Origin of the sequence: Microbacterium oxydans (genome assembly GCF_000956405.1) — a bacterium.
Lineage (GTDB): Bacteria > Actinomycetota > Actinomycetes > Actinomycetales > Microbacteriaceae > Microbacterium > Microbacterium oxydans_C.
On sequence record NZ_JYIV01000014.1, the window covers coordinates 1 to 85,658 of the forward strand.

At 68.4% G+C, this 85,658-nt stretch carries 85 protein-coding genes, 4 tRNA genes, 1 other RNA gene and 1 pseudogene; 72 read left to right on the forward strand and 19 right to left on the reverse strand.

Features of this window, described 5'->3' with window-relative positions:
- Nucleotides 1–413: 413 nt before the first annotated feature.
- Complete coding sequence (gene rplJ, locus RN51_RS01855) at nucleotides 414–902, forward strand: 50S ribosomal protein L10 (RefSeq protein WP_017829129.1); 489 nt, start codon at nucleotides 414–416, stop codon at nucleotides 900–902.
- A 48-nt stretch (nucleotides 903–950) separates the two neighbouring features.
- Nucleotides 951–1,334 carry a 50S ribosomal protein L7/L12 gene (gene rplL / locus RN51_RS01860; protein ID WP_045262351.1) on the forward strand — a complete coding sequence of 128 codons (384 nt, stop codon included), beginning with the start codon at nucleotides 951–953 and terminating at the stop codon, nucleotides 1,332–1,334.
- Nucleotides 1,335–1,500: 166 nt separating this feature from the next.
- Here the strand turns inward: rplL and RN51_RS01865 are convergent, their stop codons facing one another.
- The gene (locus RN51_RS01865; protein ID WP_045262352.1) at nucleotides 1,501–2,505 is read right to left on the reverse strand and encodes a LacI family DNA-binding transcriptional regulator; all 1,005 of its coding nucleotides are present in this window, start codon (nucleotides 2,503–2,505) and stop codon (nucleotides 1,501–1,503) included.
- A 286-nt stretch (nucleotides 2,506–2,791) separates the two neighbouring features.
- Between RN51_RS01865 and RN51_RS01870 the strand changes: the two genes are divergently transcribed.
- From RN51_RS01870 to RN51_RS01905, 8 genes are all read left to right on the forward strand, one after another.
- The gene (locus RN51_RS01870) at nucleotides 2,792–4,108 is read left to right on the forward strand and encodes an ABC transporter substrate-binding protein (RefSeq protein WP_045262353.1); all 1,317 of its coding nucleotides are present in this window, start codon (nucleotides 2,792–2,794) and stop codon (nucleotides 4,106–4,108) included.
- 102 nt (nucleotides 4,109–4,210) lie between these two features.
- Entirely contained in the window at nucleotides 4,211–5,350 is a 1,140-nt protein-coding gene (locus tag RN51_RS01875) for a carbohydrate ABC transporter permease (RefSeq protein ID WP_197073161.1), read from the forward strand.
- Complete coding sequence (locus RN51_RS01880) at nucleotides 5,347–6,309, forward strand: carbohydrate ABC transporter permease (RefSeq protein ID WP_045262355.1); 963 nt, start codon at nucleotides 5,347–5,349, stop codon at nucleotides 6,307–6,309. Before RN51_RS01875 ends, RN51_RS01880 begins: the two co-directional genes overlap by 4 nt.
- Nucleotides 6,310–6,401: 92 nt before the next feature.
- Nucleotides 6,402–7,778, forward strand: a complete 1,377-nt coding sequence (locus RN51_RS01885; protein WP_045262356.1) for a cystathionine beta-synthase — start codon at nucleotides 6,402–6,404, stop codon at nucleotides 7,776–7,778.
- 76 nt (nucleotides 7,779–7,854) lie between these two features.
- Nucleotides 7,855–9,009, forward strand: coding sequence for a cystathionine gamma-synthase (locus RN51_RS01890; protein ID WP_045262357.1), 1,155 nt, complete (start codon nucleotides 7,855–7,857; stop codon nucleotides 9,007–9,009).
- Nucleotides 9,010–9,131: 122 nt separating this feature from the next.
- Nucleotides 9,132–10,559, forward strand: a complete 1,428-nt coding sequence (locus RN51_RS01895) for a multidrug effflux MFS transporter (RefSeq protein WP_419865789.1) — start codon at nucleotides 9,132–9,134, stop codon at nucleotides 10,557–10,559.
- A 31-nt stretch (nucleotides 10,560–10,590) separates the two neighbouring features.
- Nucleotides 10,591–11,220, forward strand: coding sequence for a phosphatase PAP2 family protein (locus RN51_RS01900; protein ID WP_045262358.1), 630 nt, complete (start codon nucleotides 10,591–10,593; stop codon nucleotides 11,218–11,220).
- Between the two features lie 29 nt (nucleotides 11,221–11,249).
- A complete protein-coding gene (locus RN51_RS01905) occupies nucleotides 11,250–11,852 on the forward strand; it encodes a GNAT family N-acetyltransferase (RefSeq protein ID WP_045262359.1) in 603 nt (200 codons plus the stop codon).
- Nucleotides 11,853–12,025: 173 nt separating this feature from the next.
- Here the strand turns inward: RN51_RS01905 and RN51_RS01910 are convergent.
- Nucleotides 12,026–12,110 (reverse strand) — tRNA-Ser (locus tag RN51_RS01910).
- A gap of 170 nt (nucleotides 12,111–12,280) precedes the next feature.
- On the opposite strand from RN51_RS01910, the gene mpaB (RN51_RS01915) reads away from it, so the two are divergent.
- From mpaB (RN51_RS01915) to RN51_RS01960, 13 genes are all read left to right on the forward strand, one after another.
- Nucleotides 12,281–13,348, forward strand: coding sequence for a daptide biosynthesis RiPP recognition protein (gene mpaB, locus RN51_RS01915; protein WP_045262360.1), 1,068 nt, complete (start codon nucleotides 12,281–12,283; stop codon nucleotides 13,346–13,348).
- Nucleotides 13,348–14,391, forward strand: a complete 1,044-nt coding sequence (gene mpaB / locus RN51_RS01920; protein ID WP_045262361.1) for a daptide biosynthesis RiPP recognition protein — start codon at nucleotides 13,348–13,350, stop codon at nucleotides 14,389–14,391. Before mpaB (RN51_RS01915) ends, mpaB (RN51_RS01920) begins: the two co-directional genes overlap by 1 nt.
- Nucleotides 14,388–15,647 (forward strand): daptide-type RiPP biosynthesis aminotransferase, encoded by a 1,260-nt coding sequence (mpaD, locus tag RN51_RS01925; RefSeq protein WP_052674539.1) that lies wholly within the window; start codon nucleotides 14,388–14,390, stop codon nucleotides 15,645–15,647. The genes mpaB (RN51_RS01920) and mpaD overlap by 4 nt, the downstream gene beginning before the upstream one ends.
- Nucleotides 15,644–16,834 carry a daptide-type RiPP biosynthesis dehydogenase gene (mpaC, locus tag RN51_RS01930; protein WP_045262362.1) on the forward strand — a complete coding sequence of 397 codons (1,191 nt, stop codon included), beginning with the start codon at nucleotides 15,644–15,646 and terminating at the stop codon, nucleotides 16,832–16,834. Before mpaD ends, mpaC begins: the two co-directional genes overlap by 4 nt.
- Nucleotides 16,835–16,966 carry an MpaA1 family daptide-type RiPP gene (mpaA1, locus tag RN51_RS18775; RefSeq protein ID WP_269430481.1) on the forward strand — a complete coding sequence of 44 codons (132 nt, stop codon included), beginning with the start codon at nucleotides 16,835–16,837 and terminating at the stop codon, nucleotides 16,964–16,966. It begins immediately after the preceding gene.
- Between the two features lie 40 nt (nucleotides 16,967–17,006).
- The gene (gene mpaA2 / locus RN51_RS18780; RefSeq protein WP_269430482.1) at nucleotides 17,007–17,132 is read left to right on the forward strand and encodes an MpaA2 family daptide-type RiPP; all 126 of its coding nucleotides are present in this window, start codon (nucleotides 17,007–17,009) and stop codon (nucleotides 17,130–17,132) included.
- 36 nt (nucleotides 17,133–17,168) lie between these two features.
- Nucleotides 17,169–17,288, forward strand: a complete 120-nt coding sequence (mpaA3, locus tag RN51_RS18820) for an MpaA3 family daptide-type RiPP (RefSeq protein ID WP_307723493.1) — start codon at nucleotides 17,169–17,171, stop codon at nucleotides 17,286–17,288.
- A gap of 63 nt (nucleotides 17,289–17,351) precedes the next feature.
- The gene (mpaM, locus tag RN51_RS01935; RefSeq protein WP_045262363.1) at nucleotides 17,352–18,164 is read left to right on the forward strand and encodes a daptide-type RiPP biosynthesis methyltransferase; all 813 of its coding nucleotides are present in this window, start codon (nucleotides 17,352–17,354) and stop codon (nucleotides 18,162–18,164) included.
- Nucleotides 18,161–19,852 carry a daptide biosynthesis intramembrane metalloprotease gene (mpaP, locus tag RN51_RS17895; RefSeq protein WP_052674540.1) on the forward strand — a complete coding sequence of 564 codons (1,692 nt, stop codon included), beginning with the start codon at nucleotides 18,161–18,163 and terminating at the stop codon, nucleotides 19,850–19,852. Before mpaM ends, mpaP begins: the two co-directional genes overlap by 4 nt.
- Nucleotides 19,849–20,571 (forward strand): ATP-binding cassette domain-containing protein, encoded by a 723-nt coding sequence (locus tag RN51_RS01945; RefSeq protein WP_045262364.1) that lies wholly within the window; start codon nucleotides 19,849–19,851, stop codon nucleotides 20,569–20,571. The genes mpaP and RN51_RS01945 overlap by 4 nt, the downstream gene beginning before the upstream one ends.
- On the forward strand, nucleotides 20,568–21,296 hold the full coding sequence (locus tag RN51_RS01950; protein WP_045262365.1) for a hypothetical protein: 729 nt from the start codon (nucleotides 20,568–20,570) through the stop codon (nucleotides 21,294–21,296). Before RN51_RS01945 ends, RN51_RS01950 begins: the two co-directional genes overlap by 4 nt.
- The gene (locus tag RN51_RS01955) at nucleotides 21,293–22,027 is read left to right on the forward strand and encodes a hypothetical protein (RefSeq protein WP_045262366.1); all 735 of its coding nucleotides are present in this window, start codon (nucleotides 21,293–21,295) and stop codon (nucleotides 22,025–22,027) included. Before RN51_RS01950 ends, RN51_RS01955 begins: the two co-directional genes overlap by 4 nt.
- A gap of 51 nt (nucleotides 22,028–22,078) precedes the next feature.
- On the forward strand, nucleotides 22,079–22,969 hold the full coding sequence (locus RN51_RS01960) for a rhodanese-related sulfurtransferase (protein ID WP_045262367.1): 891 nt from the start codon (nucleotides 22,079–22,081) through the stop codon (nucleotides 22,967–22,969).
- A gap of 22 nt (nucleotides 22,970–22,991) precedes the next feature.
- Here the strand turns inward: RN51_RS01960 and RN51_RS01965 are convergent, their stop codons facing one another.
- The 4 genes from RN51_RS01965 to RN51_RS01980 form a co-directional block, all read right to left on the reverse strand.
- Nucleotides 22,992–25,259: a transglutaminaseTgpA domain-containing protein gene (locus tag RN51_RS01965; protein ID WP_045262368.1), complete on the reverse strand. Its 2,268-nt coding sequence runs from the start codon at nucleotides 25,257–25,259 to the stop codon at nucleotides 22,992–22,994.
- Nucleotides 25,246–26,436: a DUF58 domain-containing protein gene (locus RN51_RS01970; RefSeq protein WP_045262369.1), complete on the reverse strand. Its 1,191-nt coding sequence runs from the start codon at nucleotides 26,434–26,436 to the stop codon at nucleotides 25,246–25,248. The genes RN51_RS01965 and RN51_RS01970 overlap by 14 nt, the downstream gene beginning before the upstream one ends.
- Nucleotides 26,437–26,446: 10 nt before the next feature.
- Complete coding sequence (locus RN51_RS01975) at nucleotides 26,447–27,436, reverse strand: AAA family ATPase (protein WP_045262370.1); 990 nt, start codon at nucleotides 27,434–27,436, stop codon at nucleotides 26,447–26,449.
- A gap of 106 nt (nucleotides 27,437–27,542) precedes the next feature.
- Nucleotides 27,543–30,479, reverse strand: coding sequence for a DEAD/DEAH box helicase family protein (locus RN51_RS01980; protein ID WP_052674541.1), 2,937 nt, complete (start codon nucleotides 30,477–30,479; stop codon nucleotides 27,543–27,545).
- Between the two features lie 67 nt (nucleotides 30,480–30,546).
- Here RN51_RS01980 and ffs point away from each other — a divergent pair.
- The 16 genes from ffs to RN51_RS02055 all read left to right on the forward strand — a co-directional run bounded on the left by ffs (nucleotide 30,547) and on the right by RN51_RS02055 (nucleotide 49,630).
- Nucleotides 30,547–30,643, forward strand: an RNA gene (gene ffs / locus RN51_RS18125) — signal recognition particle sRNA small type.
- 64 nt (nucleotides 30,644–30,707) lie between these two features.
- Entirely contained in the window at nucleotides 30,708–31,319 is a 612-nt protein-coding gene (locus RN51_RS01985; protein ID WP_045262371.1) for a rhomboid family intramembrane serine protease, read from the forward strand.
- Nucleotides 31,316–32,005 carry a hypothetical protein gene (locus RN51_RS01990; RefSeq protein ID WP_052674542.1) on the forward strand — a complete coding sequence of 230 codons (690 nt, stop codon included), beginning with the start codon at nucleotides 31,316–31,318 and terminating at the stop codon, nucleotides 32,003–32,005. Before RN51_RS01985 ends, RN51_RS01990 begins: the two co-directional genes overlap by 4 nt.
- 64 nt (nucleotides 32,006–32,069) lie before the next feature.
- On the forward strand, nucleotides 32,070–34,214 hold the full coding sequence (gene pta / locus RN51_RS01995; RefSeq protein ID WP_045262372.1) for a phosphate acetyltransferase: 2,145 nt from the start codon (nucleotides 32,070–32,072) through the stop codon (nucleotides 34,212–34,214).
- Nucleotides 34,211–35,431 carry an acetate/propionate family kinase gene (locus RN51_RS02000; protein ID WP_045262373.1) on the forward strand — a complete coding sequence of 407 codons (1,221 nt, stop codon included), beginning with the start codon at nucleotides 34,211–34,213 and terminating at the stop codon, nucleotides 35,429–35,431. The genes pta and RN51_RS02000 overlap by 4 nt, the downstream gene beginning before the upstream one ends.
- Nucleotides 35,432–35,543: 112 nt before the next feature.
- Nucleotides 35,544–36,302: an HAD family hydrolase gene (locus RN51_RS02005; RefSeq protein WP_045262374.1), complete on the forward strand. Its 759-nt coding sequence runs from the start codon at nucleotides 35,544–35,546 to the stop codon at nucleotides 36,300–36,302.
- Nucleotides 36,299–38,806: a glycoside hydrolase family 65 protein gene (locus RN51_RS02010; RefSeq protein WP_045262375.1), complete on the forward strand. Its 2,508-nt coding sequence runs from the start codon at nucleotides 36,299–36,301 to the stop codon at nucleotides 38,804–38,806. Before RN51_RS02005 ends, RN51_RS02010 begins: the two co-directional genes overlap by 4 nt.
- A gap of 45 nt (nucleotides 38,807–38,851) precedes the next feature.
- Nucleotides 38,852–41,089: a DNA polymerase III subunit gamma and tau gene (locus RN51_RS02015; RefSeq protein WP_197073162.1), complete on the forward strand. Its 2,238-nt coding sequence runs from the start codon at nucleotides 38,852–38,854 to the stop codon at nucleotides 41,087–41,089.
- Nucleotides 41,089–41,682, forward strand: coding sequence for a recombination mediator RecR (gene recR / locus RN51_RS02020; RefSeq protein ID WP_045262377.1), 594 nt, complete (start codon nucleotides 41,089–41,091; stop codon nucleotides 41,680–41,682). The genes RN51_RS02015 and recR overlap by 1 nt, the downstream gene beginning before the upstream one ends.
- Nucleotides 41,679–42,596 carry a DMT family transporter gene (locus RN51_RS02025; protein WP_045262378.1) on the forward strand — a complete coding sequence of 306 codons (918 nt, stop codon included), beginning with the start codon at nucleotides 41,679–41,681 and terminating at the stop codon, nucleotides 42,594–42,596. Before recR ends, RN51_RS02025 begins: the two co-directional genes overlap by 4 nt.
- 105 nt (nucleotides 42,597–42,701) lie before the next feature.
- On the forward strand, nucleotides 42,702–43,982 hold the full coding sequence (locus tag RN51_RS02030) for an aspartate kinase (protein ID WP_045262421.1): 1,281 nt from the start codon (nucleotides 42,702–42,704) through the stop codon (nucleotides 43,980–43,982).
- Between the two features lie 260 nt (nucleotides 43,983–44,242).
- Nucleotides 44,243–45,313, forward strand: a complete 1,071-nt coding sequence (locus RN51_RS02035) for an aspartate-semialdehyde dehydrogenase (protein ID WP_045262379.1) — start codon at nucleotides 44,243–44,245, stop codon at nucleotides 45,311–45,313.
- A gap of 82 nt (nucleotides 45,314–45,395) precedes the next feature.
- Nucleotides 45,396–46,868 carry a malate:quinone oxidoreductase gene (locus RN51_RS02040; RefSeq protein ID WP_045262380.1) on the forward strand — a complete coding sequence of 491 codons (1,473 nt, stop codon included), beginning with the start codon at nucleotides 45,396–45,398 and terminating at the stop codon, nucleotides 46,866–46,868.
- A gap of 9 nt (nucleotides 46,869–46,877) precedes the next feature.
- Nucleotides 46,878–47,531 carry a thymidine kinase gene (locus RN51_RS02045; RefSeq protein ID WP_045262381.1) on the forward strand — a complete coding sequence of 218 codons (654 nt, stop codon included), beginning with the start codon at nucleotides 46,878–46,880 and terminating at the stop codon, nucleotides 47,529–47,531.
- A gap of 106 nt (nucleotides 47,532–47,637) precedes the next feature.
- Nucleotides 47,638–48,360, forward strand: coding sequence for a FadR/GntR family transcriptional regulator (locus RN51_RS02050; RefSeq protein WP_045262382.1), 723 nt, complete (start codon nucleotides 47,638–47,640; stop codon nucleotides 48,358–48,360).
- A 10-nt stretch (nucleotides 48,361–48,370) separates the two neighbouring features.
- Nucleotides 48,371–49,630 carry an alpha-hydroxy acid oxidase gene (locus tag RN51_RS02055; RefSeq protein ID WP_045262383.1) on the forward strand — a complete coding sequence of 420 codons (1,260 nt, stop codon included), beginning with the start codon at nucleotides 48,371–48,373 and terminating at the stop codon, nucleotides 49,628–49,630.
- Between the two features lie 35 nt (nucleotides 49,631–49,665).
- Here the strand turns inward: RN51_RS02055 and RN51_RS02060 are convergent, their stop codons facing one another.
- The 6 genes from RN51_RS02060 to RN51_RS02085 all read right to left on the reverse strand — a co-directional run bounded on the left by RN51_RS02060 (nucleotide 49,666) and on the right by RN51_RS02085 (nucleotide 55,481).
- Nucleotides 49,666–50,508, reverse strand: a complete 843-nt coding sequence (locus RN51_RS02060) for a DUF1295 domain-containing protein (RefSeq protein ID WP_045262384.1) — start codon at nucleotides 50,506–50,508, stop codon at nucleotides 49,666–49,668.
- A gap of 52 nt (nucleotides 50,509–50,560) precedes the next feature.
- Nucleotides 50,561–51,316 carry an HAD-IIB family hydrolase gene (locus tag RN51_RS02065; RefSeq protein WP_045262385.1) on the reverse strand — a complete coding sequence of 252 codons (756 nt, stop codon included), beginning with the start codon at nucleotides 51,314–51,316 and terminating at the stop codon, nucleotides 50,561–50,563.
- A complete protein-coding gene (locus RN51_RS02070) occupies nucleotides 51,313–51,789 on the reverse strand; it encodes a VanZ family protein (protein ID WP_082066264.1) in 477 nt (158 codons plus the stop codon). The genes RN51_RS02065 and RN51_RS02070 overlap by 4 nt, the downstream gene beginning before the upstream one ends.
- A 66-nt stretch (nucleotides 51,790–51,855) precedes the next feature.
- Nucleotides 51,856–51,932: transfer RNA gene (locus tag RN51_RS02075), tRNA-Pro, on the reverse strand.
- 55 nt (nucleotides 51,933–51,987) lie between these two features.
- Entirely contained in the window at nucleotides 51,988–52,875 is an 888-nt protein-coding gene (locus RN51_RS02080; protein WP_045262386.1) for a metallophosphoesterase, read from the reverse strand.
- 44 nt (nucleotides 52,876–52,919) lie between these two features.
- The gene (locus RN51_RS02085; RefSeq protein WP_045262387.1) at nucleotides 52,920–55,481 is read right to left on the reverse strand and encodes a transglycosylase domain-containing protein; all 2,562 of its coding nucleotides are present in this window, start codon (nucleotides 55,479–55,481) and stop codon (nucleotides 52,920–52,922) included.
- 89 nt (nucleotides 55,482–55,570) lie between these two features.
- On the opposite strand from RN51_RS02085, the gene RN51_RS02090 reads away from it, so the two are divergent.
- The gene (locus tag RN51_RS02090; RefSeq protein ID WP_028503378.1) at nucleotides 55,571–55,795 is read left to right on the forward strand and encodes a hypothetical protein; all 225 of its coding nucleotides are present in this window, start codon (nucleotides 55,571–55,573) and stop codon (nucleotides 55,793–55,795) included.
- Nucleotides 55,792–56,250 carry a RidA family protein gene (locus tag RN51_RS02095; protein WP_045262388.1) on the forward strand — a complete coding sequence of 153 codons (459 nt, stop codon included), beginning with the start codon at nucleotides 55,792–55,794 and terminating at the stop codon, nucleotides 56,248–56,250. Before RN51_RS02090 ends, RN51_RS02095 begins: the two co-directional genes overlap by 4 nt.
- A gap of 87 nt (nucleotides 56,251–56,337) precedes the next feature.
- Here the strand turns inward: RN51_RS02095 and acs are convergent, their stop codons facing one another.
- Complete coding sequence (acs, locus tag RN51_RS02100; RefSeq protein WP_045262389.1) at nucleotides 56,338–58,305, reverse strand: acetate--CoA ligase; 1,968 nt, start codon at nucleotides 58,303–58,305, stop codon at nucleotides 56,338–56,340.
- A gap of 413 nt (nucleotides 58,306–58,718) precedes the next feature.
- Here acs and RN51_RS02105 point away from each other — a divergent pair, with 413 nt between their 5' ends.
- From RN51_RS02105 to RN51_RS02115, 4 genes are read left to right on the forward strand one after another with little or no spacing between them, the layout of a single operon-like run.
- Nucleotides 58,719–59,729, forward strand: coding sequence for a TadA family conjugal transfer-associated ATPase (locus RN51_RS02105; RefSeq protein WP_231579187.1), 1,011 nt, complete (start codon nucleotides 58,719–58,721; stop codon nucleotides 59,727–59,729).
- The gene (locus RN51_RS02110) at nucleotides 59,726–60,622 is read left to right on the forward strand and encodes a type II secretion system F family protein (RefSeq protein ID WP_045262390.1); all 897 of its coding nucleotides are present in this window, start codon (nucleotides 59,726–59,728) and stop codon (nucleotides 60,620–60,622) included. The genes RN51_RS02105 and RN51_RS02110 overlap by 4 nt, the downstream gene beginning before the upstream one ends.
- On the forward strand, nucleotides 60,619–60,816 hold the full coding sequence (locus RN51_RS18640) for a DUF4244 domain-containing protein (RefSeq protein WP_231579188.1): 198 nt from the start codon (nucleotides 60,619–60,621) through the stop codon (nucleotides 60,814–60,816). Before RN51_RS02110 ends, RN51_RS18640 begins: the two co-directional genes overlap by 4 nt.
- A gap of 3 nt (nucleotides 60,817–60,819) precedes the next feature.
- Nucleotides 60,820–62,307, forward strand: coding sequence for a recombinase family protein (locus tag RN51_RS02115; protein ID WP_045262391.1), 1,488 nt, complete (start codon nucleotides 60,820–60,822; stop codon nucleotides 62,305–62,307).
- On the opposite strand, the gene RN51_RS02120 is transcribed toward RN51_RS02115, so the two are convergent.
- On the reverse strand, nucleotides 62,304–62,510 hold the full coding sequence (locus RN51_RS02120) for a YegP family protein (RefSeq protein WP_045262392.1): 207 nt from the start codon (nucleotides 62,508–62,510) through the stop codon (nucleotides 62,304–62,306). The genes RN51_RS02115 and RN51_RS02120 overlap by 4 nt on opposite strands.
- A gap of 584 nt (nucleotides 62,511–63,094) precedes the next feature.
- Between RN51_RS02120 and RN51_RS18325 the strand changes: the two genes are divergently transcribed.
- The 9 genes from RN51_RS18325 (at nucleotide 63,095) to RN51_RS02160 (ending at nucleotide 68,203) form a co-directional block, all read left to right on the forward strand.
- Nucleotides 63,095–63,238: a hypothetical protein gene (locus tag RN51_RS18325; RefSeq protein ID WP_156149062.1), complete on the forward strand. Its 144-nt coding sequence runs from the start codon at nucleotides 63,095–63,097 to the stop codon at nucleotides 63,236–63,238.
- Nucleotides 63,238–63,669 carry a hypothetical protein gene (locus RN51_RS02125; RefSeq protein ID WP_045262393.1) on the forward strand — a complete coding sequence of 144 codons (432 nt, stop codon included), beginning with the start codon at nucleotides 63,238–63,240 and terminating at the stop codon, nucleotides 63,667–63,669. The genes RN51_RS18325 and RN51_RS02125 overlap by 1 nt, the downstream gene beginning before the upstream one ends.
- The gene (locus tag RN51_RS17900) at nucleotides 63,666–65,051 is read left to right on the forward strand and encodes an AAA family ATPase (protein ID WP_052674543.1); all 1,386 of its coding nucleotides are present in this window, start codon (nucleotides 63,666–63,668) and stop codon (nucleotides 65,049–65,051) included. Before RN51_RS02125 ends, RN51_RS17900 begins: the two co-directional genes overlap by 4 nt.
- Before the next feature lie 5 nt (nucleotides 65,052–65,056).
- Nucleotides 65,057–65,815, forward strand: a complete 759-nt coding sequence (locus RN51_RS02135; RefSeq protein WP_045262394.1) for a hypothetical protein — start codon at nucleotides 65,057–65,059, stop codon at nucleotides 65,813–65,815.
- Nucleotides 65,808–66,008, forward strand: coding sequence for a hypothetical protein (locus tag RN51_RS02140; RefSeq protein ID WP_045262395.1), 201 nt, complete (start codon nucleotides 65,808–65,810; stop codon nucleotides 66,006–66,008). Before RN51_RS02135 ends, RN51_RS02140 begins: the two co-directional genes overlap by 8 nt.
- Entirely contained in the window at nucleotides 66,008–66,313 is a 306-nt protein-coding gene (locus RN51_RS02145; RefSeq protein WP_045262396.1) for a hypothetical protein, read from the forward strand. The genes RN51_RS02140 and RN51_RS02145 overlap by 1 nt, the downstream gene beginning before the upstream one ends.
- The gene (locus RN51_RS02150) at nucleotides 66,310–66,633 is read left to right on the forward strand and encodes a hypothetical protein (protein ID WP_045262397.1); all 324 of its coding nucleotides are present in this window, start codon (nucleotides 66,310–66,312) and stop codon (nucleotides 66,631–66,633) included. Before RN51_RS02145 ends, RN51_RS02150 begins: the two co-directional genes overlap by 4 nt.
- Nucleotides 66,634–66,741: 108 nt before the next feature.
- Nucleotides 66,742–67,143, forward strand: a complete 402-nt coding sequence (locus RN51_RS02155; RefSeq protein ID WP_045262398.1) for a hypothetical protein — start codon at nucleotides 66,742–66,744, stop codon at nucleotides 67,141–67,143.
- 220 nt (nucleotides 67,144–67,363) lie between these two features.
- Complete coding sequence (locus tag RN51_RS02160) at nucleotides 67,364–68,203, forward strand: DUF6602 domain-containing protein (protein WP_045262399.1); 840 nt, start codon at nucleotides 67,364–67,366, stop codon at nucleotides 68,201–68,203.
- Here RN51_RS02160 and RN51_RS02165 read toward each other — a convergent pair whose 3' ends face one another.
- Nucleotides 68,204–68,671 carry a hypothetical protein gene (locus tag RN51_RS02165; RefSeq protein WP_156149063.1) on the reverse strand — a complete coding sequence of 156 codons (468 nt, stop codon included), beginning with the start codon at nucleotides 68,669–68,671 and terminating at the stop codon, nucleotides 68,204–68,206.
- A gap of 25 nt (nucleotides 68,672–68,696) precedes the next feature.
- Between RN51_RS02165 and RN51_RS18130 the strand changes: the two are divergent.
- The 11 genes and pseudogenes from RN51_RS18130 to RN51_RS02215 all read left to right on the forward strand — a co-directional run.
- A pseudogene (locus tag RN51_RS18130) lies at nucleotides 68,697–68,810 on the forward strand (DUF4244 domain-containing protein); the annotation flags it as partial.
- Nucleotides 68,810–69,220: a TadE family type IV pilus minor pilin gene (locus RN51_RS02170; RefSeq protein ID WP_231579189.1), complete on the forward strand. Its 411-nt coding sequence runs from the start codon at nucleotides 68,810–68,812 to the stop codon at nucleotides 69,218–69,220. The pseudogene RN51_RS18130 and the gene RN51_RS02170, both read left to right, overlap by 1 nt.
- Nucleotides 69,220–69,546, forward strand: a complete 327-nt coding sequence (locus RN51_RS02175) for an Rv3654c family TadE-like protein (RefSeq protein WP_045262401.1) — start codon at nucleotides 69,220–69,222, stop codon at nucleotides 69,544–69,546. The genes RN51_RS02170 and RN51_RS02175 overlap by 1 nt, the downstream gene beginning before the upstream one ends.
- Nucleotides 69,547–69,626: 80 nt before the next feature.
- Nucleotides 69,627–72,473, forward strand: coding sequence for a type I DNA topoisomerase (topA, locus tag RN51_RS02180; protein WP_045262402.1), 2,847 nt, complete (start codon nucleotides 69,627–69,629; stop codon nucleotides 72,471–72,473).
- Nucleotides 72,470–73,099, forward strand: a complete 630-nt coding sequence (gene tmk / locus RN51_RS02185; RefSeq protein ID WP_045262403.1) for a dTMP kinase — start codon at nucleotides 72,470–72,472, stop codon at nucleotides 73,097–73,099. The genes topA and tmk overlap by 4 nt, the downstream gene beginning before the upstream one ends.
- Before the next feature lie 59 nt (nucleotides 73,100–73,158).
- Nucleotides 73,159–74,316, forward strand: coding sequence for a DNA polymerase III subunit delta' (locus RN51_RS02190; RefSeq protein ID WP_045262404.1), 1,158 nt, complete (start codon nucleotides 73,159–73,161; stop codon nucleotides 74,314–74,316).
- Nucleotides 74,313–75,869 carry an alpha/beta hydrolase gene (locus tag RN51_RS02195; protein ID WP_045262405.1) on the forward strand — a complete coding sequence of 519 codons (1,557 nt, stop codon included), beginning with the start codon at nucleotides 74,313–74,315 and terminating at the stop codon, nucleotides 75,867–75,869. The genes RN51_RS02190 and RN51_RS02195 overlap by 4 nt, the downstream gene beginning before the upstream one ends.
- 151 nt (nucleotides 75,870–76,020) lie before the next feature.
- A complete protein-coding gene (locus RN51_RS02200; RefSeq protein ID WP_045262406.1) occupies nucleotides 76,021–76,386 on the forward strand; it encodes a hypothetical protein in 366 nt (121 codons plus the stop codon).
- A gap of 120 nt (nucleotides 76,387–76,506) precedes the next feature.
- Nucleotides 76,507–76,579, forward strand: a tRNA-Thr gene (locus RN51_RS02205).
- A 67-nt stretch (nucleotides 76,580–76,646) separates the two neighbouring features.
- Nucleotides 76,647–77,228: an isochorismatase family protein gene (locus RN51_RS02210; RefSeq protein WP_045262426.1), complete on the forward strand. Its 582-nt coding sequence runs from the start codon at nucleotides 76,647–76,649 to the stop codon at nucleotides 77,226–77,228.
- The gene (locus tag RN51_RS02215; RefSeq protein ID WP_045262407.1) at nucleotides 77,225–77,758 is read left to right on the forward strand and encodes a DUF1697 domain-containing protein; all 534 of its coding nucleotides are present in this window, start codon (nucleotides 77,225–77,227) and stop codon (nucleotides 77,756–77,758) included. Before RN51_RS02210 ends, RN51_RS02215 begins: the two co-directional genes overlap by 4 nt.
- Here the strand turns inward: RN51_RS02215 and RN51_RS18135 are convergent.
- Complete coding sequence (locus tag RN51_RS18135) at nucleotides 77,739–77,963, reverse strand: hypothetical protein (RefSeq protein WP_082066273.1); 225 nt, start codon at nucleotides 77,961–77,963, stop codon at nucleotides 77,739–77,741. The genes RN51_RS02215 and RN51_RS18135 overlap by 20 nt on opposite strands.
- 25 nt (nucleotides 77,964–77,988) lie before the next feature.
- Between RN51_RS18135 and RN51_RS02220 the strand changes: the two genes are divergently transcribed.
- A complete protein-coding gene (locus tag RN51_RS02220) occupies nucleotides 77,989–78,504 on the forward strand; it encodes a CGNR zinc finger domain-containing protein (RefSeq protein WP_045262408.1) in 516 nt (171 codons plus the stop codon).
- A gap of 8 nt (nucleotides 78,505–78,512) precedes the next feature.
- Here the strand turns inward: RN51_RS02220 and RN51_RS02225 are convergent, their stop codons facing one another.
- Nucleotides 78,513–79,058 carry a type 1 glutamine amidotransferase domain-containing protein gene (locus RN51_RS02225; RefSeq protein WP_045262409.1) on the reverse strand — a complete coding sequence of 182 codons (546 nt, stop codon included), beginning with the start codon at nucleotides 79,056–79,058 and terminating at the stop codon, nucleotides 78,513–78,515.
- A 171-nt stretch (nucleotides 79,059–79,229) separates the two neighbouring features.
- Between RN51_RS02225 and RN51_RS02230 the strand changes: the two genes are divergently transcribed.
- Nucleotides 79,230–79,688 carry a hypothetical protein gene (locus RN51_RS02230; protein WP_045262410.1) on the forward strand — a complete coding sequence of 153 codons (459 nt, stop codon included), beginning with the start codon at nucleotides 79,230–79,232 and terminating at the stop codon, nucleotides 79,686–79,688.
- A gap of 26 nt (nucleotides 79,689–79,714) precedes the next feature.
- Here RN51_RS02230 and RN51_RS02235 read toward each other — a convergent pair.
- Together RN51_RS02235 and RN51_RS02240 are read right to left on the reverse strand one after the other, a co-directional pair.
- Nucleotides 79,715–79,787 (reverse strand) — tRNA-Lys (locus tag RN51_RS02235).
- Between the two features lie 136 nt (nucleotides 79,788–79,923).
- Complete coding sequence (locus RN51_RS02240) at nucleotides 79,924–80,583, reverse strand: fasciclin domain-containing protein (RefSeq protein ID WP_045262411.1); 660 nt, start codon at nucleotides 80,581–80,583, stop codon at nucleotides 79,924–79,926.
- 154 nt (nucleotides 80,584–80,737) lie between these two features.
- Here RN51_RS02240 and RN51_RS02245 point away from each other — a divergent pair, with 154 nt between their 5' ends.
- From RN51_RS02245 to RN51_RS02265, 5 genes are all read left to right on the forward strand, one after another.
- A complete protein-coding gene (locus RN51_RS02245; RefSeq protein WP_045262412.1) occupies nucleotides 80,738–82,450 on the forward strand; it encodes a cytochrome c biogenesis protein DipZ in 1,713 nt (570 codons plus the stop codon).
- Nucleotides 82,451–82,481: 31 nt separating this feature from the next.
- Entirely contained in the window at nucleotides 82,482–83,081 is a 600-nt protein-coding gene (sigK, locus tag RN51_RS02250; RefSeq protein ID WP_197073163.1) for an ECF RNA polymerase sigma factor SigK, read from the forward strand.
- A complete protein-coding gene (locus RN51_RS02255; RefSeq protein ID WP_045262413.1) occupies nucleotides 83,078–83,860 on the forward strand; it encodes an anti-sigma factor in 783 nt (260 codons plus the stop codon). Before sigK ends, RN51_RS02255 begins: the two co-directional genes overlap by 4 nt.
- Nucleotides 83,861–83,888: 28 nt before the next feature.
- Nucleotides 83,889–84,518 carry a hypothetical protein gene (locus RN51_RS02260; protein WP_045262414.1) on the forward strand — a complete coding sequence of 210 codons (630 nt, stop codon included), beginning with the start codon at nucleotides 83,889–83,891 and terminating at the stop codon, nucleotides 84,516–84,518.
- 187 nt (nucleotides 84,519–84,705) lie between these two features.
- Complete coding sequence (locus tag RN51_RS02265; RefSeq protein WP_045262415.1) at nucleotides 84,706–85,590, forward strand: aminodeoxychorismate lyase; 885 nt, start codon at nucleotides 84,706–84,708, stop codon at nucleotides 85,588–85,590.
- Nucleotides 85,591–85,658 lie beyond the last annotated feature (68 nt).

Sequence of the window (85,658 nt, forward strand, 5' to 3'; positions counted from 1 at the left end):
CGCTCGGGAGGCGACTCGAATCCTTCGGGATCAGCCCGCCGTGATGGGATGCGCGGGGAATCGCGGATCCGTTGACTGCACGGGTAATTGCCGGGCGCACCGCTTGTTGACGCGAAGTTCCCGTGCGCTCGGCAGGATCCCGTGTGCTCGGCGAGATCCTGCGGGCCAGGCGCGAAGCCCGAACCGCCCCGATTTGGGGGAGCAGTCGGGATGCCGGAGTTATGGGGAACCGAAGACCGCTGGTCATCGTGTGCGCGTGAGTGCACAGGATCGAAGCTCTGCAAAGCAGGGGCCCGCGCAGGACACGAACTTTCCAAAGCTCCGTGCGCTTGCGCCGGAGCTTTTCTCTTTGCAGGTGGTCCAGGTCGGCGCCTCACCACCGTGCGGCGCCTCGTACACACCAAGGAGTGACCATGGCGCAGAAGGATGCATCGGTCGCCGAGCTCACGAAGTCATTCGAGAACTCGACTGCCGTTCTGCTGACCGAGTACCGCGGTCTGACGGTTGCCCAGCTCAAGGAGCTGCGCAACAGCATCCGTCAGGACGCTGAGTACGCCGTGGTGAAGAACACGCTGACCAAGATCGCCGCCAACAAGGCTGGCATCTCCGCGCTGGACGACGACCTCAAGGGTCCGTCGGCTGTCGCGTTCGTGCACGGTGACTTCGTCGCCACCGCCAAGGCTCTGCGTGACTTCGCCAAGGCCAACCCGCTTCTCGTGATCAAGTCCGGCATCTTCGAGGGCAACGCCCTCACCGCGGACGAGGTCAACAAGTACGCCGCGCTGGAGAGCCGTGAGGTTCTGCTGGCGAAGGCTGCGGGCATGATGAAGGCGACGATGGGCAAGGCCGCGGCCACCATCGATGCTCTTCGCGAAAAGCTGGAGACCGCAGAGGCCGCGTAAGCGACCGGCGATCTCGTCTACAAACCCCATCTATCTAGGAGATACATCATGGCGAAGCTTTCCACCGAGGAACTGCTCGAGCAGTTCGCCGGCCTGACCCTCATCGAGCTCAACGACTTCGTGAAGGCGTTCGAGGAGAAGTTCGAGGTCACCGCTGCCGCTCCCGTCGCCGTCGCCGGCGCTGCGGGTGGCGCAGGTGCCGCTGAGGCCGAGGAAGAGAAGGACTCCTTCGACGTCATCCTCGAGGCTGCTGGCGACAAGAAGATCCAGGTCATCAAGACCGTCCGCGAGCTCACCTCGCTGGGTCTCGGCGAGGCCAAGGCTGTCGTCGACGGTGCCCCGAAGGCCGTCCTCGAGGGCGCCAACAAGGAGACCGCCGAGAAGGCCAAGGCTGCTCTCGAAGAGGCAGGCGCAACGGTTACCCTCAAGTAATCGCGACGCTCACGCGTTTCTGATCGAAGGCCCCGGGTTCGCCCGGGGCCTTCGTGCATTCCATGGCTGCGCGTTCCCGGCGTTCCACACGTTCCCGGTCGCCCGCACCGGTCTCCGTCACGGCGCCCCGCAGGTCTCGACGCTGCCATGTCGTCGCCCTGCGAGCTCAGCGCGGGGGAGCCGTGGAGCTGCGAACCACGAGGGCGGATGCGGCGTCGACACGCTCGAGTGGAGCGTCCGGGTCCTCCATCTGTCTGGTCAGCAGACGAACGGCCTCATGGCCCTGGTCGCGGGGCGACTGTCCGATCGTGGTCAGAGCGAACATGTCGGCGTGTTCGTGGTCGTCTATGCCGACGACGCTGAGTTCCGTCGGCACGGCGATCCCCAGCCGTCGGGCCGCGATGATCGCGCCGATCGCCGCCTCGTCGCACACTCCGACGATCGCGGTCGGACGACCGCGTCGATCGCCGAGCAGCCCGGCCGCAGCCGTATAGCCGCCGGGCATGGTCGGGGCCGCGCCAGCGATGCGGGCGCGTCCCGAGAGACCCGCGGCCTGCAGGGCGCCCCGGTAGCCGTCGAGTCGCTGTGCATCGCCGAAGCTCAGCTCCGCCGCATCCGTCGATCCGCCGACGAAGGCGATGTCGGTGTGTCCGAGCTCGATGAGGTGCTCGGTGGCGATGCGCGCAGCGGCGGTGTCGTCGATCGAGACGGCGCTCGATCCCTCGCTGTAGGGCCCCACGCTGACGAGCGGACGCCCCGTCTGCTGCAGCCGCTCGAGTTCACGGGCGCTCGGTTGGATGCCGACGGCGATGATGCCGTCGAAGCGGCGGCCCGGGAGAACATTCTCGAACAGTCGCTCTCTGGTCGTCGATCCCTCGGGCACCCCGTACAGCGACAGGTCGTAGTCGAGGGCGAAGAGCGACTCCTGCACTCCCGCGAGCAACTCGGCGAAGAACCACCGGTCCACGGGCGGCATGACGATCCCGACGGTCCGGGTGCGTCCCGTCGCCAGGCTCGTCGCAGATGAGTGGGCGACGTAGGAGAGTTCGCGCGCAGCGTCCGCGACGCGCTGCCTGGTGCCTTCCGACACGTAGCCGCGGCCGCTCAGCGCGCGGCTCGCGGTGGCCTTCGACACGCCAGCACGTGACGCGACGTCCGCGATCGTGCTCATCGGTCCTCCTCGACCTGATCACGCGGATGCGTGGACCCGGCGCAGGGTGCGCGCCGCGTCACAGCGTAGCCGCCGGCACGCAAAAAAGGAACCGGTTCCAGGCGTTCAACGAGGGAGCGCTCCCATGCACGGCTGGCAAGCGCCGCGAATGGTTGCGAGCTTGTGACCCTAGCGTGTTGTGCGGTGATGCTGATCGCCAGTAGGTTGGCCTGGAATCGGTTCCCTAACGACGCCCCGGGGTGGCATCGCACCAGCCGGGAACCTGTACTCGAAGAGGAGAATTCACATGGCTCTGTCACAGCGTTCCCGGCGTTACGCGCCGCTCGCCCTGCTGGGGGTCGCGGGCATCGCGCTCGCCGGATGCGGGGCTCCCGGTGGAGCACCGAGCACCGGGGGAGGTGACGGAGGCGATGCCACCGTCACGATCTACGGAACGATCGTCGACGATGAGGCGAAGCTCCTCCAGGAGTCCTGGAAGGACTGGGCCGACGAGAACGGCATCACGATCAAGTACGAGGGCAGCCAGGACTTCGAGACGCAGCTCGGCACCCGCGCACAGGGCGGCAACCCGCCGGACATCGCGATCTTCCCGCAGCCGGGTCTGTTCAAGGACTTCGCCGACCGTGACTACCTGAAGCCCGCTCCGGAAGCGGTCGAGAAGAACGCCAACGAGTACTGGACCGAGGACTGGGTCAACTACGGCACGGTCGACGGCACCTTCTACGGCGCCCCGCTCATGGCCAACGTCAAGGGGTGGATCTGGTACTCGCCCGCGAAGTTCAAGGAATGGGGCGTCGAGGTTCCGACCACGCTCGACGAGATGAGCGCCCTCACCGACACGATCCAGGCTGCGACGGGCACCCCCGCCTGGTGCGCCGGCTTCGAGTCGGGCACCGCGACCGGTTGGCCGGGGACGGACTGGGTCGAGGACTACGTGCTGCGTCAGTCGGGGCCGGACGTCTACGACCAGTGGGTCACCAACGAGGTCAAGTTCACCGACCCGCAGATCAAGCAAGCGTTCGACTCGGTCGGCGAGATCCTGCTGAACCCGACGAACGTGAACGCCGGCTTCGGTGACGTCCGCTCGATCAACTCCACCGCGTTCGGTGACGTCGCGCCCAAGCTCGCCGGTGGCGAGTGCGCGCTGACCCACCAGGCCTCGTTCCTCTCGGGCTTCTTCCCCGACGGCACGAAGATCGCGGAGGACGGCGACGTCTGGGCCTTCATGCTCCCGGGTGAGACCGCGGACGACAAGGCCGTGACCGGCGCGGGTGAGATCGTCGGAGCCTTCAGCGACTCCGAGGCCACGCAGAAGGTGCTCGAGTACCTCTCCAGCCCCGAGTGGGCGAACAGCCGCGTCAGCCTCGGCGGCGTGACCTCGGCCAACAACGGGCTCGACCCCGCGAACGCGAAGGACCCGATCCTGCAGGAGACCATCAAGATCCTCCAGGACCCGGACACCACCTTCCGCTTCGACGCGTCCGACCTGATGCCGGGTGCCGTCGGCGCCGGCACGTTCTGGAAGGGCATCGTCGCCTGGGTCAACGGCACACCCACGGACGACGTCCTCACGCAGATCCAGACGGGCTGGCCCGCCAGCTGATAGACGGGGAGGGCTGCCCTCTGGGAGGCAGCCCTCCTCATCTCTCGACGCCGCACGCCGATGCGCGGTCGTCGTTACGCTCCGCGTGATGAAGGGGAATCCGTGAACGCGACTATTTTCTTCCAGTGGATCGGCTCGCTCCCGCCGATCCTGCAGGCGGTCGCCGTCGTCATCGCATTCGCGGTGGTCGTGGCACTGATCCTGTTCCTCGTGGACATCGCTCCACGCAGGGGAGCGCTGTACACCGGCATCCGGCTGGCGATGTGCCTACTCATCCCGTTCGCCGTGATGTGGTTCTTCAACTCCTACTACTGGGCGATGGGAGTGGCTGTCGCGGTCGGAGCTCTGTTCTTCTGGCTGGACTATCGATCACGCGACGGCGCCGGCTATCTGATCCAGCTCGTCGCCTTCATGGCACCTGCCATCCTGCTTCTGCTCGTCGGCCTGATCCTGCCGTCGATCCAGACGATGTATTCGTCCTTCCTGAACTCGTCGGGCAAGGACTTCGTCGGTTTCGCCAACTACCTGTGGATCTTCACTCAGTCCGACGGCATCACCTCGGTCGTCAACACGATCATCTGGGTGCTGCTCGTTCCGACCGTGTCGACCATCGTCGGTCTCGCCTATGCGGTGTTCATCGACCGCACCCGAGGCGAGAAGATCTACAAGGTCCTCGTGTTCATGCCCATGGCGATCTCGTTCGTCGGCGCCGGCATCATCTGGCGGTTCATGTACGAGTACCGCGGGCCCCAGTTCGAGCAGATCGGTCTGCTGAACCAGATCATGGTGTGGTTCGGCGGTGAGCCGCAGCAGTGGCTGCTGAACGAGCCGTGGAACACGCTGTTCCTGATCGTCGTGCTCATCTGGGTGCAGACCGGCTTCGCCATGGTGCTGCTGTCCGCGTCGATCAAGGGCGTGCCGCAGGAGCTGCTGGAAGCGGCGGAACTCGACGGTGCGAACGCCTGGGAGCGCTTCATCTCGGTGACGATCCCCTCCATCCGCCCCGCCCTGATCGTGGTGCTGACGACGATCTCCATCGCCTCGCTGAAGGTGTTCGACATCGTCAGGACGATGACCGCCGGCAACTACGGCACCTCCGTGCTCGCGAACGAGATGTACACGCAGTTCTCGAAGTTCGAGGCCGGACGCAGTGCCGCGCTCTCCGTGATCCTGTTCATCCTGGTGCTGCCGATCGTCATCTACAACGCACGCCAGATCAAGAAGCAGCGGGAGATCCGATGACCGACACCGTGAAGTCCGAAACCGCTGTCAGCACCCGCGCGATCACGACCGGAGGCGGCATCGAAGGCTCCGCCGGACGCGCTCGCAAGAAGCTGTCGCGCCCCTGGGCGTCCGTCGCCTCCATCGTGATCGCGGTGCTCTGGACGATCCCGACGCTCGGGCTGTTCATCTCCTCGTTCCGACCGCGCGATCAGATCCAGTCGAGCGGATGGTGGACGTTCTTCGCCGATCCGCAGGTGACGCTCGAGAACTACGTCGACGTGCTGCAGTCGGGAACGACGCAGCTCACGATCCTGGAGTCGTTCGTCAACTCGATCGCGATCACGATCCCGGCCACGCTCGTGCCGCTGATGATCGCCGCGATGGCTGCCTATGCGTTCGCGTGGATCGATTTCAAGGGCCGCAACGCGCTGTTCATCTTCGTGTTCGCCCTGCAGATCGTGCCGATCCAGATGGCGCTGGTACCGCTGCTGAGTTCGTTCTCGCGAGGGATCAACCTCTTCGGCCTCCAGGTCACGCAGCCGCTCGGAGCGTCGGACGGCTACGCGCAGGTGTGGATCGCGCACACCATGTTCGCTCTGCCGCTGGCGATCTACCTGCTGCACAACTTCATGTCGGAGATACCGGGGGAGATCATCGAGGCGGCCCGCGTCGACGGTGCGTCCCGCGGCCAGATCTTCTTCCGCGTGGTGCTGCCGCTGACGATGCCGGCGATCGCGTCCGTCGCGATCTTCCAGTTCCTGTGGGTCTGGAACGATCTTCTCGTCGGATTGGTGTTCGCGGATGGAGCTGCGGCGCCGATCACGAAGCTGCTGGCCGAGATCACCGGAACGAGAGGAAACGACTGGTATCTGCTCACGGCGGGCGCCTTCGTGTCGATCATCGTGCCGCTGATCGTGTTCTTCGCTCTGCAGCGCTACTTCGTCCGCGGCCTGCTCGCGGGATCGACGAAGGGCTGACGGGCGACACCGGGAGCCTCGCGAGAGAACGGATGCCGCGGTCGGGTGCAACACAACCCCGGTCGCGGCATCCGCACGTCTACCCTGAAGTCATGAAGTACGCAGACTCGATCGTCGACCTCGTCGGCGACACGCCCCTCGTGAAGCTGAATCACGTCACCGAGGGTGTGGCGTGCACGGTGCTCGTGAAGCTGGAGTACCTGAACCCCGGCGGGTCGTCGAAGGATCGCATCGCCGCGCGGATCATCGATGCCGCAGAGGCATCGGGCGATCTGAAGCCCGGGGGCACGATCGTCGAGGCGACCAGCGGCAATACCGGAGTGGGGCTGGCGCTCGTCGCCCAGCAGCGCGGCTACAGCTGCGTCTTCGTGCTGCCGGACAAGGTCGGCGAGGACAAGATCGACGTGTTGCGGGCCTACGGCGCCGAGATCGTCGTGACGCCGACCTCGGTAGCCCCCGACAGTCCGGAGTCCTATTACAGCGTGAGCGACCGGCTGGCACGCGAGATCCCCGGGGCGTTCAAGCCCAACCAGTACGAGAACCCGAACGGCCCACGCAGCCACTACGAGACGACGGGGCCGGAGATCTGGCGCGACACCGACGGCGAGGTCACCCACTTCGTCGCAGGAGTCGGCACGGGCGGCACGATCACAGGCACGGGTCGGTACCTGCGTGAGGTCTCGGACGGACGTGTGCGCATCGTCGGAGTCGACCCCGAGGGGAGCGTCTACAGCGGCGGGACCGGTCGCCCGTATCTGGTCGAGGGCGTGGGCGAGGACATCTGGCCCGGTGCCTACGATCCGACCGTGCCGCACGAGATCGTGGCGGTCGGCGACGCGGAGGCCTTCGCCATGACCCGACGGCTGGCCCGCGAGGAGGGCATCCTCGTCGGCGGATCCAGCGGCATGGCCGTGGTCGGTGCCCTGCGCGTCGCGCGGGATCTGCCCGCGGACGCTGTGGTGGTCGTGCTGCTCCCCGACGGCGGACGCGGCTACCTGGGCAAGATCTTCAACGACGGATGGATGCGCTCCTACGGCTTCAGCGAGCTGGAGGAGGGCGAGACCGTCGCCGATGTGCTCGCCGCACGCCCGTCACGACAGGGGGCGGGCATCCCCGACCTCGTGCACGCCCATCCGACGGACACCGTGCTCGAGGCCATCGGCATGATGACCGAGTACGACGTCTCGCAGCTGGTCGTGCTGAGCGCCGAGCCGCCCGTGATGATGGGTGAGGTGGTCGGCACCGTCGACGAGAAGGGACTGCTCGACCTCCTGTTCCGCGGTGAGGCGAACGCGACCGACGCCGTGGGGGCGCACGTGGGAGAGAGGCTGCCGCTCGTCGGCATCCACACCTCGATCGCCCAGGCCAAGGCAGCGCTCGCGGATGCCGACGCGCTGCTGGTGACCGAAGACGGCAAGCCGCACACGGTGCTCACGCGTCAGGATCTGCTGGCGTACCTGTCACGCTGAGGGAAGCCGGGATGCCGCCTGACCCGGGACGTAACCGGAAGGCCGTCCCCGCGAGGGCGCACGTAGGCTGAGAGACATGTCCGATCACGCCTTCGCCACCCGAGCCATCCACGCAGGACAAGCGCCAGACCCCGTCACGGGCGCCATCATCCCGCCGATCTACCAGTCCTCGACGCACGTGCAGGACAGCGTCGGCGGCCTGCGCTCCGGGTACGAGTACAACCGCGCGGGAAACCCCACGCGTTCCTCGCTCGAGACGCAGCTCGCGGCTCTCGAGGGAGGTGCGAGCGCGCTGTCGTTCGCCTCGGGGCTCGCGGCGGAGGACGCGCTGCTGCGCGGGATCCTCAAGCCGGGGGACCACGTCCTGCTCGGCAACGATGTGTACGGCGGAACCTACCGGCTCCTGACCCGGGTGCTGGCACCCTGGGGCATCGAGACCACGACGGTCGAGCTCGCCGACATCGACGCGCTCCGTGCCGCCATCCGCCCCGAGACGAAGATCGTCTGGCTGGAGACCCCGAGCAATCCGCTCCTGAAGATCGTCGACATCGCCCAGATCGCCGAGGTCGCCCATGCGGCGGGTCTCACGGTCGTCGTCGACAACACCTTCGCCTCGCCGGCGCTGCAGCAGCCGCTCTCGCTCGGCGCCGATGTGGTCGTGCACTCCACCACCAAGTACCTGGGCGGCCACTCGGACGTGCTCGGCGGTGCGGTCGTGTTCGCCGACGATCGGTTCTTCGAGCAGGTGAAGTTCCAGCAGTTCGCGGTCGGTGCCGTCTCCGCCCCGCTGGACGCCTGGCTCACGACCCGCGGTATCAAGACCCTCGCCCTGCGGATGCGTCAGCACTCCGAGAACGCGCAGGCCATCGCCGAGTGGGCGCAGGCGCGTCCGGAGTTCGCGCAGGTGTACTTCCCCGGGCTCGCCTCGCACCCCGGCCACGAGATCGCGGCGAAGCAGATGAGCGCCTTCGGCGGGATGCTGTCGTTCGGTCTCGCCGCCGGCGCCGATGCGGCACGCGCCTTCGTCGAGAGCACCTCGGTGTTCCAGCTCGCGGAGTCGCTCGGCGGTGTCGAGTCCCTGATCGGATATCCGCCGGACATGACCCATGCATCCGTGCGGGGCACCGAGCTCGCCGTCCCGGAGAACATCGTGCGACTCTCTGTGGGTATCGAAGACGTGGGAGACCTGATCACCGACCTCGAGCAGGCGCTCGATCGCGTCGCGCGCTGACGGGACCGACTCCGAGACGCACCTCCGCGAATCGCGGGGGTGCGTTCTCCGTCCTCCCGTGGACGGACCGGGGCGGGACGGCGGTAGCATGGGGGGTTCCCCCGGCCGAAACGATTCGACCGATGCACCCCCCTGAACTCTGGAAGGACGTCGTGTCCGACGCTCCCCGCACTGATTCCCTCCCCGTCGTGAAGGCGGAGGACTCCGCCGTCGAACCGCAGGCACCGGCACCGGAACGCACCGCGACGGGAAGCATCCGCATCCCGAACGCGACCGGCGCCATCCGCACCCTCGGCGCGAACCCCGCGACCGCCCCGATCATGCTGCACCCCGGCGACGCGATCTCCCTCGGCCGTCGCACTCTGTACATCATCCTGCTGGGCGCGCTCACCGCGCTCGGCCCGTTCACGATCGACCTGTACCTGCCCGCCTTCCCGGTGCTGGAACAGGACTTCCAGACCACGGCCGCCGCCATCCAGCTGACCCTGACCGGAACGATGATCGGCTTCGCGCTCGGTCAGCTCGTGGTCGGCCCGCTCAGCGACAAGGTCGGGCGCCGGGTGCCGCTGATCACGGTCACCGCGCTGCACGTGCTCGCGAGCGTCGGGGCGGCTCTCGCGCCTGACCTCGGGCTGCTCAGCGTGGCCCGCGTACTCATGGGCGTCGGTGCCGCGGCCGGAGGAGTCGTGGCCATGGCCATCGTGCGCGACCTCTTCGGCGGGCGTCGACTCGTCGTCATGCTCTCCCGCCTCGCCCTGGTCTCCGGCGTCGCTCCGGTCATCGCACCGCTCATCGGCTCCTGGCTGCTCACGCTCATGCCGTGGCGGGGTATCTTCGGGGTGCTCGCGGCCTACGGCATCGTGATGCTGCTGACCACGATCCTGTTCATCCCCGAGACGCTCCCCGTCGCCCGTCGTCAGGACCGCGGTGGAGCCACCATGCTGCAGCGGTACCGTTCTGTGCTGTCCGATCGGGTGTTCCTGGGCGTGCTCGTGATCGGCGGGATGACGTTCTCCGGTCTGTTCTCATACCTGTCCGCGTCGCCCTTCCTGTTCCAGGTGACGCACGGACTCGATGCTCAGCAGTACGGTCTGCTGTTCGCGGTGAACTCGCTCGGCGTCGTCGTCGGTGTGCAGACCGCGTCGCGTCTTGCCGCGAGGTTCGGGCCGCAGTGGGTCATGGCCTACTCGACCGCGGTGCTGCTCCTCGCGGGAGTGGCGATCATCGTCACCGATCAGCTCGGTCTCGGACTGTGGGGCACGGTCGTCCCGCTGTTCGTGTTCATGACGGCGTGCGGATTCACGTTCCCCAACGTGCAGGTCCTCGCGCTCGACCGCCACGGGAAGGCCGCAGGGACCGCCGCATCGATCATCGGCGCGACGAACTTCGGTGTCGCCGGACTGATCTCGCCGGTCGTGGGCTGGCTCTCGCATGACGCGGGGATCACGGCGACCACCATGGCCTCCGTCATGGTCGGCTGCGCCGCGATCGGCATCCTGTCGCTCTGGTTCGTGGTCCGCCCGCGCACGGTCGGGATGCTCGCTCCCTGAGTGTTCAGACATCGTCCGACAGAATAGGACGATGAACAGGCGGATGCTGCTGTGGTGGGGAGTGGGCCTCCTCGCGCTCGCGACGGTTCTCGGCGCCGTGGTGGTGTTCGCCTACCCGCAGACGCCGGGCTTCGACAATTGGTGGAACAACACCATCGCGGGAGCGAGGGCCGACTGGATGGTCGACTTCGCCCTCGTCCTGAACTGGGTCGGCGGGGGATGGGTCGCGATCTTCGGGGTGCCGTTGCTGGCGATCCTGGTGCTCGTGCTGGCGCGTCGGTGGCGCAGTGCGCTGTTCGCCGCGCTGTGCTTCGCCGCGAGTGCCGCCGGTGTGCAGGTGCTGAAGCAGCTGTTCGGCCGCGCTCGACCAGACGACATGCTCGTGGTGAGCGACTACGGGTCCTTCCCCTCAGGGCATACCGCGAACGCCGCGACCATCGCCCTCGTGCTCTGGGTCCTGTTCCCGCGGGTCTGGGTGGCGATCGTCGGTGCGGCGTGGATCCTCGCGATGGCGCTGTCGCGAACATTCCTCTCCGTGCACTGGGCCAGCGACACCCTCGGCGGCGCACTCGTCGGAGCCGGCGTCGTGCTTGTGCTCGCCGCCTGGCTGCTTCCGTGGGTGCAGCAGAGGAAGCCGGCGGTCGAGGCGCCGATAGGCTGAGGGGACCTGTCCCCTCCAGAGGAGTCGTCTTGTCTCGCATCCGTCCGTACCGCCCCACCGATCGTGCCGCGCTGTACGAGATCTGCGTGAAGACGGCCGATGCCGGAGCGGATGCCACCGGCGTCCTCTCCGACGACTCGCTGTGGGGCGACCTGTTCGCCGTGCCGTACGCCGAGCGTCATCCCGACCTCGCGTGGGTGGTCGAGAGCGACGATGAGCGGACGATCGGCTACATCGTGGCGACCGACGACACCGACGCCTTCTACACGTGGTTCCGGGAGGAGTGGTGGCCCACCCTCGAGGATCGCTACCCGCGACCGGCCGAGATCGTCACCCGCGAGGACAGGATGATCGACTACGGGTACAGCCGCGCGGCCGGTATCGAGCCGAACGTCGTCGACCACCCCGCCCACCTGCACATCGACCTGCTTCCGGAGACTCAGGGGCAGGGACTCGGACGCCGACTCATCGAGACGCTGTTCGCCGAGCTGACCCGACGCGGAGTGCGCGGCCTGCACCTCGGCATCGACCCGAACAACACGGGAGCAGCCGCCTTCTACGAGCGCCTCGGCATGACGCGGCTGCCGGCGGAACCGGGCGGACAGATCTACGGCGTGCGCTTCGACGGCTGACCGGCAGACCGGGCGCGTCACGAGAAGAGCCCCCGCCGGCGCGGAGGCTCTTCTCGTTCTCGACGGTGATGGCGGGACTCCGGTGCTCGCTGCGCTCGCTCCTCCCCGAATCCCCAGTGCTCGACGAAAACGAGAAAAGCCCCCGCTGGCGCGGAGGCTTTTCTCGTTTTCGGCGGTGACGGCGGGATTCGAACCCGCGGTTGCTTGCACAACACACGCTTTCCAAGCGTGCTCCTTCGGCCGCTCGGACACGTCACCAAGGAACAACCTGTCCATCCTATCCGATGCGCGGGGGCCCGCGTGACAGGGTGCGCATCTCCCGGTGAACATCCATCGATGTGAAATATTGCACGTCAGACGTCACCTGGATGGCCTCATGTGAGGACGTATCGCCTTCGATCGCGATACGAGGTTTCTCTGGGGGAAGTATGCAGGCGAGTTCGACGACGACGAGAAGCAGCCAGCGCACCGCGACGGCCTTCGAGCAGTATGTGAGCGGAAGGCGCACGCTCGTCAGCGGAGCGGTGTTCTTCCTCGAATCCGGGACCCAGCTGGCCGACGTGCTCCGAGCGGCGGGGCCGAGCGACATCGTCTTCACGCCCTCGGGCTCGACATCCTGCGCACCGGGGAACGTCGTGGAGTACGGCGGTCGCTTCCGCGAGCCGGGTGATCGGCTCGTCCTCGACGGACATCATGTGGTCGAGCTGCAGGAGTATGTCGCAGCGCCGTTCCTCTCGATCGTCTCGCCCACCGTCATCCGGCAGGGCAGCGCCGAAGGACTCGCCGCCTTCCTCGGCGACGCCGACACGGCCAGGGAGGACGGGATCTTCGTCGGCCAGCTGCTGAGCCCGATCGCGGCGCTGGAGTCCCGTGCATCGTTCCTCTCCACCGGTCCGACCGGAGGCGGTCTGATCCGCGTGCACGTGACGGCGGACGGAGAGTATCGCGACGGCCCGGACGGAGCGCTGCTCGGCCACGCGGGCGACGCGAGAGCGGAGATCCAGGCCGCTGCGGAAGGACCAGTGCGCGGAAGGTCGTTCGCCCGGATCATCGACCCCCGCGTGCTCGACGCCGACCTCGACGACCGCCCGTGGTTCGGGCGCTACCTGGCAGCGCTCGATGCACTGCGGGAGTGGGGCGGGAGCCACGGCCGTCCGAGCGTCTCGGGCTTCGGCGGACACCTCATCAGAGCCCTGGATGAGAGCGCCGCGTTTCCCGTGGTGGTGTCGCCCGACGCTCCTCTCCTCATGACCGGCGACGGAGCGGAGTACCTCCTGCTCGATCCGCATCGCCGCGTGCGTGTCCGGCTCGGAATCGATGCCGCGCGGGCAGCCGAATGCCTGATGGCCACCGGCGACGAGTCATCGGCGACGGGCCTGCTGGCCTTCGAACTCGGCGTGCGGCCGACGGGAATCGTGCCACTGATGCACCGACTCCGAGAACAGCTGCGCGATGCGGGGATCGATCTCGGCGCGAACTCTCGGGCCGCCTCCTGATGCGCGGGCAGAGCGCGACGGACCCGCACCTCCTCGGGGCGCGGGCCTTCCGGGAATGGATCACCGGGGAGCGAGAGCGGCACTCTCGGATCTTCCTCGTGGAACCCGGCGCCGAGACGGATGCGATCCGCCGCGTGGCGGGCGGTGACGACCTGATCCTGCTGCCGGAGGACGCCCAGCCGTGGGCTGGTGCCGCCGGCGTGGGCAGGTACAGCGGTGCCGTACGCGACGTCGGGGACGAGGTGTTCTTCGGTGAGCGCGGCGTCGAACTCCAGGATTACGTCGCTGCCGCGTTCATCCAGATCATCGGACCCACGGCCGTCCGGTTCTTCGACGCCTCCAGCTGGCAGGCCTTCCTCGATGACGCCGAGCTCGCGCGGGACACGGGGGTGTTCCCGACGGCGTTGATCGACCCGCGCGTGCTCCTGGCCGATCGGAACACGCTCTCGGCGCCTCACGGTTCCGCTGTCCCGAGCGCGTTGCGGATCGGCGAGGACGGACTCGTCAGAGCGGGCGTGCAGGGCGAGGTGATCGGAGAGGGCGCTGACCTGCCGGTGATCCTCTCCACCCCTCTGCCGCGCGCGGCCTCTCTCGCCGGCATCGCACCGCGGGAGCGGATCGCCGGGGACCTCGCGGCTCGTGCGTGGATCGGTCGCTACCTCGGTGCCACCGATCTCATCAAGATGCTCCGCCTCGCGAACGGGACGGCGAGGATCTCCGGCTTCGGCTGGCAGCTCGTGGAAGACGACCTCGCCGACGCCGAGCCCCGGACATCCGACCCTTTCCTCCTCGAGACCCCGGAAGGCTTCCTGCTCGCGGACACGACGACTCTGCGCCGTCAGCTGTTGTCGCCGCAGACGGCCGTCGTCGTGGCGCTCACCCAGACCTCCCGCACCCTCGACCGTGCGACCGGCCGCGTGGCGACGATGCTCGGCATCCCCGACGACCATGCGAGGGTGCTGTGCCGCGAGGCGGTCATCGCTCTGGGGATCCACTGCGGCACACCGCTCGCCGGCCACGTTCTGGGGGAGGACCCGCGATGAGTGCGCCGCATGCCCTCTGGACATCGATGCTGCCGGCGGATACGACGTTCACGCCGGATCGCGTCGCCGTCGGCGCGGCCGGACACCGGATCGAGTTCGCCGACGGCTCGACGCGGCTGTGCGCCACGAGCGGACTCTGGAACGTACCGCTCGGGTTCGGCAACCCGGCGATCGGCGAGGCAGTGGCCAGAGCCACCCATGACGCGTCGTACCTGTCGCTGTTCCGGGCGCCGCATCGCTATGCCGAGGACGCGTCCGACGCCCTCATCGAACTCGCGGGCCCTGATCGGTATGACCGCGTCATCTTCTCCACCTCGGGCGGTGCGGCGAACGACGCGGCCATGAAGCTCGCGCGGCAGTACTGGGCGCAGACCGGTTCGGGTGCACGGTCGCTCGTGGTGGGACTGAAAGGCAGCTACCACGGCACGATGTACGGCAGCCACGTGCTCAGCGGGGACGACCTGCTGCAGTCCGTCTACGGCGTCGATCGTCGCTCGGTCCGGCACGTCTCGCACGCCGACGACGGAGAGGAGTTGGCCGCGCTGCTGCAGCGGGAAGGCACCAGAGTGGCGTCCGTCGTCGTGGAGCCGGTGCTCGGCAGCGGCGCCTATGCGCTCTCTGATGCGTTCATCGAGCACCTCCTCGCCCTGCGCGAGCGGTATGGATTCCTGATCGTCGCAGATGAGGTCGCGACCGGATTCGGTCGCACCGGGACGATGCTCGCCACCGACAGGTGGGCTGCGCCGCCCGACGTGCTCATCCTCTCGAAAGCGCTGACCAACGGGGTGATGGGTGCAGCCACCCTGCTGGTCGGTCCGCGCATCGCCAGTGCTTTCACGCGAGGCGGGTGGACGTTCGTCCACGGTGAGACACAGGCCGGCACACCGGCATGCGCCGCGGCGATCGTCGCGGTGATCGAGGAACTGCGCCGCATCGACGTGGAAGCAGTCACCCGGGCGCTCGCGATCGACGTGTGGGACCTGGCCGCGCGGTTGACGGCGGATGGCGTGGTGACCGAGACCACCGGAAGCGGGTGCTTCGTCGGACTGGGCCTGCAGAACGCCGACGGAACCGGGCTGTCCGGCCCGCAGGTGCTGGAGGTCGTCTCGGCCATCGCCCGCTGCGGTGTGCTCGTGCAGCCGGGCCCGAGCTCCATCGAGCTGATCCCGGCGTACGGGTTCGACGCGTCAGAGCTCCGCGAGACCGAGACCGCGGTGCGAGCGGGACTCGCCCACGTGCGGGGTGCAGCGGCATGATCGCGGACTTCTCGGCTCGTGTGCCGACGCTCTGGCACGGAGAGGGGATCGCGCCGCGCACGATCGCGCGCCTCACTGCAGGACACGACACGCTCGTGATCGCGGACTCGGCCGTCCCGTCGTCGCACCTGGCCGGACGCTCGGCACAGAGGATCGACGTCGACGCGCAGCGGGCGGACGTGACGACCGTACGGGAGATCGCACGGCAGATCGTCCGCCGACCGCCGCGCAGGATCGTGGCGGTCGGGGGTGGGAGCGTCCTCGATGCGAGCAAGATCGCCGCGCTCGTGCTCGTGTCTCGACGGATGCTCGACTACGCCATCGGCCACGCGTCGCGGTCCGCCCTCACCGTGCTGCCCGACGCGGCGCCGGCCGTCGACCTCCTGGCCGTCCCGACCACGCTCGGCACGTCGTCCGAGACGAACAGCGTCGGCGTGCTCGAGAACGAGCACGGCTACCGTCTCATCGTCGGGCGTGCGCTGCGACCTCGGCACGCCCTCCTCGATCCGCGTCAGCTGAGCTCCCTCCCCTCCACGGCGGTGACCGAGGGGGCGCTGGAGGCGTTCCTCCGTGTTGCCGGTGCCTCCACGAGTCCGCGACGAACCGCCAGAGCATGCGGGGACGCGCGTGTCCTCGGCAGGGAACTCCTCGTGGCGGCGACCCGCGACTCCGCCTCGGCCGCGGGACGGCTGCGTCTGGCACGACTCAGCGCCGCCACCCAGCGCACATCGGCGCTGCGCGGAGGCGATCCCTTCAGCGCACGCCACTGGTACCTCGCGAACGAGGTGGCGTTCCGCCTGGGCGTGCGCAAGATGGTCGCGACAGCGGCGGTGGTCAGCGCCGTGTGGGGGCGAATCGGTGCGGGAGATTCACGCTGGGGTGACGCACGCAGCCTCGCGCGCTTCTGGACCGAGGTCGCCGGCGTGGTCGACCTGCCGGTCGACCCGGCCATCGGAATCGCGGCGCTCGTCGAGCGATGGCGGATCCCACGTCCGTCGCGTCCCGCAGACCACGAGCTGCGCCACATCGCCCTCGCCACGGAGCGGGCCTGGGGCAATCGTCGACCGATGCTCCCCGGGCTGGTCGAAGGCGACTTCCACGATGTGCTCCGCGATTCCCGCTGGAGCAGCCACACGGTCGGTGCGGGTCGCCGACCCCTGACGTTCGAGCCGAAGGAGGTGAAGTGAATGAAGGAGAACACGCAGACGATCCAGTTCCAGGAGCTGGACGCGATGGAGGCGCCCAGCTGGGACAGCTTCTATCAGGGCGTGATCGGAGCTCTGGTCCTGATCGGGATCGGCGCGGCCGCGGCCACCTGATCGACCCGGACGCGGTGATCGACACCGGAGAGGAGGAAACATGCAAGCCGCAATGCCGACGCTCGAGTTCACAGAGCTCGAAGCCATGGACGCGCTGAACGACACCGATGACTACCTGCGGGGTTTCGCCGTGGGCGTCATCATCGGAATTCTCGCTCTGACCTGAACAGCCGCCGAACAGACCAATCGAAGGAGGTGCACTGTGCAGACGACGTCGCTGGAGTTCTCGGAACTCGAACAGATCGACGCGCCCACCGAATGGTGGGAGCACGCGAGCTACATCATCGCCATCATCGGCGGGGCGGCAGCCATCGCGACCTGACCGGAGTGCGGGCGGGGCGCCTCGCCCGCACTTCCCCTTCGACCCCAGAGAGGCCAGCACCGAATGTCAGACCTGATCACCGACTCCGTGTCGGCACTGCTCGACGACGCCGATGCCGTGGCGCAGCCGCTCGACCTGTACACCGGGCCGGGCACGGACTTCTACGAGCGTCTCGTCGGCCCTGACCGCGTGGAGGTCCGCGAGGTGCTGGCGCTCGCGAGGCTCACGGCCGACCCCGTGCTCGACATCGCGGCGGGGAGCGGGCGACTGACGATCCCGCTGCTGAGGTCTGGCAAGCAGGTGACCGCGATCGACACCTCGCGCGACATGCTCTCGCACCTGCGTCGTGCCATGCCCGACCACCCGAGGCTCGACTGTGTCGTGGCGGACATGCGGGACTTCAGCCTGGGACGCCACTACGGGCTCATCGTGCTCGGTGCAACCTCCGTGACCCTGCTCGACCGCGAGGATCGGTCGCTGCTGTTCGCGCGCGTGCATGAGCACCTCACCCCGGACGGGGTCTTCGCGCTGACCGTCGCGGGTGGTGCCGCGGCGGAGAGCCTGGCGTCGGCGAGAGACCAGGAGATCGAGGTCCCCGGACCCGCCGGAACGGACACCTACGTCTTCTCGCAGCAGATCGAGGAAGACGGCGCCGTCCGCGTGGTCAACTGGGTTCGCGCGTCCGACATCGCCGCCGGTGCATCGGTGCCCGTGCTCACGAGCCGCTTGCACGTGCTCGGTCACGAGGTCCTCTCGAGCGAACTCGTCGAGGCCGGATTCGCCGTGCCCGATGTCGCTCCCGTCCGTTCGCCGGGGGGAACGGACATCCTCCTGCTCACGACCTCGCGACGTCGTTCCCCGGGAGGTACGGGATGACGATCGCTCTTCGGAAGTTCTCTCGCAGGCGGGCATCCGCGGTGACGGCGCCGCTCGGAGCCGACACGCGTCCGCGGCTGGCCCCCGGCATCGTCTTCGAGAGCACGGGCGAGGACGCGGCGTGGATCGCCGTCGTCGACGGGGTGCCGTCGTCGAGGGTGTCGTCCGCGGTCATCGAACTGCTCACGGCGATGGACGGTGCGACCACGGTGCAGACCCTGCACGGACGGTTCGCCGCAGCGGAATCGCCAGAGAGCTTTCTGCGACTGGTCGGACGGTTCCGGGACAACGGACTCCTCGAGGGCGGTGCGAAGCGCGTGCCGGGGCGCATCAGCTACCGGCCGCCGTTCACCCTGCAGTTCGCGACCCTTCGCGCGCCCGCCCTCTTCGCACATCTCGACGGAGCAGTCTTCCGCCCGTCCTCTCGCGTGCTTCTGGCAACTCTTGCCGTGCTCCTCTGCGCCGGGCTGGTGGCCGCGGTCCTGCAGGCAGGCGCACTGCGAGACGTCCTCACTCGGCCGCTGCCGCTGGGCGCGGTGCTGACGCTGATCGCCCTGCTCTCGCTCATCACCCTGCTCCACGAGGGCGCCCACGGGCTCACCCTCACCCGGTTCGGCGGCAGTCCCCGACGAGCCGGATTCATGATCTTCTATCTCACGCCCGCGTTCTTCGTCGACGTCACGGACGGATGGCGTCTCGCCGACCGACGGCACCGCGTGGCAGTCGCACTCGCAGGTCCGGCGGTGCACGCCGTCGTGGCAGCGGTCGCGGTGCTGCTCGCGCTCGCCGTGCCCCGGTCCACGGTCCGCGACGTGCTGCTGCTTCTGACGACGTCCTGCGTCGTCATCGTGCTCGTGAACCTCATTCCGTTCGTGCGATTCGACGGCTACATCGCCCTGATGAACGCCCTCGACACGCCGAACCTCCGCGCCAGGACGATCGGCGACGGTGCGAACGCGCTGAGCCGCCGACTGTTCGGCGGGGCACGAGCGGACCGGAGCGTGCAGACGTGGTGGAGTGTGCCGTTCGGTCTCGCGAGTCTCCTCGCCCCGGTCGCCATGGTCGTGCTCGTGGTGACCAGGACGGTGCACGCGCTCGCCGACGGGGGACCGGTGCTCGGTCTGTTCGTGGTCGCGCTCGAAGCCGTCGTCCTCCTCGTGGGTTGCGGCCTGCTGCTGCGCGCCCTCTCCCGCGTGCTGCGATCCGGTGTCTCCCGAATCCGCGTCGTCGGAGTGAGCGTCGCCCTGGCCACGTCGGTCGTGATCACCGGCGCGCTGGTGCCCGTCCCCGCGACGGCGACGTTCGGGTTCATCTCCGACGACGGTCGGGTGAGTCTCGTCCAAGGAGGCGAGGGGATCGCGGTCGAGGTGCCCGACGGCGCCCGCGTGCGGTTGAGCAGCCGCGGCATCCTCATGAACGAACCGCTGGGGATGGGCACCGTCCACCCCCAGCCGCCGCAACCGACCACGGTTCCTGCGGATGCTCTGTTCCCGATCAGAGCCGAGGGACTGACCGTTCCCGCCGTGATCGTCGGGGCCGTCGACGTGGAGTCTTCAGACCGGAGACTCCCGTCGACGGGTCAGGCCCGTATCGAGCTCGGAACGACCAACGTGTGGCAGATGCTCTGGACGAGGGGTGTGGTGGCCCCGCTGTCGCCCCTGTGGGCAGAAGAGGAGGAGAGGCAATGAACACGAACCAGCATGCGATCGAGGTACGAGCGCTCACCAAGAGGTTCGGGCATCGGGCGGCGGTCGAGGACCTGTCCTTCGCCGTGCCGCGCGGCTCGATCGTCGGTCTGCTCGGCCCGAACGGTGCGGGCAAGTCGACGACCCTGCGGGCGATCGTCGGACTGCTCAGACCGACGAGCGGCGACTGCCTGATCGACGGGGAGCCGTTCGCGGCGCTGCGCGATCCGGCGTCGCGCGTCGGAGTGCATATGGACGGCTTCGGCTTCGAACCGGGCATCACCGCACGGCGGCACCTGGAGATCTCCCGACTCGCGGCGGGCGCGCCCCGTCGACGCGTGGACGAGGTGCTCGAAGAGGTCGGACTCGCCGACGATGCCCGTCGTCGGGTGAAGGCCTTCTCGACAGGAATGACGCAGCGACTCGGGCTGGCGACCGCGCTGATCGGCTCCCCACGCATCCTCATCCTCGACGAACCGGCGAACGGCCTCGATCCCGACGGCATCCGCTGGCTCCGACTCTTCCTCCGTGACTTCGTCGCGCGGGGAGGGACGGTCCTGGTCTCCAGCCATCAGCTCCTGGAACTCGAACAGGTCGTCGACCAGGTCGTGGTCATCAAACGTCGCGCGCTCTTCGCCGGGCCGCTCAGCGACCTCGTGGCGGGAGACGTCGATTCGCTCGAGAGCCGGTACTTCGACCTCGTCGAGGGGGCGTCCGCATGAGAGGTGTCATCCAGGGAGAGATGTTGCGGTCCGTGAGCGGGCCGTCGGTCCTCGCCGTCTATCTCGTCGCCGTGCTCATGCCGCTGTTCGTGCTCTTCTCCGACGGCTCGCGCTTCGACCTCGAGGGCGTCTCAGCCGGCGTGGCGACAGCCCGTCTGCTCGAACCGCTGGCGTGGTCGGTGATCTCCGCGGCGTTCGTGAGCGCCTATGCGGTGACTCGGGAGTACTACTACGCGTCGATGGCCAGGACGCTCACCGCGGTCGGCTTCCGGCGAGCCTTCGGGGGAAAGCTCGTGGCAGGGGTGGCCGTGGCCGTCATCCTGTCGCTCTGCGTCTTCGTGCTGTGGACGGCGGGCGTCTTCGTCTTCCTGGCCCAGGACGGTGTGGCGCCGACTCTCACCGACCAGGCGTGGCGCATCTACGCGGGTGCCATGGTCGGCGTTGTCCTCGGTGCGCTCATCGGCGGCGCGGTCGGCTGGATCACGCAGAACTACTATGCGACGGCGATCATCGTCCTGGTCTTCCCGATGGCGCTGGAGTTCGCGCTGCTGCGCACGGCACCGGAGGTCGCGAAGTTCTCGCCCGGCCTGGCGATCGCCGCCATCGGTGTTCCCGGATACCAGGGCAGACTGCTGGAGCTCGCACCCGCCGTCGTCATCGGGCTCGCATGGACGCTCGGCCTGCTCGCCGTCGCCTGGATCCGAGGACGCCGGAGCGCTGCGTGATCGGTCGTGCGCTGCGAGCTCAGACGCGCAGCCTCGCGGGCGACGTCGTCCTCCTCGGGGTCGCGGTCGCGGCGTTCGCGATGTCGCTCACGCTGGCGGCGAGCATCCCGTCCGATGTCGCGAACGCCTCCGTCGACGCCCGCGCGGAGCTGGCGGCCCCGCTCAGCACCGTCCTCGCGACCTACGCGGGGATCCTCGCCGCCGTCTACGGCTCATTCCGCTACACGATCGACCGTCGGGACGGGGTGGTCGCGCAGCGTCTGACGGTGCAGAGACGGTGGGTGATGCTCCTGGTCAGGATGCTCACGTGTGCAGTGGGCGGTGGCGTGGTCGCGCTCGCGGCCGTGATGGGCGGACACTCGGCGCTGACGGTCGTCATGGGAGGACTCCCGGTGGAGTGGTCGGTGCTCGTCTCGACCCTCGTGCTCGGCGCGCTCGCCTCCCTCTGGGGGATGGGTATCGGCCTCATCGTGCAGGCCCACCTCGCGGCGCTGTTCGTGTCGGCTCTCTCGATGGGGGTGGCGGTCATCGTCGCGATGCTCTGGAGCACCGGTGCCGCGTATCTGCCGCTTCTCGCGCTGCTCGAAGCCTTCCGGTTCGACGTGAGCGCGGTGGGAATCGCGCCGCAGCAGGAGCTGACCGGGTCCGTTGCCCTCCTGGTCTCCGCCGGATGGCTGATCGCCGCACTGATCGCGGGAGCAGCCGCTTTCCTGTCCCGCGACGTGAGATGACCGCGCGACGTGGAATGCGGGCTGCGGAGACGGACGACGTAAAATCCCTAGGTGGCAACCCCCAAGATCGTCCTCTTCTACGCGTTCACTCCTCTCGCCGACCCCGAAGCGATCCGCGTGTGGCAGCGCGACCTCGGTGAGGCGCTGGGCCTGCGCGGACGCCTGATCATCTCCAAGGACGGCATCAACGGCACGCTCGGCGGCGACATCACCGCGTTGAAGAAGTGGCTGCGTTCGTTCCGGTCCTACCGTCCGTTCGCCGGTGCCGACATCAAGTGGAGCGAGGGGACCGGCCTGGACGCCGACGGCCGCAGCCTCGACTTCCCGAAGCTCAGCGTCAAGGTGCGCGACGAGATCGTGTCGTTCGGAGCGCCGGGTGAGCTTCGCGTCGACGCGGACGGCGTGATCGGCGGCGGCACGCGGTTGACCCCGGAGGAACTGCACGGCCTCATGGAAGAACGTGGCGACGACGTGGTGTTCTTCGACGGGAGGAACGCCCTCGAGGCGCAGATCGGGCGATTCCGCGGCGCGGTCGTGCCCGACACCGAGACGACCAGAGACTTCGTCGAACTCCTCGACTCGGGGATCTACGACGACCTCAAGGGAAAGCCCGTGGTGACGTACTGCACCGGCGGCATCCGCTGCGAGGTGCTGTCCAGCCTGATGACCGCCCGCGGGTTCGGCGAGGTCTACCAGCTCGAAGGCGGCATCGTCCGCTACGGCGAGAAGTTCGGCGACGACGGACTCTGGGACGGGTCGCTGTACGTGTTCGACGGTCGAGGATCCGTCGACTTCTCCGACCATGCAGCCGTCATCGGGGAGTGCGTGGGATGCGGTGCGCCGACCAAGCGCACCGCGAACTGTCCGGACCTGTCGTGTCGTTCTCAGTTCGTCGTGTGCGAGGACTGCGACGCCGTTCCCTGCACCGCTCACGCCGCCTGAGGGGCGAGCACGGAGTGACGACTCAGGCCGTCACTCCCGGTTCCGCGGCACGTGGGGCGTAGAGGGAACGCGGCAGCAGCGTCGCCTGCACCCTCATCCTGCGATCGGCGCTCCGTCGCAAGCCGGTCAGCACCTCCTGCAGAGCGTCGGCGAGGTCGTCGGTCCTCTCGTCTGCCCGCGCGTAGTTCGAGCGCTCGACCGCGTCCGTGAGCTGTCGCATGGCCTCGGCCGGGACATGCTGCTTCGTCACCAGACCGGCTGCGCGCACTCGGGGGGTGTCGGCGTCGGAGACGGGGATCTGCAGGTCGATCACCGTGTCCCGCAACTCGGCCCACGCGGCCGCGGCGTCTCCACGGCGTGCTCTGCGCAGTCGCGTGCGGCGTTCCGCGAGACGGATCAGCGCGGGAAGCAGGAGAACCACGGCGATGCCGAACACCGTGAAGACGACAGGCGTCGGGTCGAGGCGGCGCAGCTCGTCGCTGCCGGCCGAGTTGCCCCCGGGATCGCTGCGATCGATCTCCGGTCCCGACGTCTGCTCGGTCTGCGGAGCCGCGGTCGGTGCGGGTGTCGACGGCGTTCCGGAGCTGCCGCCCTGCGTCACTCCGGGACGGAAAGCGGTGGGCACGCCCAGAGAGGCGGTGGGCTCGAAGGCGACCCATCCGATCCCGGGGAACAGCACCTCCGGCCAGGAGTGCAGCCGGTCGCTGGTCACCGAGAACACCGATTCGCTGCCGCGCTTCTCGTCGGTCAGGGAGCCGGGGAGATAACCCACCACGATGCGCACCTGCATGTCGAGGCTCTCCGCCATCAGAGCGAAGGCGCCGGCGAAATGCACGCAGTATCCGGAACGGACGTCGAGGAACTCTGCGACGGCGTCGGCGCCCGTCCCGTCGAAGCCCTCTTCCACCGGGGTCTCCAGCGAATAGGTGAACTGCGAGCGGAACCAGTTCTGCAGTGCGATGAGCCGGTCGTAGTCGGTGCTCGCCGACGCGGTCACATCATCGGCGAGCTCGCCGATGATGTCGGGCAGCTCGACCGGTTCGGCTTCGGGATCGACGACGGGCGGGGCTGCTTCGACGGCACGGATCTGCTCGAGCGTGGGGATGAGCCGGGTCGAGGTCACCGTGTAGTCGTTTCCGACGGCATCGGCGCCTCGCGAGTAGAGCGTGCGGTTGTCCGGCGCGACCCTCCAGGCGTCGCTGAGACCCTGCACTGCGGTGGCGGGGTACGGCACGGGGAGCCAGGAGCTCGACATCCGCAGCACCCGGATCGAGGTGTTCTGCTCTTCCGTCGCGATGTCCTCGCCCCATTCCGGAGGGCCGAACCCGTCGTCCTGGGCCTGCAGATCGCCGTCGTCGGGCTGCCAGATGCGTCCGTCGAAGCGGGACAGCGTGGTCAGGCGCAGGTAAGGCGCGGTGTCGCCCTTGGCGGCCACGGTGAGCACCTCGACCGGGTTGGGCTGTCGCAGATCGTCTCCGAGGCGCAGCGAGGCGTCGACCGTCACCCCTGTTCCGTTGCCGGCGAGGCTCGCGGTGACGGGCAGCAGGGGGGCGATCGCCACGGTCGTCGCGAGCGCGGCAGCACCGACCGCGACGGCCAGCGAGGTCGAGGAGCGGCGCGGGGATTCCGGGTGCCTCCGCGCGGTGAAACGCAGCAGCAGAAGCGCGATCACGCCGAACAGCACGAACCAGACGACGTTCGTGTCGCCGAGTGTCACGATCATCGGCACCGCACCGACGACTCCGGTCAGGAGCACCGCCAGAACGGCCGACCGGTGGGCCACGAGGTGGTCGAGGAGGATGGCGACCACCGCGAAGCCGACCCCCATCGCTGCGGCGAGACCGGGGGAGGGATCCAGGGGAGCGGACCCGAACACGACAGACTCGACCGCGGAGGCGCCAAGCACCCCGAACAGCGTCAGCGTCTCCGAGGTCGGGATGATGCCGAAGAGGGCCGTGTCGCCGGCGATGAGCAGGGTCAGGACGGCCACGGCGACCACGATCTGCACAGCGAGCGTGGCGAGGTCCTGCACCCATGCGGCACGGCGACGCAGCAGATGCCTCGTGAGCATTCCGGCTCCGGCGACGACGACGATCATCGCGATCACGATGAACGACCACGCGCCGGGACCGATCACCGAGGTGAACGGCCACATCGCCACCAGCGCCGCCGTCCCCGCGAGCGCCCCGGGACCGACGACGCCGGCCGGATCGTCGTGGTCGCGATGCCAGAAGGCCGGCCTGCTCACGACGGCGGCCGGGCTCGGCGGAGCGTGCTCAGCGCGGAACATCGCCGACTCCGATCCGTGCGGAGACGGCGTCCTCCCAGGCGGCGGAGACGTCGTCTCCGAGCGGCGCGACCGTCCAGCCATGGCGGGTGGCCGCCTCGGTCGATCCCGGGAGCAGTTCGGTGCTGAACAGCATGGGCGCGGCGGCGCCCGCGGAGCGCAGCAGCGTGGCGTCCTCCTCATCGAGGCGGCCGGTGATGTATACCAGCGGGCCGGGCGGAGTTCCTCCGATGAGCGCCATCAGATCACGGCTCTCCCCGCGAGGGGTGACCATCGCGAGCGTCGCGAGCAGGCTGTCGCGGTCGTCCTCGTGCCCGCGGAGGGTCCCGAGCAGTGTGCCGGCGCTGTCGATCACGTCGACGCTGTAGCCCTCGGAGGCGAGGTGCACGGCTGCGGACGCGCACAACGAGACCGCGGATTCGAAGGCCGGATCGACGTCGCTTCCCGGAGCGTCCCAACGGCGGCTGCTCCGGTCGAGCACGACCACCGCGTCGGGGCTGGATTCCTCCTCCTCCTGGCGCACCATGAGCTGGCCGCGGTGCGCGGTGGCGCGCCAGTGGATGCGGCGCATCGAGTCCCCGGGGATGTATCCGCGTGGGGAGAGGTTGTCACTGCCCTGACCGAGCCTGGTCGACGAGGTGTGCGCGGTTCCGCCGGCCGCTCCGACCCGCACGGAGAGGGGAGCGAGGGCGAACACCTCCGGCACGACCGTCACGCTTCGCGTCTCGCCGAAGGCCTGCTCGCGCTGGGCCAGGCCGAACGGATCGACGGTGCGCAGCATCAGCGGGCCCAACGGCCACACTCCTCGTCTGACGCCGGTGATCAGATAGCTGAGCTGCCCGGTCTCCGGGGGGTATTCGCCGCCGGAGTCTCCCGACACCGCCTCGGGGAGCACATCGTGCCAGAGCCCACGAGGCATTCGGATCGCGCGCAGCGAGAAGCGCACGGTCACGCGCGACGTCTCGGATACCGTCAGCAGGTCGGTGGAGATCTGCCTCGTGACGGTGCCGGATCGCCTGGGCAGTCTGACGGCGAGGAGCGAGAAGAGCGTGACCGCCGCGAGCAGCACGCCGAGGTACAGCAGGATGCGGGTGCCCAGCAGGTTGGCGGCGATCATGCAGCAGAGCGCGGCGAGGAGGGCTCCGGCGCCGCGACCGGTGAGGGCTCGTCGTCGTCGCATGGTCGATGCGTCAGGAACGGGTCGCGACGGGCACGCGCACCCGCTCGACGATCTGGGTGAGAGCGGCCTCGACGGGCTGGGCGCCCGTGCGATGCGCGCCGCGCGCCGGAAGCAGGCGGTGCGCGAGGACCGGGATGAGCAGGGCCGTGATGTCGTCGGGGATCACGTACTCGCGACCGTCGAGTGCCGCCCACACCTTCGCCGCCCTGACCAGCTGCAGCGTGGCCCTGGGACTCGCGCCGAGGTGGAGGTTCGGGTCGTTTCGCGTCGCCTGTGCGAGAGCGACGGTGTACTCCTCGAGTGCGGGTGCGACGTGCACGGATCGGGCCCAGGCGATGAGCTGCGCGATCGAGGATGCGTCGGCGACCGGCGAGACGGCGGCGAGAGGGCTGACCACGTCTCGCTGGCGGAGCATGAGGGCTTCGGCCGCGGCGTCGGGGTATCCCATCGAGATGCGCATCATGAACCGGTCGCGCTGCGCCTCGGGGAGGGCGTACGTGCCCTCCATCTCCAGGGGGTTCTGGGTCGCCACGACCAGGAACGGCTGGGGGAGCTGGTGGGTCGAGCCGTCGACGGTGACCTGGCCCTCCTCCATCGCCTCCAACAGGGCGGACTGGGTCTTGGGAGAGGAGCGGTTGATCTCGTCGGCGATCACGATGTGCGCGAACACGGCGCCGCGCTTGAACTCGAACTCCCGGTCGACGGGGTTGTAGACCGAGACGCCAGTGACGTCGCCGGGCAGCAGATCCGGGGTGAACTGGATACGTCGCACGGTCGCGTCCACGCTGGCGGCGAGAGCCCTGGCGAGCATCGTCTTGCCCACGCCGGGAACGTCCTCGATGAGCAGGTGTCCCTCGGCGAGCAGACACACGAGAGCGCTGCGCACCGCATCCGGCTTCCCATCGATGACCTGGCCGATCGAGCCGAGGATGGCCGACGTCTGCGCGGCGAACCGCTCGGCGTCGATCGTCACCGGACTCAGGGGGGCGTTCTCTGGCATGCGTTCCCTCTCACATCGCGGCGCTGCGGTGCGCGTCACTCGATCGTAACCCTGTGCAGGACACGCCGCTCTGGAAGCTTCCCCTGAGGATACGGGCCGGGTCGACTCAGCCCCACACACGGCGCCGCGGCTCCGAAGGCTCGAGCAGGCTCGGCGTGCTCCGTGCGATCTGGAGGAGCGCGAGGCCCACCGTTCCCCGGAGCTCGTGCAGCTCACAGCGGCCGACGGACTCCTGCCAGCGGGCAGCGAACCGCTCGGCGTCGGCGGCTCGACGCGAGAGCGCCTTCGGAACGGGAAGGAGACGTCGACCGGGGACGGCGCGGTCCACCAACCCGCTGATGCGGTCGAGCACGGGGCCCGAACGACCGAACACCCCCTGGTCGACCCGGAGCAGGAAGCGGGGGTTCTCGGCCGGACTGAACAGTTCCTGCACCGCATCTGCGATCAGGGTCCGCTCGCTCGGCATGCCGGCCACCTCGATCCGGAACTCGTCGGCGCCATGACGGCGCACCTGGATGGCGTCGGTGTCGAGCGCTCGGATCCGGCCGGCGTCATGCAGCCCCTGAGAGACGGCGACAGCGGCGCCCCGGTACAGCGAGGCCGGGTCGCGGAGTCTGCGCATAGCCCGCAGCACGCTCGACCCGCACACGACGGCCGTCGAGAGGGCACCGCCCAGCACCGCAGCCCCGATTCCGGCGCCGGCAGGGAGCGCGACCGCTCCGACGGCGCCCAGAGCGCCCAACCCCACGGAGATGCCGGCTGCGCTGATTCCGAAGGTCAGGGGGAGCGCCGCTCCGAGAAGCGTTCCGGTCCGCAGCATCCGTGTCCGCGGTGCGGAGTGGATGGCGACCACATCACGTTCCTCCGTCGTCCACGGCTCGCCGACCCGCCAATCCGACCTCGTCTGAGACCTGGTGCGGAACCGGGCACGTGCCTCGTCGTTGATCCGGTCGACGTCAGCGCCATCGGCTTTGTCGAGCACGGCGTCGAGTGCCGCGATCGCCGCGGGTGGGAGCGCGTGGCCCAGTCCGGAGACGATCTGGGTGTCGTCGTCGGCGCTGAGGCCCCAGAGGTGTCCGTGCCGGCGCCGCAGACGCAGCGCCTCGGTGGTGCTGTCGAGGTCGACGAAGGCGGGGATCAGGCACGCGATCGACCAGTTGTGGGCGACCTTGTCCGGCCACGCCGGGTCCAGGCGCAGGGTGCGTCCGCGCAGCTGCTGGGTGCCCGTGCTGGTGGCGACGGCGGTCAGGTCGATGAGGGTGTTCACGGAAGGGCAGTCCCACCCTTCGCCGAGCAGTCCTCTGGTGCCGACGAGCACGCGCACGATCCCGAGTCCGATCAGTTCGGATACGGCGGACACCAGCCGGCTGCGCCCTGTCTCGGGCACCTGGAGATCGCATGTCGTGCCGGACGACACGGCGATCGACACATCCGTGCCGAGTCGAGCGCGCAGGCCTGCGGCGATCTCGACGGCGTCCTCCGCGCGCACGCGCAGGTGCCGGGCGGTGAGCAGAACCGGGTGCAGGCCGCCGATGACCTCGTCGGCGGCGAAGCGTTCGAAGACGCGAAGAGCACCGGCGGGTTCACCGGCGAGGCCTCGGTGGTTGCCGTGCTCGACGAAGTCGGTGACCACGACGACGCGGATGCGTGCCCCGTCGTCGCCATCCAGCTCCCGGTGGAGGATGTCCACCGCGGCCCGGTCCTTCGACGCCGAGTACGTCAGTGTCGTCTCCAGCGGGCTGCGCCCGCGCCGGAGGCCTCGGTCCGTGAGGTGATGGCCGAAATCGGCGAGGGCACGCCGCACGTAGTCCCACTGACCACGAGCGGCCGGATCGGTGAGCAGGCGCGTCTGCGCGAAGCGGGTGAGGATCGTGAGCAGGTCGTCGGTCGTGCAGCGCCCGAACAGCGGAGGCGGAAGCAGTCCTGTCAGCGGATGAGCGGGGGCCACGACCTTCAACACCACGCCGGCGGAGCGGGTCAGCGTGAAATCGGCGGACAGTGCCCGTTCGAGTCGCGCGCGACGGGCGGAATCCGGATCCTCCTCGGTACCGGCGTCGGGATCGTCGGATTCGGTCCACGCAGGCTGCAGCTGTTCTTCGAGGTACGCGAGGCCGTCCGGTGAGGACAGGACGCGGAGCACGAGATCCTCCAACAGCGACTCGTGGCGCCGGATGAACGCCGCCTCCTCCGGTTCCGGTTCCGTGAACCAGACGTGGTCCCGATAGGGCGCGAGGTGTCCCTCCTTCACGACTGCGGGAGTCGGCACCTCGTAGTCGACGTCGCCGAGCAGCTGCGTGTAGTTGTCGTACTCCGTCTCGTCTTCGGGGGACGGCAGGGTCGCGGTGAGCCCGATCACGACCGGCCGCGCCCCGGTGGCGCGGATGCGGCCCGCAAGATAGGCGACGACCAGCGCCCAGTGATCGAGGAGATGATGGCACTCGTCGAGCACGATCGTGCGGATACCGGCATCGACGATCGTGTCGATGAGGGCGACGGCGTTCGGATGGAGCACGCGGGCGAGCTCGTCCGGCCGCTGCTGAGCGAACCGACGGCGCACACGGCGCACACGTCGTCGAAGTCCCGCCCGGTACTGTGCGGGGTTGTCGACCTCGAGAGTCGCGAGCCACGTGGCTGCATCCGCCTCCGAGCGCTCCGTGTCGGCGAGCTCCTCGACCCACAGGCGACGGGCCAGACCCTCGAAGGGCGACCCGTCACCGGTGACGCTCAGCAGCTGGTAGGTGAGCACGGTCAGGTCGCCGAGCGCGCGCGGGTCCTCCGAGACGGCGCTCGCATCCGGGGCGAGGTCTCGCGCGGTGCGCAGCCACTGCTCCCGGATGGTCACGGTCGGGGTGAGCACCAGCACGCGATGCCCCTCTCGGGCAGCGAGGAGCAGCCCGAGCAGGGTCTTGCCGGATCCCGGCGGTGCGACGATGTGCAGCTTCTCGTCGGATCCGGCCTCGATGCGCTCCAGCACCTCGGCCTGATAGGTGCGCAGGGTGCCCCGGAACCGCCACGTCGACAGCGGGAGGGCGGGAGCATTCATGACCCGCCCAGTCTGCCAAACGGTCGGACCGTGTCGTCGCACCCGACGGCATCGGGTTAGGATGGTTGACGGCTCTCCGCGTGGCGGCATCCAGGCCAATTCCCCCAGGGCGGAAACGCAGCAAGGGTAACCGGGCTCTGCTGGGTGCGCGGAGGGTCACTTTCTTTTTCCGGCGGGTGTCCGCCTGACGCTCAGTCCTCTCCTGGCTGCACCTGCGACAATCGTCCGGTGACCGTCACCCCGCCGCCGCAGCCGCAGCATCCGCTCGGCCGATTCGCCTCGCCGGTGCTGCTGCTCCTGGTCATGTGGGTCGTGCAGTTCGCCGATGCGATCCTCCCCGGCTCCTTCACCGGTTTCGGGTTGCGTTCCTGGGATTTCTCCGGCCTCGGGGGCATCGTGCTCGGTCCTCTCCTGCACGCGAACTGGCAGCATCTGATCGGCAACTCGGTGCCGTTCCTGGTGCTCGGGTGCCTCGTCGCCGTGGAAGGCGCCCGCCGGTTCTGGGCTGTCACGGCCATCGTCGCGATCGTCGGCGGTATCGGCACCTGGGTGTTCAACGCACCGGGCACCCTCACGGTCGGAGCCTCGGGGCTGGTCTTCGGCTACTTCGGGTACGTGGTGATGCGGGTGTTCGCGCCAGGTCGCGTCGCGCACCGCATCCTGTACGCCGTGATCGCCGTGGTCGTGATCGGGCTGTACGGCGGGTCGATGCTCGCCGGCGTCTTTGGTGTCGCCGAGGGCATCTCCTGGCAGGCGCACCTGTTCGGCGCCATCGGCGGCGGCATGGCCGCATTCATCGGTCGCCGTGCACGATCGCCACGCGGAGCCCTGCCCGCATGAGCGCCGCACCCCCGCGGGCGAAGCGCACGCCGGCGGCGAGGAAGGCGACGCGGCGCGGAACCACCAGGCGTCGGCGCAAGCCCGGTGCTCGACGCCAGGCGGCGAATCGCCTCCGGCGCCGGAAGATCGCGCGGCGCCTGCTGCTGTCGGCCGGTGCGCTCGTCGTGGTCGTCGGCCTCTTCGTCCTGATCCCGCTCGGTCTCGCGCGCGATCCCGCACCGATCTGCATCGACGATCCGCAGACGTTCCCCGCGGCAGGGATCGAGGGCTGGAGCGGGGAGCAGCTCGTCAACGCCGCCACGATCATCCGCACGGCGGAATCGCTCGGCTTCGGACGCGACGGGCAGATCCTCGGTGTGATGACGGCGATGGGCGAGAGCAGCCTGCGCAACATCGACTACGGCGACTGGGAGACGCGCGGATTCACCAACCCCGACGGCTCGCGCACCACCAGCATCGGACTGTTCCAGCAGCAGGAGTGGTGGGGGAGCGCCGAGCAGAGGATGGATCCGGCAACGGCGACGACGCTGTTCTTCGACCGGCTGGGGAGGCTCCCCGACTGGCAGACGATGGAGCCGTCGCACGCGATCCATCGGGTGCAGATCAACACGGACCGCGACTACTACTCCCGGTTCGGGGCCGACGCCACGGCTGTCGTCGACGCCCTGTCGGGTCCGTGCGAGTGATGCCCCGCAATTGATCCGGTGCGACGCTCGGTGCGTTCATGGACGCCGCGCCTAAGCTGAAGCCGTGGCGCAGAGCATCTACATCACCTCGGCCGAAGGCCATACCGGCAAGTCGACGATCGCCCTCGGGGCTCTCGATGCCCTGATGCGCGTCTCGCCGCGGGTCGGCGTGTTCCGTCCCATCGCCCGGTCGGTCACGGAACGCGACGAGATCCTGGAGCTCCTGCTCGCGCACGACGGGGTGAACCTCGACTACGACGACTGCATCGGCGTCACCTACGACGATGTGCGCGCCGATCCCGAGGCCGCGCTGTCGACGGTCGTGGCACGGTTCAAGGCCGTCGAGGCGCAGTGCGATGCCGTGGTCGTCGTCGGCAGCGACTACACCGATGTGGCGAGCCCAGCCGAGCTCGGCTTCAACGCCAGGATCGCGGCGAACCTCGGTGCGCCGGTGCTGCTCGTGCTCAGCGGCCGCGACCAGCAGCGTCAGGCCGAGCAGCTCGGGACGACGACGGCGCGTCCCGCTGCGGCGATCGCGCAGATCGCCGCCCTCGCCCTGTCCGAACTCGCGGAGGAGCGCGCGGAGCTGTTCGCCGTCGCCGTGAACCGCGCCGATCCCGCAGCGCTCGACGACATCGTCACGGCGGTGCACGCCGCCCTGCCAGCCGCGAGCACGCCGGTGTGGGCGATCCCCGAGGACCGCGCACTGGTCGCGCCCTCGATCCGCGGCATCCTCGCCGCCGTCGACGGGACCCTGCTCAAAGGCGATGACGATCGACTGACCAGAGAGGCGCTGACGATCGTCGTCGCTGGTATGTCGATGGTGAACGTGCTGCCGCGGCTGACCGAAGAGGCCGTCGTGGTGATCCCCGCCGACCGCACAGAGGTGCTGCTGGCCGCGCTGCTCGCCGATTCGTCTGGCACCTTCCCCCGCATCGCCGGCATCATCCTGAACGGCCCGTTCCCGCTGCCGGAGCCCATCGTCCAGCTGCTCGACGGCTTCGCATCGTCGGTGCCGATCATCACCACCGATCTGGGTACATACGACACCGCAGTGCGGGTGATGAGCACCCGCGGCCGCATCTCCGCCGACTCGCGCACACGGTACGACCGCGCGCTCGCCCTCTTCCAGGCCCACGTCGACATCACGGAGCTCACGGAGCAGCTCGGGCTCGCGGAGGCGCACGTCGTGACGCCGCTGATGTTCCAGTACGGACTCATCGAACGGGCGCGCGCCGACCGCCGCCGCATCGTGCTGCCGGAGGGGGACGACGACCGCATCCTCCGTGCCGCGGCGACGCTGCTCGCGAGAGAGGTGGCAGATCTGACGATCCTCGGCGACGAGGCGGCCATCCGTGCCAGGGCGACCGAACTCGGCATCGACATCGCTGCGGCCCAGGTGCTCAGCCCCAACGATCCCGAGCTCGTCGAGCGCTTCGCCGCGGAGTACGCACGGCTGCGGGCGCACAAGGGGATCACCCTCGCTCAGGCTGCCGACACCGTGACCGACGTGTCGTACTTCGGCACCATGATGGTGCATCTCGGACTCGCGGACGGCATGGTGTCGGGTGCCGCGCACACCACGGCGCACACCATCCGCCCGTCGTTCGAGATCATCAAGACCAAGCCGGGGGTCAACGTCGTCTCCAGCGTGTTCCTGATGGCGCTCGCCGATCGGGTGCTCGTCTACGGCGACTGTGCCGTGATCCCCGACCCCACGAGCGAGCAGCTCGCCGACATCGCGGTCTCATCGGCGACGACCGCCCGGCAGTTCGGCATCGATCCGCGGGTGGCGATGCTGTCGTACTCGACGGGGGAGTCCGGCTCCGGCGCAGATGTCGACAAGGTGCGCGCGGCCACCGCTCTCGTGCGCGAGCGCGCCCCCGAGCTGCCTGTCGAAGGCCCGATCCAGTACGACGCGGCGGCGGACGCGGCTGTGGCCAAGGCCAAGCTCCCCGACTCGGCCGTGGCGGGCAGGGCGACCGTGTTCGTGTTCCCCGACCTCAACACCGGGAACAACACGTACAAGGCCGTGCAGCGGTCGGCCGGTGCCGTCGCGATCGGACCGGTGCTGCAGGGCCTCAACAAGCCCATCAACGACCTCTCCCGAGGTGCGCTCGTCGCCGACATCGTCAACACGGTGGCGATCACGGCCATCCAGGCGCAGGGAGCGGAGCGCACGACAGAGCAGACGGGGAACCCGGCATGAGCGCCATCCTGGTCATCAACAGCGGATCCTCCTCGCTGAAGTACAGCCTGATCGACATCGAGCAGGAGAACCTGCTGGCGAGCGGACTGATCGAGCGCATCGGTCAGGAGAGCAGCCCGGTCGCACACACCGTGCGTCCCGCCGTCGACGGCGATGCCGTGCCGACGATGGTCGATGCCACCTTCCGCAGCGACCGGCCGATCGCCGACCACGCCGAGGCGTTCGAGGTGATGCGCGAGCAGTTCGCCGCTCACGGCCCCTCGCTCGACGAGCACCGCCCCGTCGCGGTCGGGCATCGCGTGGTCCACGGCGGTGCGCGCTTCTACGCGCCGACCCTGATCGACGCCGACGTGGAGCGCCAGATCGACGAGCTCGCGGTGCTCGCGCCGCTGCACAACCCCGCGAACCTCGCCGGCATCCGTGCCGCGCGGGCCGTGTTCGACGAGGTGCCGCACGTCGCGGTGTTCGACACCGCCTTCCACCAGACGCTCCCGCCCGCCGCCTACACCTATGCGATCGACGCCGCGCTCGCCGCGGAGCATCGGGTGCGGCGCTACGGCTTCCACGGCACGAGTCACCAGTACGTGAGCGAGTCTGCCGCCGCGTTCCTCGGCCGTGACATCTCCGAGCTCCGTCAGCTGGTGTTCCACCTCGGCAACGGCGCGTCGGTGACCGCGATCGACGGCGGCCGGTCGGTGGAGACCTCGATGGGCCTCACGCCGCTCGAGGGCCTGGTCATGGGGACGCGCTCCGGAGACATCGACCCGGCGGCGCTCGTGCACCTGTCGCGCCGTGCCGGCCTGTCGATCGACGACCTCGACTCGCTGCTCAACACCCGCAGCGGTCTCGCCGGCCTCGCGGGGCGCAGTGACATGCGCGACATCCTCGCCGGTGTCGAGGCAGAGGACGACGCGGCGATCCTCGCCTTCGACGTCTACGTGCACCGCCTGCGTGCGTACGCGGGTGCCTACATCGCACAGCTCGGCGGAGTGGACGTCATCGCGTTCACGGCCGGTGTGGGCGAGAACGCGGCCCCGGTGCGTGCAGCGGCCATGGCGACACTCGGGTTCGCCGGAGTGGAGATCGACGGGGCGAGGAACGAGGCGCGCGAGCGGGGCATCCGCCGCATCTCCACGGATGCGTCCCGCGTCACGGTGCTGGTGGTGCCCACCGACGAGGAACTGCAGATCGCCAGGCAGACGGCCGAGCTGCTCTGATCGCTTCTCTGATCCTTCCGCGGGGGTTACCCCGTGGCGCGTCACCGCATTACGCTTGCACAGTGGCACGGAGAGGTGCCGGCCCGACGATCGCCCTTCTCCTGGAGGCTCTGTGCCCGAAGCACTGCCCGACCTGTTCCACGCTGACGGCGTGCTGTTCGACCTCGACGGTGTGCTGACACCCACGGCTGAGGTGCACATGCGCGCGTGGAAGGCGGTCTTCGACGACGTGTTCGCGCGATGGGGCATCACTCCGCCGTACACCGACGCCGACTACTACGACTACGTCGACGGCAAGAAGCGCTACGACGGCGTGGCCAGCCTGATGCGCAGTCGCAACGTCGAGCTGCCCTGGGGCGACGTCGACGACGACCCCTCGGCCGAGACGGTGTGCGGCATCGGCAACCGCAAGAACGCCGCGTTCGCCGCGTCGCTGCGCGGTCAGGGCATCGCCGCGTACCCCGGTTCGCTCGCCCTCGTCGAGGCGCTGCATGCGGCAGGCATCCCGCTCGGCGTGGTCTCGAGCTCCAAGAACGCCGAAGAGGTCCTCGGTGCCGCCGGCATCCGCTCCTTCTTCCGCATCGTGGTCGACGGCGTCGTCGCCGAGCGCGATGGTCTGGCCTCCAAGCCCGCGGCCGACATGTTCGCCGCCGGTGCGACCGCCCTCGGTGTCGACCCGGCCCGCGCCGTCGCCGTCGAGGACGCCACGTCCGGTGCTGCTTCCGCTGCCGCAGCCGGCTTCGCGACCGTGGTCGGCGTCGACCGGGGCACGGGCGCAGACGCCCTCCGCGCCGCCGGCGCGACCGTCGTCGTCGACGACCTCGCCCTCCTTCTTCCCGCTTCCCGCACCGAGACCCCGGAGTCCGCATGATCGACCGCGACCGCTTCCCCGTCGACCCGTGGCGTCTGATCGACACGCACTATTCGGAGGAGGGCGTCGGCGAGACGCTGTTCTCCGTCGGCAACGGCTACCTCGGCGTGCGCGGCAATCACATCGAGGGCCGTGGCGCCCAGGAGCACGGCACCTTCATCAACGGACTGCACGAGACGTGGCCGATCCGTCATGCCGAGCAGGCCTACGGCTTCGCCGAGGTCGGGCAGACGATCGTCAACGCACCGGATGCCAAGGTCATGCGCGTGTACGTCGACGACGAGCCGATCTCGCTCGACGACGCCGATGTGCGCGAGTACCGCCGCACCCTCGACCTCCGCACCGGCGTGCTCGAGCGCTTCGTGGTGTGGGAGACGCCGTCGGGCAAGCGCGTGCGCATGCGCGACGAGCGCATCGTGAGCTTCGAGGAGCGTCACCTCGCGGTGCTGCGCCTCGAGGTCGTGGTGGAGAACTCCGACGCCCCGGTCACGATCAGCTGCCAGCTGCTGAACAGGCAGGACGGCGCAGGGGTGTACGCCGGCACACCGATCGGCACGAAGGCCGAGGCCTTCGACCCCCGCAAGGCCGAGAAGATCGCCGACCGCGTGCTGGAACCGGCCGAGCACTGGCAGGACGGCCTGCGCTCCGCGCTGTCCTACCGCGTCGCCGATTCGGGGATGACGGTCGCGGTGGTCGCCGACCACATCGTCGAGACCGAGAACGAGTACAACGCCCGCACGCTCGTGGAGCCCGACATCGCCAAGAACGTCTTCCGCGTGCAGGCGAAGGCCGGTGTGCCGATCACGGTGACCAAGCTCGTCAGCTACCACACGTCGCGGGGGGTGCCGCCGCGGGAGCTCGTCGACCGCTGCCGGCGGACCCTCGATCGCGCTGCGGACGAGGGCGTCGAGTCCGTGTTCCGTCGCCAGAGGGAGTGGCTGGACGCGTTCTGGGACCGGAGCGACGTGCAGATCGGCGGACGCGACGACCTGCAGCAGGCCACCCGCTGGTGCCTGTTCCAGCTCGCGCAGGCCTCGGCTCGCGCCGATGGCGCCGGGGTGCCGGCCAAGGGCGTCTCCGGATCGGGATACAGCGGCCACTACTTCTGGGACACCGAGATCTACGTGCTCCCCTTCCTCACCTACACGTCACCGCGGTGGGCCTACAACGCCCTCCGCGCGCGCGTGGGGATGCTTCCGGCCGCACGACGCAGGGCGGCGCAGCTCAACGAGGCGGGAGCGTTGTTCCCGTGGCGCACGATCAACGGCGAGGAGGCCTCCGCCTACTACGCAGCCGGCACCGCGCAGTACCACATCAACGCCGATATCAGCTTCGCACTCGGCAAGTACGTGCGTGCCACCGGCGACGAGGAGTTCCTGCGCCGAGAGGGCGCGGACATCGCGATCGAGACCGCTCGGCTGTGGGCGACGCTCGGGTTCTGGCGCGCTTCGCGTCTGGTCGAGGAGACCGGCGCGGGCGACGGGATCGATACGTTCCACATCCACGGTGTCACGGGACCGGACGAGTACACGACGGTCGTGAACGACAACCTCTACACGAACGTCATGGCACGCTACAACCTCCGCTACGCAGCCAAGGTGGTGCGTGAGATCCGCGAGAGCTATCCCGACGACTACGTCAAGCTGGTCGATCGCACGGGCCTCGGTCCCGGAGAGGCCGAGGCCTGGGACCGCGCGGCCGAGGCGATGTACATCCCCTACAGCGAAGGGCTCGGCATCCACCCGCAGGACTCGCTGTTCCTCGAGCGGGAGGTCTGGGACCTCGCCAACACCCCGGCCGAGCAGCGTCCGCTCCTGCTGCACTTCCACCCCCTGGTCATCTACCGGTTCCAGGTGCTCAAGCAGGCCGACGTCGTGCTCGCACTGTTCCTGCAGGGCAATCACTTCACGCCCGAGGAGAAGAAGGCGGACTTCGACTACTACGACCCGCTCACCACCGGCGACTCCACCCTGTCGGCCGTCGTGCAGTCGATCCTGGCGGCCGAGGTGGGGTACCAGGACCTCGCGCAGAAGTACTTCGAGCAGTCGCTGTTCGTCGACCTGCACGACCTGCACCACAACGCGGCCGACGGTGTGCACGTGGCGTCGGCCGGTGGGGTGTGGACGGCGCTGGTGTGCGGCTTCGGCGGCATGCGAGACTACGCCGGCGACCTCAGCTTCGACCCGCGGCTGCCTGCCGGATGGCCGTCGCTGTCGTTCCCGCTGCAGTGGCAGGGGTCGACGTTGCGGGTGACGGTGACGAAGGACGAGCTCCGCGTGGAGGTGCGCAACGGACCGCCCGTGCCCTTCAGCGTGCGGGACACGGCCTACATCGCCACGGTGGAGGATGAGGTCGTCGTGCCGCTCGCCGATCAGGGTCCGCTGATCCCCGGACGGCCTACCCTCCGGCAGTTCGCCGACGCCCGACGCGAGGACGGGACGCGTATGTCGGCGTCCGTTCCGGTGATCACCACGGCGATCCCGGTGATCGAACCGATCGACTGACCGCTCGGCCCGCCGAAGGTCGGTGGCACGCCGTAGGCTGTTGTGGTGACCACAGCCCTCTACCGCCGCTACCGCCCCGAAGCATTCGGCGAGATGATCGGGCAGTCTCAGGTGACCGATCCTCTGATGACGGCGCTGCGAGGTGACAGGGTCGGCCACGCCTACCTGTTCTCCGGTCCCCGCGGGTGCGGGAAGACGACGTCTGCGCGCATCCTCGCGCGGTGCCTGAACTGTGCCGAGGGGCCGACCGACGTGCCCTGCGGAGTCTGCCCGAGCTGCGTCGAGCTGTCGCGCGCCGGCGGTGGATCGCTCGACGTCGTCGAGATCGACGCCGCGAGCCACAACGGCGTCGACGACGCGCGCGACCTGCGTGAGCGGGCCACCTTCGCCCCGAGCCGCGACCGCTACAAGATCTTCATCCTCGACGAGGCGCACATGGTGACGCCCCAGGGCTTCAACGCGCTGCTGAAGCTCGTCGAAGAGCCGCCGGAGCACGTCAAGTTCATCTTCGCGACCACCGAGCCCGAGAAGGTGCTCGGCACCATCCGCTCGCGCACCCACCACTATCCGTTCCGACTCGTGCCGCCTGCGGCGATGCTCGAGTACGTCGCCAAGCTGTGCGCCGAGGAGGGCGTGATCGTCGAGCAGGGTGTGCTCCCGCTCGTGGTCCGTGCGGGTGGCGGTTCGCCGCGTGACACCCTCTCGCTCCTCGACCAGCTGATCGCCGGGTCGGACGCGCCGGCCGGGTCCGAGACGGTCACGGTGGGCTACGCGCGCGCCGTCGCCCTGCTCGGATACACGCACGCTGCACTGCTCGACGAGATCGTCGACGCGCTCGCGGCCGGCGACGCCGCATCCGCCTTCCCCGCGATCGACCGCGTGGTGCAGACCGGCCAGGACCCTCGCCGCTTCGTCGACGACCTGCTCGAGCGTCTGCGCGACCTCATCGTGATCGCGGCGGTCGGGCCTGGAGCTTCCGCCGTCCTGCGCGGGGTCGCGGAAGACGACCTGGAGCGCATGCGGGCTCAGGCCGACGCATTCGGCTCCGCCCGCCTCTCGCGCACGGCCGATGTGGTCAGCGCCGCCCTCGACGACATGTCCGGTGCCACGTCGCCGCGGCTGCACCTCGAGCTCATGGTCGCGCGCGTGCTCGCCGGAGCGACCGACACCGCTGCGTCGGCGCCCGTGGCTGGAGGCGAGCGCGCGGCGACGGCGTCCGTCCGTTCGACCGCTGCTCCGGCCGTGGCAGCTCCAGCACCGGCGGCAGCAGCACCGGCTGCACCCGCGGCTGCTCCGTCCGCCCCTGCCGTTGCAGCACCAGAGCCCGCAGCCGCGGAGTCCGCCCGTGCCGAGTCCGTCCCTGCCGGCGAGCAGGTCGCAGGCGATGCCACCGGCACCGCTCCCGAGACGGCGGCACCCGAGCCCGCCGTCCCGCAGGGGCCGGTCACCTTCGAACGGATCCGCGCAGCATGGCCCGCGGTGCTCACGCGTCTCGAGAGCATCAGCCGCACGTCCTGGTTGCTGGCCACGGCCGTGCAGCCGCTGGCGTATGTCACCGAGACCGAGGTGCTGACGCTCGGATTCACCAGCCAGCACGACGTCGCGAAGTTCAAGGGCACGACCCCCGGCTCCGGTCCCTCCGATCATCTGCGGTCGGCGATCGAGAACGAGCTCGGCGTCCGGGTGAAGTACCTGCCCGCGCCGATGCCGGCGGGAGGCGCCCCGCGCCAGCCCTCGTCGTCCGGGGCGTCGGCCCCGGCGGAGGCCGCTCCCGCATCGGAGCCTGCGTCAGCGGGTTCTCCTCGTTCGCAGGTCCGCGGTGCTTCCGCCTCCACCGTGACGGAGTGGGCTGTCGCACCGATCCCGACCGCGACCGAGAGTCCGGTGCGCGAGGCTCCGGCCCCGACGGCACCCCTCGCCGTCGACGACGAGCCGGAAGAGGTCGAGGCGGCTGCTTCGGCCCCTGCTCCTCCTTCCGACGGCGCCGTAGACCGGGACGAGCCCCCGCTGCCCGGTGATGACGAGGCTCCGGCCTTCGACGACGAGCCGCCGTACGACCCTTCTTACGAGCCGCCCGCAGAGTCGTCGCCACCGCGTCAGGCCCCTCCCGCGCGGTCCGCGCCGCAGACGCAGCGCACGGCCGCCGCCACCCCTCCGGTCGTCGTCGAGCGCCAGCCCTCCGCCGGGGGAGTGCAGCGCTACGGTGAGGCCGTGATCCGCCAGGTGCTCGGCGCGACGTTCGTGCGCGAAGAGCCCTACGAGCCCCCGACGAGGTTCTCCTGATGTATGACGGCATCGTCCAAGAGCTGATCGACGAGTTCGGGCGGCTTCCCGGTATCGGTCCCAAGTCCGCCCAGCGGATCGCGTTCCACATCCTGCAGACGCCGACGTTCGATGTCGCGCGTCTCGCCGAGCTGCTCGGCGAGATCCGTACCCGCGTGCGGTTCTGCGAGATCTGCGGCAACGTCGCAGAACAGGATCGCTGCGCCATCTGCCGCGACCCGCGTCGCAGCCAGGCCCTGATCTGCGTGGTCGAAGACGCGAAGGACGTCGCGGCGATCGAGCGCACGAGGGAGTTCCGCGGGCTCTACCACGTACTCGGTGGAGCCATTAGCCCCATCGCCGGCATCGGTCCGGACGATCTGCGCATCGCCCAGCTGATGACACGCCTCGCCGACGGCACGGTGCAGGAGGTCATCCTCGCCACCAACCCGAACCTCGAGGGAGAGGCCACCGCGAGCTATCTCAGCCGTCTGCTCACGACGATGCAGATCACGGTCTCCCGCCTCGCGTCCGGTCTGCCCGTCGGCGGCGACCTCGAGTATGCCGACGAGGTCACCCTCGGCCGTGCCTTCGAGGGCCGGCGCGTCCTGTGAGCCCGAACGCGGGCTTCTCGCGGCGCGGCTGGCTCCTCTTCGGGGCGATGGCACTGCTGTGGGGAGTGCCGTACCTGTTCATCAGCGTCGCGGTCGAGTCGTTCTCGCCGCCGGCGATCGTGGCGGGGCGCACCCTCATCGCGGCCCTGCTGCTGTTGCCGTTCGCGATCCGCAGCGGTGCGCTGCGGGCTGCTCTCAAGCACTGGCCATGGGTGCTCGCGTTCGGCGCGGTCGAGATGGCGGGGCCGTTCGTGCTGCTCGGGCATGCGGAGATGACGCTGCCCTCCGGCATGACCGGCCTGCTCGTGGCGACCGTTCCGCTGTTCGCCGCGCTGATCGCCCTGGGTGGTGGCGACCGCCGAGTGCTGCGGCCCGCACGCGGCATCGGACTGCTGGTCGGCTTCGTCGGCGTGGCGGTCGTGGTCGCGGGCCCGGGGCTCTTCGGCGGCGAGGTCAGCCTTCTGGCCGCGGGCGAGGTGCTCCTGGTCGCGGTGCTGTACGCGATCGCACCCTTCATCGTCGCGCGCAAGCTCAACGACGTCCCCTCGCTCGGCACCATCACGCTGTCCCTGCTCATGATCGGCATCTTCTACCTGCCGATCGGAGCGCTCACCCAACACGAGGTGCCCACGCTGCCGTCGATCGCCGCGCTCCTCGCGCTCGCGGTGATCTGCACGGCCGTGGCCTTCCTGGCGTTCTTCGCGCTCATCCGCGAGGTCGGGCCGGTGCGCGCTCCGCTGTTCACCTACGTGAATCCCGTGGTCGCGATCGTCCTCGGCGCCATCGTCCTCGCCGAGCCCCTGACTCCCGGCCTGCTGCTCGGCTTCCCGCTGATCATCGTCGGATGCTGGTTCGCCGCCACCGGCGGCCGCCTCCGTCCGGTCTCGCCCCAGGCGCTCCCGCCCTCGCTCTGACGCCTGCTCGCCGCGCACCCGGCAGGTGTCACATGCGCGGCGGGGCATACGCGCCGATCGTAGAATGAGCGTGGGCGGATCCGCCCGTCATCCCAGGGAGTGATCGTGGCCCTCATCGTGCAGAAGTACGGCGGCTCGTCCGTCGCCGACGCAGAGAGCATCAAGCGCGTCGCCAAGCGCATCGTCGACACGCGTCGTGCCGGACACGACGTGGTGGTCGCCGTGAGCGCTATGGGCGACACCACAGACGAACTGCTCGACCTCGCGAACGAGGTCGCGCCGATCCCGGCACCGCGTGAGCTCGACATGCTGCTCTCCAGCGGAGAGCGCATCTCGATGGCGCTGCTGGCCATGGCGATCCACTCGATGGGCTTCGAGGCGCGCTCCTTCACGGGCAGCCAGGCCGGCATGATCACGGACTCCCAGCACGGCGCTGCCCGCATCGTCGATGTGACCCCCGTGCGTCTGCGCGAAGCCCTCGACGAGGGGGCGATCGTGATCGTGGCGGGATTCCAGGGCTTCAACCGCGACACCCGCGACATCACGACTCTCGGTCGTGGTGGATCCGACACCACCGCAGTCGCGCTCGCCGCCGCGCTCGACGCCGACGTGTGCGAGATCTACAGCGATGTCGACGGCATCTTCACCGCCGACCCGCGCGTGATCCCGAAGGCGCAGAAGCTCGATCACGTCTCCAGTGAGGAGATGCTCGAGCTCGCCGCCAACGGGGCCAAGGTGCTGTACATCCGCGCCGTCGAGTACGCACGCCGTCACGGTGTCCTCATCCACGCCCGGTCGACGTTCTCGTCGTCCGAGGGCACGTACGTTCTGGGCGAGGGCATGAAGAACCCTCGCGAAGCCGAGGGAGTAGTCATGGAAGAACCGATCGTCGCCGGCGTCGCCACCGACTTCAGCCAGGCCAAGATCACGGTCGCGGGTGTGCCCGACGTGCCGGGCAAGGCCGCCGAGATCTTCAAGATCGTCGCGAAGTCGGGCGCCAACGTCGACATGATCGTGCAGAACGTGTCGGCGACCGGACGCACCGACATCTCCTTCACGGTGCCCAAGGCGGATGCTGCTGCCGCGCTCAAGGCCCTCGCGGGGGAGCAGACCGAGGTCGGGTTCCAGAACCTGATCCACGACGACCAGATCGGCAAGCTCTCGGTGGTCGGGGCGGGCATGCGCACGCACTCCGGTGTCTCGGCGACGCTCTTCGAGGCGCTGTCCGCCGGAGGCATCAACATCGAGATGATCTCGACCTCCGAGATCCGCATCTCCGTGGTGCTCCGCGACACCGACCTCACCGAGGCCGCTCGCACCGTGCACACCGCCTACGGGCTCGATGGCGATGCCGAGGCGACAGTCCACGCCGGCACCGGCCGCTGATCTCTGCCAACTTTCGCAGGCTTCCTGCCGCGTCGTCGGATCAGGCGAACGCGTCGCATCAGGCACATGCAGGGCAGATCAGCCTGATCTCGCCGTATTGCCTGACCCCGCGGATGCCCGAGGCTTCGCGGCATGGCGAGCTCTCCTCCTGGTCGCGGTAGACTCACCGCAACCCTGACACCGGCGCCAGGCGCAGCCTCAGCACCCCGACGCCGCGCCCGAAGCCTCGTACGCAGTACCGCACGACGCCAAGGAACATCATGACCCGCATCTCCGAATCAGGACTCTCCGTCGCCATCGTCGGCGCCACCGGCCAGGTGGGCACCGTGATGCGCGAGATTCTCGCCGAGCGGTCGTTCCCGATCGGCGACCTGCGTCTGTTCTCGTCCGCGCGCTCCGCCGGCACGGCGATCGAGTTCGGCGGCGCGACGGTCATCGTGGAAGACGTCGAGACCGCGGACCCGGCGGGGATCGACATCGCCCTGTTCTCGGCCGGTGCCACGGCGAGCCGTGCGTACGCGCCCCGCTTCGCCGCCGCCGGTGCCGTGGTCGTCGACAACTCCAGTGCCTGGCGCATGGACCCCGAGGTGCCGCTCGTGGTCAGCGAGGTCAACCCGCACGCGATCGACGAGCGCCCCAAGGGCATCATCGCGAACCCGAACTGCACCACGATGGCCGCGATGCCCGTGCTGAAGGCCTTGCACGCCGAGGCCGGCCTCGAGCGGCTCATCGTCTCGACGTACCAGGCCGTCTCCGGGTCCGGCCTCGCCGGCGCGCAGGAGCTGCTCGGTCAGGTCGAGGGAGTGCTGGCCCAGGGCGACACCCTTCGTCTCGTGCACGACGGATCCGCGGTCGACTTCCCCGAGCCCGAGAAGTACATCGCCCCGATCGCCTTCGACGTGATCCCCTTCGCGGGCAACCTGGTCGACGACGGGGACAACGAGACCGACGAGGAGAAGAAGCTCCGCAACGAGAGCCGCAAGATCCTCGAGCTCCCCGATCTTCGCGTCGCGGGCACCTGCGTGCGAGTCCCCGTCTTCACCGGGCACTCGCTGTCGATCAACGTGGAGTTCGCCGACGACATCACGCCCGAGCGTGCGCGCGAGGTCCTGAGCGCCGCTCCCGGCGTCGTGCTCGACGAGGTGCCGACCCCGCTGCAGGCCGCAGGACAGGACCCGAGCTTCGTCGGCCGTATCCGGGCGGATCAGTCCGCCCCCGAGGGCAAGGGGCTCGTGCTGTTCCTGAGCAACGACAACCTGCGCAAGGGTGCTGCGCTGAACGCGGTGCAGATCGCCGAGATCCTCGCCGAGCGCCTGGCGGTCATAGCCTGACGGTATCCCCGTCATGTGGAAGCGGTCTGCTGGAACCGGCCGCATGGTCGGCGGCAGCGCGCCCGCGAACTAGACTGGCTCGGTGACTGAAAACGTCGATGTCGTCCTGATCGGCGGTGGCATCATGAGCGCCACCCTGGGTACTCTCCTGCACGAGCTGCAGCCGGAGTGGAAGATCGTCGCCTTCGAGCGACTCTCCGAGGTGGCTCAGGAGAGCTCCAACCCGTGGAACAACGCCGGCACGGGCCACGCCGCCCTGTGCGAGCTGAACTACATGCCCCAGCAGGGCGACGCTCCGCTCGACCCCGCCAAGGCGGTGTCGATCAACGAGCAGTTCCAGCAGAGCCGTCAGTTCTGGTCGTCTCTGGTGGAGCGGGGCGTGCTCGACGAGCCGTCGACCTTCATCAACGCGACGCCGCACATGACGTTCGTGCGGGGCGAGAAGGATGTCGCCTACCTCAAGAACCGCTACGAGGTGCTGAAGAAGCAGCCGCTGTTCGCGGGCATCGAGTACAGCGAGGACTCTCGCGTCATCAACAAGTGGGCTCCGCTGCTCATGCAGCAGCGGCGCAAGGGCGAGCCCTTCGCTGCGACGCGGGTGCCCGCCGGTACCGATGTCGACTTCGGCTCTCTCACGCATCAGCTCTTCGACCACCTGACCGACGCGGGCGTGTCACTGCGTACGAACCACGAGGTGCGCAGCCTGAAGAAGCAGAAGGACGGCACCTGGCTGGTCAAGTACCGCAACAGCATCGGACACACCCCGAACGAGGTCAAGGCCCGTTTCGTGTTCGTCGGGGCGGGCGGCTGGGCTCTCAAGCTTCTGCAGAATTCCGGGATTCCTGAGATCAAGGGCTACGGCGTCTTCCCGATCGGCGGGCAGTTCCTCAAGACCACGAATCCGACCATCGTCGGCCAGCACAAGGCGAAGGTCTATTCGCAGGCGTCCGTCGGCGCTCCGCCCATGTCGGTCCCGCACCTCGACACCCGTGTCGTCGACGGCGAGGCGTCGCTCATGTTCGGCCCGTTCGCCACCTTCAGCCCGAAGTTCCTGAAGAACGGTTCGATGCTCGACATCGTCACCCAGGTGCGCCCGCATAACCTGCTTCCCATGCTCCAGGTCGCGGTGAAGAACCCCGATCTCATCACGTATCTCGTGAGCGAGCTGCTGAAGAACCATGCCAAGAAGGTCGACAGCCTGCGCACCTTCATGCCCACGGCCAAGGATGAGGACTGGACCCTCATCGACGCCGGTCAGCGTGCCCAGGTGATGAAGAAGGACCCGAAGAAGGGTGGCATCCTGCAGTTCGGCACCGAGGTCGTCGCGGCGGCGGACGGTTCCATCGCAGGTCTGCTGGGGGCATCGCCGGGGGCATCCACGGCCGTCCCGATCATGCTCGACCTGCTCAAGAAGTGCTTCCCGGCGGAGTACCCGGGATGGGAGCCGGAGCTGCGCGCCCTGATCCCCACCTTCGGGGAGAAGCTGAACGAGAAGCCGGAACTCGCGGAGAAGTCGACCGAAGCCACCGCAGCCGTCCTCGGCATCAACGTCTGAGGTCGTCCCGTGGCGAAGCTCTACTTCCGCTACGGCGCGATGAACTCGGGCAAGTCGACGGCTCTGCTGCAGGCTGCCTACAACTACGAAGAGCGAGGGCAGCGCGTGCTGCTCGCGAAGCCGGCGATCGACACCAAGGGCGCGTCCGAGATCGAGAGCCGACTGGGCGTCACACGCCGGGTCGATTTCCTCATCGCCCCCGACGACGATGCGCGCGTGATGTTCGCGAAGCATCGTGAGCGCATGCAGCATGCGGCCGATGAAGAGCTGCTCCCGGAAGGCCCGCGCGACGTGGCATGCCTGCTGATCGACGAGGCGCAGTTCCTCACTCCGACCCAGGTGGACGACCTCTTCCGGATCGCGGTCGTGGACGGCATCCCGGTGATCGCCTACGGGATCCGCAACGACTTTCTCACCCACGCCTTTCCCGGCTCCGCGCGGCTGCTCGCGATCTCGCACTCCCTGGAGGAGCTCAAGACCATCTGCCGCTGCGGGCGGAAGGCCGTGTTCAACGGCCGCGTGGTCGGCGGGCGCTTCGTGTTCGACGGCGATCAGGTCGCCATCGATGAGGGCGCGACCGGATCGGCGTCGCCCGAGCTGACCACGTACGAGTCGCTCTGCGGCACCTGCTACCTCGAGGAATCCGGCGGGCGCCTGGGCTGAGCCTGCCCTCCTTTCACCCGCGCCCCGCACAGCGGGTGTGCCGTCGACTCTCGTTTGCGTGGTCTGACCACACGCGATACTCTGTGGTCAGACCACAGGAGGATCGATGGCGGACCAGCCGGCACGCGCATGGCGACTCGTGCTCGAGCACATCGAACGAGACCTCCTCGACGCGCGTCTCGGTCCGGGCGACCGGCTGCCGTCGGAACGGGACCTCGCCACGGAGCTCGGAGTCGGGCGATCGAGCGTTCGGGAGGCGTTCCGCGTTCTCGAGGTGATGGGCCTCATCCGCACCGCGACCGGTTCCGGCCCGCAGTCGGGGGCCATCGTGATAGCGACGCCGACGGGAGGAATGTCGGCGTTGCTGAGGCTGCAGGTGGCAGCCCAGGGGTTCCCGCTCGACGATGTCGTCCGCACTCGCCTCGTGCTCGAGGACGCTGTCGTCACCGCGATCGCTGCCGCACCCGAGCGTGACACGAGCCGCGCCCACGAACTGCTCGTCGCGATGGATGGACCGCGGCTCTCGCCGTCGGAGTTCCTCGCCCTCGACGCCCAGCTGCACCTCGCGCTCGCCGAGGCCAGCGGGAACACGGTCATCGCCGCGATGATGGCAGGCCTGCGTTCCTCGATCGAGTCCTACGTGCAGGCGGGTGTCGCCACGATCCCGGACTGGGGCGCGATGTCGGCCCGGCTCCGTGCCGAGCACCGTGCACTCGTCGACGCGATCGACGCCGCCGATGTCGACACCGCGCGCTCCCTGATCCGCACGCACATCACCGGTTACTACACGTCCACGGGCCTCACCCGTGAGATCCACCCCCAGATCTGAGAGGCACATCATGGTGCAGCGCCAGTTCCCGAACCCCGCCGAGCTCCTCGAGCTGATGAAGTTCAAGAAGCCGGAGCTCGACGGCCGCAAGCGACGACTGGAGGGTGCACTCACGATCGACGATCTGCGCCTGATCGCCAAGCGGCGCACGCCCAAGGCAGCCTTCGACTACACGGACGGAGCTGCGGAGGGCGAGCTGTCCCTCACCCGTGCACGCCAGGCTTTCCGCGACGTGGAGTTCCATCCCGGGATCCTGCGACCGGCACCCACCGTCGACACGTCCGTCGAGATCCTCGGCGGCCCGTCCGCGCTGCCTTTCGGGATCGCGCCGACGGGCTTCACGCGCCTGATGCAGACAGAGGGGGAGACCGCCGGCGCGGGAGCCGCCGCGGCTGCGGGCATCCCGTTCACGCTCTCCACACTCGGCACCACCTCGATCGAGGGGGTCAAGGCAGCCAACCCCCAGGGGCGCAACTGGTTCCAGCTCTACGTCATGCGCGATCGCGAGATCTCCTACGAGCTCACCCGCCGTGCGGCTGCGGCGGGCTTCGACACCCTCCAGTTCACGGTCGACACCCCGGTCGCCGGTGCGCGTCTTCGTGACAAGCGCAACGGTTTCAGCATCCCGCCCCAGCTCACACTCGGCACGATCATCAACGCGATCCCCCGGCCGTGGTGGTGGTACGACTTCCTCACCACTCCGAAGCTCGAGTTCGCCTCTCTGAGCACCACCGGTGGCACGGTGGGGGAGCTGCTGGACGCCGCGATGGATCCGACGATCAGCTATGACGATCTCGCGGTCATCCGCGACATCTGGCCGGGAAAGATCGTGATCAAGGGCGTGCAGAACGTCGAGGACTCGGTGCGTCTGCGCGACGCCGGAGTCGACGGCATCGTCCTCTCGAACCACGGAGGGCGCCAGCTCGACCGCGCGCCGATCCCGTTCCACCTGCTGCCCGAAGTGCGTCGCGCGGTCGGTGACGACTTCACGGTGATGATCGACACCGGCATCATGAACGGTGCCGACATCGTGGCCGCGGTCGCGCTCGGCGCGGACTTCACGCTGATCGGACGGGCCTACCTCTACGGTCTGATGGCCGGCGGACGTCAGGGCGTCGACCGTACGATCGCGATCCTGCGCAGCGAGATCGAGCGGACGATGCGTCTGCTGGGCGTCGCGTCACTCGCCGAGCTCGAGCCCGCGCACGTGACCCAGCTCACTCGGCTCGTGCCGGTCGCACGTGCTGCTGCAGAGGCCCGCGTGAGCTGAGGCCCTGCTCGATCGGCGGCGCGCTGATCCGGACCTCAGGACTGCGTGGCCACTGCGCGCGTGCGCGGCGGCCACGGCACGAGCATCGATGTCGTGCGGCGGTAGTCGGCGTATGCCGGGTACTTCGACGCGGTGATCGATTCGGTGAAGATCGTCGAGCCGATGAACAGCACGGTCAGCAGGAAGGGGCCGACGATCGTCGGATTCAGCGCGCCGCCGATGACACCGGCGCCTCCTGCGACCGCCGCTGTCGCGCCGATCGCGTAGAAGGCCCACCACTGCGCCTGCTCGAAGAAGAAGTTCGGGTGCCTGCTGTAGCGGAACAGGCCCGTCGTCGCGAAGCCGGGGGCGAGCGTCCCGCCCGCCTTCTTCTTCCGCTGATGGAACACCCACTGCTGTTGATCGGCGATCGTCTCTCCGACCAGGAAGGCGAGGAATGCGGCCACGAATAGCGAATCCCAGCCGGTGAGCCCAGACGGATTCTGCGCGGCGACGGCCGCCGGCAGCGTGATGAGCACGAGCAGCGCCATCTGATAGCAGATGATGAACAGCAGGTTGAAGATCTGGAACTGCCAGGGTCGCATGCGTCCGCGGAGGATCGCCCAGCGGTAGTCCTCCATCCCGGTGTAGCCGCCCTTGCGGGCGAAGTTGAACGTGAGGCGCGCACCCCACGCCGTCGCGAGCACACCCATCAGGACGACGCGCACCGAGCCCTCGCCGTTCACGAAGGCACCGGCGACGAAGATCCACACGTAGGCGACGGGGACGATGGACCAGGCGCGATCGACCCAGGAGGTGTCATGGGTGATCAGGGAGAGCACCCAGCAGACTGCACTGGAGACTGCGGCGACGACGATGACGATCAGCAGGGCATCCATGACGCCATGCTAGGACCATACGGGGGTGTCGGTCCGCACGACACCACCTGGATCAGAGCGTCAGCAGAAGCGCGTCGAGCCGGTCGGCGGTGTCTTCCCAGCCTTCCACCGCGATGGAGGGCACGCCGATCGCGAGGACCGGGTAGTCGTTCCCGCCCTCGTCGAGTCGGTCGCCGTAGAACAGCATGTCGCTGAGCGCGATACCGGTGTGGGCGGCGAGCTGCCGCATGCCGAAGGCCTTGTCGATACCCGCCTGGGTGATGTCGATGGAGGTCGATCCACCCGAGCGGACCTCGAGGCCGGGCAGACGTGCGGCGACGGCGTCTCGCAGAGCGCTCCGCTTGGCGCCCGTCGGGTCCCAGTCGTGCTTCGCCTCGCGCGGTGCGCGCTGACCCAGTGCCGAGAACGTGATCTGGGATCCGCGGTCCTCGAGGATCTCGCCCCACGGTTCGGCCTCCCACAGCCCGAGGCGCTCGGCCTCTTCGCGCAGAGCCGTGAGAGCGGCCTGCTTGTCGACGTCGCTGAGGTCGTGCGCGTAGATCGGTGCGAAATCTGCGCCGTCGTGGCGGAGGTAACGGGTGCCGCAGGTCGGCAGGAGGTGCAGCCGCGCGAGGTCTGCGGCATCCGCGTCGCCGAGTCGGGCGACGACCTGTGAGCGGAACTGTGCTTCGTTGCCGCCGGAGATGATGGCGACGTCGACCGTGCGCAGGAGCGCGCGCAGCAGTTGGGCGATCCTCGGGTCGATCAGACCCTTCGAAGGGGCGAGCGTGTCATCGAGGTCGAAGGCGACGAGTGCGGGCGTGGTCATAGTGTCTCCAGCCTAGAAGGTGGACGCTGGGAGGGTCTCCGGGCGAACAGCAGGGTGACGACGACCGCGATGGCGACGCCGAGGATGGCACCCGTCGTGTTGGCCACGACATCGTTCACGGTCGCCGCGCGGTGGGGGAGGGCTAGGCGCTGCGCCGTCTCGATCATCGCGGAAAGCAACGGACCGACCAGGAGCGCGAGGAACCAGACGCGACGGGGGAGGAGTACGAAGGAGAAGATGCCGACCGGCACGAAGACGAGCACGTTCGCGAGGATCTCCAGGCGGGTGAAGTCGAGCCACTCCCAGCCGAGACGGTGCGCCGTCGTGAGGACGGCGTCGAGCAGGGTCGGCATCGAGTCCTCGACTTTAGACGGCGTGAGGGTGAGAGCGGCGAGACTGATGAGGAACGGGACGCTGAGGGCGAGCGCCCACACGCGGGCGATACGGCGCGACGGCGGGAGGAGAGAGCTCATGCGTTCCCTTCGTGCACAGTCCCGGTACAGAGAAGGCCGCCCCTGAGGGCGGCCTTCCGGTGTCACTGGTCGGGGTGACAGGATTTGAACCTGCGACCTCTTCGTCCCGAACGAAGCGCGCTACCAAGCTGCGCCACACCCCGTTTGCAACCCTCCGAGTCTACAGGGAAATGCTCTCTGCGCCGAATCGAGGCTGGATCAGACTCGGGCGGTCAGCGTGAGAAGAGTCGCCTCGGGTCGACACGCGAACCGGACCGGCGCGTAGATCGAGTGCCCGCACCCCGCGCTGACGTTGAGTGGCACGGTGCGGCCGCCATGCGACCAGGTGCTCAGTCCCTTGGCCTGCTTGAGCGGGATGTCGCAGTTCGCCACGAGCGCGCCGTACCCGGGAAGGCAGACCTGTCCGCCGTGTGTATGGCCTCCGAGGATCGCATCGGCGCCGAGATCGGTGAACCCGTTGAGCACCCGCTGATACGGCGCATGCGTGACGCCGAGGACAGGAGTCGCCGCGGCGCGGGCACCGAGAGCCGCGATGGCATCGGGAAGCGCATCCAGACGGTCCCAATCGCGGTGAGCGTCGTTGACCCCGAAGAGATCGACGTCGGTGCCGGCGATGTTCAGACGTGCGGCCGAGTTGTTCAGGTCGGTCCAGCCGAGCTCTTCCGTGAAGTACCGATCCATCGCATCCGTGTCGAGGAGCTCGGGCTTGTGGTGCTTCTTGGACGGTCCGAGGAAGTAGCGGAGAGGGTTCCGCGGTGACGGAGCGGCGACGTCGTTCGAACCGTGCACGAACACGCCGGGGATGCCGGCGAACGGAGCGAAGGCGCGCCGGATGCCGTCCAGACCCCTTTCGTGACCGAGGTTGTCCCCGGTGTTCACGATGAGATCGGGCTTCAGCTCGGCGAGCGAGGCGAGCCAGTCCTGCTTGCGGTGCTGCCACGGGGCCATGTGCGCATCGGAGATGTGCAGGATGCGAAGCGGCACTGCGCCGGGCGGGAGAGCCGTTGCTGAGGCCTCGCGCACGGTGAACAGGTACCGTTCGATGCCGATGCCCCAGATCGCCGCGCCGACACCCACGGCCCCCATCGCGCCGAGCGTGACGAGGGCCGGGTGCGCGCCGCGACGTGCCGCTACTGGCACGTCACACGCACGGCGGTGGACTTGCTCGCCGCCGTGCCCGGCGCGGGGTCGGAACCGCCCACGACGGACGTCGGCGGGTTGCACGAGTTGTCGAACTCGATGTTCGTGAAGCCGGCACCGCCGAGTGCTGCGGTCGCCTGGGCTCTCGACATCCCGACGAGATTCGCGGGCACGGTCGTCCCCTGACCATTGCTGGTCGTGAGGGTGACCGTCGCGCCGTTCGCCGCTTCCCCGTTCGGGTCCTGCGCGGCGACCAGGCCGGCGGCGAGATCGCTGTCGACCGCGCCACCGACGGAGACCTGGAAGCCGGCGTCGGTCAGGATGGCCGTGGCCTCCTCGACGGACTTACCCACGACGCTCGGGACGGTGGTGAGCTGCTGGCGGGTCAGCTTGCCGTCGGGCTGCGGGAAGGCATCGCCGCCGTACGCGGCGTTGGCTGCGGCCTGAGCCGCGCGAGCGACCGGGTACCGCATGTCATTGAGGAAAGTGCCGTTGATCCGCTTCTGATAGATGTCCGCCTGGCCCTGCCAGCGGCCTGCCCAGACAGCGGTCGCGACCTTCGTGCTGGACTCGATCATCATTGTCGACCACCGGTCGTGGGTACCGGTCTTTCCGATCAGCGGGGTCCCGTCGTTGGGGTTGGCCCGGTTTCCCGTACCCCCGCCGGCCATCACGCTCTGCAGCGCGAACGCCGCGGTCGCTGCGATCTCGGGCTGCAACACCCCATCGGTGCAGGAGGCCGCGGGCAGCTCGCGATCATTGCCGTCGGCGCCGACGACGCGGTCGATCGCGCGGGGCGTGCAGTACTTGCCGCCGCTCGCGACGGTCGCGTAGGCGTTCGCCATCGCCAGCGGGGAGATGTTCTTCGGACCGAGGACATCGAAGGGCACGTTCTCGTCGGTGACCTTGCCGCCGTTCGCGAGCGTGACGCCCATGCGGTCCGCGACCTTGTTGATCTCGCAGATGTCGAGCTTCGACGCCATCGCGAAGTATCCACTGTTGAGCGAGTTCTTCGTGAAGTTCAGCACCGAACTCGTGCTGCCTCCGCCTCCGCCGAAGTTGCCGATCTTCTTGGTGTCCGCGTTCTGCTTCACACCGCAGACCGGGATCTTGAGGTTCGTCTGTACGGTTCCGTTGAGCACCTCGTTGACGGAGTGACCCTTCTCCAGCCAGTCGATCAGCGTGAACAGCTTGTACGTCGATCCGACCTGGAAGCCGCCGGAGTTACCGTGCTCCTTGTCGCCCGCGAACACGAGCGAGGTGTAGGCCTGATCGTCGGTGGGCGTCTCGGTGAACATCGTGTTCTGCGTCATGGAGAGGATTCGGCCGGTGCCGACCTCGATCGAGACACCCGCAGCACCGAAGTTCTGATTGTCGGCGTTGGCGGGAACGACCTCGGACATGCTTTCGGCAGCCGGGGTCTGGATGCGGTAGTCGAGGGTCGTGTAGATCTTCAGACCGCCACGGCGGAGCAGATCGGTGCGTTCCTGCTGTGTCTTGCCGAAGGCCTCGTCGTTCAGCACGATCGACTTCACGTACTGGCAGAAATAGGCGCTGGTCCCTGCCGCGGCGCAACCCTGCGTCGGCGGATTCAACGCAGGCGTGATCTCAGACGCATCGGCCTCGTCGTACTGCGCCTGAGTGATCTTGCCGTCCGCGAGCATGCGACCGAGCACGTAGTGACGACGGTCCTTCGTGAGCGCGTATCCATCCGCGGCGCTGTTCAGTGCAACGCCCTCGGAGTTCGTGATCGTGCCTTCCGGCTTGTCGATCCGATAGGTGTTGGGGTTCTGCACGATGCCCGCCAGCGTCGCCGACTGCGCGACCGTGAGGTTCGCCGCGGTCGTGGAGAAGTAGTAGTTCGCGGCGGCCTCGATGCCGTACACGGTTCCACCGAAGTTGGCGATGTTCAGGTATCCGAGCAGGATGTCGTTCTTCGAGAAGTCCTTCTCGATCTGGATGGCGTAGCGCATCTCCTGCAGCTTGCGCTCGATGCCCTTCGCGCCGGTCGCATTGGTGGCGTCGAGCCAGCACTGCTGGAGGTCCTCCGAGTACGTGTCAGACGTGGTGTCGACGTCCTGCTCGCACTTCTGGATCAGCACGTTCTTCACGTACTGCTGGCTGATGGTCGATGCACCGCGACTGGACGTGCCGCGCACGTTGTCGACCAGAGCCTTCACCGTGGCTCCGATGTTCACGCCGCCGTGGCTGTAGAAGTTCTTGTCCTCACTGGACAGGATCGCGTCGTACAGAGAAGGGGAGACCTGCTCGTAGGTGACAGGTACGCGGTTCTGCTCGTAGAACGAGGCGAGCTCGACCGTCGAGCCGTCCGGAGCGGTCGCGTAGATGGTCGACTGCTCCATCGGCGTGCTCGGGTTGAGGCTCTCCGGGAGCTGATCGAAGAGGGTGAGGGCCTGGGTGCCTGCGAGTCCGGTCATCGCGAGCACCGGGGTGACGCTGGCCGTGACGAGGAGACCGGCGACGGCGCTCAGACCGACGAGCCCGACGAGACCGCCGAGCACACCTCTCACCGTGCGATTCTTTTGGGGCATACGCTTGATCGTAGGGGAGTTCCCTGAATACCGCCTTTGACGAGCCCGCCCCGGAATTCCGGTGTCGCGCCCCGATCGACAGGAGTGCCATGACCACGTGGGAGTACCTCACCACGCCGCTGCTGATCCACAACACGGCAGCCATCCTCAACAACTGGGGCAAGCAGGGCTGGGAGCTCGTCCAGGTCGTGCAGGGGCCCGAAGGCGGACTCGTCGCCTACCTGAAGCGCCCCGTGACCTCGGAGGCATCGACGAACGCCGGTCTCGCCGCCGCGGAACAGGCTGCCCGTCAGTTCGAGGGGGGTCAGGCATGAGCGTCTCCGCCCGCCTCTCCGAGCTCGGTATCGCGCTGCCTGCCGTCGCTGCTCCGGTCGCCGCCTACGTCCCGGCAGTCGTGCACGGTGGTCTCGTCTACACCTCGGGTCAGCTGCCGTTCGTCGACGGTTCGCTGCCCGCCACGGGCAAGGTGGGCGCCGACGTCTCCGCGGAGGACGCGAAGGCCTACGCCCGCACGTGTGCACTGAACGCTCTGGCCGCAGCGGCGGATGCGGCAGGTGGCGTCGACCGCATCGCCGGCGTGCTGCGGGTGGGCGGCTTCGTCGGTTCCGCGGACGGCTTCACAGGGCAGCCCGGTGTCATCAACGGTGCGAGCGAGGTGCTCGGTGAGATCTTCGGCGATGCGGGACGCCACGCGCGCGCGGCCGTCGGAGTCGCGGAGCTTCCGCTCGGCAGCCCCGTCGAGGTCGAGGTGACGTTCCTGCTCGTCTGAGTCCGCAGGCATCCGACCGATGCATCTGCACAGAGAAACGCGCCTCCCCGTCCGGGGCAGGCGCGTTTCTCTTTCGCGGTGCTCTTCCTATTTCACCTGTGCGGAGATGATGCTCATCACGGCGGTGTCGGCGAGCGTCGTCGTGTCGCCCACCTCGCGCCCCTCGGCCACATCGCGGAGGAGGCGACGCATGATCTTGCCGGAGCGGGTCTTCGGCAGCTCGCCGACGATGTAGACGTCGCGCGGACGGGCGATGGCGCCGATCTGCTCGCCGACCCACAGGCGCAGCTGCTGCGCGAGGCCCGCGGGCTCGTGCGCGGCGAGGTAGCTCTCCTTGATGATGACGAAGGCCACCACGGCCTGGCCGGTGGTCTCGTCGGAGGCGCCGACCACGGCGGCCTCCGCCGTCGCCTCGTGCGCGACCAGGGAGGACTCGATCTCCGCAGTCGACAGGCGGTGGCCGGAGACGTTCATCACGTCGTCGACGCGGCCCAGCAGCCACAGGTCGCCGTCGTCGTCGAGGCGCGCGCCGTCGCCCGCGAAGTAGTAGCCCTGGTCTTCGAACTTCTCCCAATAGGTCTCGCGGTAGCGCTCGGGGTCGCCCCAGATGCCGCGGAGCATGCTCGGCCACGGCTCGGTGATCACGAGCAGTCCGCCGCTGCCGTTGCCGACCTCGACTCCCTGCTCATCCACCACGTCGATCGAGATCCCGGGGAGCGGTACCTGCGCCGAACCGGGCTTGGTCTCCGTCACTCCGGGGAGGGCGGACACCATGATCGCGCCGGTCTCGGTCTGCCACCAGGTGTCGACGATGGGCGTCTTGCCCGCACCGATCACCTCGCGGTACCACATCCATGCCTCGGGGTTGATGGGCTCTCCCACCGAGCCGAGCAGGCGCAACGACGAGAGATCGAACTTCGCAGGAACACTGCGTCCGATCTTCATGAACGAGCGGATCGCGGTCGGTGCGGTGTAGAAGATCGACACCTTGTACTTCTCGATGAGCTCCCACCAGCGACCGGGGTGCGGGGCGTCGGGGGTGCCCTCGTAGAGCACCTGGGTCGCGCCGTTGGCGAGGGGACCGTAGGTGACGTAGCTGTGTCCGGTGATCCAGCCGATGTCGGCCGTGCACCAGAAGACGTCGGTCTCCGGGTGCAGGTCGAAGACGTACTTGTGCGAGTACGCCGCCTGGGTCAGGTATCCGCCGGATGTGTGCAGGATGCCCTTGGGCTTCCCGGTGGTGCCCGACGTGTAGAGGATGAAGAGCGGGTTCTCGGCGGGGAAGGCCTGCGCCGTGTGCTCGGCAGAGGCCGCGGGGACGGCATCGTGCCACCAGATGTCGCGGCCCTCGGTCCAGTCGACCTCGTTCTCGCCGCGCCTGACCACCAGCACGTGCTCGACGGTCTGCTGCTCGCCGTCTCCGCGGTCGGCAAGGGCCTGATCGACGGCTGGCTTGAGCGCGGAGACGCGGCCCTTCCGGTAGCCGCCGTCTGCCGTGATGACGAGCTTGGCACCGGCATCGTCGATGCGTGAGCGGAGGCTGTCGGCGCTGAAACCGCCGAACACCACGGAGTGGATGGCACCGAGACGGGCGACCGCGAGCATCGAGGCGATCGCTTCGGGGATCATGGGCAGGTAGATCGCGACGCGATCGCCCTGGCCGATGCCGAGTCCCTCCAGCACGTTCGCGACGCGCTTGACCTCGTCGGTCAGCTCGGCGTAGGTGATGCGCCGGGAGTCGCCGGGCTCTCCTTCCCAGTGCAGAGCGACACGGTCGCCGTTGCCGGCTTCGACGTGGCGATCGAGGCAGTTGTACGCGACGTTCAGCTCGCCGTCGTCGAACCACTTGGCGAAAGGCGGGTTGGTCCAGTCGATCACCTGGGTGAACGGCTTGTGCCAGTGCACCAGTTCGCGGGACTGCTCGCCCCAGAAGGCCTCACGGTCGGCGGACGCTCGCTCGTAGAGCTCGGGCGACGAGATGGTCTGGGCGACGAACTCCTCCGACGGTGCGAACTTCCGGGTCTCGTCGAGAAGATGATCGATCTGGCTGCTCATCGGCAGGCGCTCCTTTGCGGCATACGGGTGTTGCGAGCATGGTCGTGGGGGTCGGCGACCAGGTCAGGGTGAATCTATCCCTGCGGCCTCGCCTCGCATACTGCCGAAAGTCGGTAGTGCTGCCGGTTTTGTCAGGACGGTCGCCTTGCGTACACTCGACGACAGCCGAATTCTCATTCCGGCCTTGGCGCGCCCGGTTCCCCCAATCGTGGTGCGTCGTGGGCGGCATCTCATTCCCCCCGTGAGATGCCGCCCATTCCTTTGGGAGCGCTCCCTCCGCGGCCGCTCCGGGTGCGGGCTGCGGTGCACCCAGGCACTGCACCGCAGAGTGATGCATCGGCTTCTCCACAGGCGCTGGAGCGTTCGCCGCTCCTCGGCTGTTCCGCGCCGTGCCCGCGCATAACGTCGCGGGCATGCCTGATTCCTTCGTCATCCAGCCCAGGGGAGTGTCCTCGGTCGCATCCGAAGGGGCCGCGTCGCCGGACCCCCTTCGTCTGGATCCCGTGTTCGGACCGCTCCTTCCTCACCTCGACGATGCCGTCACCGATGTGTTCATCAACGGTGCGGGTGGACTCTACGTGGATCGCGGGGGTGGCGCCGAGCCGGTCGCCGCCTGGAGAGCCTCGGAGCGTGAGGTCAGAGACCTCGCCGTCGCTCTGGTCGGGCTCGGGGGACGCCACCTCGACGACCAGGCACCCTGCGTCGACGTCCGCCTCGATTCCGGCGTCCGCGTGCATGCCGTGCTCTCTCCGGTGTCGACCAGCGGAACCGCGCTCTCGATACGTATTCCCCGAGTGCGCGCTGCGGATCTCGGGTCCCTCGCCGCGCTCGGTGCCTTCGACGCGCGCCAGCACGCCTGGCTTCTCGGCCTGGTGGCCGACCGGGCGAACGTCCTCATCACAGGAGGAACGGGGACCGGCAAGACCACGCTGCTCTCCGCGCTGCTGTCCGAGGTGTCGCCGGCGGAGCGCATCGTCACGATCGAAGACGTCGCCGAACTGCGACCGCGACACCCGCACCACGTCGCCCTCGAAGCCAGGCAGCCGAATCTCGAGGGCGCCGGCGGTATCACGCTGGCCCGGCTGGTGCGGGAATCGCTGCGCATGCGACCCGATCGCCTCGTGGTCGGCGAGTGTCGCGGAGAGGAGGTCCGCGAGTTGCTCACCGCGCTCAACACCGGACACGACGGCGGCGCCGGCACCCTCCACGCCAGCGGTCTGCGCGATGTCCCCGCGCGTCTCGAGGCGCTAGGCGCCCTCGCCGGAATGGATGCGGTCGCTCTTGCGCGACAGGCCGTCAGCGCGTTCACCGTCGTCCTTCATCTCGACCGTGCTCCTGGAGGCACGCGTCGGATCCGTCAGGCGGGTCGACTCGTGATCGCGGGGGACCGGCTCGACATCGAGGAGGTGCAGCCGTGGGGATGAGAACGCCTCGCGGGGCTCAGAAGCGGAGGGCGAGCGGAGCGGATGCGGCAACGTCGGTGCAGACGCTCGCGGTGCTGCTGCAGGCAGGTGCGGTCCCCCTCGTCGCGTGGCGGCATCTCGCCGATACCGATGATGCGTCCGCGCGCGCCGTCGTCGATCGGGTCGATCAAGGCGTGCCACTTCTCGATGCCATCGAGGCCGAGGGCGGAGCCTGGATCGATCTCGCGGCCGCCTGGGAGATCGCGACGACGGTGGGCGCACCACTCGCCGAGGTCCTCCGCATGATCGCCGAGACCCTGCGCGATGCCGCGGCCGCCGCAGACGACGTGCGCATCGCTCTCGCCGAACCCGCAGGGACGGCGCGTCTGCTGTTGTGGATGCCCTTCGCCGGGCTGTTCCTCGGTTCCGCCCTCGGCTTCGACACCATCGGGGTCATCTTCGGCACCGTGCTCGGGGCGTTCTGTGTGATCTTCGGTCTCCTCCTCGTGGTGGCAGCGCGGCTGTGGACGTCGCTGCTGCTGAGAAAGGCGGCACCTGCGCCCGGCACTCCGGGCATGCGGGCAGAACTGGTCGCGATCGCGCTGGCCGGTGGTGCTTCCATCGATCGCGCGCTGCACCTGGTCTCGCAGACATCCGTCTCGGGCGGCGGTGAGGAACGCGTCGGCGCCGTGCTCGACCTGTCCCGCGCCGCCGGGGTGCCAGCTGCAGAACTGCTGCGGGCATCGGCCGCCCAGGATCGGCATGCCGCGAGGGTGCAGGGGCAGCTCCGCGCCGCGAAGCTCTCGACCCGACTGCTGTTCCCGCTCGGGGTCTGCACGCTGCCCGCTTTCCTGCTTCTCGGCGTCGGGCCCCTTCTGCTCAGCGTCCTCGGATCCACTCCCGTGTCCCTGTGACCGCCATGAACTCGTCCCCATCATCCGATGCCACGCATCGTCCAGAGAGAAAAGAAAGAAGGAACACCATGAGAAGCATTCCACTGCTCGACCGCCGACGCGCGGCAGCATTGTTCGGCGACGACACCGGTGCGGCCACGGCCGAGTACGCGATCACGACGATGGCCATTGTTGCAGAATTAAAGCAGAATTAGAACATGACCCCGAAGAAGAAGCCGGCGATCGTCCGCGCGGCCGTCTACGCGCGACAGTCCGTCTACGAGCCCGAAGGCATCGAGCGGCAGATCGAAGCGTGCCGGCAGCTTGCCGAGTCGCGCGACTACCTCGCCGCTGACGTTTACGCCGACGACAACGTGTCGGGATACCGCGACCGCGGCGACGGGACGGCATTCGCGCGGATGCTCGAGGACGCCCGCGCCGGCCTCTTCGACGTGCTCATCGTCCGCAAGCTCGACCGGCTCGCGCGCTCCCTCTCGGCGATCGAAGCGCTCACGGCCGCGCGCGTGCAAGTCGTCACGACCGACGGCGAACTTGACCTCACGACCGTCAACGGGCGACTCATCGCGAACGTGCTGACGGCGGTCGCCCGAGCCGAGAGCGAGACGAAGGCCGAGCGCCGCGTCTTCGCGAACGCCGGGCGACGACGCGAGGGCATCCCGACGTCGGGGCGCGTGCCGTACGGCTACCGATGGGTCACGACCAAAGAGCGCAAGGAGCGCGGCAGCGTCGAAGCCTACGAGCTTGACGGTGAGCGCGCCGCGGACGTGCGGCGGATCTTTGACGCCTTCCTCGCGGGTGTCCCGCTCGGCTCGATCGCGCGCGACCTCACGACGGCAGGGCGACGGACGGTCAGCACGAAGCGGCATCCCGACGGCGTCCCCTTCACGTCGACGACGCTTCGGCGCATGCTCATGTCGCCGTACTATGCGGCGTTGCTCCCGCTCCCGAGCGAAGACGGCGGCGCCTACGATCAGGACGCGATCACGCGCGGCTCGTGCGAAGTCGGCAAGTGGCCGGCGATCGTCAGCGTCGAAGAGTGGGAAGCCGCGAAGGCGAAGCTCGCGCACCCGTCGCGGAAGACGTCGCCCGGCCCCACGCGGCGATGGTTGCTCTCCGGGCTTGCCGTGTGCGGCGTCGAAGGATGCGGCCTACCCGTACGCGCCGGCGGCGGCGAGAAGGGCGTGCACAGCTACCGGTGCGCGTCGATGAAGCACTTCATGCGGCAGGGCGACCCGCTCGATGCGTTCGTCGAGCGGGTCGCGGTCGAGTACATCGCGAAGCATCGGGGCGCGCTGCTCGCTCCCCGTGAGCGCGCCGACGCGGCAGCGATCAACGCCGAACTCGCACGGCTCGACGCCGCTCTCGTCGAACTCGGCGAAGACCGCGACGCCGGCATCATCGATCGCGCCGAGTACCTTCGTCGCCGGCCACGGCTCATCTCGAAGCGCGACGGCTTGCGGCGCGACCTCGCCGACGGCGCTGACCGCTCGGCGCTCGAGGGCATCGTCGACGCGAGCGACGTGCTCGCGGCGTGGCGCGGCCTGTCGCTCGGCGAGAAGCGCGCCGTGCTCGGCGACCTCTTCGAGATCCGCGTGCTCTCGGTCGGTCAGGGTAACCGACGCAACATGCCCGCTGACAAGTTTGCGAAGACGGTCGTCATCACACCGACGAGCGTCGCGGCCTAGCTTTCGTCGGTGTGGTCGACGAATTTAGCGTCGCCGCCGTGGTTGTGGACGAGATCCATCGAGTGCTTCGCGTCTTCCTTCCGCACGTAGTTCTCGCTCGTGCAGATAACTTCGCCGTTCTGCATGACGTTGAGCGTCCAGTGATACGGCTGACGCACGTTCGGGTTCTTGTACAGGTGGAACTGAAGCACGTTCTCGGCCATGCCGACTCCTTTGTCTCGGGGTGTACCACGTTAGCGCCAGCCACCGACAACGGGGCGCTCGGGTACGCGCTAAGCGCGACGGCGGGCGCTGTCGTCGTTGCGGCGTGCCCGAGCGACCGATACGCGGGCATCGGCAGCGGAATAAGGGCGATGCGGCAGCGCTCTAGGGGATAGCGACGTTCGCGAGCGGGTGGGGAGTAGCTAGCGCGCGAGGCAATGCGTAGATGCGTGGCTCGCGACGACTCGACGTCGTTGCTCTCTATCTGTTCCCGGAATGTTCCCGGCTGTTCCCCGGAACAGGTCACAATGTGTTCCCGATGTTTCCGGGTCTTTAGCCCGGAACACGGAACAAGTGACATCACGGCACACGGCACCCTGGCCACGGCGCAACGGGCATGACGTCATGAAGCCGCCGCCTCTATCGACCGGACACGCCGCATTCCCGATACATGTTGACGAAGCGGGGATGCGTGTTAATCTGATCGCAGCGGGAAGCCCTCGGGCATCTCGTGGGAGACAGAAGGGCAATCCCGCCCCGGTCACAGCCGAGATGGCAATCAACCTCAATCTGAGGGATTGCCATCGTGTCTTCCACTACCGAGCACAACCCGCTCGACGTCCTCTTCCCCGACCCTGACGGCGTCATCGCCGCTCTCGTCGCCGATCTCCCCGCGCCCGCTCCCGACAGCGCGGCCCGCGTCTCGGCGCTTCTCATGGTGGCGCGCTGATGCCTACCGTCCGCACGTCCGAAGAGGCGAAGGCGCTCGCTCGCCGCCGCTGGGACAAGCCCCGGCCCGCTCCCATCGACAAGCGCGTGCGCACGCTCCCGTCGGGATCGAAGCTCGAAGAGCGCTGGTTGGCAAAGGCCGTCGATCTCGGGCTCGTCTACGAAGGCATGACGCGCAACGCGCATCGTCGACTCGCGAAGCGTCTCGCCGACGACGACACGGCTCGCAAGATCAAGCGCGTGCATGATGCGCGGCCGGCCGGCATTGCCGACGATGACGATCTCTTGCTCGCCCATCTCGAGGCCGAGGCGGCTCGGTGGCGCGCTCGCGTGAAGCGCGACCGTCAGATCGCCCTTGCGCACGAGCTGCTCGCAGAGAAGGCCGAGCAAGAGCTTGCCGATCTCATGTGGAAGCTCGGGCTGATCTCATGAAGATCAACGACGCCGAAGTCATCCGCGTCAGCGCGTCGACCCGCGACGACGTCTTCGCGGATGCCGCCGAGATGGTTCGCCGCGATGCAGACAACGTCCCGGCCGCGGCGCTCGCGATCGTCGAGTCGACGGGCACGCCCCGCCGCGACGCGATCGACTACGTCATCGAGCACGCACCCGTCATGGAAGCCGACGAAGAGCGCAAGATCCGCCGGCGCGCGAAGAAGCTCATCGAGAAGAAGCACGATCCGCGCGTCGTCGCCTACGTCGGTCGCACACCGGATGAGCTTTCCCGGCTCGCTGAGTTCGACGAGGACATGGAAAAGGAACGCCGGCGCCGCGCCGTGCGTCGCGCGCTCGACGCCGAGGAAGCCGCGACAGGCGACGAACCGGCCGACGACTACGCCGACGTCGCCGCGCTCATCGAAGCGGGCGTCACGCGCCGTACGCCGGATGCTGGCGCGCTCCGCAACGACGGTGTGCGGCTCGCGTACAGCGGCGCCGTGAACGGCCTTGTCGGCCCGCCTGAGAGCGGGAAGACGCTCGTCGCCATCGCGAGCGCGTGCGACACGCTCAAGGCCGGCGGGAGCGTCCTTCACATCGACAGCGACCACAACGGCGCCGAGGCAACGATCTCGCACTACATCGCCGCTGACGGCGTCGAGCGCGACGTGCTCGCCGACCGCGCCCGCTTCCGCTACGTCGACGTGCGCTCGGCCGATCACCTTCGCCGCGTCGTCGCCGAAGCGGCCGAGTGGCGCCCCGACTTCGTAGTCGTCGACTCGGTCGGCGAGATCGTGCCGCTCATGGGCGGCGAATCGAACTCCAACGATGACTATCGCCGCATCCATCGCGAAGTGCTCTCGCCCCTCGCCGATCTCGGCGCGGCCGTGCTCGTGCTCGATCACGTCACGAAGGAAGAGGGGCGCGGCGGGTACGCGATCGGCGCCGGCGCGAAGAAGGCCGCGATCGACGGCTCGTATCTCGCCGTCGCCACGGTCGAGCCCTTCGTGCCCGGCGTCGGCGGCGCGGCGTCGCTCTCGATCCTCAAAGATCGCCACGGCGGCTTGCGGGCCGAGTCGCCAGCCGGCAAGAGCCCGACCGCCGCTGTCTTCCGTCTCGACTCTCGCGACGGCGCGTCGACGTGGGAGTTCTGGCGCGGTCGCTCGTCCGAAGAGCGCGACGACGAACAGGCCGAGGCCGACGTCGCCTTCGTGCTCGCGCTCGATCCGTTCCCGACTAGCCGCACGAAGCTACAGGCCGCGCTCAAAGCCTCTCAGGGCAAGGGCTGGCGCGACGAGCGCGCGAATGCGGCCCTCACTGAAGCCCGACGTCGTCGCGAGTCCGCGGCGACGACCTTCCCCATCGAAAGCAAGGAATAGCGAACATGGCCATCATCAGCGAAACTATCTCGGGCGTTCTGATCCAGATCCCCGACGACCTCGCCGCACCGAAGACCCGCGCCGCCGTCGAGCACGCCCGCAAGGCGAAGAAGGCGCGTGAGCGGGCGTTCGCCGAGCGCGACCGCGCGGCGGATCTTCGTTGGAAGGTCGATCAGCAGATTGCGATCGAGCACGGCGCGCTGCTCGACGAAGACCCCGACGCCGAGCTTCCCGACGGTGGCGCCATCGTCGCCGACGCACAGGCTCTTCTCGAAGCCCGCCAGCGCGAGCTTGACGCCCGCCTCGAGGCCGAGCGCCGCGCCGCGGTCAAGATCCGCGAGGCGGTCGCCGACGAGCTTCCGACGCTCGCGCGGACGTCACTCGCCGAGGGCGACACGGCGCTCGCCATGCTCTCAGCCGTGATCGAAGACGCGGGCGCCGCGCGGGATGCCTTGTGGTCATCGATCGGTGTCGGTCGCATGTGCGCCCGTCTCGACGACGACCCTGGCGCCCCGATCGCGATCCAGCACAAGGCGTACGGCTACACGTTCGATCTTGAGGCCGCGATCGAAGGGCTCAACGAAGCACTCACGAAGGCCGGCGCCGAACTCGCCGAGCTACGCGGCGACGTCAAGGCCGAGACGGGCAAGAAGACCCGGAAGCCGCGCAAGACCGCGAGCGGGGCGCAGAACGCCGCGCAGACGGCACCCGCGGGTGTTTCCGCCGCCCTCGGCGACCTGACGATCGGCGAAGACGATGACTGACACGCGCGACCCCGAAGAGATCGACCGCGACTTCTTCGCCGTCGACGCCGACCGCGTCGTCTACCCGCCGGGATTCAACCCGTACCGGGAGACGCTTCGGATCATCGACCGGATGCTCGACCTTCTCGACCGCGTCGTCGCAGAGAACGGCGTCGGGGAGATCCCTACCGCAACAGGAACGCGAGCGAAGTGATGGCGATCAAGCGACCGAAGCGGCACCACTACGAGAGCGAGCCCGACTTCCTACTCGCATGTCTTCGCTATCTCGACGCGAAGTACCCCGGCCGAGAAGGGCAACGGAAGCGGCTCGCGGCGTGGGAGCGATGGGAGCGAGAGCGCGACCCGGATGCGCTCCGCGACCGCATCCGGGAGCTCGTCGAACTCGACGAGTGGACGGACAACGAAGCGGCCGAGTTCGACCGTCTCGCCGCCGCCTGGCGCAACCGAGCACGAAGCATACGACCTACCCCCGACACAACCGAAAGGCAAGAATCGTGAGCACAGCATCTGAACAGGCCGCGGCCTTCCTCGCAGCCAAGACCGCCGATGGCGAGCGCGAGGGGGAGCGGCAGGGCGCGACAGGCGAGTACGCGCGTCTTCGCGATCTCATCGAGAAGGACGACCTCACCGACGACGAGAGCGCCGAGTTCTCGTCGCTCGCCGAGAAGCGTCGCGCCGGCACGCTCGAAGGGCGACCGCGCCGCACGGTGTACAAGCGGCAGAGCGTCGCCGGCGAGCGCAGCGAGGACGGGCGCCCGACGACGGCGCCGACGGCATCCGATCAGGCCGCGCGGTTCCTTCAAGGGCACAACTCATGAGCATCGCGACGGCGAGCGTCGCCGAAGCGCTCGACGAACTCGAAGCGACGCTCGCTCATCTACTCGCGACCCTCGAGAGAGCCAACGCCGACGAGAAGGGATCCGGCGATGCGTAGCTCGCGGCAAGGGGCGATTCCGTCGGATCTCGGGTGGCTGATCGACGAACTCGATTCGTTCTCTGACCGGCTTCGCACCCTCGAGGCGCCGTCGGGTGAGTCGCTAGGGAACACTGTCGCGAAGCTGCAAACGCTGGTGAGCGACATTCAATCGCAACTCGACGCGTGGGCGGCGGGACGGCGTACGGACGCGCAAACGGATGTGGTGATCGATCAGAAGATCGCCGCGTACGTCGCGGCGGTGCTTGCCGGAAACGTGGCGATCGGCGGGGCGCTGACGGTGCAGGGGGCCGTGCGGATGCCGACCGTCCGGGCGACCGATCTCTCGTCCGCCTCGAGTCGTGTCACGATGTGGCAGGCCGGCCCCGGCGACGACAGACTCGGCCACACATGAGCATCGCGATCTGTCGGGTTGACCGCTCACGGGAGACGGGAACCCTCGTAGTCTGCACGTGCGGCTTCGCACTCGGCCCGTTCCAGAATCACGAGATGGCTCTCGACGAAGCCGCGAAGCATCGGCGCAACCACGACATTTCGCACCGAGCGAGCTAGAGCTTCACCCTAAGATAAACGCCCCGGTGGCACACGCCGGGGCGTTTCGCCATGATGGGCCCATGCCAGAAACGCATCCCGACCCCGAGGTCGCCGCCCGCCTATCGGCAGCATTCGCCGCCGAGGAAACCACTCTGCGCGCGGCGCTCGATCGCGCACGAGCCGATTTCGAACACCGCGGCGTGCGTGGTGACGCCGTCGAGCGAGCCGTGCGCCACTTCCTATCGCGGCACCTGCCACGGAAGTACACGGTCGGCACCGGAGAGACGATCGACAGGCTCGGGCATCGAAGCAATCAGCTTGACGTGCTCGTTCTCAACGACGAGCAACCGTTCGTGCAGGAACCCGACACGAGTGGCCTCTACCTGATCGAAGGTGTTGCCGCGGTGGGCGAGATCAAGACCTCTCTCGGTAGTTCCGAGCTTGACGACATCCTCTCGAAGGGGCAGCGCCTTCGTCAGATCCAGCCCACTATCCCGGCAGGGTCGGAGGTTCGCGGTTTGATCAGCGACATTCACCGCTTTGTCGACTCCGTCCCGTACTTCGCGCTAGCGCTGGGGTCTAGCCTCGCCTCGGAAACCATCCTCCAGAAGCTCATGGACGCCCCGGATATCACCTCTTGGAACGGCACAACGGTGCCGGCGCTCGACGCGCTCTTCGTGCTCGACCGCGGAGCTTATCTGAACTTCGGTGATGGCGAAGGCGCGCTGCAATTTCGGCTTCCTGACGGCAGCGCCGGTACGGGATGGTTCGGCCCGTTTCCGGACGGCGCGCTCGTCGCGCTATTCAACTGGCTCAACGGTTCTATCTCCCGCGTGCGCTACGGATCCTCGATCGCGTCGCCCTATCTCATGGCGACGAACGTGCCGCCCGACAACGAAGATCCGCCGGCCGCGCTCTGACTACTCAGCGTCAAGTCGGGCGAGCAGGGCTTCGACTTCGGAATCGAGCTTGTCGCGGCTGACGATCTCAGCGACGACGGTCGTCGGGAAGTCGAGCCCGAGAAGCTTCGCCTCGCGCGTGTGGATATCGAGCAAAAGCCGCGCCGCATCCTTGTCGATCTGCCCGCCGGCCGCGGCCTTCGCGAGCGCAGCTTGAGCGAGCCGGGACAGCTCGTCGAGTTCGGCGATCTGTCGCTCGCGAGCCGTGACGGCATTCGCCTCGAGAAGCGGCCGCATGCGCTCGCGGTAGCCGTCGAGCCTTTGCTTCACCGTGTACTCGCTCAGCGCGTAGCCGAGTCCGCCTTCGCTCTCGGGGAGGGCAGACCGACGTGCGATAGCCACATAGCTAAGGCGCTGTCGCCAGGCGTCGTACGTCCATTCCTGCTCCCGCAGCACTCGCACGGCGATGAGTTCGCTCTGTCGGCTCACGGTCGACCTCCATATCTGCTCTTTCTTGCCTACGGTGGCCGCCGTCGCCTTCGCCGGGCTGCTCGTCGTCATCATGCGCTCCGATGAGGTCCGCGGCATCCTCACGGATCTCGTGCGGCGGGCACTCACGGTGTCGTGATGATCACCACGGGACGTGCGAGCCGCGGGCCCGGCGGTGATGGGCCCGGCGGTGATGGTGCGAGACGAGGGCCACGGCGCGGGGACGAGGGCGGATCCGTCGCGGCGGAGCTGGCACTCGCACTTCCCGCCGTCGTACTCGCGTTCCTGCTCGGCGCAGGGGTGCTGGGAGCGGCGTCCCGACAGGTGGCGTTGCAGGATGCGTCCGCTGACGCGGCCCGTCTTCTCGGTCGCGGTGAGGGCCACGGTGTGGCGGAGCGGGTGGTGCATGCCGCCGTGCCGGGGGCGGGGATGTCGTCCTCGCTCGCGGGCGACCTCGTGTGTGTCACCACCTCGCTCGATATCTCCGTCGGCGCGTTGATCCGCATGCCGCTTCGAGCGTCGAGCTGTGCACTCGAGGGAGGGCTCTGATGGCCGGCTCGGCACTGGCGGCCGGCGTGCTCGCGGTGACGGCTGCACTGTCTCTCGGGCTCGCCGCCGTCGGAGGCGCGGCCGTCACAGCGCAGCGGGCGGCGGGAGCTGCCGATGCTGCCGCGCTCGCCGCGGCCGACGCCACGAGTGGTGCCGTGACCACGGCCGAGCAGCCCTGCGCACTCGCGGAGAGGGTCGCGCTGGCGGCTGGCGCGACCCTCACCGGCTGCGCCGTCGAGGGGCTCGTGGCGACCGTGGAGGTGCAGGCGGCGTACGCTGGACTGGCAGCCGTCTCCCGAGCCCGTGCCGGGCCGCCCGAGGGATAGCGACGGCTGCGCGACCTCGCTCACTGTGAACGACCCCACACAGTGGTGTGTATGGTGTGCTTCGAAGAAAGGACGCACCCTTGGCTGAAGGCAAGAAGCTCGTCATCGTCGAGTCCCCGACGAAGATGCGGTCTATTCAGGGATACCTCGGCGACGGCTACGAGGTGCTCAGCTCCGTCGGCCATATCCGCGACCTCGCTGACAAGAAGGACATCCCGGCTGCAGACAAGCAGGCGTACGGGAAGTACTCCATCGACATCGACAACGGATTCGACCCGTACTACGTCGTCTCCGATCGGAAGACCAAGACGGTCGCCGAGCTCAAGCGCGCGTTGAAGAGCGCCGACGAACTCCTGCTCGCCACTGATGAGGACCGCGAAGGCGAGGCGATCGCCTGGCATCTGCTGGAGACCCTCAAGCCCAAGGTCCCGGTCAAGCGCATGGTGTTCCACGAGATCACCAAGGACGCGATCCAGGCCGCCGTCGGCAACACTCGCGAGCTCGATCACGATCTCGTCGACGCGCAGGAGACCCGCCGCATCCTCGACCGCCTGTACGGCTGGGACGTCTCGCCCGTGCTCTGGTACAAGGTCAAGACCGGGATCTCGGCCGGCCGCGTCCAGTCCGCCGCGACGCGCCTCATCGTCGACCGTGAGCGCGAGCGCATGGCGTTCACCTCGGCCGAGTACTGGGATGTCGACGCGGCAGCAGCCGCGACGGGCACGTCGTTCAAGATCCGTCTCGTCCGCGTCGACGGCGGCCAGCTCGCGCGGGGCTCCGATTTCGACGACGACGGCAAGCTCAAGAAGGCCGTCGTCATCCTCGACGAAGCGGCAGCCACCGCACTCGCCGAGGCCATCGACTCCGTCGGCACCGGAAGCGTCACGAAGGTCGAGGCCAAGCCGGGAACGCGCAGCCCTTACGCGCCGTTCACGACATCGACGATGCAGCAGGAGGCCGGTCGCAAGCTGTCGATGGGAGCCAAGCAGGCCATGGGCGTCGCCCAGCGTCTGTACGAGAAGGGCTACATCACCTATATGCGTACCGACTCCACGTCGCTGAGCACCCAGGCGGTGCAGGCGGCACGGAGCCAGGCTGTCGCGCTCTACGGCGATGCAGCCGTGCCGCTGAAGCCGCGCGTCTACAAGTCGAAGAGCAAGAACGCCCAGGAAGCACACGAGGCCATCCGCCCCTCGGGTGACAACTTCCGCACACCGGCTTCGCTGTCGTCCGAGCTGGATCGCGATGAGCAGCGTCTCTACGACCTCATCTGGAAGCGCACCGTCGCCAGCCAGATGTCCGACGCCAAGTACGAGACCACCACGGTCACCATCGCCGTCGACGCCGCAGGGAAGAAGGCCGAGTTCACGGCCTCCGGAACCGTTTACACCTTCAAGGGCTTCCTGGAGGCGTACGAGGAAGGTCGCGACGAGAAGCGTGGCGACGCGGACGCTGCCGAGAACCAGTCCCTGCCGGCCGTCGCCGTCGGCGACCAGCTCTCCGTGTCGGACGCCGAGGCCAAGGGACACCGCACCACGCCGAAGCCGCGCTACACAGAGGCCTCGCTCGTGAAGGTCCTCGAAGAGAAGGGCATCGGGCGTCCTTCGACCTTCGCCTCGATTCCCGAGACGATCCTCGACCGTGGATACGCGGTCAAGCGCGGGCAGGCCCTCGTGCCGACGTGGCTCGCGTTCAGCGTGGTGCGTCTGCTCGAAGAGCACTTCGCCGACCTCGTCGACTACGACTTCACGGCGGCGCTCGAAGACGACCTCGACACGATCGCCCGTGGCGAGCAGAACCGCGTCGAGTGGCTCAAGTCGTTCTACTTCGGCTCGGACTCCCACGTGGGGTTGCGTCAGGTCGTCGACAACCTCGGTGAGATCGATGCCCGCGCGCTGAACTCCACGCGCATCACCGACACCGCCACGCTCCGCTTCGGCAAGTACGGCCCCTACCTCGAGGTGACCGACCCGGCGGACCCTGACGCCAAGCCGCGCATCGTCAACGTTCCCGAAGACCTGGCACCGGACGAGCTGACCGCTGAGCGCGCGCAGGAGCTCATCGACGCTCCGGTCGCCGGCGACCGCGTGCTGGGCGAGAACCCCGAGAACGGCAAGATCATCGTCGTCAAGGACGGTCGGTTCGGCCCGTACGTCCAGGAGAACGACCCCGTGGCGGAAGACGCCGCCGTCGACGAGGCGACCGGCGAGGTCGTCGAGAAGCCGAAGCCGAAGCGCGGCGCGAAGAAGGAGGCGGCTCCCAAGCCGCGCACCGCGTCGCTGTTCCGTTCGATGTCCGTCGACGAGATCGACCTCGACACGGCACTGCGACTGCTGAGCCTCCCGCGCGTCGTGGGCGTCGACCCCGAATCCGGCGACGAGATCACGGCGCAGAACGGGCGGTTCGGGCCGTACCTGAAGAAGGGCACCGATTCGCGCTCGCTCGAGTCGGAGTCGCAGATCTTCGACGTGACACTCGACCACGCGCTGGAGATCTACTCTCAGCCCAAGTACGGTGCGGGACGTCGGGCCTCCAGCGCGCTCGCCGAGTTCGAGGCCGACCCCGTCAGCGGCAAGCCGATCCGCATCCGTGACGGACGCTTCGGTGCGTACGTGACCGACGGTGAGACGAACGTCACCATCCCGCGTGGGCAGAAGGTGGAAGACATCACCTTCGAGATCGCGGTGCAGATGCTCGCCGACAAGCGCGCCAAGGGCCCCGCCCCCAAGCGCGGCGCCGCCAAGAAGGCTCCTGCGAAGAAACCCGCAGCGAAGAAGGCACCCGCCAAGAAGACGCCGGCGAAGAAGCCTGCCGCGAAGAAGACGACGGCTGCCACGTCCGCGGCCCGGTCCGCGGCAGCGAAGAAGGCCGCCGCGACGCGTGCCGCGAACGCCGCGGCGAAGGCAGCGGAGAAGGCGGACTCGTGACCTCAGGCCACGGGGTGTGGATCACCCTCGAGGGCGGCGACGGCTCGGGCAAGACCACGCAGTCGAACCTGCTCGCGAACTGGCTCGAAGAGGCCGGGCGGACGGTCGTCCGCACCCGTGAACCCGGGGGCTCGGAAGTCGGTCAGCTCATCCGCGACATCGTCCTGCACCATCGCGGCGACATCGCTCCGCGCGCGGAGGCTCTGCTGTACGCCGCGGATCGGGCGCACCATGTCGCCACCGTGGTGCGACCGGCGCTCGGCCGGGGCGAGATCGTGCTGCAGGACCGCTACCTGGATTCGTCTGTGGCGTATCAGGGCGCCGGCCGGGTGCTCGATGCGACCGAGATCCGCGACCTCTCGCTCTGGGCGGCCGAAGGCGCGCTGCCCGACCTGACCATCCTGCTCGACCTCGCTCCGAGCGAGGCGCGGGCCAGGCTGGACTCCGCAGACAAGCCGTTCGACCGGCTCGAAGCGGAGCAGGCGGACTTCCACGGTCGCGTACGAGACGCCTTCCTCGGGCTCGCGCGAGCCGAACCGGACAGGTTCCTCGTCGTCGATGCCGCAGCTGCACCGGATGCCATCGCGGAGCAGATCAGGGCAAGAGTCGGCACCCTTCTCGCCTGACCAGCACAGTGGTGTCCTTCCGTGCTTCCGACGTCGGCGGTCGCGATTAGGCTGAGTGCATGCCCCAGACCGTTCCGCCCCCTTTCCCGTGGGCGGATGTGTGGGGGCAGGACGCTGCCGTCGACACGCTCCGTGCCGCGGCAGCCGATCCGTCAGCGCTCTCGCACGCCTGGCTGATCACGGGGCCACCCGGGTCCGGCCGCTCGACTCTGGCCTACGCCTTCGCGGCTGCACTGATCGCGGATCGACCGGACGACGAGACGGTCATGCGGCAGGTGCTCGCCGGCACCCATCCCGACGTCACGGCCTTGCGCACCGACAAGGTCATCATCACGATCGCCGAGGCTCGCGGCCTCGTCGAACGCTCCTACTTCGCACCGTCTGCCGGCCGCTACCGGGTCATCGTGGTCGAAGATGCCGATCGCATGGTCGAGCGCACCTCCAACGTGCTCCTGAAAGCGCTCGAAGAGCCTCCTGAGCAGACGGTGTGGATCCTGTGCGCGCCCAGCGAGGCCGATCTGCTGCCCACGATCCGCTCCCGCGTGCGCTCGCTGCGGTTGCGGGAGCCCGATGTCGCCGACGTGGCCAGGCTCATCAGCCTTCGCACGGGCGTCGACGAGTCCGTCGCCGAGCAGGCGGCTCGGCATGCGCAGCGCCACATCGGCATGGCTCAGCGTCTGGCCACCGACGACGCGGCTCGCCGTCGACGCGACGAGACGCTCCGTTCGGTCCTCGGCGTCAGGGGAGTGGGAGACGCGGTCGAGGTCGCTGGACGCATCATCCAGGCCGCCACCGAGGACGCGAAGGCGCTCACCGCCGAGCGCGATGCCGAGGAGCGGGCGTCACTGCTGCGCACGATCGGGATCGCCGAGGGGCAGGCGGTTCCACCGGCACTGCGGACGCAGCTCTCCGCGCTCGAAGACGATCAGAAGAAGCGAGCGACACGAAGCCTGCGCGACGGGATCGACCGGGTGCTCACCGATCTGCAGTCGCTGTTCCGCGACGTCGTGATGCTGCAGTTCGGGCAGGGCGACGATCTCATCAACAGTGAGTTGCGCACCGAGCTGTCCGACCTCGCTTCCGCTTGGCCCGAGACCCGTACTCTTGTCGTACTTGACCACCTTGCCGAGACGCGGCAGTCGTTGGAGCGCAACGTCGCCCCGCTGCTCGCCCTGGAGAGCTTGCTCGTGACGATCACGAGCGGGAGGAAACCGTGAACAACCGATCGACTTCCCGCCTTCGTCGCGCCGCCGCGGTCATCGCAGGGCTCGCGGCCGCATCCGTCGCCCTCTCCGGCTGTCTGTATGCGATGATCCCCGAGCAGTCGTCGCGGCCGTCGACGACGAACGCGCCGGACACCGAGGGCGTCGCCGAAGACCTGCTGCCGTTCTACTCGCAGGAGCTGACCTGGACGGAGTGCGGTGTCGGCTTCGACTGCACCGACGTCACCGCCCCGCTCGACTGGGAAGACCCGGGCAAGGGCGAGATCACCCTCTCGGTCGTCCGGCACCGCGCCGAGGGCACCCCCGTGGGCTCGTTGCTCACGAACTTCGGTGGTCCTGGCTCGAGTGGGGTCTCCTTCCTGTTGGAGAACCTCAACTTCGCCATCGGGAGCGCGTTGATCGAGAATTACGACGTGGTGAGCTTCGACCCGCGCGGTGTCGGCGCCTCCACGGCTGTAACCTGTTACGACGCGCCCGAGATGGACGAGTACCTCTACGGCATTCCGGCGGCACCCCGCGGTTCCGACGCGTGGGAGGACGAACTTCTCGAGTCGCACAAGGCTTTCGCTGAGGCGTGCGACGCGAACAGCGGTGGCATTCTGCCGTACATCACGACTGTGAACGCCGCACGCGACATGGACCTGATTCGTGCTGTGCTCGGCGACAAGCAATTGGACTACCTCGGATACTCATACGGCACGTTCCTCGGGGCGACCTACGCGAAGCTCTACCCGGAGAAGGCCGGGCGATTGGTCCTGGACGGCGCCATCGATCCTTCGGTTCCGGGCCTCGAGGTGGGTGCCACCCAGGCGCTCGGGTTCGAGTCCGCGCTGCGCGCCTACATGAAGGACTGCCTCGATTCGGGGGAGTGCCCGTTCAACGGCAGCGTCGATGAGGCGATGGTAGACCTGGGAGCGTTGCTGGCGAGCGTCGACAGCACGCCTCTGAAGGGCGGTGACGGGCGTCAGATGGGCGCCGATGCTCTGATGACCGGGATCATCGCCGCCCTCTACTCGCAAGACAGCTGGCAGGCGTTGACCCAGGCATTGGACGAGGCGCTCCAGGGGGATCCCACCACGGCCTTCCGCCTGGCCGACTACTACAACGGACGAGAGCAGGACGGCAGCTACAGCGACAACTCCTCCGAGGCGTTTCGTGCCTATAACTGCATGGATTACCCTGTCGAGGACGATCCCGAGGCGGAGGCAGCCATCGAGAAGAGGATCCTCGACGGTGCACCGACCATCGCACCGTACTGGAGCGGCCCCGACTCTTGCGCGGAATGGCCGTACCCGCCGACGGGTACTCGAGGCGATATCGCGGCGGAAGGTGCCGGGCCGATCGTGGTGGTGGGCACGACCAACGATCCGGCGACCCCTTACGAGTGGTCGGTATCGCTTGCCGACCAGCTCCAGGAAGGTGTACTCGTCACGCGCGTCGGCGAAGGACACACCGGCTACAACAAGGGGAATGCCTGTGTCGACCGCGCCGTCGAAGGCTATTTTCTCGAGGACGTCGTGCCGGAAGATGGATTGCGCTGCGAGTAGCGACCTGGACGATCGAAGGTCCCGATCGTAGACGAAACGGGTGGTTCGGTTCGCTCGAAAGGCGGAACCCCCCGACCGCGACCTCCCTCGAACGTCCAGAGATCGCCCCGGTGCCTTGACGCCCCTGACCGAGGTTGATGGGTTGGGCAGTATGAAGAACTCACTCAGAAACAAGACAGCGGGACTCGCCGCAGCCGCTGTGCTCGGCATTGGAGTTGTCATCGGCGGTGCCGTGCCCGCACAGGCGGCCGAGGTCGCACCGAAACCCCCGATCTGCACGGGACAGAAGATCGTGATGTATTCGGTCGGATTCACCGGCGAGCTCACGCCCGTGAAGCCCTACTTCGGGGTAGGTGTCGAGGTCGTGGAGCACATTTGGTACTCGGCGCGTCCCATCTACAAGCCCGGGACGCGTCTCGTGCAGGGATGGGACTACAAGTACCAGGCCAACACGATCGGTCAGGATTTCGGCTACCCACGGCTCTCGGACCCGTCGGTCCTTTGCCTGCGTACCTGAGCCGCCGTTCCGGTACTGGCGGCCATCTGTGTCACCGCGCCGCCCAATCACGATGGCCTCGATTCGCGAGTGAGCGCGAGACAGGGTAATATCGGTGATCGCGCCGCTCATGCGTCGCACGCCGCTTTAGCTCAGTCGGCAGAGCATTTCACTCGTAATGAAAAGGTCGTCAGTTCGATTCTGACAAGCGGCTCCGAAGGCCCCGTGATGTGAAGAACATCACGGGGCTTTTCCCTTTCCTCACCGCGTACGCTCGAAGCATGAGCAGAGCGCTTCTCATCGTCGATGTCCAGAACGACTTCACCGAGCACGGCGCCCTCGCGGTCGCGGGCGGCGATGCGGTGGCCGCCGCCATCACCGAGTTCCTCGCCCTTCACGCTGCCGACTACGAGGTGATCGTCGCGTCGAGGGATTGGCATGACGCCGAGGGCGACAACGGCGGGCACTTCGCGGAGGACCCCGACTTTGTCGACTCCTGGCCGGTGCACTGCGTCGCGGGATCCGACGGTGCCGAGTACGACCCGCTGTTCGTGACCGCTGCCGTCACACATCATGTGCGCAAAGGGCAGGGGAAGCCGGCTTATTCGATGTTCGAGGGGCAGACCGCCGCAGGGGAGACAGTGGGCGCGATACTGGCCGCATCCGGCACGCTCAGCGCCGATGTCGTGGGCCTCGCGACCGATCATTGCGTGCGGGCGAGCGCCCTCGACGCGATCGCTCACGGTCTGCGGGTCCGCATCCTGACCGACCTCGTCGCAGGTGTCGCGCCGGAGCCCAGCGAGGCCGCACTCGCCGAACTCGTCCACGCGGGAGCGGAGCTGGCCGAGAGCGCCGAGGCGTGAGCCGCAGCGTCCTCCTGCTGCGGGCCGTCAACGTCAGCGGCCGCAACAGCGTCCCGATGGCGCGTCTGCGCGAGGTGCTCGCCGCCGAGACCGATCTGTCGGATGTCTCCACCTACATCGCGAGCGGCAACATCGTGTGCGCGACGCCGGACGAGCCCGATATCGCCTGCGCGGCCGTGCGAGCGGTGATCCACGACGAGTTCGGAGTCGACACGCCCGTCATCCACCGCACGCATGCGCAGCTACTCTCTTCCGAGTCCGCGCAGCCGTTTCCGGAGGGTGATCTCACGCTGGTGCACGCGATGTTCCTCGCGGGCGCGCCGTCGCCCGGAGCGATGGAGGCGCTCGAGACACGTCTGCTCCCGGCGGAGCGCATCGCGCTGATCGGGGACGATCTGTGGATCGTCTACGGCGAGGGCGGCGTGCACTCAACCAAGCTCACGAAGACGGTGCTGGACCGTGCGCTCGGCGTCGCGGGGACGGCCAGGAATCTGCGGACGACCAGGAAGCTCATCGAGCTGACCGCGTGACTCCCGGGAGTTCCGCGCTCAGCGCTGCGGGTGGCGTGTGCGGGTGAGGCTGCACGTCGACCCGGTGTGTGCGGCAGCTCGCGCACCGCACGTAGAGCACGATCCCCTCACTCGTCGGATGCCGCGACTCCACCAGCCAGGCATGCTCGTGGGCCTCGGGGGAGGGGGCGACCCGGGGGATCGGGAGAGTGTTCAGCGAGGTCATGCATCCAGCGTGGTGTAATGGTCTTATGCATCTCAACCCTTACGGCGAATACGCGGTGCTGCTGGCCGCCTCGCTGGCCAACGACTGGCCCGCCGACCGCGCCGGGATCGAGGAGCGCACCCTCGAGCAGGGGATGACGATGACCTTCCCTCCGGCCCCTGACGATCACCAGCGGGTGAGGGAGGTCATCGACGAGTGGCTCGCGATCGTCGACGAGCCCGACCCCGACGCGCGAGCGGTCCTCCTCAACGCGCAGCTCGCCGTCGCGGCCGCCTACCCGCGGTTGACGAACCACGACGGCGAGGGGTGGCATCTGCACTATCGGGACGACGTGCCGTCATTGCCTTTCGTGCTCAGGGCGATCATCAGCCTCGGCACCTCGCTTCACCTGGTCACTCGGGGAATGAACCGCCTGAGCCGCTGCCAGGCCGCGCCCTGCACCAACGTCGTCGCCGACGTGACACGCAACGGGCGTCAACGCTTCTGTTCCGTGCGCTGCGCCAACCGTGCAGCGGTGCGTCGGCACCGGGCGCGGACCTAGCCCCGTCGTCAGGCGGTCTGCCCGGCGTGCGTGCCTTCGCCGATCTCCTCGACCAGCTTCGCGTTGAAGGCCGGGAGGTCGTCGGGGGTGCGGCTGGAGACGAGGCCTTCGTCGACCACGACCTCCTCGTCGACCCACGTCGCGCCCGCATTGCGCAGGTCGGTGGTCAGACTCGGGTAACTGGTGAGCGTGCGTCCATCGACGACGCCGGCCTCGATGAGGATCCAGGCACCGTGGCAGATCACACCGACCGGTTTGTGCTGCTCGAAGAAGGCCCGTGCCAACGCGATGGAGGCCTCGTCCATGCGCAGGTGATCCGCATTGACGACGCCGCCGGGAAGCACGAGAGCGTCGAACTGATCCGCGCTCGCCTCCGAAGCGCGCAGATCGACCGCCTGTTCATGCCCGTTCTTGCCGGTGATGGCTGCGCCGTCCGGAGCGATCATGGTCGCGCTCGCGCCTTCCGCCGTCACTGCTTCCCAGGGACTGGTGAGCTCGCTGTCCTCGAATCCGTCTGTTGCGAGGAATGCCACGCGGCTGCCGCTGAGGGTCATCGTTCGTCCTTTCCTGGAGTGTCGTCCGCCGTTCGGGGACGACTCGACGATCTCTCAGCTCGCGCGGGGATGAAAGGGGGTGGCCGATATGAGGAGCCGGTGGTACGGGGCGAGCACCTCTCCGCGGAGCGCTCACCGCGGATACGGGCGGAACGGCAGTACGATCCAGACATGCGTGTGCGTCCTGCCCTTGTCGTCCTCTCGGCGCTCGTCCTCCTCGCGGGGTGCGCTCCCGAGCCGGAGCCGAGCCCGTCGCCGTCCGAGTCGTCGTCGGCGCCCACTCCTTCGCCTTCGCCGTCGCCCTCGGCTTCGGAGTCCGTCGAACCACCGGTGGCGGGAACCGAGTTCACCACGACGGTCCTCGTCCAGCTCTGCACCGAGAGGACACGAGACCTGGCGCCTGGTGCCACCTACTTCGCCGACATGGCGACCACCGAGTGGCTATCGTCCTCGTCACTCTGGTTCGTGGTGATCCCCAAGACGCTGGACGGTGTCGACAGTGTCGCCGTCTGCGGGATCGGAGGAACCCAGGAGGCGCCGGTGGTCGCCCTCGCCGGGGAATCCGTTCCGAGCGGAGTGGCTGACGTCCGCCAGGAACTGCTGGCGGGGGCACCCGGCGGCGAATCCTGAGACGGCCGCCGGGAGACCACGTGCGGTGGGCCCCGTGGGGCTCGAACCCACGACCCGCGGATTAAAAGTCCGATGCTCTGCCAACTGAGCTAGAGGCCCCTCATCAAAGTCTAGTGCGCACGACGAGGGGCCGTCGGCGACACAGCACCGCCGACGGCCCCTTTCCTTCCCGGGTTCCTCCCCCTGCCCCGAGAAGGGCGTGTGCCGGGTGTCCTCCCACCCGGCTGTCCCAGGCTCAGGAAGCCGGGGGCATCAGAACCGTGTCGATGAGGTACACGGTCGCGTTCGCGGTCTGCACTCCACCGCAGATCACCTTGGCGTCGTTGACCATGATGTCGTCGCCGCTGCCCGTGACCGTGAGGTCTGCACCCTGGACCGTGGTGTGCGTGCCGTCGATGTCAGACGGCTCGATCTGGCCGGGGACCACGTGGTACGTCAGGATCGAGCTCAGCGTCGCGCTGTCGGTCTTGAGTGCCTCGATGGTGGCCGGGTCGATCTTCGCGAAGGCGTCGTCCACCGGAGCGAAGACGGTGAACTCGCCGCCGTTCAGAGTGTCGACCAGGTCGACGTCGGGGTTGAGCTTTCCGCTCACCGCAGCGACCAGCGTGGTCAGCAGCGGGTTGTTCGAGGCCGCGACGGCGACCGGGTCCTGAGACATCCCCTGGACCGAACCAGCGCCGTCCGGCACGGCGTCGGCGTATGCCGCGCAGCCGGGGCCGACCAGGTTGGCCGCGGGGTCCATCGCCGCAGGCGTCGACTCCGACGTCTCCGGTGCCTTCGGCTCGGAAGACGAGTCCGTGCTGCTACCGCTGCCCATCGAACAGGCCGAGAGCAGGAACGCGCTCGCCAGGCCGAGGGTGATTGCCGCGGTGACCTTCTTCTTGGTGCTGAACATGTCGAGCTCCTTCAGAACTGAGCCACGGCCTCTCCGTGGCGTCGAGGGCTGTTCGGAGCCCCATCGGGATCGGATGGGATGAATCTGAGAAAACTTCGAAACCAATCCGATGACGCCCAGGGAGCGAACAGCTGCCGACAGAAGTGGGGACCTCATGGACCTGATCATCATCGGCCTGCTCGGCGGGCTCATCACCGGCATCTCGCCGTGCATCCTGCCCGTGCTGCCCGTGATCTTCCTGACCGGGGGAGCACAGTCCGCGCGTTACGAAGACGAGATCGTGCCGGCCCGGCGCAGCAGGCCCTATTTCGTCATCGCGGGACTCGTCCTGAGCTTCACCCTCGTCACGCTCGGTGGTTCTCTGCTGCTGGGGCTGCTGAACCTTCCGCAGGACATCATCCGCTGGGTCGGCATCGCGGTGCTCGTCGTCATCGGCGTCGGCCTCATCGTCCCCCGCTTCCAGCACATCCTCGAGCGTCCGTTCCAACGGTTCGGACAGCGCGAGGTGAAGAACCGCGGAAGCGGCTTCGGTGTCGGGCTCGCGCTCGGTGCGGTCTTCGTCCCGTGCGCCGGCCCCGTTCTCGCCGCGATCATCGTGGCCGGGTCCACCGGGCAGATCGGCGTCGGGACGATTCTGCTCACGGTCTCTTTCGCGATCGGCGTCGCCGTGCCGCTGCTGGTCTTCGCGCTCGCGGGCCGCAGCGTGGTCGAGCGCATCCGCTCCTTCCGTGCGAAGGAGCGCGGCCTGCGCATCGCCGCCGGAATCGCGATGATCGCGCTCGCCGTGGGGCTGGTGTTCAACGTGCCGCAGGCGCTCCAGCGTCTGCTTCCGGACTACACCGCCCCACTGCAGGAACAGATCGCCGATTCCGAACAGGTGCAGGATGCGCTCGATCTGGGGGGACTCGTCAACGACGAGAACAAAGACCTGGACAAGTGCACCAACGGCGCGCAGGAACTGGAGTCGTGTGGGACAGCCCCGTCGATCAAGGGGATCCAGGAATGGCTCAATACGCCGGATGGCGAGGCGATCGACCTGAAAGACCTGCGTGGGCAGGTCGTGCTGATCGACTTCTGGGCATACTCCTGCATCAACTGCCAGCGCTCGCTGCCGCATGTCGTCGCCTGGGACGAGGCGTATCGGGACGCCGGGCTGCAGGTCATCGGAATCCACTCTCCCGAGTACGCGTTCGAGAAGGACCCTGGGAACGTGGCGGCGGGCGCGCGCGGCTTCGGTATCGAGTACCCCGTCGCGCTCGACAACGACCTGGCGACCTGGACGAACTACCGCAACAGGTACTGGCCCGCTCACTATCTGATCGATGCAGAGGGCACGGTTCGCCACATCTCCTTCGGAGAGGGCAACTACGCAGCGACGGAGTCGATGATCCGCGAGCTGTTGAAGGATGCGAATCCGTCGGTGAAGCTCCCGTCTGCGCCCGACGTGGCCGACGACACCCCGGAAGTCGGATCGACCACGCGCGAGACCTTCCTCGGCTCCTCGAAGGACGTCAACTACGGGGGAGACGGCGCGTACCGGAAGGGGACGAGCGCCTACGAGTTCCCCGAGGACCAGCCCGCCGACAGCTTCGCGCTCGACGGGGACTGGACGATCCAGACCCAGTACGCGAAGCCCGAGGGCGGAGCGGGAAGGATCAACCTCGAGTACCGCGCAGCGGAGGTGCGGGTCGTGGTGGCGGGGTCCGGCGACATCGTCGTCACCCGCGACGACGGATCGACGAAGACCATCGCGGTCGACGGGACGCCTCGCTCGTACGAGCTCATCAAGCAGAGCGACATCGCCCGGGGCGCGATCACGCTCGACGTGCCGGCGGGGATCGAGGTCTATTCCTTCACATTCGGGTGAAGTCTGCGGGCGATCGGGGAGGAGATGCGGCATGCTTATGGAGATGGTCATCGATGGTTTCGACGTTCCCGACGAAGGAGCGACGCAGGATGCTGTCGCCGACCTCCTCGTCCGCGTCGCGTCCGGTGATCAGGCTGCCTTCGCGACGCTCTACGACACCCTCTCCTCCCGTGTGTTCGGTCTCATCCTCCGTGTGCTGGTCAACCGCTCTCAGAGCGAAGAGGTGCTGCAAGAGGTCTTTCTGGAGATCTGGCAATCCGCTTCGCGCTTCGCTCCGAACAGAGGTCAAGGACGAGCGTGGATCATGACGATCGCTCATCGCCGGGCCGTCGATCGGGTGCGTGCATCGCAGTCGAGCGCCGACCGGGACGTACGGGCAGGATTCAAGGACATCGGCATCGCGCACGACAGTGTGGCGGAGCAGGTCGAATTGGGGATCGAGGGAGGGAAGGTCGTCGAAGCACTTTCGGGGCTTCCGGAAGCGCAACGCGAAGCACTCGTCCTTGCTTATTACGGCGGTTACAGTCAGAACGAGATCGCGGCCCTCGTCGGGGCGCCGCTGGGGACAATCAAGACACGGATGCGAGACGGACTCAGTCGTCTGCGCACGGCGATGGGGGTGACGGCATGAACGAGAAGGACTTCGAGGAGCTCGCGGCAGGTGCCGCCCTGCACTCGCTCTCCGCAGACGACGATCGTCGTTATCGCGCCGCTCTCGCCGAGCACCCGGAGTGGAGGGCCATCGTGGATTCGGACACCGCGACCGCTGCGACCCTCGCCGATTCCGTGGAGCCCGTCGCCGCGCCCGCCTTCATCCGCTCCGCTCTGCTCGCCCGGATCACGGACATGCCGCAGGACGGGGGAGCCGGAACTGACCCCGGTGCCTCTGACGCCGAGCCTCGCCTCGAGTCGGCGCCCGAGACCGAGAGCCGGTTCGAGCTCAAGAAGCCGCGCCGTTGGACACGCACGATCTTCGCTCTGGCCGCATGTCTCGCTCTGCTCGTGGGCGTCGGAGTCGGTGCGATCGCACTCAACCAGCAGCTGAACCCGCCGGAGAGCGTGGTCGCCCTGCAGGAGATCGAAGCCGCTGGAGACGCTCAGCAGGCGACGGTGGAACTCGACGGCGGTGGCACGGCCACGGCGCACTGGTCGGGCTCTGCCGGCAAGGCCGTCCTCGTCGCGGACGGTCTTCCGAGCGCAGGCGACGGCAAGACGTACGAGCTGTGGTTCGTCCGCGGAGACGCACCGGTGTCCGCGGGTGTCTTCGATGTCGACGGCGGCGACGCCACAGCGCTGCTCTCCGGCGACATGCAGGCGGGCGACGCGATCGCGGTGACCGTCGAGCAGGCGGGCGGATCCCCGACGGGACAGCCGACCTCCGACCCCGTGATCGTCATCCCCACGGCCTGAGCTGCTCGATCCCGCGTACCCTGGAGGGATGCCCGAGCAGCACCACCGCCCCGTGCGCCGTCCGACGAACGCCTTCGACAACATCGTCGGAGCGCACGATCCCGCCGAGGAGACGCGCATCGCACACGCGACCGCGTCCGCCCTGCTGACCCGCGTCCGAGCGGACGAGAGCGGCGCGAGTGCTGAGCGTCTGGTGGCGTTCACCGCAGAGCACGGTATCGACGAGATCGCCGAGTTGTGGTCGAAGGCACCGTCGCGCACGCTGCCCGGTGCGCTGTGGCGGCTCTACGTGCTGCAGCTCGCGATCCATGGCGACCCGCACACCGCTGCCCTCCTGTACGACCGTGGGCGGGTGGAGCTGCCGTCAGCGGACGCGGTGATCGCCGGCGCGCCCGTGCCGGCGAGTCCCGATGAGCTGGTCGTGCTGATCGACACGATCCTGCGCGGGGCCTTCCGAGGTGACTTCGCCGTCGCGCTCGACCGCGCCGCGGCCTTCTGCCGTGTGCAGGCATCCGGCGCGACACACACGGCGGACGACTACGAACCGACCGAGCCGGCTCGGGCCAGCGAGCTGACCACTCGTGCGCTGCGCTTGAGCAGCTACGGCCAGGACCTGGCAGCAGCGGCCGTCCTGTGGCGCACAGACGCCCTCGCCTGACCCGACATCGGTAGCGATGCGCCCGCGGGAGCGAAAGGCTCCGGACATGAAAAGACCGGGCCGCAAGAACGCCTCTCGGCGGAAGGCCGCTCGCAGCGGCAAAAATTGGAGCCCGGGGTTATGCGGCCCGGCCATTCAATTGTAACGCGATGAGGCGGTGGGTATTCCCTCCCTCTAGGCTCGGATCATGACCGGGCGCTTCGCACTCATGATCGATCCCGTGGCTGCCGACGAGCAGCGCACCGACTTCGCGGACACGTTCACGCAGGTCGACGCCGCAGCGCCCGCGCTCAGCGTCGGGGAGCTGAGCACGCAGCGCGGTGATGGCGTGTTCGAGTCCATCGGCGTCATCGACGGACATGCCCAGGAGGTGGTTCCGCACCTGGAGCGTCTCGCGCACTCCGCCCGGCTGTGCGACCTCCCGGTGCCGAATCTCCCCCAGTGGCGTCAGGCGATCGATCATGCCGCGGCACAGCTCGGCACGGGTGAGTCGGTCATCAAGCTCATCCTCAGCCGCGGAGTCGAGCACGGGCCCACTCCGACGGTGTGGGTGACTGCTGCGCCGGCCGCCGACTTCTCCGCCGTGCGCGAGAGCGGGGTGCGGGTCGTCACGCTCGACCGGGGCTACGACCTGGACGCGGCGGAGCGGGCTCCCTGGCTCCTGTTGGGCGCGAAGACGCTGTCGTACGCCGTGAACATGGCTGCCTTGCGCGAGGCGCATCGACGGGGAGCGGACGATGCGATCTTCCTCTCGAGCGACGGCTTCGTGCTCGAGGCCCCGACCGCCTCGCTCATCCTCCGCTTCGGCCACCGCTTCGTGACTCCGGCTCCGACCGGCGGAATCCTGCACGGGACGACGCAGCTCAGCGTGTACGAGCACCTCGCCGCTCAAGGCTTCGAGGTGGGGTACGACCGCATCCCCGCGACCGACCTCCCGCAAGCCGACGCCGCCTGGCTCGTGTCGAGTGTGCGTCTCGCCACCGCGATCACCTCCGTCGACGGCGTACCTCTCCCGGTCGACTCCACCCTCACCGCGGCCCTGAACCGCTACCTTCTCTCCCCCCGTACCTGACCCTCCTGTCCACTCCCTCCCCTCTCCCTCCCTCTTCCTTCCTTCCCTCTCTCCCTCTCCTCCTCTGG

What these genes read in the sequence shown, in the direction of transcription:
- rplJ (WP_017829129.1), top strand. Translation starts at nt 414, where the DNA reads ATGGCGCAGAAGGATGCATCGGTCGCCGAGCTCACGAAGTCATTCGAG.
- rplL (WP_045262351.1), top strand. Translation starts at nt 951, where the DNA reads ATGGCGAAGCTTTCCACCGAGGAACTGCTCGAGCAGTTCGCCGGCCTG.
- RN51_RS01865 (WP_045262352.1), bottom strand. Translation starts at nt 2,505, where the DNA reads ATGAGCACGATCGCGGACGTCGCGTCACGTGCTGGCGTGTCGAAGGCC.
- RN51_RS01870 (WP_045262353.1), top strand. Translation starts at nt 2,792, where the DNA reads ATGGCTCTGTCACAGCGTTCCCGGCGTTACGCGCCGCTCGCCCTGCTG.
- RN51_RS01880 (WP_045262355.1), top strand. Translation starts at nt 5,347, where the DNA reads ATGACCGACACCGTGAAGTCCGAAACCGCTGTCAGCACCCGCGCGATC.
- RN51_RS01885 (WP_045262356.1), top strand. Translation starts at nt 6,402, where the DNA reads ATGAAGTACGCAGACTCGATCGTCGACCTCGTCGGCGACACGCCCCTC.
- RN51_RS01890 (WP_045262357.1), top strand. Translation starts at nt 7,855, where the DNA reads ATGTCCGATCACGCCTTCGCCACCCGAGCCATCCACGCAGGACAAGCG.
- RN51_RS01895 (WP_419865789.1), top strand. Translation starts at nt 9,132, where the DNA reads ATGCACCCCCCTGAACTCTGGAAGGACGTCGTGTCCGACGCTCCCCGC.
- RN51_RS01900 (WP_045262358.1), top strand. Translation starts at nt 10,591, where the DNA reads ATGAACAGGCGGATGCTGCTGTGGTGGGGAGTGGGCCTCCTCGCGCTC.
- mpaB (WP_045262360.1), top strand. Translation starts at nt 12,281, where the DNA reads ATGCAGGCGAGTTCGACGACGACGAGAAGCAGCCAGCGCACCGCGACG.
- mpaB (WP_045262361.1), top strand. Translation starts at nt 13,348, where the DNA reads ATGCGCGGGCAGAGCGCGACGGACCCGCACCTCCTCGGGGCGCGGGCC.
- mpaD (WP_052674539.1), top strand. Translation starts at nt 14,388, where the DNA reads ATGAGTGCGCCGCATGCCCTCTGGACATCGATGCTGCCGGCGGATACG.
- mpaC (WP_045262362.1), top strand. Translation starts at nt 15,644, where the DNA reads ATGATCGCGGACTTCTCGGCTCGTGTGCCGACGCTCTGGCACGGAGAG.
- mpaA1 (WP_269430481.1), top strand. Translation starts at nt 16,835, where the DNA reads ATGAAGGAGAACACGCAGACGATCCAGTTCCAGGAGCTGGACGCGATG.
- mpaA2 (WP_269430482.1), top strand. Translation starts at nt 17,007, where the DNA reads ATGCAAGCCGCAATGCCGACGCTCGAGTTCACAGAGCTCGAAGCCATG.
- mpaM (WP_045262363.1), top strand. Translation starts at nt 17,352, where the DNA reads ATGTCAGACCTGATCACCGACTCCGTGTCGGCACTGCTCGACGACGCC.
- mpaP (WP_052674540.1), top strand. Translation starts at nt 18,161, where the DNA reads ATGACGATCGCTCTTCGGAAGTTCTCTCGCAGGCGGGCATCCGCGGTG.
- RN51_RS01945 (WP_045262364.1), top strand. Translation starts at nt 19,849, where the DNA reads ATGAACACGAACCAGCATGCGATCGAGGTACGAGCGCTCACCAAGAGG.
- RN51_RS01950 (WP_045262365.1), top strand. Translation starts at nt 20,568, where the DNA reads ATGAGAGGTGTCATCCAGGGAGAGATGTTGCGGTCCGTGAGCGGGCCG.
- RN51_RS01965 (WP_045262368.1), bottom strand. Translation starts at nt 25,259, where the DNA reads ATGTTCCGCGCTGAGCACGCTCCGCCGAGCCCGGCCGCCGTCGTGAGC.
- RN51_RS01970 (WP_045262369.1), bottom strand. Translation starts at nt 26,436, where the DNA reads ATGCGACGACGACGAGCCCTCACCGGTCGCGGCGCCGGAGCCCTCCTC.
- RN51_RS01975 (WP_045262370.1), bottom strand. Translation starts at nt 27,436, where the DNA reads ATGCCAGAGAACGCCCCCCTGAGTCCGGTGACGATCGACGCCGAGCGG.
- RN51_RS01980 (WP_052674541.1), bottom strand. Translation starts at nt 30,479, where the DNA reads ATGAATGCTCCCGCCCTCCCGCTGTCGACGTGGCGGTTCCGGGGCACC.
- RN51_RS01990 (WP_052674542.1), top strand. Translation starts at nt 31,316, where the DNA reads ATGAGCGCCGCACCCCCGCGGGCGAAGCGCACGCCGGCGGCGAGGAAG.
- RN51_RS02000 (WP_045262373.1), top strand. Translation starts at nt 34,211, where the DNA reads ATGAGCGCCATCCTGGTCATCAACAGCGGATCCTCCTCGCTGAAGTAC.
- RN51_RS02010 (WP_045262375.1), top strand. Translation starts at nt 36,299, where the DNA reads ATGATCGACCGCGACCGCTTCCCCGTCGACCCGTGGCGTCTGATCGAC.
- recR (WP_045262377.1), top strand. Translation starts at nt 41,089, where the DNA reads ATGTATGACGGCATCGTCCAAGAGCTGATCGACGAGTTCGGGCGGCTT.
- RN51_RS02035 (WP_045262379.1), top strand. Translation starts at nt 44,243, where the DNA reads ATGACCCGCATCTCCGAATCAGGACTCTCCGTCGCCATCGTCGGCGCC.
- RN51_RS02050 (WP_045262382.1), top strand. Translation starts at nt 47,638, where the DNA reads ATGGCGGACCAGCCGGCACGCGCATGGCGACTCGTGCTCGAGCACATC.
- RN51_RS02055 (WP_045262383.1), top strand. Translation starts at nt 48,371, where the DNA reads ATGGTGCAGCGCCAGTTCCCGAACCCCGCCGAGCTCCTCGAGCTGATG.
- RN51_RS02060 (WP_045262384.1), bottom strand. Translation starts at nt 50,508, where the DNA reads ATGGATGCCCTGCTGATCGTCATCGTCGTCGCCGCAGTCTCCAGTGCA.
- RN51_RS02065 (WP_045262385.1), bottom strand. Translation starts at nt 51,316, where the DNA reads ATGACCACGCCCGCACTCGTCGCCTTCGACCTCGATGACACGCTCGCC.
- RN51_RS02070 (WP_082066264.1), bottom strand. Translation starts at nt 51,789, where the DNA reads ATGAGCTCTCTCCTCCCGCCGTCGCGCCGTATCGCCCGCGTGTGGGCG.
- RN51_RS02080 (WP_045262386.1), bottom strand. Translation starts at nt 52,875, where the DNA reads ATGGGGGCCGTGGGTGTCGGCGCGGCGATCTGGGGCATCGGCATCGAA.
- RN51_RS02085 (WP_045262387.1), bottom strand. Translation starts at nt 55,481, where the DNA reads ATGCCCCAAAAGAATCGCACGGTGAGAGGTGTGCTCGGCGGTCTCGTC.
- RN51_RS02090 (WP_028503378.1), top strand. Translation starts at nt 55,571, where the DNA reads ATGACCACGTGGGAGTACCTCACCACGCCGCTGCTGATCCACAACACG.
- RN51_RS02095 (WP_045262388.1), top strand. Translation starts at nt 55,792, where the DNA reads ATGAGCGTCTCCGCCCGCCTCTCCGAGCTCGGTATCGCGCTGCCTGCC.
- acs (WP_045262389.1), bottom strand. Translation starts at nt 58,305, where the DNA reads ATGAGCAGCCAGATCGATCATCTTCTCGACGAGACCCGGAAGTTCGCA.
- RN51_RS02105 (WP_231579187.1), top strand. Translation starts at nt 58,719, where the DNA reads ATGCCTGATTCCTTCGTCATCCAGCCCAGGGGAGTGTCCTCGGTCGCA.
- RN51_RS02110 (WP_045262390.1), top strand. Translation starts at nt 59,726, where the DNA reads ATGAGAACGCCTCGCGGGGCTCAGAAGCGGAGGGCGAGCGGAGCGGAT.
- RN51_RS02115 (WP_045262391.1), top strand. Translation starts at nt 60,820, where the DNA reads ATGACCCCGAAGAAGAAGCCGGCGATCGTCCGCGCGGCCGTCTACGCG.
- RN51_RS02120 (WP_045262392.1), bottom strand. Translation starts at nt 62,510, where the DNA reads ATGGCCGAGAACGTGCTTCAGTTCCACCTGTACAAGAACCCGAACGTG.
- RN51_RS02125 (WP_045262393.1), top strand. Translation starts at nt 63,238, where the DNA reads ATGCCTACCGTCCGCACGTCCGAAGAGGCGAAGGCGCTCGCTCGCCGC.
- RN51_RS17900 (WP_052674543.1), top strand. Translation starts at nt 63,666, where the DNA reads ATGAAGATCAACGACGCCGAAGTCATCCGCGTCAGCGCGTCGACCCGC.
- RN51_RS02135 (WP_045262394.1), top strand. Translation starts at nt 65,057, where the DNA reads ATGGCCATCATCAGCGAAACTATCTCGGGCGTTCTGATCCAGATCCCC.
- RN51_RS02140 (WP_045262395.1), top strand. Translation starts at nt 65,808, where the DNA reads ATGACTGACACGCGCGACCCCGAAGAGATCGACCGCGACTTCTTCGCC.
- RN51_RS02145 (WP_045262396.1), top strand. Translation starts at nt 66,008, where the DNA reads ATGGCGATCAAGCGACCGAAGCGGCACCACTACGAGAGCGAGCCCGAC.
- RN51_RS02155 (WP_045262398.1), top strand. Translation starts at nt 66,742, where the DNA reads ATGCGTAGCTCGCGGCAAGGGGCGATTCCGTCGGATCTCGGGTGGCTG.
- RN51_RS02160 (WP_045262399.1), top strand. Translation starts at nt 67,364, where the DNA reads ATGCCAGAAACGCATCCCGACCCCGAGGTCGCCGCCCGCCTATCGGCA.
- RN51_RS02170 (WP_231579189.1), top strand. Translation starts at nt 68,810, where the DNA reads ATGATCACCACGGGACGTGCGAGCCGCGGGCCCGGCGGTGATGGGCCC.
- RN51_RS02175 (WP_045262401.1), top strand. Translation starts at nt 69,220, where the DNA reads ATGGCCGGCTCGGCACTGGCGGCCGGCGTGCTCGCGGTGACGGCTGCA.
- RN51_RS02190 (WP_045262404.1), top strand. Translation starts at nt 73,159, where the DNA reads ATGCCCCAGACCGTTCCGCCCCCTTTCCCGTGGGCGGATGTGTGGGGG.
- RN51_RS02200 (WP_045262406.1), top strand. Translation starts at nt 76,021, where the DNA reads ATGAAGAACTCACTCAGAAACAAGACAGCGGGACTCGCCGCAGCCGCT.
- RN51_RS02210 (WP_045262426.1), top strand. Translation starts at nt 76,647, where the DNA reads ATGAGCAGAGCGCTTCTCATCGTCGATGTCCAGAACGACTTCACCGAG.
- RN51_RS18135 (WP_082066273.1), bottom strand. Translation starts at nt 77,963, where the DNA reads ATGACCTCGCTGAACACTCTCCCGATCCCCCGGGTCGCCCCCTCCCCC.
- RN51_RS02220 (WP_045262408.1), top strand. Translation starts at nt 77,989, where the DNA reads ATGCATCTCAACCCTTACGGCGAATACGCGGTGCTGCTGGCCGCCTCG.
- RN51_RS02225 (WP_045262409.1), bottom strand. Translation starts at nt 79,058, where the DNA reads ATGACCCTCAGCGGCAGCCGCGTGGCATTCCTCGCAACAGACGGATTC.
- RN51_RS02230 (WP_045262410.1), top strand. Translation starts at nt 79,230, where the DNA reads ATGCGTGTGCGTCCTGCCCTTGTCGTCCTCTCGGCGCTCGTCCTCCTC.
- RN51_RS02240 (WP_045262411.1), bottom strand. Translation starts at nt 80,583, where the DNA reads ATGTTCAGCACCAAGAAGAAGGTCACCGCGGCAATCACCCTCGGCCTG.
- RN51_RS02245 (WP_045262412.1), top strand. Translation starts at nt 80,738, where the DNA reads ATGGACCTGATCATCATCGGCCTGCTCGGCGGGCTCATCACCGGCATC.
- sigK (WP_197073163.1), top strand. Translation starts at nt 82,482, where the DNA reads ATGCTTATGGAGATGGTCATCGATGGTTTCGACGTTCCCGACGAAGGA.
- RN51_RS02255 (WP_045262413.1), top strand. Translation starts at nt 83,078, where the DNA reads ATGAACGAGAAGGACTTCGAGGAGCTCGCGGCAGGTGCCGCCCTGCAC.
- RN51_RS02260 (WP_045262414.1), top strand. Translation starts at nt 83,889, where the DNA reads ATGCCCGAGCAGCACCACCGCCCCGTGCGCCGTCCGACGAACGCCTTC.
- RN51_RS02265 (WP_045262415.1), top strand. Translation starts at nt 84,706, where the DNA reads ATGACCGGGCGCTTCGCACTCATGATCGATCCCGTGGCTGCCGACGAG.